General features: G+C 64.6%; 91 protein-coding genes and 2 tRNA genes (2 of these 93 cut by a window edge). 33 read left to right on the top strand and 60 right to left on the bottom strand.

The window, feature by feature from the left end; all coding sequences use genetic code 11:
- The 14 genes from CH305_RS08480 to dnaA all read right to left on the bottom strand — a co-directional run.
- Positions 1-404 carry the 5' end (the start) of a diguanylate cyclase gene (locus CH305_RS08480; protein ID WP_230592326.1) on the bottom strand. It extends 595 nt beyond the left edge of the window, so 404 of the gene's 999 nt are visible here — the first part of the coding sequence; its start codon is at positions 402-404; its stop codon lies beyond the left edge, outside the window.
- 205 nt (positions 405-609) lie between these two features.
- Complete coding sequence (locus CH305_RS08475; RefSeq protein WP_032379456.1) at positions 610-1,560, bottom strand: acyl-ACP desaturase; 951 nt, start codon at positions 1,558-1,560, stop codon at positions 610-612.
- 412 nt (positions 1,561-1,972) lie between these two features.
- Positions 1,973-2,045 (bottom strand) — tRNA-Ala (locus CH305_RS08470).
- Positions 2,046-2,235: 190 nt separating this feature from the next.
- Positions 2,236-2,309: transfer RNA gene (locus CH305_RS08465), tRNA-Ile, on the bottom strand.
- Positions 2,310-2,418: 109 nt separating this feature from the next.
- A complete protein-coding gene (locus tag CH305_RS29430) occupies positions 2,419-3,801 on the bottom strand; it encodes a DUF3566 domain-containing protein (RefSeq protein ID WP_256983612.1) in 1,383 nt (460 codons plus the stop codon).
- Positions 3,802-6,345 carry a DNA gyrase subunit A gene (gyrA, locus tag CH305_RS08455; protein ID WP_037152149.1) on the bottom strand — a complete coding sequence of 848 codons (2,544 nt, stop codon included), beginning with the start codon at positions 6,343-6,345 and terminating at the stop codon, positions 3,802-3,804.
- 68 nt (positions 6,346-6,413) lie between these two features.
- Positions 6,414-8,456: a DNA topoisomerase (ATP-hydrolyzing) subunit B gene (gyrB, locus tag CH305_RS08450; RefSeq protein ID WP_094703376.1), complete on the bottom strand. Its 2,043-nt coding sequence runs from the start codon at positions 8,454-8,456 to the stop codon at positions 6,414-6,416.
- 256 nt (positions 8,457-8,712) lie between these two features.
- Positions 8,713-9,810 carry a 2Fe-2S iron-sulfur cluster-binding protein gene (locus CH305_RS08445; protein ID WP_373454546.1) on the bottom strand — a complete coding sequence of 366 codons (1,098 nt, stop codon included), beginning with the start codon at positions 9,808-9,810 and terminating at the stop codon, positions 8,713-8,715.
- Positions 9,811-9,842: 32 nt separating this feature from the next.
- Positions 9,843-10,760: a metal-dependent hydrolase gene (locus tag CH305_RS08440; protein WP_094703374.1), complete on the bottom strand. Its 918-nt coding sequence runs from the start codon at positions 10,758-10,760 to the stop codon at positions 9,843-9,845.
- A gap of 167 nt (positions 10,761-10,927) precedes the next feature.
- Entirely contained in the window at positions 10,928-11,491 is a 564-nt protein-coding gene (locus CH305_RS08435; protein WP_032378760.1) for a DUF721 family protein, read from the bottom strand.
- The gene (gene recF, locus CH305_RS08430) at positions 11,488-12,738 is read right to left on the bottom strand and encodes a DNA replication/repair protein RecF (RefSeq protein WP_094703373.1); all 1,251 of its coding nucleotides are present in this window, start codon (positions 12,736-12,738) and stop codon (positions 11,488-11,490) included. Before recF ends, CH305_RS08435 begins: the two co-directional genes overlap by 4 nt.
- Positions 12,739-13,662: a phosphogluconate dehydrogenase (NAD(+)-dependent, decarboxylating) gene (gnd, locus tag CH305_RS08425; protein ID WP_032401664.1), complete on the bottom strand. Its 924-nt coding sequence runs from the start codon at positions 13,660-13,662 to the stop codon at positions 12,739-12,741. It abuts the gene before it with no gap.
- A 65-nt stretch (positions 13,663-13,727) separates the two neighbouring features.
- Positions 13,728-14,912 carry a DNA polymerase III subunit beta gene (dnaN, locus tag CH305_RS08420; RefSeq protein WP_032378757.1) on the bottom strand — a complete coding sequence of 395 codons (1,185 nt, stop codon included), beginning with the start codon at positions 14,910-14,912 and terminating at the stop codon, positions 13,728-13,730.
- A 584-nt stretch (positions 14,913-15,496) separates the two neighbouring features.
- Complete coding sequence (gene dnaA, locus CH305_RS08415) at positions 15,497-17,029, bottom strand: chromosomal replication initiator protein DnaA (RefSeq protein ID WP_032402041.1); 1,533 nt, start codon at positions 17,027-17,029, stop codon at positions 15,497-15,499.
- A 653-nt stretch (positions 17,030-17,682) separates the two neighbouring features.
- Here dnaA and rpmH point away from each other — a divergent pair.
- From rpmH to CH305_RS08360, 9 genes are all read left to right on the top strand, one after another.
- Entirely contained in the window at positions 17,683-17,826 is a 144-nt protein-coding gene (rpmH, locus tag CH305_RS08410; protein WP_026347786.1) for a 50S ribosomal protein L34, read from the top strand.
- Positions 17,827-17,856: 30 nt separating this feature from the next.
- The gene (gene rnpA, locus CH305_RS08405; protein WP_094703372.1) at positions 17,857-18,237 is read left to right on the top strand and encodes a ribonuclease P protein component; all 381 of its coding nucleotides are present in this window, start codon (positions 17,857-17,859) and stop codon (positions 18,235-18,237) included.
- Entirely contained in the window at positions 18,234-18,563 is a 330-nt protein-coding gene (gene yidD / locus CH305_RS08400; RefSeq protein WP_032401667.1) for a membrane protein insertion efficiency factor YidD, read from the top strand. Before rnpA ends, yidD begins: the two co-directional genes overlap by 4 nt.
- 4 nt (positions 18,564-18,567) lie before the next feature.
- On the top strand, positions 18,568-19,656 hold the full coding sequence (yidC, locus tag CH305_RS08395) for a membrane protein insertase YidC (RefSeq protein ID WP_094703371.1): 1,089 nt from the start codon (positions 18,568-18,570) through the stop codon (positions 19,654-19,656).
- A gap of 190 nt (positions 19,657-19,846) precedes the next feature.
- Positions 19,847-20,365, top strand: a complete 519-nt coding sequence (locus CH305_RS08390; protein ID WP_373454545.1) for a protein jag — start codon at positions 19,847-19,849, stop codon at positions 20,363-20,365.
- Positions 20,366-22,257: 1,892 nt separating this feature from the next.
- A complete protein-coding gene (gene rsmG / locus CH305_RS08375) occupies positions 22,258-22,935 on the top strand; it encodes a 16S rRNA (guanine(527)-N(7))-methyltransferase RsmG (protein ID WP_094703368.1) in 678 nt (225 codons plus the stop codon).
- An 82-nt stretch (positions 22,936-23,017) separates the two neighbouring features.
- Positions 23,018-24,028: a ParA family protein gene (locus CH305_RS08370; protein WP_032378750.1), complete on the top strand. Its 1,011-nt coding sequence runs from the start codon at positions 23,018-23,020 to the stop codon at positions 24,026-24,028.
- 4 nt (positions 24,029-24,032) lie between these two features.
- Positions 24,033-25,109, top strand: a complete 1,077-nt coding sequence (locus CH305_RS08365) for a ParB/RepB/Spo0J family partition protein (RefSeq protein ID WP_037152122.1) — start codon at positions 24,033-24,035, stop codon at positions 25,107-25,109.
- A gap of 235 nt (positions 25,110-25,344) precedes the next feature.
- Positions 25,345-26,025, top strand: a complete 681-nt coding sequence (locus CH305_RS08360; RefSeq protein WP_032401674.1) for a hypothetical protein — start codon at positions 25,345-25,347, stop codon at positions 26,023-26,025.
- Between the two features lie 32 nt (positions 26,026-26,057).
- Here CH305_RS08360 and CH305_RS08355 read toward each other — a convergent pair whose 3' ends face one another.
- The 8 genes from CH305_RS08355 to CH305_RS08320 all read right to left on the bottom strand — a co-directional run bounded on the left by CH305_RS08355 (position 26,058) and on the right by CH305_RS08320 (position 37,546).
- On the bottom strand, positions 26,058-27,251 hold the full coding sequence (locus CH305_RS08355) for an N-acetylmuramoyl-L-alanine amidase (RefSeq protein WP_032378747.1): 1,194 nt from the start codon (positions 27,249-27,251) through the stop codon (positions 26,058-26,060).
- A 136-nt stretch (positions 27,252-27,387) separates the two neighbouring features.
- Positions 27,388-27,720 (bottom strand): thioredoxin, encoded by a 333-nt coding sequence (trxA, locus tag CH305_RS08350; RefSeq protein ID WP_037152116.1) that lies wholly within the window; start codon positions 27,718-27,720, stop codon positions 27,388-27,390.
- Positions 27,721-27,763: 43 nt separating this feature from the next.
- Entirely contained in the window at positions 27,764-28,753 is a 990-nt protein-coding gene (trxB, locus tag CH305_RS08345) for a thioredoxin-disulfide reductase (protein WP_094703483.1), read from the bottom strand.
- A gap of 126 nt (positions 28,754-28,879) precedes the next feature.
- Complete coding sequence (locus CH305_RS08340) at positions 28,880-29,617, bottom strand: hypothetical protein (RefSeq protein WP_143545263.1); 738 nt, start codon at positions 29,615-29,617, stop codon at positions 28,880-28,882.
- 59 nt (positions 29,618-29,676) lie between these two features.
- Complete coding sequence (gene sigM / locus CH305_RS08335) at positions 29,677-30,258, bottom strand: RNA polymerase sigma factor SigM (RefSeq protein ID WP_052058538.1); 582 nt, start codon at positions 30,256-30,258, stop codon at positions 29,677-29,679.
- Positions 30,259-30,357: 99 nt separating this feature from the next.
- Positions 30,358-34,557, bottom strand: coding sequence for a lipid II flippase MurJ (locus tag CH305_RS08330; protein ID WP_179278230.1), 4,200 nt, complete (start codon positions 34,555-34,557; stop codon positions 30,358-30,360).
- The gene (locus CH305_RS08325; RefSeq protein ID WP_032401678.1) at positions 34,554-36,977 is read right to left on the bottom strand and encodes a DUF6049 family protein; all 2,424 of its coding nucleotides are present in this window, start codon (positions 36,975-36,977) and stop codon (positions 34,554-34,556) included. The genes CH305_RS08330 and CH305_RS08325 overlap by 4 nt, the downstream gene beginning before the upstream one ends.
- Positions 36,974-37,546: an NUDIX hydrolase gene (locus tag CH305_RS08320; protein ID WP_094703481.1), complete on the bottom strand. Its 573-nt coding sequence runs from the start codon at positions 37,544-37,546 to the stop codon at positions 36,974-36,976. Before CH305_RS08320 ends, CH305_RS08325 begins: the two co-directional genes overlap by 4 nt.
- A gap of 101 nt (positions 37,547-37,647) precedes the next feature.
- On the opposite strand from CH305_RS08320, the gene CH305_RS08315 reads away from it, so the two are divergent.
- Positions 37,648-39,114 carry a CCA tRNA nucleotidyltransferase gene (locus CH305_RS08315; RefSeq protein ID WP_094608925.1) on the top strand — a complete coding sequence of 489 codons (1,467 nt, stop codon included), beginning with the start codon at positions 37,648-37,650 and terminating at the stop codon, positions 39,112-39,114.
- A 50-nt stretch (positions 39,115-39,164) separates the two neighbouring features.
- Here the strand turns inward: CH305_RS08315 and CH305_RS08310 are convergent, their stop codons facing one another.
- From CH305_RS08310 to CH305_RS08300, 3 genes are read right to left on the bottom strand one after another with little or no spacing between them, the layout of a single operon-like run.
- On the bottom strand, positions 39,165-40,667 hold the full coding sequence (locus CH305_RS08310) for a DUF4185 domain-containing protein (RefSeq protein WP_094703366.1): 1,503 nt from the start codon (positions 40,665-40,667) through the stop codon (positions 39,165-39,167).
- A 57-nt stretch (positions 40,668-40,724) separates the two neighbouring features.
- Positions 40,725-42,011 (bottom strand): MFS transporter, encoded by a 1,287-nt coding sequence (locus CH305_RS08305; RefSeq protein ID WP_094608923.1) that lies wholly within the window; start codon positions 42,009-42,011, stop codon positions 40,725-40,727.
- A gap of 10 nt (positions 42,012-42,021) precedes the next feature.
- The gene (locus CH305_RS08300) at positions 42,022-42,960 is read right to left on the bottom strand and encodes an NAD-dependent epimerase/dehydratase family protein (RefSeq protein WP_037152103.1); all 939 of its coding nucleotides are present in this window, start codon (positions 42,958-42,960) and stop codon (positions 42,022-42,024) included.
- 118 nt (positions 42,961-43,078) lie between these two features.
- Here CH305_RS08300 and CH305_RS08295 point away from each other — a divergent pair, with 118 nt between their 5' ends.
- Together CH305_RS08295 and CH305_RS08290 are read left to right on the top strand one after the other, a co-directional pair.
- Complete coding sequence (locus tag CH305_RS08295; protein WP_094703480.1) at positions 43,079-43,768, top strand: TetR/AcrR family transcriptional regulator; 690 nt, start codon at positions 43,079-43,081, stop codon at positions 43,766-43,768.
- 94 nt (positions 43,769-43,862) lie between these two features.
- The gene (locus tag CH305_RS08290) at positions 43,863-44,471 is read left to right on the top strand and encodes a YqgE/AlgH family protein (RefSeq protein WP_032401683.1); all 609 of its coding nucleotides are present in this window, start codon (positions 43,863-43,865) and stop codon (positions 44,469-44,471) included.
- 104 nt (positions 44,472-44,575) lie between these two features.
- Here CH305_RS08290 and CH305_RS08285 read toward each other — a convergent pair whose 3' ends face one another.
- The 4 genes from CH305_RS08285 to CH305_RS08270 are packed head-to-tail and all read right to left on the bottom strand — an operon-like array spanning position 44,576 to position 48,371.
- Complete coding sequence (locus CH305_RS08285) at positions 44,576-45,937, bottom strand: glutamate decarboxylase (RefSeq protein ID WP_094703365.1); 1,362 nt, start codon at positions 45,935-45,937, stop codon at positions 44,576-44,578.
- Positions 45,938-45,970: 33 nt separating this feature from the next.
- Positions 45,971-46,972, bottom strand: coding sequence for a bile acid:sodium symporter family protein (locus tag CH305_RS08280; RefSeq protein ID WP_037152097.1), 1,002 nt, complete (start codon positions 46,970-46,972; stop codon positions 45,971-45,973).
- A 9-nt stretch (positions 46,973-46,981) separates the two neighbouring features.
- Positions 46,982-47,962, bottom strand: coding sequence for a DUF1648 domain-containing protein (locus CH305_RS08275; protein ID WP_094703364.1), 981 nt, complete (start codon positions 47,960-47,962; stop codon positions 46,982-46,984).
- A 4-nt stretch (positions 47,963-47,966) separates the two neighbouring features.
- A complete protein-coding gene (locus tag CH305_RS08270) occupies positions 47,967-48,371 on the bottom strand; it encodes an SdpI family protein (protein WP_032402045.1) in 405 nt (134 codons plus the stop codon).
- Positions 48,372-48,439: 68 nt separating this feature from the next.
- Here CH305_RS08270 and leuS point away from each other — a divergent pair, with 68 nt between their 5' ends.
- On the top strand, positions 48,440-51,262 hold the full coding sequence (gene leuS / locus CH305_RS08265; protein ID WP_094703363.1) for a leucine--tRNA ligase: 2,823 nt from the start codon (positions 48,440-48,442) through the stop codon (positions 51,260-51,262).
- 124 nt (positions 51,263-51,386) lie between these two features.
- On the top strand, positions 51,387-52,625 hold the full coding sequence (locus CH305_RS08260; protein ID WP_255182610.1) for a lipase family protein: 1,239 nt from the start codon (positions 51,387-51,389) through the stop codon (positions 52,623-52,625).
- Between the two features lie 5 nt (positions 52,626-52,630).
- Here CH305_RS08260 and CH305_RS08255 read toward each other — a convergent pair whose 3' ends face one another.
- Entirely contained in the window at positions 52,631-53,056 is a 426-nt protein-coding gene (locus tag CH305_RS08255; protein WP_032401688.1) for a pyridoxamine 5'-phosphate oxidase family protein, read from the bottom strand.
- 88 nt (positions 53,057-53,144) lie between these two features.
- On the opposite strand from CH305_RS08255, the gene CH305_RS08250 reads away from it, so the two are divergent.
- Positions 53,145-53,870: a molybdopterin-dependent oxidoreductase gene (locus CH305_RS08250; protein WP_052058537.1), complete on the top strand. Its 726-nt coding sequence runs from the start codon at positions 53,145-53,147 to the stop codon at positions 53,868-53,870.
- Positions 53,854-54,465 carry a cytochrome b/b6 domain-containing protein gene (locus tag CH305_RS08245; protein ID WP_094703362.1) on the top strand — a complete coding sequence of 204 codons (612 nt, stop codon included), beginning with the start codon at positions 53,854-53,856 and terminating at the stop codon, positions 54,463-54,465. Before CH305_RS08250 ends, CH305_RS08245 begins: the two co-directional genes overlap by 17 nt.
- 2 nt (positions 54,466-54,467) lie before the next feature.
- Here the strand turns inward: CH305_RS08245 and CH305_RS08240 are convergent, their stop codons facing one another.
- The 4 genes from CH305_RS08240 to CH305_RS08225 form a co-directional block, all read right to left on the bottom strand.
- Complete coding sequence (locus CH305_RS08240) at positions 54,468-55,727, bottom strand: TetR family transcriptional regulator (RefSeq protein WP_094703361.1); 1,260 nt, start codon at positions 55,725-55,727, stop codon at positions 54,468-54,470.
- A gap of 156 nt (positions 55,728-55,883) precedes the next feature.
- Positions 55,884-56,927 carry an ABC transporter substrate-binding protein gene (locus tag CH305_RS08235; protein WP_176458184.1) on the bottom strand — a complete coding sequence of 348 codons (1,044 nt, stop codon included), beginning with the start codon at positions 56,925-56,927 and terminating at the stop codon, positions 55,884-55,886.
- Between the two features lie 181 nt (positions 56,928-57,108).
- Positions 57,109-57,780: an SDR family oxidoreductase gene (locus CH305_RS08230; protein WP_094703360.1), complete on the bottom strand. Its 672-nt coding sequence runs from the start codon at positions 57,778-57,780 to the stop codon at positions 57,109-57,111.
- 13 nt (positions 57,781-57,793) lie between these two features.
- Positions 57,794-58,309: a DinB family protein gene (locus CH305_RS08225; RefSeq protein WP_094609092.1), complete on the bottom strand. Its 516-nt coding sequence runs from the start codon at positions 58,307-58,309 to the stop codon at positions 57,794-57,796.
- Positions 58,310-58,415: 106 nt separating this feature from the next.
- Between CH305_RS08225 and CH305_RS08220 the strand changes: the two genes are divergently transcribed.
- Entirely contained in the window at positions 58,416-59,753 is a 1,338-nt protein-coding gene (locus CH305_RS08220) for an amylo-alpha-1,6-glucosidase (RefSeq protein ID WP_032402738.1), read from the top strand.
- A gap of 9 nt (positions 59,754-59,762) precedes the next feature.
- Here CH305_RS08220 and CH305_RS08215 read toward each other — a convergent pair whose 3' ends face one another.
- On the bottom strand, positions 59,763-60,449 hold the full coding sequence (locus CH305_RS08215; RefSeq protein ID WP_037175222.1) for a thioesterase domain-containing protein: 687 nt from the start codon (positions 60,447-60,449) through the stop codon (positions 59,763-59,765).
- A gap of 231 nt (positions 60,450-60,680) precedes the next feature.
- Between CH305_RS08215 and CH305_RS08210 the strand changes: the two genes are divergently transcribed.
- Positions 60,681-61,355 carry a glycoside hydrolase family 25 protein gene (locus CH305_RS08210; protein WP_052058586.1) on the top strand — a complete coding sequence of 225 codons (675 nt, stop codon included), beginning with the start codon at positions 60,681-60,683 and terminating at the stop codon, positions 61,353-61,355.
- Here the strand turns inward: CH305_RS08210 and CH305_RS08205 are convergent.
- Positions 61,310-62,485, bottom strand: a complete 1,176-nt coding sequence (locus CH305_RS08205; RefSeq protein ID WP_094608912.1) for an MFS transporter — start codon at positions 62,483-62,485, stop codon at positions 61,310-61,312. The genes CH305_RS08210 and CH305_RS08205 overlap by 46 nt on opposite strands.
- Before the next feature lie 138 nt (positions 62,486-62,623).
- Between CH305_RS08205 and CH305_RS08200 the strand changes: the two genes are divergently transcribed.
- A complete protein-coding gene (locus tag CH305_RS08200) occupies positions 62,624-63,583 on the top strand; it encodes a LysR family transcriptional regulator (RefSeq protein WP_094703359.1) in 960 nt (319 codons plus the stop codon).
- On the opposite strand, the gene CH305_RS08195 is transcribed toward CH305_RS08200, so the two are convergent.
- The 7 genes from CH305_RS08195 to CH305_RS08165 all read right to left on the bottom strand — a co-directional run bounded on the left by CH305_RS08195 (position 63,486) and on the right by CH305_RS08165 (position 85,575).
- Entirely contained in the window at positions 63,486-64,520 is a 1,035-nt protein-coding gene (locus CH305_RS08195; protein WP_094703358.1) for an alpha/beta hydrolase family protein, read from the bottom strand. The genes CH305_RS08200 and CH305_RS08195 overlap by 98 nt on opposite strands.
- The gene (locus tag CH305_RS08190; protein ID WP_256983610.1) at positions 64,517-79,207 is read right to left on the bottom strand and encodes a non-ribosomal peptide synthetase; all 14,691 of its coding nucleotides are present in this window, start codon (positions 79,205-79,207) and stop codon (positions 64,517-64,519) included. The genes CH305_RS08195 and CH305_RS08190 overlap by 4 nt, the downstream gene beginning before the upstream one ends.
- Positions 79,208-79,473: 266 nt before the next feature.
- Positions 79,474-81,525 (bottom strand): PhoX family phosphatase, encoded by a 2,052-nt coding sequence (locus CH305_RS08185; protein ID WP_094703356.1) that lies wholly within the window; start codon positions 81,523-81,525, stop codon positions 79,474-79,476.
- 80 nt (positions 81,526-81,605) lie between these two features.
- Positions 81,606-82,352, bottom strand: coding sequence for an amino acid ABC transporter ATP-binding protein (locus tag CH305_RS08180; RefSeq protein ID WP_094703355.1), 747 nt, complete (start codon positions 82,350-82,352; stop codon positions 81,606-81,608).
- A 1-nt stretch (position 82,353) separates the two neighbouring features.
- Complete coding sequence (locus tag CH305_RS08175) at positions 82,354-84,162, bottom strand: ABC transporter substrate-binding protein/permease (protein ID WP_094703354.1); 1,809 nt, start codon at positions 84,160-84,162, stop codon at positions 82,354-82,356.
- 86 nt (positions 84,163-84,248) lie between these two features.
- Positions 84,249-85,013: an LLM class F420-dependent oxidoreductase gene (locus CH305_RS08170; protein ID WP_032402743.1), complete on the bottom strand. Its 765-nt coding sequence runs from the start codon at positions 85,011-85,013 to the stop codon at positions 84,249-84,251.
- Between the two features lie 52 nt (positions 85,014-85,065).
- Positions 85,066-85,575, bottom strand: coding sequence for a TIGR04338 family metallohydrolase (locus CH305_RS08165; RefSeq protein WP_032402744.1), 510 nt, complete (start codon positions 85,573-85,575; stop codon positions 85,066-85,068).
- A gap of 98 nt (positions 85,576-85,673) precedes the next feature.
- Between CH305_RS08165 and CH305_RS08160 the strand changes: the two genes are divergently transcribed.
- The 6 genes from CH305_RS08160 to CH305_RS08135 all read left to right on the top strand — a co-directional run bounded on the left by CH305_RS08160 (position 85,674) and on the right by CH305_RS08135 (position 92,754).
- On the top strand, positions 85,674-86,399 hold the full coding sequence (locus CH305_RS08160) for an ATP-binding cassette domain-containing protein (protein WP_179278229.1): 726 nt from the start codon (positions 85,674-85,676) through the stop codon (positions 86,397-86,399).
- On the top strand, positions 86,396-87,145 hold the full coding sequence (locus CH305_RS08155; RefSeq protein ID WP_037152054.1) for an ABC transporter ATP-binding protein: 750 nt from the start codon (positions 86,396-86,398) through the stop codon (positions 87,143-87,145). The genes CH305_RS08160 and CH305_RS08155 overlap by 4 nt, the downstream gene beginning before the upstream one ends.
- Positions 87,142-88,644, top strand: coding sequence for an ABC transporter substrate-binding protein (locus CH305_RS08150; protein WP_256983609.1), 1,503 nt, complete (start codon positions 87,142-87,144; stop codon positions 88,642-88,644). The genes CH305_RS08155 and CH305_RS08150 overlap by 4 nt, the downstream gene beginning before the upstream one ends.
- Before the next feature lie 4 nt (positions 88,645-88,648).
- Entirely contained in the window at positions 88,649-90,400 is a 1,752-nt protein-coding gene (locus tag CH305_RS08145) for an ABC transporter permease subunit (RefSeq protein ID WP_218828577.1), read from the top strand.
- A 10-nt stretch (positions 90,401-90,410) separates the two neighbouring features.
- Entirely contained in the window at positions 90,411-91,676 is a 1,266-nt protein-coding gene (locus CH305_RS08140) for an MFS transporter (RefSeq protein WP_094703352.1), read from the top strand.
- 265 nt (positions 91,677-91,941) lie between these two features.
- Positions 91,942-92,754 carry a MerR family transcriptional regulator gene (locus CH305_RS08135; RefSeq protein ID WP_094703477.1) on the top strand — a complete coding sequence of 271 codons (813 nt, stop codon included), beginning with the start codon at positions 91,942-91,944 and terminating at the stop codon, positions 92,752-92,754.
- Here the strand turns inward: CH305_RS08135 and CH305_RS08130 are convergent, their stop codons facing one another.
- Positions 92,755-93,573 (bottom strand): DUF2786 domain-containing protein, encoded by an 819-nt coding sequence (locus CH305_RS08130; RefSeq protein WP_094703476.1) that lies wholly within the window; start codon positions 93,571-93,573, stop codon positions 92,755-92,757.
- Between the two features lie 189 nt (positions 93,574-93,762).
- On the opposite strand from CH305_RS08130, the gene CH305_RS08125 reads away from it, so the two are divergent.
- Genes CH305_RS08125 through CH305_RS29015 form a run of 4 tightly spaced genes read left to right on the top strand, consistent with a single transcriptional unit; the run spans position 93,763 to position 97,092 of the window.
- Positions 93,763-95,043: an ABC transporter substrate-binding protein gene (locus CH305_RS08125; RefSeq protein WP_032402747.1), complete on the top strand. Its 1,281-nt coding sequence runs from the start codon at positions 93,763-93,765 to the stop codon at positions 95,041-95,043.
- A 14-nt stretch (positions 95,044-95,057) separates the two neighbouring features.
- Positions 95,058-96,104 carry a carbohydrate ABC transporter permease gene (locus tag CH305_RS08120; RefSeq protein WP_176458182.1) on the top strand — a complete coding sequence of 349 codons (1,047 nt, stop codon included), beginning with the start codon at positions 95,058-95,060 and terminating at the stop codon, positions 96,102-96,104.
- A complete protein-coding gene (locus CH305_RS08115) occupies positions 96,101-96,922 on the top strand; it encodes a carbohydrate ABC transporter permease (protein ID WP_032367661.1) in 822 nt (273 codons plus the stop codon). The genes CH305_RS08120 and CH305_RS08115 overlap by 4 nt, the downstream gene beginning before the upstream one ends.
- Positions 96,919-97,092 carry a hypothetical protein gene (locus CH305_RS29015; protein ID WP_165430164.1) on the top strand — a complete coding sequence of 58 codons (174 nt, stop codon included), beginning with the start codon at positions 96,919-96,921 and terminating at the stop codon, positions 97,090-97,092. Before CH305_RS08115 ends, CH305_RS29015 begins: the two co-directional genes overlap by 4 nt.
- Here the strand turns inward: CH305_RS29015 and CH305_RS08110 are convergent.
- Together CH305_RS08110 and CH305_RS08105 are read right to left on the bottom strand one after the other, a co-directional pair.
- Positions 97,076-97,960: a LysR family transcriptional regulator gene (locus CH305_RS08110; protein WP_094703351.1), complete on the bottom strand. Its 885-nt coding sequence runs from the start codon at positions 97,958-97,960 to the stop codon at positions 97,076-97,078. The two genes, CH305_RS29015 and CH305_RS08110, sit on opposite strands and share 17 nt — an antisense overlap.
- Positions 97,951-98,385, bottom strand: a complete 435-nt coding sequence (locus tag CH305_RS08105) for an MmcQ/YjbR family DNA-binding protein (RefSeq protein WP_032402749.1) — start codon at positions 98,383-98,385, stop codon at positions 97,951-97,953. The genes CH305_RS08110 and CH305_RS08105 overlap by 10 nt, the downstream gene beginning before the upstream one ends.
- Positions 98,386-98,493: 108 nt before the next feature.
- Here CH305_RS08105 and CH305_RS08100 point away from each other — a divergent pair, with 108 nt between their 5' ends.
- The gene (locus CH305_RS08100; RefSeq protein WP_032402750.1) at positions 98,494-98,844 is read left to right on the top strand and encodes a nuclear transport factor 2 family protein; all 351 of its coding nucleotides are present in this window, start codon (positions 98,494-98,496) and stop codon (positions 98,842-98,844) included.
- Between the two features lie 142 nt (positions 98,845-98,986).
- Here the strand turns inward: CH305_RS08100 and CH305_RS08095 are convergent, their stop codons facing one another.
- The 6 genes from CH305_RS08095 to CH305_RS08070 form a co-directional block, all read right to left on the bottom strand.
- Complete coding sequence (locus CH305_RS08095) at positions 98,987-100,069, bottom strand: inositol-3-phosphate synthase (RefSeq protein WP_032378712.1); 1,083 nt, start codon at positions 100,067-100,069, stop codon at positions 98,987-98,989.
- Complete coding sequence (locus tag CH305_RS08090; protein WP_094608899.1) at positions 100,062-100,652, bottom strand: PadR family transcriptional regulator; 591 nt, start codon at positions 100,650-100,652, stop codon at positions 100,062-100,064. The genes CH305_RS08095 and CH305_RS08090 overlap by 8 nt, the downstream gene beginning before the upstream one ends.
- 167 nt (positions 100,653-100,819) lie before the next feature.
- Positions 100,820-101,818, bottom strand: coding sequence for a helix-turn-helix transcriptional regulator (locus CH305_RS08085; protein ID WP_094703350.1), 999 nt, complete (start codon positions 101,816-101,818; stop codon positions 100,820-100,822).
- A gap of 12 nt (positions 101,819-101,830) precedes the next feature.
- Positions 101,831-102,034 (bottom strand): hypothetical protein, encoded by a 204-nt coding sequence (locus CH305_RS08080; protein ID WP_143545262.1) that lies wholly within the window; start codon positions 102,032-102,034, stop codon positions 101,831-101,833.
- 122 nt (positions 102,035-102,156) lie between these two features.
- Positions 102,157-102,996, bottom strand: a complete 840-nt coding sequence (locus CH305_RS08075; RefSeq protein ID WP_094703348.1) for a DUF1707 domain-containing protein — start codon at positions 102,994-102,996, stop codon at positions 102,157-102,159.
- Between the two features lie 25 nt (positions 102,997-103,021).
- Positions 103,022-103,837 carry a DUF1707 domain-containing protein gene (locus CH305_RS08070; RefSeq protein ID WP_242640240.1) on the bottom strand — a complete coding sequence of 272 codons (816 nt, stop codon included), beginning with the start codon at positions 103,835-103,837 and terminating at the stop codon, positions 103,022-103,024.
- A 100-nt stretch (positions 103,838-103,937) separates the two neighbouring features.
- On the opposite strand from CH305_RS08070, the gene CH305_RS08065 reads away from it, so the two are divergent.
- Entirely contained in the window at positions 103,938-104,369 is a 432-nt protein-coding gene (locus CH305_RS08065; RefSeq protein ID WP_170944655.1) for a DUF5318 domain-containing protein, read from the top strand.
- A 518-nt stretch (positions 104,370-104,887) separates the two neighbouring features.
- On the opposite strand, the gene CH305_RS08060 is transcribed toward CH305_RS08065, so the two are convergent.
- Positions 104,888-105,151: a hypothetical protein gene (locus CH305_RS08060; RefSeq protein WP_179278225.1), complete on the bottom strand. Its 264-nt coding sequence runs from the start codon at positions 105,149-105,151 to the stop codon at positions 104,888-104,890.
- On the opposite strand from CH305_RS08060, the gene CH305_RS08055 reads away from it, so the two are divergent.
- Together CH305_RS08055 and CH305_RS08050 are read left to right on the top strand one after the other, a co-directional pair.
- A complete protein-coding gene (locus CH305_RS08055) occupies positions 105,102-107,189 on the top strand; it encodes a transglycosylase domain-containing protein (RefSeq protein ID WP_037152039.1) in 2,088 nt (695 codons plus the stop codon). The two genes, CH305_RS08060 and CH305_RS08055, sit on opposite strands and share 50 nt — an antisense overlap.
- A 113-nt stretch (positions 107,190-107,302) precedes the next feature.
- Complete coding sequence (locus CH305_RS08050; protein ID WP_094703474.1) at positions 107,303-108,754, top strand: glycosyltransferase family 87 protein; 1,452 nt, start codon at positions 107,303-107,305, stop codon at positions 108,752-108,754.
- On the opposite strand, the gene CH305_RS08045 is transcribed toward CH305_RS08050, so the two are convergent.
- From CH305_RS08045 to CH305_RS08015, 7 genes are all read right to left on the bottom strand, one after another.
- Positions 108,729-109,973, bottom strand: a complete 1,245-nt coding sequence (locus CH305_RS08045) for a TerD family protein (RefSeq protein ID WP_256983607.1) — start codon at positions 109,971-109,973, stop codon at positions 108,729-108,731. The two genes, CH305_RS08050 and CH305_RS08045, sit on opposite strands and share 26 nt — an antisense overlap.
- An 84-nt stretch (positions 109,974-110,057) precedes the next feature.
- Positions 110,058-110,285, bottom strand: coding sequence for a helix-turn-helix transcriptional regulator (locus CH305_RS08040; RefSeq protein WP_032378705.1), 228 nt, complete (start codon positions 110,283-110,285; stop codon positions 110,058-110,060).
- Complete coding sequence (locus tag CH305_RS08035) at positions 110,285-110,884, bottom strand: hypothetical protein (RefSeq protein WP_094703346.1); 600 nt, start codon at positions 110,882-110,884, stop codon at positions 110,285-110,287. The genes CH305_RS08040 and CH305_RS08035 overlap by 1 nt, the downstream gene beginning before the upstream one ends.
- Positions 110,885-110,968: 84 nt before the next feature.
- A complete protein-coding gene (locus CH305_RS08030; RefSeq protein WP_094703345.1) occupies positions 110,969-111,715 on the bottom strand; it encodes an ESX secretion-associated protein EspG in 747 nt (248 codons plus the stop codon).
- Positions 111,716-111,717: 2 nt separating this feature from the next.
- Positions 111,718-113,127 carry a PPE domain-containing protein gene (locus CH305_RS08025; protein WP_052058531.1) on the bottom strand — a complete coding sequence of 470 codons (1,410 nt, stop codon included), beginning with the start codon at positions 113,125-113,127 and terminating at the stop codon, positions 111,718-111,720.
- Between the two features lie 40 nt (positions 113,128-113,167).
- Positions 113,168-113,971: a hypothetical protein gene (locus CH305_RS08020; protein ID WP_037152035.1), complete on the bottom strand. Its 804-nt coding sequence runs from the start codon at positions 113,969-113,971 to the stop codon at positions 113,168-113,170.
- Positions 113,968-115,343 carry the 3' portion of a phosphoribosyltransferase gene (locus tag CH305_RS08015; RefSeq protein ID WP_094703344.1) on the bottom strand. The gene runs 958 nt beyond the window's last position, so 1,376 of the gene's 2,334 nt are visible here — the last part of the coding sequence; its start codon lies beyond the right edge, outside the window; it ends in the stop codon at positions 113,968-113,970. The genes CH305_RS08020 and CH305_RS08015 overlap by 4 nt, the downstream gene beginning before the upstream one ends.

Genomic DNA, 115,343 nt, shown 5'->3' with positions numbered 1-115,343 from the left:
GGCGCGATCGCGGCACCGATCACTGCTGAAACAGCAAGTACCGCAACCCAGATGCCGGCGTTTCGCTCGGACCAGAAGGCGCCGATGTGCATTCCGAGGAACATCGCGGCCTGCACACAGATCAAGAAGGCAGGCATGGTGTCGCTGCTACCCAGCGCACACGCGAGTCCCACCACCGACAGCGCTGTCGCACAACCCACCGCTCGTTTGGGGCTCGGCACACCCGCCCGCACCAGAACCACGATCGCCAATGGGCCCATCAGCATGGCCAGCGCCGCCAGAACCTGCTGGGGACCGGACAGATTGGACCACGAGGCGACGGCGCTCGCGGCGTAGAGGACGGTTGTCACAGCCGCGAAAACCGCGAGCATGCGGCCGGACTCGTCGAACCTCGGCCTGCTCACCAGTCGGTGCCGGTTGCGTCGGGCAATGCCTGCTCGTGCTCGCGGCAACGCACACCGAACCGGACCACACCACTCACCTGATACCCCCCAGGCACCATCGGCCCTCCCCACGCACTACGGCCATCGCCTCACATGACCCAACGATGCCCGGACTCTAACACCTTCGAGGCGCGACCACGACTCTGCGCGGGGAAGACGCAGCAGGTCAGGACGCCTTCTCGGCGCGCGCAGCCTCCCTGGCGAGCAGTCGATCCCTCGACTCCTCGAACTTGGTCGCCTTGGACTCCAAGTCCTCGACGAATGCAGCCAGCCGATCGCGATCCCGCTCGCCCTCACCGGTGAAATCGTTGCGCTCGAAGATCTTCCACTTGCGGAGCACCGGCATCAGGACTTCGTCCAGATGCTGCCGAAGATCGTAGATTCCATTCTTGGCCAGAATCATGGCGTTCTTGCGGAAATTCGGCATGTTCAGGCCGGGCATCTGGAAGTCCGTTGCGACATCGGCGATGGCGCGAACCATCTGATCGGGAACGAGATCCAACGACGCCTCACCGAGGTTCCGATAGAAGATCATGTGCAGATTCTCGTCCGCAGCAACTCGAGCCAACATTCGATCCGCCACCGGATCACCACACGCCAACCCCGTATTACGATGCGACACCCGAGTCGCCAACTCCTGGAACGTCACATATGCAACCGAATGCAGGAAGTTTGCCCCGTCCATCGGCGCATCCACGCCAACAGTCATGTGGTGCATCCGAGCCCGCTCCAACTCCACCGGGTCGACTGCACGCGTCACCACCAAATAATCGCGCATGACGATCCCGTGGCGATTCTCTTCTGCGGTCCAACGCCCCACCCACGTGCCCCAGGCACCGTCCAACGAAAAATTGTCTGCCAATCCCCGGTGATACGACGGCAGATTGTCCTCGGTGAGCAGATTGGTGATCATCGCCGTGCGGGCCAGTTCCGACAACGACGACTGCTCGAGCGACCAGTCCTCCCCACCCATCGCCGCGAAATTCCGGCCCAGATCCCACGGAACGTAGTCATGCGGATGCCATTCCTTCGCCATCGACAGATGGCGATTCAAATTGGCTTCCAGGGTGCCGTCGAGTTCGGTCAACAGCTCTTCATGATCGAGAACACGTGTCATCTGCGGGGCTCCTTCGAACATCGAGGTGCCCGAACCGACAATCGATTCGAGACAGGGGCGAACAATGTCCGCCAGGACAGCAGCGACGGCACACCCCCCTGCGGTGCGCCGTCGCGACCGTTCACGCCGGTCGTGGGACCGACGTTCTTGCACACCGACAACGCTAGGGACCACGCTCCGAATGCGAAACAAAACAGTCGAGGGTCTGGACATGTGGGCGCCGGCGACGAGCACCCTTGGGTGCGGTCACAACCCTCGCGATCGGCCCGCCTCGGATCCCCGGGCTTCCTCGGCACTCGATGTCACATGTGGTGGCCTTTTCGGGGGTCAATGGCACATCGAGTGGACTTGGGCCGCCAGTGCGGGTGCGAACACGAAAAAGGACGCCCACGAAGTGGACGTCCTTTTGTTGTGGAGCCTAGGAGATTCGAACTCCTGACATCTGCCTTGCAAAGGCAGCGCTCTACCAACTGAGCTAAGGCCCCGAGTGTTGCGGTTGAACGTGCACGAACATTACACGTTCGATCCGAGCGATTGTCACCCGGTGGAGATACTGTGCCAGACACCGTCCGAGCTGCGCGTCGAGCGCACCTTCGATACTGTCAGCACTGCGATCACCACCGATGCGACGAGAAGAAGGATTTTCACGTCCTGCCTCTTTTCGTTCGTTCGGTGTGGGCCTAGGAGGACTTGAACCTCCGACCTCTTCCTTATCAGGGAAGCGCTCTAACCGCCTGAGCTATAGGCCCTCATCACTGCTTTCGGCCGAAGAATTCCTCTCCTCGAACCGAGGGATGAGATTACCGTATCGGGCCGCTGTCTTCCAAAACGGCCCGATACGGCTACTCGTTGTGCAGGTCAGTCGCGGTCTGCCAGCGTCACCTCGACGCCACCGACCAGGTCCGACGACAGGTTGTAGATGAATGCGCCAATTGTGGTGAGAGCGGTGAAGAGTACGACATTGATCACACCGATCACCGCTGCGTAGCCGAACACCTGTCCGGCGCTGACGAGTCCACCGTCACCGGATTCGTTGACGATCTCGGTGAACGCACTGTTGAGCCGGTCCCATACGCCCATACCGTCCAGCACGGCGTACAGCAGGCCGACGGCCACCATCCAGACGAAGAACAGTGACACCGCGATGACGAGCGCAATCTTGAGCGTCGACCACGGATCGATCTTGCGGATCTGAATGGTTGCGCGCAAAGGATTGCCGTCCGCGCTGGGCACTGCCGTGATGGCGGCGGGCGCGGCGCGGTCGGCCTGGCTCTGCTCGGGATGCCGGACGGCGGACAGATCGGGCATGTCCTTTGCCAGATCCTTGCGTTCGATATGACGGGTCGGCCCGTCGATCACCGCTGCCTTCGACCGAGCGGCCTCGCGCCGTTCGGTCTTGTCCTCGGTGGACTCACGCTGAACGGGCTCGGCCGTCGTGCGGGCAGACCGGTCGAATTCAGCATTCGGTGGAAGGGCGGCGCCTCGACCGGAGAGATTGGTCTGCGGCTGGTTCTGCGGCTGCTGACGGTCCTCCGTGCCCTGCTGCGGCGGACGCTGACCGGCACCACGCTGCCACGGCGGCGTTCCCGACCCACCCTGCGGACCCTCGACCGGCTGAGCAGGCATTGCCTGGGTGGCGGCCGGTGCGGAGTGGTCTTGCTCGCGTGCAGCCGGGGAAACCGATCGATTGGCGCGAGTCGCGTCACCGCCGCCCTCGGCCGACCCCTCCGGTGCCTGCGACACCTCGGTGGGTGCCGGGCCCCGCGGCGGAGCCGGACGAGACGGCGGTCCTGCCGGCGGTGCCTGTCGCTGTGGGGGCTGACCGTTTGCCGGTCGATCCGCAGTGGGCTGGCCGGAACCGGGCTGAACCGGCCGAGCCGACGGGGGGCCCTGCTGTGCCGCTCCCGGCGGAGTCTGCGGCGGCGGTCCCTGAGGTGCAGGGGGTCCTTGAGGAGCAGGTCCCTGAGGTGCAGGCGGCCGCTGCGGAGGCGGGCCCTGTGTCGGTCGTGCCGGGCCGTTGGGAGCACCCTGTGCCGGACGCACCGGCGGCCGGGAGTTCCCCTGGGGAGCCGGTCCGCGGCCGGCAGCGGGTGCCGGACGAGCGGCAGGCTGCGGGCGGCTGCCCGGACGAGCTCCCTCGGGCGGCGCAGGCCGCGCGGGCTGCTCGGCCCGCGGCACCTCGCGGCCGTCCGGTGCGCCGCTGGGGCCGGGCCTGCTACCAGGCCGGTTGGGAGTGCTCACTTACGACTCCTTCGCTGCATCGTCTTCGGTGCCCACGGCATCCGGTTCGATCTCGTCGGCGTTGCGCGCGATCGCGAGCAGTGTGTCGCCTTCACCGAGATTCATCAACCGCACGCCCTTGGTCTGTCGGCCGGCTTTCCGGACCTGCTTGGCAGCAGTCCGAATGACGCCACCACTGGACGTGATGGCATACAGCTCGTCCTCGTCGTCGACGATGAGAGCTCCCACCAGCGTGCCACGCTTGGGGTCGTACTGGATTGTCAGTACTCCCTTTCCGCCGCGGCCCTGCTGCGGGTAATCCTCCATCGCAGTGCGCTTGGAGTAGCCACCCGACGTCGCGACCAGCAGGAACTTGTTCTCGCTGACGACGTTGAGCGAGAGCAGCTCGTCCTCGCCGTTGAATCGCATGCCCTGCACACCGGACGTCGCGCGGCCCATGGGTCGCAGCACCTCGTCGGTGGCGGAGAACCGGATGGACTGACCCTGGGCCGAGACCAGCAGCAGATCGTCGTCGGAAGAGGCCAGGACTGCGCCCACCAACTCGTCCTCGCCGCGCAGGTTGACCGCCACGATGCCGCCGCTGCGGTTGGAGTCGAAATCGGTCAGGCGTGACTTCTTGACCAGACCGCCCTTGGTGGCGAGCACCAGGTAGGGAGCATCCTCGTACGTCTTGATCTGGATGACCTGCGCGATGCGCTCGTCGGGCTGGAACGCGAGCAAGTTGGCAACGTGCTGTCCGCGAGCCGTTCGGTTCGCCTCGGGCAGTTCGTACGCCTTGGCCCGGTAGACGCGGCCCTTGGTGGTGAAGAACAGGATCCAGTCGTGCGTCGAGCAGACGAAGAACTTGCTGACGATGTCGTCCTGCTTGAGGCCGGCACCCTGCACGCCCTTGCCGCCGCGCTTCTGCGAGCGGTACAGATCGGTTCGGGTGCGCTTGGCGTATCCGGTCTCGGTGATCGTGACGACCACGTTCTCCCGGGCGATCAGATCCTCGTCGTTGACGTCGCCGTCGGCGGCGATGATGCGCGTTCGACGGTCGTCACCGAACTTCTCGACGATCTCGGCAAGTTCGTCGCGCACGATCTGGCGCTGACGCTCCGGCTTGGCCAGGATGTCCTGCAAGTCGGCGATGGTCCGCTCGAGTTCGGCCAACTCGTCGATGATCTTCTGGCGCTCGAGAGCCGCCAGGCGGCGCAACTGCATGTCGAGAATGGCCTGGGCCTGGATCTCGTCGATATCGAGCAGATCGATCAAGCCCTGCTTGGCGAGATCCACCGTCTGCGACGCGCGGATCAAGGCAATGACCTCGTCGAGCGCGTCGAGCGCCTTGACGAGTCCGCGCAGAATGTGGGCGCGTTCCTCGGCTCTGCGCAGCCGGTACCGGGTGCGCCGCACGATCACATCGAGTTGATGAGTGACGTAGAAGCGGATCATCTGGTCCAGACGCAGGGTGCGCGGAACGCCGTCGACGATCGAGAGCATGTTGGCACCGAAGCTGGTCTGCAGCTGCGAGTGCTTGTAGAGGTTGTTGAGCACGACCTTCGCGACGGCGTCGCGCTTGATCGTGACCACGATGCGCATACCGACGCGATCGGACGACTCGTCGTCGATCTTCGAGATACCGGACAGCTTGCCGTCGCGGACCTGCTCGGCGATCGAGGTGATCAGGTTGTCCGGATTGACCTGATACGGCAGCTCGGTGATGACGATCGTGGTGCGACCGTTGGAGTCTTCCTCGATCTCGACGACACCGCGCATGCGGATCGAACCGCGTCCGGTCGAGTACGCATCCTGAATACCCTGACCGCCGACGATGAGGCCGTGGGTGGGGAAGTCGGGACCCTTGACGCGCTCCATGCAGGCCGCGAGGGTCGCTTCCTCGTCGGCCTCGAAGTTGTCGAGGGCCCAGAACACCGCGTCGCCGAGTTCACGCAGGTTGTGCGGGGGGATGTTGGTGGCCATACCGACGGCGATGCCGTTGGAGCCGTTCATCAACAGGTTGGGGACACGCGACGGAAGTACCGTCGGCTCTTGGGTTTTGCCGTCGTAGTTGGGGATGAAATCGACGGTTTCCTCGTCGATGTCGCGCAGCATCTCCATTGCGAGCGGGGTCAGGCGCGCCTCGGTGTATCGCATGGCGGCGGCGCCGTCGTTGCCGCGCGAACCGAAGTTGCCCTGGCCGTCGACCAACGGGTAGCGCATCGACCACGGCTGAGCCAGACGCACGAGCGCGTCGTAGATCGAGGTGTCGCCGTGGGGGTGGTAGTTACCCATCGTTTCGGCAACGGGGCGTGCGGATTTCACGTAACTGCGGTCGGGACGGAAGCCCGAGTCGTACATCGCGTACAGCACGCGTCGGTGCACCGGCTTGAGACCATCGCGGACCTCGGGCAATGCACGGCCGACGATGACGCTCATCGCGTAATCGATGTAACTGCGCTGCATTTCCTGCTGGATGTCGACCGGATCGATCCGGTCTCCACCCTCGGCATTGGTGGTCGAACCCGGCGGGGGTCCTACCGGCGGTTCGGTGATGTCAGACATGCAAATCTCCTCGAGAAACGGTCACCTTCACGCGCCGAGAGCACTCGTCGGCGCGTGAAAGGAAGTGACTAAACGTCAAGAAAGCGAACATCTTTCGCGTTGCGGGCGATGAAGCTTCGGCGTGCGGACACGTCCTCGCCCATCAGCACGCTGAACAGTTCGTCTGCGGCAGCGGCGTCGTCGAGGGTGACCAGACGCAGCACTCGCACTGCCGGGTCCATGGTCGTTTCCCACAGTTCCTTGGCGTTCATCTCGCCGAGGCCTTTGTACCGCTGGACGCCGTCTTCGACGTTGATCTTGCGCTTGTTGGCGATACCGGCTTCGAGCAGTCCGTCGCGCTCGCGATCGGAGTACGCGAAATCGGGCTCTCCGCGGCTCCACTTGAGCTTGTACAGCGGCGGCATTGCGAGATACACGTGACCGTTTTCGATCAGCGGACGCATGAACCGGAAGAGCAGCGTCATCAACAGCGTCGAGATGTGCTGGCCGTCGACGTCGGCGTCGGCCATCAGCACGATCTTGTGATAGCGCAGCTTGGTGATGTCGAACTCGTCGTGGATGCCGGTGCCGAACGCGGTGATGATCGACTGGACTTCGTTGTTCTTGAGGACGCGGTCGATGCGAGCCTTCTCGACGTTGATGATCTTTCCGCGCAACGGCAGGATCGCCTGGAACATCGAGTCGCGGCCCGATTTTGCCGAGCCGCCTGCGGAGTCGCCCTCCACGATGTAGATCTCGGACTTGCTCGGATCGTTGGAACGGCAGTCGGCCAGCTTGCCCGGCAGGCCGCCGATGTCGGTTGCGCTCTTGCGCCGCACCAACTCTCGTGCCTTGCGGGCAGCCATCCGCGCCTGTGCGGACGAGACGGCCTTGTTGATGATGGTCTTGGCGTCGGCGGGGTTGGACTCGAACCAGTGCGAGAGATGCTCGTTGCAGGCCTTCTGCACGAACGAGCGAATCTCGGTGTTACCGAGCTTGGTCTTGGTCTGTCCCTCGAACTGCGGCTCGCCGACCCGCACCGAGATGACGGCAGCCAAGCCCTCACGGATGTCGTCGCCGGTGAGCTTGACGTCCTTCTCCTTGACGAGCTTCTTCTCGATCGCGTACTTGTTCACCGTCGACGTCAGAGCGGTACGGAAGCCCTCTTCGTGGGTGCCGCCCTCGTGCGTGTTGATCGTGTTGGCGAAGGTGTGCACCGATTCGGAGTAACCGGCGTTCCACTGCATCGCGATCTCGACCTCGTGGCCCTCACCCTTGCCGGTGAAGCCGACGACAGAATTGTGGATCGCAGTCTTGGTGCGGTTGATGTGTTTGACGAAGTCGACCAGGCCGTCCGGGTAGTGGTACGTCCGCTTGCGCACCTTGGCCGGCTTCGCGTTGACCGCGTCGGCCTGCTCTTCCTCTGCAGTTTTGGGCGCCTCGGCGGTCTCACCGAGCTCTTCCTCGGTCGCGTCGGTCGCTGCGACACGCTCGTCGGTGAAGTTGATGGTCAGTCCCTTGTTCAGGAACGCCATCTCCTGCAGGCGACGGTGCACGGTCTCGAAGCTGTAGTCCAGGGTCTCGAAGATCTTGCCATCGGCCCAGAAGCGAACCGTGGTGCCGGTCTCGCTGGTGTCGCCGACAGTCTCAAGAGGGCCGGGCTTTGCGTAGTCGTAGGTCTGCTTGTAGCGGTGCCCGTCACGCGCGATCTGCAATTCGACCTTGGTGGACAAGGCGTTGACGACGGAGATACCGACGCCGTGCAGTCCGCCGGAGACGGCGTAGGAGTCGGAGTCGAACTTGCCGCCGGCGTGGAGCTGGGTCATGACGACCTCGACGGTGGGAACACCGGAGGAGTGCATGGCGACGGGGATACCGCGGCCGTCGTCCTTGACCTCGACGCTGCCGTCTTCGTGGATGGTGACGTCGACGGTGGAGGCATAACCGGCCATGGCCTCGTCGACGGAGTTGTCGACGACCTCCCAGATCAGGTGGTGCAGGCCTCGTTCACCGGTGGAACCGATGTACATACCGGGCCTCTTACGAACTGCTTCCAGGCCCTCGAGGACCGTGATGGAAGACGCGCCGTAATCCTTGCTGTTCTCACTGTTACCTGACTTCTGGGCAGCCACGGTTAGCTGGTTCTCCTTCTACGCGTCCACTACCCCGCTCACACCTGTACCAGGTGCTACCGCAGAGGGTCGGCACGGTCTTTCGACCGTGCGCGTTCCATGCGTTTGTTCCGGGCTTGATGTCGTACCGGTCCATAGTACTGGTTGGCTGCGACAGCATGGGCACGATGACACCCCTAAAAGGCCCCTGATTGCTTCACAGACGCATTTTTTCGATACCGGACGGCAAAGATGAAGGGTAAAACCGGCGATTCGGCTACAGATCGAGAACGATCCGCTGTCCGTCCGAACGCGACACACAGATCAACATCTCGTTCTTCTGCTCCTCGGACGTGAGGCGATTCTCTCGGTGTTGCGGTGTTCCGTTGAGTACTCGCACCCGACAGGTACCGCAGAACCCCTGCTGGCACGAGTACGCGATATCGGGCCGAACCCGTCGAATCGCATGCAGCGCAGTCTCTTCCGCACCGACAGACAGAATCTGTCCCGAGTCGACGAGCTGCACCTCGAATTCCGTACCGTTCTTCACCGGCGGCGGCGAGAAGCGCTCGAAGTGCAGATGTGTGGCCGGCAGGGCATCGAACGACGCGCGAACCAGATCGATCATGGGCGGCGGACCACATACGTAGACCGATCCGCCGGGCGCCGTCGATCCGAGCAGATCCATGCTCGACGGCATGCCCTCCACGTCGTCGGTGCGGACGGTGACCCGTGCCGGATCCCAGCCGGCGATCTCGTCCAGGAACGGCATCGACTCACGCGAGCGACCGCAGTAGACGAAGTGCCAGTCCATCCCGAGATCACGAGCTCTGCGCACCATCGAGATGATCGCGGTGATACCGATTCCGCCCGCCACGAACACAGCATGTTCGGACGGGACGAACGGAAATCCGTTGCGCGGTCCCCGAATCGACACGTGCGTGCCTACCGTCAGAGCATGCATTTCCGGAGATCCACCGCCGCCGTCGGGCACCAGCCGCACTGCGATCGAGTACGTGTTCTCGCTCGGCAGACCGCACAGTGAGTACTGACGTCGACGACCGGACGGAAGGTAGAAATCCAGGTGCATCCCCGGCGCCCACGCCGGCAGAGCAGACCCGTCGGCCGCGGCAAAGGTCAACAGCACCACCTGCTCGTCGACGCAGAGCACCTCCCGGGAGACCAGCGTCAGTTCTCGGGTGCGCGCTACCGGAGGTGCCGCGAACGAATCGTCGTACTTCTCGTTGTCGAGTAGGGCGAACCACTTGTCGAGCGCGTCGGTGACCAGAGACACCGTCTGATCCGGCTCGTCACGCCCGTACAGATTCCGAGGAATCGTACGACCTACTCGAAACAAGTCGACCTTCTGAGCCATTGCGCCGAGCTTGCTCCGCAACGTGCGTCTGGTCATCGATCAGCGGACCGCGCCGCCGGGGAGGTGGCGAGATACTGCACGGCTTGAGCCGTCGAGCCTTCCTGGGACGGATGATAGGTGCTCTTGAAGTACCGCAACGACGCCTTGACCATGGACATCGGGGTAGGAAACAGACCAGCCTTGGCCACTCGTCGGAACTCGCGGAACGACGGCGTGCGCTGCTTCGGCGACAGATGCGCCAACGTCGGATCCTGGCTCATCAGGTAGCGAACGCCGCGCGTCCAGAACCAGACGAGGGTGGGTGCAATGACGACGTAGGTACGAATCCGCCGTGCCGGCCTGACGTCGAAGTAGCGCATAACTTCGTATGCCACCGAACGATGTTCGACTTCCTCGGCACCGTGCCAACGCAGCAGGTCCAGCATCACCGGGTGGACGTCGGCGGCGTCGAGCTCCTTCGCATTGAGAACCCAGTCGCCGAGGAACGCGGTCAGGTGCTCGGCTGCAGCGATCAGGGCGAGCCGCTCGACCAGACTGTTCTGTCCGTGGCCCGAACGATTACCGAGAGCACGGCCGAACAGGAACTTCATCTGATCCACATATGGATCGACATCGATGCCGTGTGCACGAAGCTGGTCGTGGACATCGGTGTGGGCCTGTGCGTGCATGGCTTCCTGGCCGATGAAGCCGATCACGTCGTCCCGCAACTGATCGTCGTGAATCAGCGGCAACGCCTCCTTGAACGTGCGCACGAACCACTCCTCGCCCTCGGGCAGAAGCAGGTGCATCACGTTGATCAGGTGCGTGGCCAGCGGATTGCCGTCCATATAGTGCAGCGGCAGAGATTCCCAATCGAATTCGACGTTCCGAGCGTGCAGAACCACTCTGTCTTCGGGGGTCCCATCGACGTCGACCGCCGTTGTCGACGCCTTCTTCGTAGGTGCAGACACAACTTCTCCTCGTCCGATGGCCGCGTGTAACAGTATTCGGTCCCCCGACCGTCGCGTGTTCCGAATCACGCTACGCACACCGACAGTGTCACAGCAACAGTGCCCCCAACATCTGTTGAGGATCACGTGGACCAGGCACTACGACAACCCGACTTTGGGAACAATCACTATCCGTAGGTGTCTCGCGGACCCCGACCGCGGACGTGACGTTCACCTTTTCGCCAGCTCTGCGTGGTCGGCCCGGTTATCCGAAGTGAGGTCACCACACCGTGGCCCACCGCCGCGGCGATCTTCGCCAGAATCTGCGACTGCATCAGCCTCAGTTGTGTCGCCCATGCCGTCGACTCGGCGGAGATACTGAGCACTCCGTCCTTGAGCCCGGTGGGATCGGCGTGCGCCGAGATGTCCTCACCGACGACGCTGGCCCACCGCCCCAACACTGCACCTTCGGACACCTTGGCCGACCATCCACGCTTGGACGCGATCGAATTGGCGAGGGCACCGAATGCCTGCGGATCTCGGTCGTCGGGCCCGGCTCCCGACCAACCCCGTCGCCGACGCCCCCGCAGCGCACGGACGCCACCCGTCGGAGACGACCGCCCTTGCCCCACCGACTTGCCACTGGCCTTGGCCGCGGCGCGAGCGTCCTCGAGTGCACGGCGCGCGAGATCGACGCCCTTCAACTCCGGCGTCTCGCCCTTGTCTGCGGATGCGCCTTCGTCGTCGTTCATCGAACCTCACTCTCCTCGCGTGCGGCGTCGACGGTGACCGACAGATCCGTGATACGCGAGATACGCCCTGCTGCACCGGATTCCGAGCTCTGTTGTGCTTCGACGCCGTAGCGACGGGCATCGAGCTGGGGTGGTACGTCCTCCGGTACCGCGGCCGTGATCAACACCTGCTCGGCACCGGCCGCCACCGTCGCGAGCGCAGCACGCCTCTTTCGGTCGAGTTCGGCGAACACGTCGTCGAGCATCAGCACGGGATCCGTGCCGTCCTCGCGCAACAGGCCGAAGGACCCCAGCCGCAACGACAGAGCATACGACCACGATTCACCATGGCTGGCAAAACCTTTGGTGGGCTGATCACCGAGCATCAACTCCACATCGTCCCGATGTGGACCCACCAGACATACTCCTCGTTCGATTTCTCGCTGTCTCATCACCGAGAGTTGGTGCAGGAAAGCAGCTTCCAGCACATCGACGTCGTCCGGTAACGGGGCTCGGCCGGCGTCGGAGAATTCCGGCGGCAATGCTTCGGCAAGGCTGCAGCGATAGGACAGTGTCGCGGGTCGCGATTCGGGCGCGATGGACCCGTAGGCCTGCTGCACGAACGGCATCAGCTCGTGTACCAAACCTATTCTGGCAGCGAGCAATCGAGCTCCGTGCGCCGCGAGATGCCCGTCCCACACATCGAGGGTGGCCAGAGCACTCGCACCGTCGCTCGACGACGATCCTCGACGCAACGACCCGCTGGCCGTCTTGAGCAGTGCCGAGCGCTGACGCAGAACCTTGTCGTAATCGGCACGGACAGTGGCCATTCGAGGAATTCGGCTGGTGAGCAGTTCGTCCAGATACCGTCGACGCTCGCCGGGATCGCCACGCACGAGCGACAGATCTTCGGGAGCGAACAACACACTTTGCAACACGCCCAGAATCTCCCGCGGTCGTCGCAACGGCGAGCGGTTCATCCGAGCCTTGTTGGCCTTGCCCTCGAGCAGCTCCACATCGATGATCAGCTCACGACCGTGATTGACCACGGCGCTGCCCAGGAACGCCTTGGGAGCACCCGCCCGAATCATCGGAGCGTCCGTCGACACGCGATGCGAGGACAACGTCGACAGATAGTTGAGCGACTCGAGCAGGTTGGTCTTGCCGTGCCCGTTCGGTCCCACGAACACGGTCGAGCCCGGTCCCAGGTCGACGGTGACGTCGTCCCAGGATCGGAAGTCGTGTAGCTGCAGAGACCGGACGAACACTTACTCGTGTTTCGGGGCCGGTGCGCGCAGGGTCTCGTCGGCATCTGCCTTCTTGACCGCGTGCCCACCGAATTGGTTGCGCAAAGCCGAGACGGCCTTCATTGCCGGCGAATCCTCTTGTCGCGAAGCGAATCTCGCGAACAGCGCGGCAGAGATCACCGGAGCGGGTACGGCGTGGCGAATAGCTTCCTCGACGGTCCAACGACCCTCACCGGAGTCCTCGGTGTATCCGGAGATCGCACTGAATTCCGGATCCTGACCGAGTGCTTCGACCAACAGATCGAGCAACCAGGAACGCACGACCGTGCCCTTGCTCCACGCCCGCAGCACACCTTGCACGTCCTGCACGAGCTCTTCCGCTTCGAGGATCTCGTAGCCCTCGGCGTATGCCTGCATCAATCCGTATTCGATGCCGTTGTGCACCATCTTCGAGTAGTGGCCTGCGCCGACCGGGCCGGCGTGAACGAATCCGTCGGCGCGTTCGCCTTCCGGACGCAAGGCGTCGAAGATCGGCATCGCATGGGCGACGTGCTCGTCCTGACCGCCGACCATCAACCCGTAGCCGTTCTTCAAGCCCCACACACCACCGGATACACCGGCATCGACGTAGCCGATTCCTTTGGCGTCCAACAACTCTGCATTGGGCTTGTCATCGGTGAATCGTGAGTTTCCACCGTCGATCACCAGATCGCCCGGCTCGAGAACCTCAGCCAGGCCCGTGATCGTATCGCGGGTGATCTGGCCGGATGGAACCATCACCCACACCACCCTCGGTGCCGTCAACGCCTGAGCCAGACCGGCCAACGACGGGGTGTCCGTCACCTCCGGTCGGGGGTCGTAGCCGATGACCTCGTGACCATGCTCGCGCAACCTCTCGCGCATGTTGAAGCCCATTTTTCCGAGACCGACCAAGCCGAGCTGCATGATGACGCGTCCTTGTCTGTGTCAGGTGCGAAGGTTCCCGCGGGTCCAACAGTAACCAGGCAGGATCAGCCCGGCAGCCTGACGGGCATCAGCAGATACGTGTATTCGGATTTCGGCGCCGCGAACTTACCTGCGTCGTCCGCCACCAGTTCTTCGTCCGACGTCGGACGCAACACTGCAGGCCGGCTCGGCGTCGTGAACCCGAACGTCACCTTCTCGCTGTGCAGCGAGGACAACCCGTCGATGAGGTATCCCGGGTTGAAGGCAATGGTCAGCGCTTCGCCCTGGAAGTCGGCAGGCAGAGCTTCCTCGGCGCGACCGGCATCGTCGCCACCTGCGGACAGCAGTACACCGTCGGCGTTGAATTCCAGGCGGACCTGCGCGCCGCGCTCGGCCACCAGAGCCACACGCTTGATCGCCTCGACCAGCGATGCGATCTCGAGAGTGGCCACCGCAGTGTGCTCGGCCGGCAGCAACTGACGGAACTTCGGGAATTCGGCATCGAGCAAGCGCGTGGTGGTGCGGCGCCCGTCGCTGACGATGCCCAACAAACCGTCGCTGCCGATGGACGAACCGGAGCCGAGAGCCAGTTCGACCGGCGAGCCGGAGTTACCGCCCAGAGTCTTCGCCGACTCGGACAAGGTCTTGGCCGGGATGAGCACCGCGGTGGTGGTGTCGGCCCCGGCGGGAGCCCACTCCACCTCACGAACCGCCAACCGGAAACGGTCGGTGGCAGCGAGAACGACGTTGGTGCCGTCGATCTCCACGCGGATACCGGTGAGCATGGGAAGCGTGTCGTCCTTGCCCGCCGCGATGGCGACCTGGGCAATTGCCTCGGAGAAGACATCACCGGCCAGCGAACCGGTGTTGCTGGGCAACTCGGGGAGCTGCGGGTAGTCCTCCACCGGCATCGTCGGCAGGGAGAACTTGGCGCTTCCGCAGTTGACCAGAACGCGGGTTCCATCGACCGTGACGTCGACCGGCTTGTTCGGCAGCGACTTGGTGATGTCGGCAAGTAGCTTGCCCGACACCAGAACTCGGCCTGCCGTGGCTACCTCGGCAGAGACTTTGACCTGAGCGGAGACCTCGTAGTCGAATCCGGAGACCGTCAGACCCTGCTCATCGGCGGCAAGAAGAACTCCACCGAGAACGGGAACGGGCGGCCGTGACGGGAGGCTACGGGCCACCCACGCCACGGAATCGGAAAAATCTTCACGAGCAACGCGAAACTTCAAACTTCCAAGCTCCATCGCTCGGCATTTCCTCTCGTTCGGTGGCGTTCGTCCTCACGGCCGGAGCGGTGCAACCACGAAGGTTGCGGCTCGAACCGATGCAACGACGAGTGTGGCACATCCAGCGCAAGCACACCGTATGCCCTCCGAACCCGAGACGAAAGCTCGAGGTTCGAGCCGTACGTGGGATTCGGGTGGTCTCTTCGGGCCTGTGAACGGATCGTTCCCCAACACCTGTTTTCAAAGAAGTTCTTTCAAGGAGAAAACAGAAGTATTAATAGGTCCTGTGCAATCTGTGCACGGACGGTTGGATCTGCTGGTCGCCTCGCGTGGTGTCGTGGGGATGAATTCGGGACCAATATGCGATTGACGCGCGGCTGCCTGTGGACGAATCCCATCGGTGCACAGGCGCCCACACTCCATCCCCAGAACTTCGATGTTGTCCACATGGTTATCCACAGGTGTGAATCAATGGTCGACGCCCGAAAAACAGATCGACATCGAGTCGAGAATCGGCGCCGATCATGGAGGAGAAACGGCGACGGCACCGAACCCGCGATGGGATTCGGTGCCGTCTTCTGCGTTCGTCTGTGCCCGGTGGGCTACCGCTTCGAGCGTTGCTTGATCCGTGCAGTGAGCTCTTGGACCTGGTCGTACACCTTCCGGCGCTCGGTCATCTCCTTGCGAATCTTCTTGTCCGCGTACATGACCGTCGTGTGATCTCGTCCGAACGTCTGGCCGATCTTGGGCAGCGACAAGTCGGTGAGCTCGCGGCAGAGATACATGGCGATCTGCCTGGCCATCGCCAGCGCTCGGGCCTTACCCGGGCCGCACAGGTCCTCGATGGAGGTGTTGAAGTACTCCGCCGTGACAGCCATGATCGTTGCTGCATTGATCTCGAGACTCGACGAATCGGGAATGAGATCGCGCAGCACCACCTCCGCCAGTGTGAGGTCGAGCGCTTGTCCGTTGAGCGATGCGAATGCCGTCACACGAATGAGGGCGCCTTCGAGCTCACGGATATTTCGTTCGATGCGGCTGGCGATCAGTTCGAGTACGTCGTGTGGCACGTCGAGGCGGTCCATCCGAGCCTTCTTGCTCAGAATGGCGATGCGCGTCTCGAGCTCGGGCGGCTGGACATCGGTGATCAGGCCCCACTCGAAGCGGGTACGGAGCCGCTCTTCCAGGGTGGCCAGCTGCTTCGGGGGCCGATCGGACGAGACGACGATCTGTTTGTTGGCGTTGTGCAGTGTGTTGAAGGTGTGGAAGAACTCCTCCTGGATGCCTTCCTTGCCCTCGATGAACTGGATGTCGTCGACGAGCAGCACATCCGTCTCGCGGTAGCGGCGTTTGAACGCCACTTTGCGGTCGTCACGAAGACTGTTGATGAAGTCGTTCGTGAATTCTTCGGTGGAGACGTACTTGACCCGCATTCCAGGGAACAGTCGCTGCGCATAGTGACCGGCCGCGTGCAGGAGATGAGTCTTGCCCAATCCGGACGCACCCCATACGAACAGCGGATTGTAGGCGCGGGCAGGTGCTTCGGCGATGGCCACGGCAGCTGCGTGAGCGAACCGATTGGAGGCGCCGATGACGAACGTGTCGAAGGTGTACTTCGAGTTCAGGCTGTTCGCGCCCGACGACGGGGGCGACGATTCAGGGGGTTTGGTGAAGTACGTCGGCCACGAGTTCTGCACGCTCGCGAGCGCTTCGCGCTCGTCGTCCACCTCTTCGTAATCGGCAGTCTCGGAGTCGGAAGGTTCGTCGTCTCTGCTGGTCAGGACGCGGCGCCGGTAGGTGGGCGAGCTGACGGCGTCGGGGTAGGCCGACCGCTCGGAGTCGATCTTCTCGTCCTCTGGAGCGGAGATGCGTACCCCGAGCCCCTCGACACCCTGGCCGAGATGTCGGCCCAGTGCTCCCAGGATCGGCTCTCGAAGGTCTCGCTCGATGGCTTCCTGAGCGAAGGTCGAGGGAACGGCCAGCAGGGCGAACCCCTGCGTCAGAGTGAGCGGTTTGACCAGCGCGAGCCAGGCCTTCTGGCCCTTGGTGAGGGGAGACCCACTGTGACGGTCGGAAGTGAGCTCCGCGACCACCTCGGGCCAGATACGCGCGAGCGCATCCGGATCGTCGTTCACGTCGATCCCTCCGTTGTCGAGCATCGGTGTCTCGGCGGTGGTTGGACCGCCGAGCATTGGTCTCGTACGGGTACGACGCGTCGAAATTCGTGCGTCGTTTCCTGCCCGCGCGACGTCGGCGTCGGATAGCGTCGTCGATCGTGCGTCGCCGCGGCTGAGACCAGGGTCCGTGGGTGGACCCCGCAAGGTACGAATATGCCACCTGATCTGTGTTTCCACACAATTATCCACAGGTGTGGATAAACGACACCGATGTGACCCCAGAGCTCCTCCCGGCTCGTGGTATCACGCACACACGAGTCTGACCTGCATCGATGGTCGTTGTCTGTCGTACGATCGGACGAACCGCGTCGGCTCGATCGGTCATCGGCGAGCGATGTCGAGGCACATCACACCCTCGGTCGCCGAATCCTCCGGTGCCTGTGCATGAACTGCCGAGCCGATCGGTCCGGAGCGAGTTTGACCACCGGTGACTCGATCAGTACTCTCGAACAGTCACCCAATAGCGAGGTGGCCGATGCTTGCTGGCTGCTCACAGTCTGTCTTCACTCGGATTTCTCGCTCGGGAGGCAAGCGACTTCATCCGAACTCGCTGGAACCTTTACAGCAGACGCCGACAGATCGGCGTCTTCGAATCTCGAGGAGTGTTGACCGTGGCCAAGGGCAAGCGGACGTTCCAGCCGAACAATCGCCGCCGCGCGCGCGTTCATGGCTTCCGTCTTCGTATGCGTACCCGTGCGGGTCGTGCAATCGTTTCCGCACGTCGCGGCAAGGGCCGTAAAGAACTCACAGCCTGATACTCGTTCGTCCGGACCTTGGAGCTCGGGATGCTTCCTGAGCCGAATCGACTGCACCGAGCACGTGATTTTTCCGTAGCGGTGCGTCGAGGACGCCGAATGGGTAGATCTGATCTGGTCGTTCACGCCGTTGTGCGGGACGAGCAGGACATCGCATCGACCGTTCGGGGACCACGATTCGGATTGATCGTCAGTAAGGCAGTCGGGCCGGCCGTAACTCGTCATCGAGTTGCGCGCCGGCTTCGGCATATCTGTACCGACGTGGTCGGTGAGCTCCCCGAGACCACCGACGTGGTCATCCGCGCATTGCCGGGGACCGCGACAGCGTCCTCGGCAGATCTACTGGTTCAACTGCGTTCAGGATTGAAGAAGCTCGGTCTTCTCGAAGCTCCGAAGGGTCCGCCGTCATGACATTCATGGGCAACCTTCGTTCCATTCCTGCTCGAACTCTCATGTATTTCATCGGGTTGTACCGAACCTATGTGTCCCCGATGAGACCCCCTACCTGTCGCTTCTCCCCCACCTGCAGTGAGTACGCCATCGAGGCGCTCGAGGTGCACGGGATGATGAAGGGCTCGTTGCTGGCAGTCGTCCGCCTCCTCAAATGTGCTCCCTGGCACTCTGGAGGATGGAACCCGGTGCCTGAACCCGGTAAGTGGCGCGCGAGCGTCACCGAGATGACCGAAACCGAAGAACACCACGATCTCGTGCGAGTGGAAGAACAGAGGAGTACATAGAGCCGTGCTCGACTTCATTTACTATCCGGTTGCCTGGATTCTCTGGGTGTGGCACAAGGTGTTCGGCTTTGTGTTCCAGGATCCCAGCAATGGATTCGCCTGGGCACTGTCCGTCGTCTTCCTGGTCTTCACCCTGCGCTTGATTCTGTACAAGCCTTTCGTCAAGCAGGTTCGCACGACGCGGCAGATGCAGGAGCTACAGCCGCAGATCAAGGCTCTGCAGAAGAAGTACGGCAAAGACAAACAAAAAATGGCCGTCGAGATGCAGAAACTGCAGAAGGAACACGGCTTCAACCCGCTGATGGGCTGTCTACCCGTGCTGGCACAGGCACCGGTGTTCATCGGACTGTTTCACGTGCTTCGTTCGTTCAACCGCACCGGCACCGGTGTCGGTCAGCTCGGCCTGAGCCCGGAAGAGAACCGCGAACTCTCGAACTATGCGTTCAGCGTGGCCGATGTGCAGTCGTTCCTCGATGCTCGACTGTTCGGAGCCCCGATTTCGGCATGGATCACCATGCCGCAGGAGCAGCTCAACGCGTTCGCCGTCGGACCGGGTGCCTCCATTCCGTCGACGTTCGTCATCGCGGCGGTGTCGATTCCGCTGATGATCATCGCGGCGATCATGACCCACATGAACTCGCGTGCATCGGTGGCGCGTCAGAGCGCTGCAGCAGCTGCGAATCCGCAGTCCGCGATTATGAACAAGCTTGCGCTGTACGTGTTCCCGTTGGGCGTGTTGGTCTTCGGTGCCTTGCTACCGATCGCGATCCTGCTGTACTGGGTCAGCAACAACACCTGGACGTACGCACAGCAGCACCTGGTATTCGGAAAGATCGACAAAGAAGAAGCTGCCAAGGCTGTCGCTGCCGTGGAGAAGCGTTCCGAGAATGCGCCGAAGCCGGGCGTCAAGCCGGTATCGGTGACCAAGCCGAAGCCGGGTGCGCGGCCCAAGCTGTCGAAGATGACGCCGGTAGACGACGATGCGACGACCGACAGCAGTGACACCTCGGGTTCGGCCAACGGTGCGGCAACTCCGGTCAGGCCCAGACCGCAGGCGAACCGGAACAAGTCGACCAAGCGCAAGCGGCGCTGACCGACACGTCGAGAGAAGGACGAACATGGCAGCGGACGTAGAAGAAGCTCAGAACGACGAAGTACAGAAGCCAGTCGGTGCGGTATCCGGGGATGGAGTGAATGACGTGATGGTCGAGGCCGATCAGCTCAGCGCGGTCGACGCGGATGCGGACGAGAAGTCCGTGATCGAGGAATCCGCCGCCTCCGAGGTGGTCGAAGACAAGGCCGCGAAGGCCGCGCCTGACGATGACGATGATGATGACGACGAGGACTACTTGGTCGAGGAAGGCGAAATTGCCGGCGACTACCTCGAACAGCTTCTCGACGTTCTCGACTTCGACGGAGACATCGACCTGGACGTCGAGGGCGACCGGGCCATCGTCAGCATCGACGGTGGGGACGATCTCGCCAAGCTCGTAGGCCGTAAGGGTGAGGTTCTCGACGCTCTTCAGGAACTGACCCGGTTGGCCGTTCAGCAGTCGACCGGAGAGCGCAGCAAGCTGATGCTCGACGTTGCCGGGTGGCGGGCGAAGCGTCGTACCGAACTGGGCAATCTCGGTGCCGAAGCCGCGCGGCGCGTGTTGGAATCGGGTGAGCGAGAAGAGCTGACTCCGATGACTCCGTTCGAGCGCAAGATCGTGCACGATGCAGTCGCCAAGATCGACGGCGTTGCCAGCGAGAGCACAGGAGTCGAGCCGTCTCGGCGGGTAGTTGTCGTCAAGGGATAGCAAGGCTCCACCTCCCGACAACCTGTTCGGGTTGCACGATCTGATGGCCCTCACTTCGGTGGGGGCCATCGTCGTATGTGAACATCGGTGTCCAGGCTCTGCTCGAATGTCATCTGTGTAATTCAAACGCGCAACACGGTTCGAGAATGGTTTGTGGTCGAACTTTTCGTCGAAATATTTCGATCCAGGTATGCGCGACGCTTTCGTCACTGTGACGCGTTTACGCGGGCTCGGTTGTTAGCGGTTGATGCGAGTCGAGTGTCGTGGTTTCACGTGAAACAACGGCCGGAAGTCTTCAGGCACTCGGGAAGAGGCGCGGTTCCGCAGCGCTCAGAATTCGAGGCTTGCTGAGGGGGAAGTACGCGCCTGGGACGGTCACGAGCGACATTTGATGTTTCACGTGAAACCGGGCTTCTGTGTAGGGCTGTTGAGAATCGAACTTCTCGACTGTCGCTCGGGTCGGTCATGAAGCGGTTCGCGGCATCTGGTGTTCGAGTCATGACGCCGGGCTTTCCAGGTATCGCCGGACCGGCATCTCCAGACTCGCGTCGGATAAGAATTGGGACCCGCGAATTTGACCGGGGACATGGTGCGGCGGGATCAGCGATGAACGGACAGTTGCCGCGATCTGTTGCCCCACCATCGGTCAAGGGATGGTGGAGAGACCTATCCGAAGAAACAGTGAATTCCGGCTTGCGGGGTTCTCGGATACCGCGGAATCGTGTGCGCGGCACTCGGCGGGGTGAACGACCAGACTTTCGAGTGTGCAGACCGTCAGCGTGGCCTGCTCTGTAATCCTCGTTGTTGCTGTGCCGAGGTTCCCCTGACCGGTGCCGCCTCTGCCCCTCACGGACGCATTGCGTCGGGCCCATCGAAGTGCGAGCGGCCGCGCGCGGTTGGCTATCAGGTGGAGCCGGTGGCGAACCGCTCCCCCGGCTCGCTCGACAGGTCGATGATCGGTCCCTGCGGGGATTTGAACGCAACGATGTTCACCGTCGGCCTCACGCCCCGAATCCGAGACGCGACCGCACGTGTCACCCATTCGCGCGGGGTGCGATCCGGGGATGGTGTGATCGGTCAGCTCCACGTGAGAGATCGTGGCCACCGATCCTAACGATTCTGAATACAGCCGGGCCCCTCGAGCTGATCGGATCTGAGGTGTTCGCACGATGGCACTCGAAGTGTCGAACGTGAAGTGTGTGTCGGCTTGTCGACATCGTCCCCATCGGACTGGATCCGCTCGCCTCGACCGAGAGGCCTCGGCAATCGAGGGAAGGCTGCAACAGCAGCGTCTCAGGCGCGTCGAATGGGAAGCAGTTTCACGTGGAACATCGTCGTCGGTGATCCATCGAGATAACCGAGAATCGGCCGACTTCTCGACTTGGTCGGAACCTCAGGCACCATGCCGGATTGCTCGACGCGACGAAGGTGCGTATTCGTCGGTGCGTAGACCGCGATCCCGCCAGAGCGGATCCGCTCGGTTCTGGCGAGCTTCTGTAGTGATCGGTCGGAAGCTGCCACAGCAGAGCCCCGCGTTCGTCGGGCGGGAAGTAGTTTCACGTGAAACATCTGGCAGCGCCGCCAACACTGGACAACCCTCGCGACGGGTGATCGAGCCGTGTGGCTCTCGCTCGGGCGACTCGTCCGGGGTTCGCCCCACTCGGCGTCGTCGAAAACTAGGAGCCGATGGGATTCGGATCGTCAGGGAAGCAGTTCGGCGGACGCCACCCGCGAGATCAGGAACCGTACGTGGTCTGGACAAATATCGGGATGGCGCCGCCCGGCTTCAGAAGTATCGGATAGACCGCCGAGGAGAGCGATATCCGAATCAGTGGGCAGTTTCGCGTACTTACAGCGATGTCGTTTGGCGTTCCGCGCCCGAGCACGGGAAGATGTTTCACGTGGAACAAGAACGCTCGGATAGCACCCAGTTGATGGCAATCGCGGAGCAGGTATTTGGGGACCGAATCGAATTGGCCCGGCGATATCACGACTCGTTGGCGACTGCGGGCGTCGAGCGCGGGCTCATCGGACCTCGCGAGGTTCCACGACTCTGGGAACGCCACATCCTCAACTGCGCGGCGATCGGCGAACTCATAGACGAAGGCGAGACCGTCGTGGACATCGGCAGCGGCGCGGGACTCCCCGGAATCCCGTTGGCAATCGCGAGGCCGGACCTACGGGTCACTCTTGTGGAGCCGCTTCTTCGCCGCACCGTGTACCTCGCAGAGTTCATCGAAGAACACGATCTGAACGTCCTGGTTGTACGCGGGCGCGCTGAACAGCCCGGAGTGAAGAAGGAGGCGGGCGGCGCCGATGTGGTGACGTCACGGGCAGTGGCCCCGTTGGAGAAGCTGGCCAAGTGGTCGCTTCCTCTTGTTCACGATCACGGTCGGATGCTGGCTCTGAAGGGATCGAGCGCCGGTGAAGAGATCGAGCGAGACCGGGCTTCCCTCACACGGATGGGTGCTGGCAAGCTGGAGGTAGTGGAGTGTGGAGTGGGCCTGCTGTCTACTCCAACCATCGTCGTCAGAGCGGTCCGTCAGCCTCGGAGACCGGGTCGTCACTGACCTTCGGTTGCGGACTCGTCAGTCCCGCGCTCGTCCTTATCGATCGTATTGAACACAGTCAGTTCCGCACTAAGGAGCACATATGTCGGGTGGGTCCGATTCCGCTGTTTCACGTGAAACAGCATCCAAGAAGAACGCGTCCAACTCGTCCGAGTCGGCACCGGCGGTGAAGAAGAGCTCCGACTTCGAGTACACCAACGCGATCTCGCCCGACGACACTCCGATCGGCGCCGCGGCACATCGAGCCAGTCAGGTTCTGCACCCGGGATCGGTGTCGCTCCCGAAGCCGGCGAAGCGGCGCATGCTGACGATCGCCAATCAGAAGGGCGGCGTCGGCAAGACCACCACCGCCGTGAACCTGGCTGCCGCGCTCGCCCTTCAGGGCCTGACGGTCCTGGTGGTCGATCTCGACCCCCAGGGCAACGCCAGCACCGCTCTGGGCGTCGAGCACCACTCCGGTGTGCCGTCGAGCTACGAGGTGCTCATCGGTGAAGTCAGCGCCAAGGATGCGGTGCAGCAGAGCCCGCACAGCGAGCGACTGTTCTGCATTCCGGCCACGATTGATCTTGCTGGAGCAGAGATCGAGCTGGTGTCGATGGTTGCCCGTGAGGGCCGACTGAAGACAGCCTTGTCGGTCGAGGAGCTCGGCGGAATCGATGCGGACTTCATCCTGATCGACTGCCCTCCGTCACTCGGCCTGCTGACGGTCAACGCGCTCGTTGCAGCGACCGAGGTACTCATTCCGATCCAATGCGAGTACTACGCACTCGAAGGAGTGGGACAACTCCTGCGCAATATCGAGCTGGTGCAGTCGCATCTGAACCCCGAACTCCACGTTTCCACGGTGATCCTGACGATGTACGACGGCCGTACGAAGTTGGCGGACCAGGTCGCGGAAGAGGTCCGCAAGCACTTCGGGGACGCCGTCCTGAGGGCCGTCATTCCTCGGAGCGTGAAGGTATCCGAGGCACCCGGTTACGGCATGACGGTGCTCGATTACGACCCCGGTTCACGAGGTGCGATGAGTTACCTGGACGCCGGACGAGAACTCGCCGCGCGGTCGGCCGGCATCGACGAAGCACGAAAGAAGTAAGTAGATGAGCCAAACGCGTAAAGGTGGCCTCGGCCGAGGCCTGGCCTCGCTCATTCCCACGGGTCCGGATGCCGGGCCGCGCCTCGGCAGCGCAGCCGCAGACGTGATCATCGGGGCGGATCGCAATGCCAAGGACAAGCCGGATACGTCCACGAAGCCGAAGCGCGCGCCGTCGGCCGACGACGCAACGGAAACCGCGACGGCTCCCACCCCGACTCCACCAGTGCTCAACGGAGACGACCTCTCCCCCGTCGGCGCCGTGTATCGCGAGATTGCACCGGATCGAATCGAAGCCAATCCGAAGCAGCCGAGACACGTCTTCGACGATGAATCTCTCGGCGAATTGGTGCACTCGATCCGCGAATTCGGGCTCATGCAGCCCATCGTGGTTCGGCTGGTTTCGGGTACCGCTGCCGCCGGAGACGCAAAGTATCAGCTCGTCATGGGCGAGCGTCGGTGGCGTGCGAGCCAGGAAGCCGGCCTCGAGACGATCCCCGCGATCGTGCGCGAGACGGCAGACGACGCAATGCTGCGCGACGCGTTGCTCGAAAACATCCATCGGGTACAGCTCAATCCGCTCGAAGAGGCGGCGGCGTATCAGCAACTGCTCGAAGAATTCGATGTGACCCACGAGGAATTGGCCGCAAAAATCGGGCGTTCACGTCCGGTCGTGACCAACATGATTCGACTGTTGAAGCTACCGATTCCGGTCCAACGTCGAGTGGCGGCGGGGGTTCTGTCGGCCGGGCACGCTCGTGCGCTGCTGTCGTTGGACGCAGGTTCCGATGCACAGGAGTCGTTGGCTGCGCGGATCGTTGCCGAAGGACTGTCCGTCCGCGCGACCGAGGAAGCCGTCACCCTGGCCAATCGGGAGGATGGAACGAGCCCGGAACCGGCACCTCGACGTAAGCCGATTCAGATGCCCGGGCTTCAGGACGTCGCCGACAGGCTCTCCGATTCATTCGATACGCGGGTGACGGTCAGTTTGGGCAAGCGAAAAGGCAAGATTGTGGTCGAGTTCGGGTCGGTGGACGACCTCGAAAGGATCGTCGAGATGATGGAAGCGCAGAAGAAAAAGTAGCGGCGTTTTTTCAGGACCAGACGTACGCGGGCGAAACGTCACTGTGACGTAGCTCCATAATCTACGGTCTCGAAAGTCGCGATTGATGTCGAAAAACATTGTCATGCAACATATTTCAGGGAAACGGTCCGCGCGAGAGGGTCGACGATCGGATCGCCTATTCTTGTCGAGGTACGGATCGGCTCCGAGACAGAATTTTCCCGTTGGAACGAATGCACGAAGGCTGAGGTAAGCGGTGTCGGCGATGGTGACCGGAGTGACTCTCGGTTCGTTCGAGCATCTGCCGTCGCATTCGCGGCGCTGTAGCTTCTGGGTGCTCGATCCGGCATCGGAGGATTCGTCGGTCGACCTCGAGTTCGAGAACGAAGTGTGGTTGTCGACCATCATGCTCGAGTGGGGATCATGTGGGCAGCTGTTGTCCGTCGACGGCAAGACGATCGGCTGCGCACTCTATTGCCCACCCCGGGCCGTTCCGCGGGCGAGTACGTTTCCGACGTCGCCCGTCAGTCACGACGCGGTTCTGCTGACGCAACTACGAATCGATTCTCCGGATGATGCCGATCTGCACTCGGCCACGCTGATTCAGGCTGTGGTGGGAGATCTCGTCAATCGAGGTGTTCGCGCCCTGGAGGCATTCGGCATTCGGCACAACGCCGACGACGCAGCGCCGGTGGTTCCGAATGCGACGGCACATCTGACATGTTCGGCGTCGACGTGCATGATCGAAGCCGACTTTCTCGAGAAGGTCGGCTTCGAAGTGATTGCACCTCACCACAGATTCCCCAGACTACGACTCGAGCTGGACCGGGATCACGGATGGAAGCAGGACGTCGAATCTGCGCTGGAACAGTTGCTCATTGCAGCGAGCATCTCCGTCGTCGACATCGAACAGAAGTCGACCGTCGGCGCCCGCTGATTCTCGACCTGGAGATCAGGGCGACTGGGAGATCAGGGACGATCGGCGGCGGCGAGTTCCTCGGCGAGCAATTCGGCGAACGTGAAGGTTCCGGTCGGCTGATCGTCCTGACCCAGTAGGTACAGCCGTTTCACGGCGATCAGAATTGCCTCGGCGATGATGTCGCGGAACCGCGGGTCGCTGAGCACCTCGACGTCGGATTCGTTGGTGAGGTATCCGACGTCGATCTGAATGGTCGGCATGTTGGTCAGGCGCAACAGATCCCACGTTCGGCCGTGGCTGCGGCAATCGAGAAGCGGTGTACGAGCGACAATTTCGCGCTGCACGTAGCTGGTGAGCACCTGACCGATCATGGACGTCGAACCGTGCGAATTGCCGAAGTGGAAACTGGCGACGCCGTTGGCCACCGGGCTGGTGCTCGAGGCACACCGGAGAGAGATCATCAGATCGGCGCCCCAGGCATTGGCCGTCTCGGCGCGATCGGCCACAGAGGGATTGGTGCCACGGGCGCGGGAGAGGAACGTATCCATTCCGGTCGCAGCCATTCGGCCTTCGAGGCGACTGGCCAGGTCCCACAGAATTTCCGATTCGGAGACTCGACCCAGTGCTCCGTCGACGATGCGTCCGGTATCGGCACCGCCGAGGTCGGGATCGATGACGATGCGCTTGCCGGTCAGCTGTGGTCCCGACTTTCGGACGAGCTCTTCTTCGCTCATGGCATGCGGTGATCCACCGGTGACACGCGTTCCCAGGAGATCGAGCGAACGCAACGTTGCCGGTCCACAGATGCCATCCGGTGAAAGTCCGATTTCACGCTGGAACGAGGACAAGCCCTCGTGGGTGCGAGGGCCGAAGAAGCCGTCGACGCGTTCGTTGTAGAAACCGAGGTCCTGCAGTCGCGTCTGCAGTGAGGCAACGTCGTCTCCGTACAGCGGAGCGGACAACTGGTAGATGAGGGTTCGTGCGCCGAGATGGTACGACGCTTCTTTCAACGCGCGATACGTGGCCGGGCCGACGACACCGTCGACCAACAGACCACGGTGCTGCTGAAATGCGCGTACGGCCCCACCGAGGGCGCCGTCGAAGACGGAACCGGGAGCTGTCCAGTGACCGTCGTCCATGGGACCGGGCGGAACCACGGCCTCATGGAGGAAGCCGAGAGCCGACAGGGTGCCGCGGACCTCGGCGACGGCGGGTCCGGAATCGCCGTGACTGAGTTCCTGCATCCTCGAAACGCCTCCAGATCGTTCTGACTACACCGCATCCCGATGCGGCTGATGTGCCGACGCTGGGCATCGGCACATCAGATGATTGTCGCAGAAAGACTGCCTTCCGCTGCAATCCACACGATTCGGAGGTGAATCAGATAACGCCTTCGAGGTCTTTGAGCAGCGCGGCCTTGCCCTTGGCGCCGACGATTTGCTTGACCGGCTTGCCACCCTGGAACAGGATGAGCGTCGGAATCGACATGACCTTGAAGTCGCGGGCGGCCTGCGGGTTGGCGTCGATGTCGAGCTTGGCGATCGTCAACTTGTCCTTGTGCTCAGCGGCGATCTCCTCGAGAACCGGAGCGACCATCTTGCACGGGCCGCACCAGGTTGCCCAGAAGTCGACGAGGACGGGCTTCTCGCTGGTCAGCACGTCGTCGGCGAACGACGCGTCGGTGATGGTGACTGTGCTCTTGTCGTCGGACATTTCTATCTCCTCGATGTAGGAAGCGGTGTGTGAACGGGGCCGGTCAGGCGTTGACTGCGTCGACCGGCTGGTCGGCGTGTTCGAGCGTGTTGCTGGTGATGTCGCCCTGCTCGGCCAGCCAGCGTTCGGCGTCGATCGAGGCGGTACATCCGGTACCGGCAGCGGTGATCGCCTGCTGGTAGACGTGATCGACGAGGTCTCCAGCGGCGAAGACGCCCTCCACCGAGGTGGCCGACGACGGGGACGCGACCTTGACGTAGCCGGCGTCGTCGAGTTTGACCTGACCCTTGACCAGCTCGTTACGGGGATCGTGGCCGATGGCGACGAACATTCCGGTGACGTCGAGGGTCGACTTCTCTCCGGTCTCGGCGTGCTCGAGCGAGATGCCGGTGACGCTGGTGTCGCCGAGGACTTCGAGGACCTTGGTGTCGGTGAGGAAGCGGATCTTCTCGTTGTTCTTGGCACGCTCGAGCATGATGCGCGACGCCCGGAACTCGCTGCGCCGGTGCACGATCGTGACGCTACGAGCGAACCGGGTGAGGAAGGTTGCCTCCTCCATCGCCGAGTCGCCACCACCGATGACGGCAATGTCCTGGTCGCGGAAGAAGAAGCCGTCGCAGGTGGCGCAGGCGCTGACGCCGCGGCCGAGAAGCTTTTCCTCGCCCGGAATCGACAGGTAGCGGGCTGCTGCGCCCATTGCGAGGATGATCGCGCGAGCCTGGTAGGTCTCGCCGCCCGCGGAGACGGTCTTGATCGGACCGGTCAGATCGAGCTCTTCGACGTCCTCGGTGCGGATGTCGGCACCGAATCGCTTCGCCTGCTCGCGCATCTGCTCCATCAGATCGGGGCCCATGATGCCCTCACGGAACCCGGGGAAGTTCTCGACCTCGGTGGTCGTCATGAGTGCTCCACCGAACTGGGTTCCCTCGAACAGGATCGGTTCCAGCTCTGCGCGGGCCGCGTAGACACCGGCGGTATAACCGGCCGGTCCCGAACCGACGATGATGAGATCGTGAACCTTGGGGGTACTCAATGCAGACCTTCCGATCTTGTGCGGCGTGTACTGGCCGCCGACAGCCGAGTGCACACTGCACGCGCCGGTCGACGTACATCTGGTCAACACCACCCTAGAGGCAGTTGTTCCCCGGAGAGAGATGTGTCAGCCGATATCGCGTCGAGTCAGGACGTCGGGGTTGGTACCGCCGCAGTCGTTGCCCACCGCCAGGGCGATGAACTGGGCCGGCTGCGCGCCTGCCAGCACCAGCAGGGTTCCGTCTCGGCCGTCGATCCTGACCTGAGTGGATCCGAGGACGGACGTTGCGGGGTCGACGTCGTTGGCCGCAAGACACGCCTCGAGGTCCGCCGGATCCGACAGGGCACCTGCATCACGCTTGCCGAGAATGCTGAAGGCGAAACCGGAGTCGAGGTCGGCGGAATCGAGGATCAGTGACCCGTCGGGTGCCGACGACGGTTCTGCGGCAACGGATTCGGGTGCGTCCGGGGTGCGCCACACCGCTGCGAACACGACCGAACCTACAGCGAGAAGCGCTGCGGCAGCGGCAATTCCGAGAACGACATGACGCCTGCGGGACCGGAACGGAACGACAACCGGATCGCTCGATTGCGGACCGGATTGCTCGACGGAATGGATCGTGCGATCGATCCGTTCGACGACGTCGGGCGGAATCGACAACGTCCCGGTCGGATCCTCGCCCATCTCGTTCAGCCGAGCCGACACCGCGTCGAGACCGGCGAGGACCTGCATCGACTGCTCGTCGCGACGGACCAGCGGCCACAGCCGGCTGCTGACATCCTCGGGAAGCGCATCGGCATGCAGTTCGGCCAACAGTTCCGGTGAGAACGGGGCATCGGGTAGCGCATCGGTGCTCGACGACACGTTCCTGCCTCCCTTCGCCGAATCTGCTTTCTCTCTCACACGATATAGACGCGAGGGGTCTAGATTCGGTTCCCTGCGTCTTTCAAGTAGGCGAGCTGCGTCGAGAGTTTGAGTCGACCACGTGCGCATCGACTCTTGACGGTACCGGTGGGAACGCCGAGCAGAACGGCTGCGTCGGCCACCGAGTAGCCCTCCATGTCCACGATGACGACGGCCGCACGCTGATCGGGCGGCAGCGTCATCAGAGCCTGCCGAACCAGAATGGTGGTCTCCGTCTCGGAGATGCGGTCCCTGGGCGACGCGGGCTCGTGACTTTCGTTCTCGCTCAACGGAACCGAGGGCCGTACTTTGTTGCGGCGGATGCGGTCCAAGCAGGCGTTGACGACGATCTTGTGCAACCAGCTGCGGACGGCGGCGTCGGCGCGGAACGACCCGGCGGTGCGATGGGCGGAAAGCAGAGCCTCCTGCAGAGCATCGGAGGCGTCCTCGGGTGTGTAGCTCGTGCGACGCGCCGTCAGCCACAGATGCTCGTGGTGTCGGTAGATCAAAGTGGCGAATGCATTCGGCTCCCCGGCCGCATGAGCAGCCAGAAGTTCCGCATCCGTGCGCTCCCCTAGCGCCGAATCGATACGTTCGGTCATACGAAAACGGCTCCCCCCGTGTTAACGCATTGGGGGGAGCCTAGGCCATGAAGACCGTGAAGTACGAAACGAGCCCGGATTCCGTACCGAGCGTTGGGTCTAGGAGTCGAAACCGATCCCGGAGATCGACGTGGCGATGCGGCCGCCCTGCTCTCCGAGTGTGGTGATCCAGACGAGCACGTTCCCGGTGGGCTCGGCGTCGTCGAGGGCGATGTCGGTTCGTCCGTTCTGCAGAGTGGCTTCACCGAGCAGCGTGGTGTCGCTCAGGCTGGGTGAGTCGTTCGGTGCCGACCTGATCTCGACGACGGTGCCCGGGGACGTCGATTCGATCCACGCATTGTTCAGCGCTGTCGCCGGAATCGTGACGAGCAGGCCCACGCCGTTCTTCAGAGCGGGGAACTGCTGGAAATACGAGTCGGTCGTCCACGCCGTGCTTGGGTCGTTGTCGATCACGTTGGAAGCAGTGCTGGGGTTGTCGGCCGAACCCTGCGGCGAGAAGACGCTGACACCGTTCAAGGCAACGGGCCCACCCGTCTCGGCAGGAGGTGCGGCAGTTTCGCCTGCGGGAGGTGCCGCCGCCGGAGTGGTGAGGCCGAATTCCTGGCTGTCGAGGGGCGCATCCGTGCTGTCGCCGGCGATCGAGGTGAACAGCCAGTAGCCGGCGAACGCCAGAATGACGACCGTCAACGCACCGAGTATTGCGATGGCGATATTGGTGCGGGTCGATTTGGCCTTCTCGGCGGCGATTTCCTCGGGGTCGGCGAGCGAATGCCCGCTGGCTCCTGGTGCGCGCTGGCCCAGTCGCAGAGCCGGCATCAGATCGGTCTTGTCGTTGACGACGGCGGCCTGATCGAGGACGTGCTGCACGGTGGCAGCAGTACGGATGCCACTGTTCTGTTCCAGCGCCCGCACTGCGACAGCAGAGATCTCGAACGGAACGTCGGGACGAACCTGCCTCGGCTCGAGCGGCGCGCCCTTGTCGTCTCGGTCGGCCGGACGCATGCCGCCCACGCTGCGAGCCGGAGCCTCATCACCGGACACGACCGATCCGCCGGTGGTGTCGGACAGTGGCCACCTTGCCGTGATCAGGGCGTAGAGCATGGCACCGAGACCGCGGACGTCCGAACTCGGATCGGCGTCGGCGAGAGTGGCCGGGAAAGCGAGGACGGCATTGCCGCTGGAGCTGATGCGCACGCGATCGGGGTGATCGATCGACAGGGCACCGCCGCTGCGGTGTGCTGCCTCGGCGGCTGCAGCCAGAACCTTGATCGCGCGAGCAGCCCCGGTGGGTGCGGGCACGGTGTCGGCCATTTCGCGTAGCGACCGGCCGGGCGTCCACTCTGCGACGACGATGCCGCCGGAGCTGCCACGCACCACGTCGAGCACGCGCGCGAGCCCGGGCGAATTGATCCGACCCAGACGCAGTGTGCGCGAGAGAATCGCCTGTGGACCCTCGGTGCGATCGGTGGGTGACGCGGTGGACTGCTGGTCGGCGTCGACGAACGTCAGCGCCACCTCGCGGTCCAGCTTGACGTCGTGGGCCTGCCAGAACTTGAGTCCACGTGCGCCGCCGTGCGGAGCCAGGAGTCGATACCGTCCACCAGCGACGGAGGCACCGGGAATGAGCGTCGGGCCACGAAGAGTCCGCTCGGGCGTGGGGGCAGCCGCACCGGTCGTTTCGGACTTGTCAGCGGTGGTTTTCTCCGTCGCCTTGTCCGTGGTCGGAGCCGTCGCCGTTGCCTCGGAAACGGCCTCGGGCTTCGTATCCTTGTCGGCGGGCTCTTCGACCGGCAGTTGTGCCTTCGAGATCGAGATGGTCTTGTCGGTCGGGCGCGACGCCAGAGCGGACTTGGAGATGGATACCGTTCGATCGGCCGGCTTCGGAGCTGGCTCGGTGGCGGCGCTCTTGTCGGTAGTGGCTTCTTCCGTGGTGGCGTCTTCGGCACTCGTCTTGTCGGTAGTCGCCTTGTTCTCCGATTCGACCGCGTCGGCCGTCTCTGCCGACTTCTCGCTGCCTTTCTCGGAATCCGCAGCAGGCTTCGCTGCCTCCGAGGACGCAGGAGTGGTGGCCTTGGCGGGAGCCGCCGTCTTGGGCTCGGCCTTCACGGGCTCGGTGCGGTCCTGGGTGTCGACTTCGACTCCGCCGCTCGTTCGGTCGGCTTCGTTTGCTGGAGACTGTGCCGGCCCCCCAGCAACATCGTCGTCGGTCACTGTCACTCCTTCAGGCGAATATGCCCCGTGTTGTTCTGCAAACGGTCGACCCGTGTGGGCGTATGCCCCCGGGTGCCGAGGACCAGGGTACGGGAGCCGATCCCGCGCAGTGTCCCATGTGGGCTCGGTTCGAATAACCGGAATCACGCCGGTTTCTGCAGCGGCCGGATCGGCGTCCCGGTCGGCAGGCGCGCCACGGAATCTACGAACGACGCGGCTCAGGGCCACCGTGACCGCCAGGACTTCGGGAATCTTGCCGAACCAGAGGATCGAGAACGTGATGCCGAGCATGACGATGGCGTCGATCGCGACGCGGACGAAGTTTCCGATCCAGCCGTTCGTCATTGCGTCGAGCCCGAGGATCCGGTCGATCGCAAGCATGGCAGCACCGCCGGCCAGCGAGGCGATGAGGACCAGCCAGATGGTTTTGCCGACGTTGGCCATCCGCAGGTTGCCCAGGCTCTTGTGCAACAGGTATCCGCCGATGATCGCGCCGACGGTGTAGCCGAGGCCGGTGGCCGTTCCGAGGAGCAGCACCACCTGGTCCGGATCGGACGCGACCATCGGGGCGAGGAGCGACAGGCCGATCTTCACGGCGGTGATGCCGAGGATGATCCAGGTCGGTGTCCAGGCCTGTTCACGTGCGTAGAAGACACGCAGGTGGATCAGCACGAGGGCGTACGGGATGAGGGAGAACGCAGACCAGCTGACGGCCTCACCGAGTCGGCTCGCAACGTCGGCGAATCGGCCGAACCCGTACAGCGCCTCGCCGACCCACGGCCCCGCGAAGGTCAGGAACACCACGATCGGCACCAGCGCGACCATCGTCAGCCGGGTGGCGACGGACAAATCGTCGACGACCGACGGAGTGTCACCGTTGGCCGCATTGCGACTGAGCCTGGGCATGATGGCCGTCAGTACCGTGACGCCGAGGATGCCGTAGGGCAGCTGCAGCACGATCCAGGCCTGCGAATAGATCGTGTTGCTCGCATCGTCGGTGCCCGACGCGATGTTGGTGGCAACGATCAGCCCGACCTGGCTGATGACGACATAGAGCACAATGGCTGCGGCCATCGCGCCGAACTTCTTGAGGCGTTCGTCGAATCCCCACAGTGGGCGCAGGTCGATGCGTTCGCGTCGCAGCGCGGGAATCAGGGCCAGTACCTGCGTGATGACACCCGTGGTGACGCCGAGGCCGATGACGAGCACCTGCGTGGTGCTCATTTCGTTCGGATTCAACGTGGGGTCGTCCGGAATCAGGAAGTAGATGCCGAACACCGCGAGTACGACCAGATTGTTGAACACCGGTGCCCACGCGCCGGGCTTGAAATTCTGCCTGGTGTTCAGGACCGCGGTGAGCAGACCGGACAGACCGTAGAACAGCAACGCCGGAAGTACCAGGTACGTCAGCGAGATGGTCAGGTCCTCGTTGACCTTCGGATCTCCCGACAGCATCAGCCGCGCCAGCAGCGGCGCGGCCATGGTCGCTCCGAGCGCAACGGTCCCCAGCAACGCCACCGCAATCGTGAACAGGCGTCGAACGAATGCCCGTCCGCCGTCGGCGTCTTCCTGCTCGGCCCGGACCAGCACCGGAACGACGATCGCTCCCAGTACCGCGCCGAGGACCAACTCGGAGATCATGTTCGGCAGAATTGTCGAGACGGTGAAGGCACTGGCCAGACCGGCACCGAGGGTGGCCGTCATGGCGACCTGCTTGGCGAATCCGGTGATGCGGCTGACCAGGGTTGCTACTGCGATGGATCCCGACGCGGCCAGCAACGACTTCTGCGGCCTCGGCTCGGGCTGCGGTGAAGGTTCTGTCCCGCCCGGCGGAATTTTCGACGGAGGAACCGTTCCCGACGGTGCCTGGGGGTAGTCCTCGTCGCGGAACCGCGGGATGAGTTGGGTGACGGCGTCGTCGGCAGCCGGTTGACCGTCGAGCGGGGGCGGTGCCGGGTACGAGCGCAGCTCGGGAATCGACTGCCGCTCCCAGGGTGCCGACCGCGGTGGCGTCGTGCGCCGGAAAACCTGTGCTGCCGGCATACGCGACCGCGGCAGGTCCCCGTCGTACGGGACGTTTCCTGTCATGGTCTCTCGTACCCTTCGTCGGCCGGGTCGGGTTGGCCTCTGAATCGATGCCAGAGTCGTCGACCTGCAAGTAACAGTAGGAGAGCGCCGGCGCAGGCGGTAATTATGGCCAGCGCCTGGCCGTACGCGTTCGACCGTACGGACACCGTGGACACTTCGCCGAGCCTGCTGCCGTCGAGCGCGGTCACGGAGAAGTCCACCGACAGGTTGCGGGTGGCATCGACCTCGGCCGGGACGGTGATGGTTCGTGATCCACGGGCCGGGAGCTGGGTGACGCCGACGTCGCTGATCGTCATTTCCGGGGGCGCATCGACTCGCAGCAGCACGTTGACCGGCATCGGCAGGTCGTTGCGTGCGACGAGCAGCAACGGGCTCTGTTCGGAGGCGAGGGTGTAGACGCCGCCCGGCGCGAGCACGGTCACCGATCCGTAGATGGTGTCGATGCCGATTCGGGTAGCGGCGAGTCGGGTGAATGCCATGGTGCCGGTCTCATCGGCCACCGAACTGGCTCGACCCGCCGTGGAGAGTGCCCGGAGCATGTCCTCGCGCAGCGGTGCGGTGAACAGGCGCGGGGTGAGCGCCGACTGAGGATCCTCGACCAGCGACTGCATCAGCGTCTCGATCCGAGCGCTCTGCGTTCTCACCAAGTCGATGGTGCCGGTATCGAGTTCGGTGGCAGCATCGACGCTGCTCACCGGGGTGCCCGAGGTGGGTTCGGCAATCAGTTCTGCCAGCGGTCGGGGCGTCGCCAAACCGGAACGCAGCAGCGAGGACACCGTCGACAGAATGGCCGACGGCTCGTCTCCCCCTGCGGTCCAGTACTGCGGGGGTGCGACCGTGACGGTGCGCCCGGGCCGATCGGTGCCGACGAGAGCATGGAAGTTGACAGCACCGAGTGCGTCCTGCAGGCGCGCTGTACGGGAGTCCGTGTCGAGGTCGAATCGCTGCTCGGCGGGAGTGAGGGCAGGAGTGGACGGGGTGTCGCCCACTCCGGCCAGTGCCGCTGCGGTGGCCGCGTCGTAGTGGGCGGCGGCCAGCGTCGAGGGCGGCTGTGATTCCGACGGCTGGGTTCCGGTCGGAGGGACATTCGTCGAGATCAGCTGGGCCATCGGTGCCGATGTCGGCGGGCTGATGCTGTTGTCGGCGACCAGCACGGTTCCGGTACCCGCGGAGCGCAGGGCGTCGGCGGTGTCGGCGTCCACGCCTCCGGTGGTGCTCCAGGTGAAACCCCGCGTCGAGGTGATGCCGAGGATGCCGTCGACGACATCTGCAGGCGTGGAGATCGCGCTCTGGATCAGCGAGGCGTCGCCGATGTCGGCCACTGCCCCCAGGTCGGTCTGTGCGAACGGCATGGCAGTCACGCATGTGCTCGACGCGATGGTTTCGAGACGGGACAGCCACTCGGTCGCGGCCGCGCTTCCGGTGCCGTCCCGAGCGGTGCTGGCGGGATCGGCCGGGTTGTCGACGACGAGATAGCCGCGGGTCATGTTCGAGACGGTGACGAGCAGGTCCGGATCGATGCCGATGCACAGGCTCGACGCGAGGTTGCCGCCGGGATCGAGGCCGGGTTTCGTTGCGAATTCCACGGCCTTGAGCAGGGTGTCGAGCCGACCGCCCGAGGCGAGTTCTCCGGCCAGCTCGTCGTCGATCAGTCGCACTCGCTCGTCGACCGAGCCGGGTATTCCCGCAGCGAGGCGCGGAATGTCGGCCAGTGGCCACAGCACGGTCATCGCGACGGGGTTTCGGGTGTTCGGCGGCAACGGTGCCGCGTCGGGGGCGGCGGGATCCATCTCGCCCGGGTTACGCGGCAGCCCGACGACAGGGAGCAGGAAGCGTGCGTCGTCGAGTCGTGCGGTTCCGCCGTACTCGGGCGTGCCGTTGACATTGAGCAGCAGTGGGTAGACGCCGGGTGCCTCGATCCCGAGCGAGGGCTCGGTAGTGCTGCGCAGTTGCATCGACAGGTCGAACTGGCGGCTCTCGTCCTTCTCCAACGACTCGGCCACCGTGACGAAATCGCCGACGCGGTCGAACCGTTCCTGGTCGAGGGTCAGCGAGGTGCGCAGGCCTGCCGTGGTGTCGATGGCGGACGAGGCCTGCATGCGGACACTGACGTCGTCGACGCGTCGATCGCCGGTGTTGGTCACCGTCGCCCGGACGGTCACGAACGGGTCGCTGCTGGTGGTGACGGTCGACGGGGCGACGGTGTCGATGCTGAGCGTCAGAAAGGGGTTGCCGGCCTGCGTCATCGGAGTGTCGGGGACGGCGCTGGTGGACTCGATATCGCCGACGGACGCGTCGGGCTGAGCGGCGGCCATCGGAAGCTGCGTGGGGACAACCGCCGCCACCCCGACGGCCGGTGCCACCGCAAGGAGGAACGAGGTCAGTGCGGCGGCAGTGACCTTCCGAGCCCGCACGATCACTTCTCGCCGGGGGTCGGTGCGCTCGAGTTCCCGTTCTTCGTGCTGCTGTTCATGTCGTCGATGAGGCGGGTGGCGATCGCGGCGAGTTTGCGTTCGTCTGCGTAGGCGAGTCGCGACGGCAGTTCGCTCAGCGGTACCCAGGCGACCTCGGTGACTTCGAGGTCCTCGTCCGAGAGTTCGCCGCCGAGGAATCGCAGCAGGTAGTGGTGGACGGTCTTGTGGACGCGTCGGCCCTCGGTGACGAACCAGTAGTCGATGCTGCCCAGCGACGCGAGGACGGTCCCGCGGATGCCGGTTTCCTCGGCCACCTCGCGCATGGCCGTCTGCTCGGCGGTTTCGCCTTGCTCGATGTGACCCTTGGGCAGGGACCAGAGCAGACGTCCCCGACGGTCGGTACGTCCGATCAGGGCGGCGCAGCGGGTGGCGGGCGGACCGTCGAGGCCGTCGACCACCAGGCCGCCTGCCGAGGTTTCGCGGACGGTCCGCAGCTTGGGTGCTTCGGTGTCGGCGCGTGCCTGACGCCGCCGCGGGTTGCGGCGACTCCTGTTCGATCGTTCGGCAGCAGACACCCGATCCATACTAGTTGCCCATGCGCACTCTTCTGCCGTGCCGCACCGCGGGGTAAAGGCCGGGACAATCGATCGCCACGGCGCAAGTAGGCTCTTCCACCGTGGCCGATCAGTCCCTGTCTTCCGTTTCCGCCGAGCAGACCGATGCCCGCCGGGAGAGGTTGCTGGCCGGAGCGGCGGTGACGCTGCGCGAGCTCGCTCCGGTGTTGACTCCGCTCGGTGCTCTGTTCGCGGCCGCCGGGCACGAGCTGTATCTCGTCGGCGGAACGGTACGCGACGCGGTTCTCGGTCGACTCGGCACCGATCTGGATTTCACCACCGACGCCAGACCCGAGGACGTGCAGGCGATGCTGTCGGGCTGGGCGGATCATCAGTGGGATACGGGCATCGCGTTCGGCACCATCAGTGCGGCCAAGGACGACCAACAGATCGAGATCACCACCTACCGCACCGATTCCTACGATCAGGTCTCTCGTAATCCCGAAGTGCAGTACGGCAACAGCCTCGAAGAGGATCTCGTTCGACGCGATTTCACGGTCAACGCCATGGCCGTGCGTCTGGGAGCAGACGGCGCACAGGAGTTCGTCGACCCGCTCGGCGGGATGGATGCGCTGCTCGAGGGCGTACTCGACACGCCGTCGGCACCGGAGGTCTCCTTCGGCGACGATCCCCTCCGCATGCTGCGCGCCGCGAGGTTCGTCTCCCAGCTCGGATTTTCGCTGATGCCCCGGGTGCACCGGGCCATCGAGGACATGGCGGATCAGATCGACCGGATCACGGCCGAGCGCATCCAGGTGGAGCTGGACAAGCTGATGCTCGGCGCGCACCCGATCGACGGCATCGACGTGATGTGCGAGACGGGGTTGGCGCAGCGGATCATCCCCGAGGTTCCCAACATGAAGCTCGAGATCGACGAGCATCACCAACACAAGGACGTGTATTCGCACTCGCTGACGGTGCTGAAGCAGGCGATCGATCTCGAGGACGGCGATCCGGATCTCGTATTGCGTTGGGCTGCACTGCTTCACGACATCGGCAAGCCCGATACCAAGCGAAACGAGCCGGGTGGTGGAGTGAGTTTCCACCACCACGAGGTCGTGGGCGCCAAGCTGGTGCGAAAGCGTATGCGCGCCTTGAAGTATTCCAAGAAGATGATCGAGGAAGTCTCGCATCTGGTGTTCCTGCATCTGCGATTCCATGGCTACGGCAAGGGTCAGTGGACCGACTCCGCCGTCCGCCGCTACGCCACCGATGCCGGCGAGCTACTTCCCAAGTTGCACAAGCTCGTTCGAGCCGATTCGACCACCAGGAACAAACGCCGCGCGGCCGCGCTGCAGGCGACGTACGACGATCTCGAAGAGCGCATCGCCCGCATCGCCGAGCAGGAGGATCTGGCCCGGGTCCGCCCCGATCTCGACGGCAACGCAATCATGGAGTTGCTCGGCATCCCGGCCGGTCCCGACGTGGGCAAGGCATGGAAGTTCCTGAAGGAACTCCGACTCGATCGCGGACCACTCTCCCGCGAGGACGCCGAAGCGGCGCTGCTCGAGTGGTGGCCTACGCACTAGCGCGTCCCGCGCACGTGCACGAAACTTCGTAGCCCACTACGAATTTCCGCTCACGACGAGCGAAGCTCGGCCTTGACGAGGTAGACGTTGTAGCTGTCCCACTCCGACATGGTGAAGTACAGCTCGTTCGGCGTCGACCAGGGGTGGATGAAGCCGCCGTACGCTTTCGGGTACTCGGCAGTGTCGATCAACGTGCTGGGCGGCGTCCACTCCCCCTGCGGTGAATTCGCTTCTCGCAGGACGATATCGCCGCGAATCGGGTCGAGGTAGGTCATCTGCCAGAGGTCACGGGCCTCGTCGTGATGGACCGACAGTTCCCCGGCCATACCGTCGGCGATGGGGGTGGCCTCGTTCGAGTCGACCGGAGCCCAGGTGCCGTTCACCCAGTATTGGTATGCGGTCTTGTTCAGCACGTCCGCTTTCGGGACGCGAGCGAGACCCACCTGCCCGACGCGTCCGTTGACGGTGCCGAACATGTAGACGTACTCCCCCGCCGGGACCATCGTCGACACCTGGAACTTGGAGAAGCCGAAGAGGTTGTCCCACTTGGCATGCTCGTCCTTGACCCAGGTCGACCCGTTGTCGTCCGAGTAGGCGATGCCGCCGTAGTTGGTCCACCACATACCGGGAATCGTGCTCCAGCGCCTGATGGACATGTACGACATGTACTGCCGGTCGTCGATCGCGAAGCCGGAGGTGGGGATGACGGTGGTCTCCCAGTTCTTGATCTTGCGCGAGGGCAGCAATTCGGCTGCGTGACAACGCGAATCCTGCACCATCGAATCGAGGGTCATACCGTCGGAGAGGTCGGTGTCGGTGCTGTGTCCCAGGACGTTCGACCGCCAGTCGTCGCCGCCGACGACGCCGAATTCCCACCCCTTGCCGAAGGAATCACCGAATGCGACGGCGACCTCGCCGGGTTTGCTCTCCCACATGATGCCGAGGTCGGTGCCGTCGACCTGCCAGCGCTTGTCGGTGCGGTTCTCCGATCCCGGCCCGGTCAGCTGCGAGACCACGTCGACATTGCCGACGGCAGGTGCCGCCGGCGGTGGCGTACTCGGACCGGGCTCTGCTGCGGTGACGGCCGGGGCAGGGGGCGGCGTTGCCGGGGCGCCACCGGGGCCAGGGATCGGAATGGGGATGGTTTCGGGCTGTGGGTCGATTTCGATTCGAGGGAAGGGCAGGCGGCCTGCAGATCCAGTCCCCGACGTGGGTGATTCCGCGGGGTCGGTCAGATCGGGGCACGGGTCCGCGCACGGATCGCTGAGCGGATCGGCCTGGACGCGGGTGTTGTTCGGGGCCGGGTCGGGTATCGGGACCAGTTCGAGGGACGGATACGGCACGGGTATCACCAGGCGGTCCGGTAGCGGGGGGAGCTGCGGCGGATTTCCCGGGCCGATGGGATCGGGTGGATAGTCCTTGGGATCGAATCCTGTTTCGCCGCAGGAATTCACCGGGGGTGGGGGCGCGGCGAAAGCCGGCGGCGCAGCAAGGACGGCTGTTCCCGCGGCAACCGCGAAGATACAGCCGAGCGATGTTGTCCGGCCGTACATGTGGTTCCCCATTCCTCCGACGAAACCTCCCGGTCCGATACGGAAAGGTACACCACGTCAGTGGCGTGCGCGCCTGCTGACGATGGCCACTGCGACCAATCCGAGGGCGTAGAGGCCCGCTCCGACGAACACCAGCGCATGCGCAGTGGGATCCTGGCTCAGATCGGTGGTGGTGGGCCCGACGGCGAATGCCGCCGCGGCCAGAGCGCCGACGAACGCGATGTTGAAGACCGTGTCCTGCAGGGCGAACACGCGTCCGCGGTGGGCATCGTCGATCTCGATCTGCATGGCGGCGTCACCGCTGAGTTTGACGGTCTGCCCGGCGATCCCGAGAAAGAAGGCCCCGATCAGCAGGCTGTTCTGCGTCAGGCCGGAGACGGCTCCGAGCTGGGCCGCGATGGCAAGGACGAGGGCCGTGGCGATCGTGGGGGTCCGTCCGAACCGTGGAACGACGAACGGGGTGATGACGGCCGCGAGGAACATGCCGACGGCTGTGGCACCGACGGCTATCCCGAAGCCCGCGAGTCCTCCGGGCAAGGTGCTCGCGGTGGCCTCGCGCAGAACCAACACCATGATCAGCGTGTTGATGCCGAACACCACGCGGTGTGCGCCGATACCGATCATCGCGGCCGTCACCCCGGGCGCTCGCCAGACGGCGAGAGCACCCGACTTCAGCCCGGCAGCAACATCTTCCACAGGATTGTCGGTTCGGATCCCGGTGCCCGGTCCCAGTGACCGCGGTCGGAAGCGTGCCGCCGCGATCGCCCCGACGATCGACCCGGTGGCGGCGACACCCACAGCGACACCCGAGCCGAGGTCGCCGGCACCGACGAGGCTGATCACGGCGACGGCAAGCCCGGCACCGGCGGCAGCGAAACCGGACCCGACGGTGGCCAGTACCGAGTTCATCGGGACCAACCACGATTGCCGAACCACGTGGGGCAGTGAGGCAGAGGCCCCGGCAAGGACGAACCTGCTCAGCCCGACGGTGGCCAGCGCCAACAGCAACAACGGCGTCGCGTCGACTCCGGCGCACAGCAGGATGGCGGTAGCCACGATCAGAACGATGCGAACGATGTTCGCCCACAACAGGACCGATCGTCGGTCCCAGCGATCCAGAAGGGCTCCGGCGAAAGGCCCGACCAACGAATACGGTACGAGCAGCACCGCAAATCCGGCCGCGATCTCCGCCGGATTCGTCGCGCGCTCGGGATTGAACAGGATCGCACCGCTCAGTGCCGCCTGAAACAATCCGTCGCCGAACTGACCGGCGAACCGAACGGTGGTGAGCTTGCCGACTCCCGGGGACTCGCGTAGGCGGGTACGGAAGGAGGCGTCGTTCACCGAGGGGACTCTAGTTGCCGCTGGCCACCGCAGGAACCGCAGCCTTCCACCACGCCATCGTTGCGGCGGTGCCGTCGGCGAGTGAGGTGGGTTCGAGTCCCAGAATCGTCTCGCTGCGGCTCGAGTCGAGGACGTAGGGATAGCGGAACTGGTAGAGGGTGTCGCCGAGTTCCTTCATCGGCCCTGGCACGACGCTCAGTGTCCGCATCACCCAGGCCGGAATGGTGCCTACCTTGGGAGTGGGCACGTGGGCTGCGGCTGAGAACATCTCGATCATCGACCGCTGCGATACTGCGGGAGCGGTAGGTGCGTGCAGGACGGTGTTCCAGGTCGTCGGTGACGCGGCGGCGGTGATCATCGACGCGGCGAGATCCGGTACGTAGGTGAACGAGTGGGGTAGGTCTGCGGAGGCGATGACGCGGATCGTCTTGCCGGCCAGGATGGGCGCGATCACCCTCTCGCCCATGTGGGACGTCATGACGCGAGGCCCGTAGAAGTCCGAGGCAGCGACGCTGACAGAAGGAGTCGAGTGCTTCTCGCGAGCCGCCAGAAGCTGCGTACGCACACCCAGCTTGCGGTAGGTGGCGTCGCGGGGAGTGTCCTCGCGGATCGGACCGTCGACTCGGCCGTAGGCGTACAGACTCTCGGGGAACGCGACGATCGCGCCCGCGGCCGCGTCGAGCACTCGCTTTTCCATCGCTTCGAGCTTGTCCCGCCAGACCGTGTTCTCGTAGGCGGCGTGGGTGCAGTGATAGATGGCGGTGGCTCCGCTCAGATGGGGTCGAAGATCGTCGGATTCGATGTCGACGGCGCGGCGCTCGATCATCGGATGATCGGGTCCGCTACCGGACCGGGTCAGAACCCGCACCGAATGGCCCTGTGCGGCAAGTTGTTCGGCAACGGTCCAGCCGACGGGCCCGGCTCCGGTGACGACGTGTAGTTCGGCCATGATGTGCTCCCTTTCCTGAAAACGAGAGCGGTGCTCTCTGTTGAAACGAGTGTGCACCCCTGGTGTCGAAAAAGCAAGAGCAGTGCTCTCACACAAGAGCAGCAGTTACAGTGAGCTCATGGCGAGCACCCCCCGCACCCGAGCCCGCGCGCAGACCCTGGCCGACATCACCCGTATCGGGCGCGATCATCTGGCCGCCGGTGGCGCGGCCGCGTTGTCCTTGCGCGCCGTCGCGAGGGACCTCGGCGTCGTGTCCTCCGCGGTGTACCGGTACGTCTCGAGCCGGGACGAATTGCTGACCCTGCTCGTCGTCGACGCGTACACCGAACTCGGGGACACCGTCGACGCAGCGGTGGCCGCCGCCGACGGACCGAGAGAGAAGTTCCTGGCACTCGGCCGGACGGTGCGGCAGTGGGGATTGCGAGAGCCGGCACGGTATGCGTTGCTGTTCGGCAGCCCGGTGCCCGGCTACCACGCTCCCGCGGAGCAGACCACCGGGCCGGGCACCCGCGTGATCACCGCGCTGGTCCAGGTCCTCGACTCCGCCTGGGTGGACGCCCGCCCCGCCGCCCCGACCGATGTGTCGGCACCGGCATCACTGCACGGCAGCTTCGAGGAGATCCGCCGGGAGATGGGAACGGACCTGCCCGACGAGCTGATGGCTCGGGGAGTGATGGTGTGGGCGTCGCTGTTCGGCGCGATCAGCTTCGATGTGTTCGATCAGTACGGTGCCACGACATTCGCCAGCAGGGACGACTTGTTCGAATATCAGCTGGGATTGTTGACGAAGATCGCGGGGCTCGAGTAGGAGCAGGGCGGGAGTGGAGCCTGCGGAACGACCCATCGGGACTGGCCGCATCGCTTGCGCCACATCCGGCGGTGCGCGGTGCCACAATGGCTTCGTGGCAACGCATGCGGAGGAACCCGAGGACCAGACGGCGTCGGCGTTGCGCGATGTCCGGCCCGGCAGTCTGTTGGTGTCGTCGATCGAGCTCGTCGAGCCCACGTTTCGACGCACTGTCATCTACATCATCGAACACAACGATGCCGGCAGCCTGGGTGTCGTCATCAATCGTCCCAGTGAGACCGCCGTGCAGAACGTGCTGCCCGACTGGTCCGAGCTGGCAGCCAAACCACAGGCGCTGTACGTCGGTGGTCCGGTCAAACGCGATTCGGCACTGTGCCTGGCGACGCTGCGGACCGGCGTCTCGATCGATGGCGTTCCCGGATTACGCCGCGTCGACGGCCGAGTGGTGATGGTCGATCTCGATTCCGATCCCGCCGATATCGCCCCACTGATCGAGGGTGTGCGCGTATTCGCCGGCTACTCGGGCTGGACGTTCGGTCAACTCGAAGGCGAATTGGACCGCGAGGACTGGATGGTGTTGTCTGCCTTGCCATCCGATGTGATCGGACCGCCGCGCATCGATCTGTGGGCACACGTGTTGCGTCGTCAGCCGATGCCGTTGGCGCTGCTCGCGTCCCATCCGATCGACGTCGACCGGAACTGAGCGGCTGCGCCGCACGTGCGCGGCAGTGCCTTCGGGTCGTTCCGCAGGCTCCACTCCCGCCTCGTAGCAGGGGTCGACTTTCCGCTCACATGCGGCGGAGCCGCTCAATGAGCGAAAGCCTGCGCGGTCGAATGTCCGCCCGACTTCAAGCCATCGATCACTTCATCGATGGCAATACACAGCATGCGACCGAGATCCGCGCTGAAACCCTCTCGAACAACGACTCTGAGTACCGCAACGTCGGTGGCGTTGTCGGGCATCGTGTATGCCGGTACCTGCCAACCGCGGGCGCGCAGCTCGTGGGATACGTCGAACACGGTGAAGTCGCAGTGGTCTTTCAGCATGAACGACAGCACCGGGATGGCCGATCCGTCGGTGATCACCTCGATGTCCGGGTGTTTGTCGAGGTGTCGGCTGACGCGAACAGCGGTGTCGCGCAACGCTTTCATGATGTCGGTGTAGCCGGAGCGGCCCAGACGCAGGAAGTTGTAGTACTGACCGATCACCTGGTTGCCCGGCCTGGAGAAGTTCAGTGTGAAGGTGGGCATGTCGCCCCCGAGGTAGTTCACGCGGAACACCAGGTCCTCCGGGAGGTCTTCCTTGGTTCGCCAGACGGCGAATCCGATTCCCGGATAGGTCAATCCGTACTTGTGCCCACTGGCATTGATGGACTTGACCCGAGGCAACCTGAAGTCCCATTCGAGCTCCGGATACAGAAACGGAACCACGAAGCCGCCGCTGGCCGCGTCCACATGGACCGGTACGTCCGGCCCACCGCCGTCGGCGATCTCGTCGAGTGCAGCGCAGATTTCCTGTACCGGTTCGAGTTCTCCGGTGAACGTGGTGCCGAGGATCGCGACGACGCCGATGGTGTTCTCGTCCACCGCGTCTCGAACCTGCTCCGGGGTGATGACGTAGCGACCGCGCTCGACCGGAAGGTACTTCGGCTCCACGTCGAAGTAGCGGCAGAATTTCTCCCACACCACCTGAACATTGCTTCCCAACACCAGGTTCGGAGTGCCGGTGCCGGCTCCCTTGGCTCGCCAGCGCCACTTGAGCGCCAAGCCGGCCAACATGACGGCCTCACTGGATCCGATGGTCGAGACCCCGGTGGCCGACGACGGGTCCTCCCGGTCGAGTCCGGGGGCATGGAACAGATCGGCGACGATATTGACGCAGCGTTCCTCGATGGCTGCGGTGGACGGATACTCGTCCTTGTCGATCATGTTCTTGTCGAACGTCTCCGCCATGAGCTTCTCGGCCTGGGGATCCATCCAGGTGGTGACGAACGTCGCCAGATTGAGGCGCGAGCTGCCGTCGAGCATCAGTTCGTCGTGGATGTAGCGGTAGGCCGCGTCGGGGTCGAGTTGCTCCTCGGGAAGCCGCAGTGCGGGAACAGGATTGGTGGCGAGTCGGCCGGTGTAGGCCGCCGAGACGACACCGTCGGTGTGAAGGTTCCTGGTCATCGTCTTCTCCCCATCGCCTCGAGTGACACCAATCTAGTCCGCCGCGGAGGCCGCCGGGCTCGGTTCCGATTCCGGTCGCCGAGCGAAGCGCTGAGCGATCACGGTGCACACCATCAGCTGGATCTGGTGGAAGAGCAACAACGGCAACACGATCAGTCCGACGGGTTGTCCGACGAACAGCACCGCGGCCATCGGCAGGCCGCTTGCCAGGCTCTTCTTGGACCCGCAGAACAGCAGCACCAGTCGATCCTCGAGGGGAAAGCCGAACCATTTGCCTGCGTACCAGGTGATCGTCAGCACGACGGCGAGCAGCACAGCGCACACCGCGACCACGACGGCGATGCGCCACACCGCCACCGAGGACCACACGTGCTGGTTCATCGACTCGCTGAATGCGGCGAAGACGACCAACAGGATGGAGCCTCGGTCGACGAGCTTCGTCGGAGCGCTGTGCCGCGTCAACCATCCCGTCACCCATGGCCGGATCAACTGACCGACGGCGAACGGCAGCAACAGCTGGACCACGATGTCGAGGATGGAGCCCGGATCGATGCTCACCGATCCGGTGGTGGTCATCAACGCGATCACCAGCAGCGGGGTGACGAACACCCCGATGATGTTGGAGAACGACGCACTCACCACGGCACCGGCGACGTTGCCGCGGGCGATGGAGGTGAAGGCGATCGAGGACTGCACCGTCGAGGGAACGAGACAGAGAAACAGCACACCCGTGTAGAGGTCGTCGCTGATCAATCCGGGTTCGAGTATCCGCAGAGCCAGGCCGAGCGCGGGGAACAGCAGATAGGTCGACGCCAGGATCACCGAGTGCAGCCGCCAGTGCTTGATGCCGTCCCATGCATCTCGCGGCGACAACCTCGCACCGTAGATGAGAAACAGCAGCGCAATGGCGATCCGCGTGACCCAGCCCAGCACGTCCTCGGCCGTGCCCGCCGCCGGGAAGATGCTCGCCAGTACCGCCACTGCGAAGATGCTCAGCAGGAAGGGATCCAGCACGGTATCCCGCAACAACTTCACTCGGCTAACTTAATCCACCGTTGCGCTGCGAGTGCGGGCGGTCAAGGTGTTCAGGGTGCCTGCGATCGAGTCGGCCTGGGCGGAACCGATGGTGAGCCGGTCACCGTTGGCGAAGGTGACGAAGGCTGCGGGGCCCGCTTCGGTAGCGACGGCGTAATTCCCGCGCCCCTTGGCCCGCAGACCCCAACCGCCGAAGTCCTTACCCGGATCGACGGTCCGCACCGATGCACCGGTGATCTCGTCGATGTCGTAGTCGAATGCCGCCATGCCCAGGCTGGACACATAGAGCCCGTCGCTGTCGATGTGCACGGTGAAGCGCAGCAGCGACAAAATCAGAATCGTCAGCGGCACGAAGAGAAAGATCGGCCACGGCGAGCTGGTCAGGTAACACGTCAACGCGGCTCCGGCCAGAGAGACCACTACGACGGTGATCCCGGCGACGCGACTGGCACCGACGCGGACCACCAGAGGTAGCTCGGGATTGCAGCGTGGGAGATCGGCATGCGGCGCAGAGGTGGCGACGACGCGTTCGCGGTGGTCGCGCAGCCTGGACGCACCGAACAGCCCAGCGGCGAATCCGATGACGGTGCCCATCGCGATGGCCCAGCCCGGGACGGTGACGCTCTGGCCGGACGAGAGGTCCAACTCCCGCGTCAGGGTCGCAATCTGGAGAACGCCGATCATCCCGACGACGGTGAGTCCGATGACGAGCATCGTTCGGCGCATGATCAGCAGCACCCGAGCCAGCGACGCGACGGCGCTGCACCCGCCTCCCACCAGCACGATCACGATCGCGAGCGTCCAGGCATTGGAGAGTGGATCGGCGAGGTCGTCCGGTTCGGTGCCGCTGAAGTGTGTGGCGACCTGGTCCGGTAGTCGGCCCTGCCACAGGTAGGCCAGGACGAGAACCAGGGCAGCAACGACGAGCGGTCCGAGAACACCGAAGACCACTCCAGCGGGGTCGAACGTGCGTGCAGATCTCGCTTTCATCTGCTCAGCTCGGCTGGCAGGCGTCCTTGAGGCTGCACGAGATGCACGACTGTCCGCATCCGTCCGCCTCGGCGGGTGCAGGGACGGCCGCTGCGGCGCGGGCCCCGATAGATCCGCCGGCCGCAGCGATGAACAGTGCGGCCACGAGGGCAACGACGACTGCGACGACGGCCGATACTCCGCTCAAAGCAACCGCGGCCACTGCGCCGAGGGCCAGCACCAGTGCCGATGCCGCGGTGGTCGGCCCGGCGACGCGATTGGCGAGAACGAACGTCTCGTCGTCGCGCATGGCCTCGGTGGTGCGAACACCGGCGAAACGGTTACGCGGGAGCCGACCCAGCAGCGACAGCGCAGCGACAGCGCCGACGACGAGGGCGAGCACGAACAACACAACCGAGACGATGACCACCTCGCCAGGATACGGCGCAGCGAGGTCCTGGTACCAGGCGGGCCGCGTCACACTTTAGGCTGGTCGACGTGACCGATTCCGTTGACGCATCCACCGAGTCCGTTCCCGAACACCGCTATACCGCGGAGCTCGCCGGGCAGATCGAGGAGCAGTGGCAGGACCTGTGGGAGACCCAGGGCACCTTCGACGCGCCCAACCCGGTCGGCACGCTCGCCGGAGACGTCCCGAAAGACAAGCTGTTCGTCCAGGACATGTTCCCGTATCCGTCGGGCAGCGGCCTGCACGTCGGCCATCCCCTCGGTTACATCGCCACCGACGTCTTCGCGCGCTACCACCGGATGCAGGGACGCAACGTGCTGCACGCGCTGGGGTACGACGCGTTCGGTCTGCCCGCCGAGCAGTACGCCGTGCAGACCGGCACGCACCCGCGCAGCACCACCGAGGACAACATCGTCAACATGCGACGCCAGTTGCGCCGTCTGGGCCTCGGGCACGATCGTCGACGGTCCCTGGCGACGACGGACGTCGACTTCTACCACTGGACACAGTGGATCTTTCTGCAGATCTTCAATTCGTGGTTCGACACGGACCTCGGTAAAGCGCGGCCCATCTCGGAACTGGAGGCGGCCTTCGCCTCGGGTGAGCGGACTTTGGACGACGGCCGCTCTTGGGAGTCGCTGACCGTCGGCGAGCGCCGTGAGGTGATCGACGGCTTCCGTCTGGTGTACGAGTCCAACTCGATGGTCAACTGGTGCCCCGGTCTGGGTACGGTGCTTGCCAACGAAGAGGTCACCGCCGACGGACGCAGCGATCGCGGCAACTTCCCGGTGTTCCGAAAGAACCTGCGGCAGTGGATGATGCGAATCACCGCGTACTCCGACCGCCTGGTCGACGACCTCGAGTACCTGGATTGGCCCGAGAAGGTCAAGACCATGCAGCGCAACTGGATCGGACGCTCCCGCGGTGCGCAGGTCTCGTTCTCCGGCATCGAGGTGTTCACCACTCGCCCCGACACCCTGTTCGGCGCGACCTACGTGGTACTCGCCCCCGAGCACGATCTGGTCGACGGGCTGATCGCTCCCGAGTGGCCGGCGGACGTCTCCGACAAGTGGACCGGCGGTGCCGCTACTCCCGCGGAAGCCGTTGCGGCATACCGGGCGTCGATCGCCGCCAAGTCCGATCTGGAGCGGCAGGAGAACAAGGAGAAGACCGGCGTCTTCATCGGTGCCTACGCGACGAACCCGGTGAACGGCGAGCAGGTGCCGGTGTTCATCGCCGATTACGTGCTGACGGGCTACGGCACCGGTGCGATCATGGCCGTACCCGGCCACGACGCGCGTGACTGGGAATTTGCGACGACATTCGGTCTGCCTGTGCGAGAGGTCATTTCGGGCGGAGACGTCACCGAAGCGGCGTACGTTGGCGACGGTGCGCTCGTGAACTCCGGCTTCCTCGACGGCCTGCCGGTCGACGAGGCCAAGGCCGCCGTCATCGCACGCCTGGAAGCGGACGGCACCGGCCGCGGCACCATTCAGTACAAGCTGCGCGACTGGCTGTTCGCGCGCCAGCGCTACTGGGGCGAGCCGTTCCCGATTGTCTGGGACGCCGAGGGCAACCCGCACGGCTTGCCGGATTCCGCTCTGCCGGTGGAACTTCCGGAGATCGAGAACTACGCCCCGGTGTCGTTCGATCCGAACGACGCCAGCTCCGAGCCGTCCCCGCCACTGGCCAAGGCCGACGAGTGGGTCAACGTCGAGCTCGATCTGGGCGACGGATTGCAGACCTACACCCGCGACACCAACGTGATGCCGCAGTGGGCCGGCAGCTCCTGGTACCAGCTGCGCTACGTCGACCCCACCAACTCCGAGGCCTTCGCGGACCCGGAGAACGAAAAGTACTGGGTCGGACCGCGTCCGGAGATCCACGGACCCAACGATCCGGGCGGGGTCGATCTCTACGTGGGTGGCGTCGAGCATGCAGTGTTGCACCTGCTGTACTCGCGCTTCTGGCACAAGGTGTTGTTCGATCTGGGTCACGTCAGCTCGAGCGAGCCGTACCGTCGCCTGTACAACCAGGGCTACATCCAGGCCTATGCCTACACGGACGCGCGTGGGGTCTACGTACCCGCGGCCGAGGTGATCGAACGCGACGGCGGTTACTTCTACCAGGACCAGCCCGTCAACCGTGAGTACGGGAAAATGGGTAAGTCACTGAAGAACTCGGTCTCCCCCGATGAGATCTTCGCCGAGTACGGTGCCGACACCCTGCGGTTCTACGAGATGTCGATGGGCCCGCTGGACACCTCTCGGCCGTGGGCGACGAAGGACGTCGTCGGCGCGCAGCGGTTCTTGCAGCGCGTCTGGCGACTGGTGCTCGACGAGGTGACCGGCGAGGTCCGCGTCACCGACGCCAAGCCCACCGAGGACACGCTGCGAGTGCTCAACCGAGTGATCGATGGCGTGCACGCGGATTACGCTGCGCTGCGCGACAATACGGCCGGTGCCAAGTTGATCGAGCTGACCAACCACATCACCAAGGCCTACCCCGACGGTGCCCCGCGCGGGGTCGTCGAACCGCTGATCCTGATGCTGGCTCCTTTGGCTCCGCACCTGTCCGAGGAGCTGTGGGGCAAGCTGGGTCACGAGAAGTCGTTGGCGCACGGGCCGTTCCCGCGCGTCGAGAAGAAGTGGCTCGTCGCCGATACCGTCGACTACCCCATCCAGGTCAACGGCAAGGTACGCAGCCGCATCACCGTCTCTGCCGATGCAACGAAGGACGACGTCGAGAAGACGGCGCTGGCGGACGAGAAAATCGCGGCCCTGCTCGACGGCAAGGCCCCGACCAAGATCATCGTGATCCCGGGTCGAATGGTGAACATCGTCCTGAAGTAACCCCCCGCCTCCGCCGAACTCGAAGTTATGGATGAAAATCTGGCGATTTCCGTCCATAACTTCGAGTTCGCGGGGGTTTAATTGTTCCATGTCACTGGCTGGTAGAGGGTTCGCGGTGAGGTTGATGGCCACGGTCGTTCTACTTCTCGGGTCCGCGTCACTCATGAGTGTGCCTGTTGCACAAGCAGATCCGGGACCCGGCTCACCGGTTCCTGCCGATGATCCGTTCTACGATTGGGACGGCGGCCTCGACGTCTCCCCGGGAACGGTGCTGCGGTCGAGGCCCATGACGTTCCGTACCCCCACCCAGCCGACGCCGATCACGGGTAGCCAGGTTCTCTACAGAACTACCGACCAACAGGGCGACGCTGTCGTCACGGTCGCCACGGTGCTGCGGCCCTTGGTCCCCGGGCCGACGCGGATCGTCTCGTACCACATGGCTTACGACGCCCTCGGCTCTCAGTGCAATCCCTCGTACACGCTCAGCGGCGGGTCCACGAGTCCCATTGCCGGCGCGGAACAGGCGGTCATTGCCGGTTACCTCGCAGCCGGCTACACCGTCGTCGTGCCGGATTACGAGGGTGAGGAGCTCGAGTGGACGATCGGGCGGCAGTCGGGCTACGCCGCTCTCGACGGCGTCCGCGCGGCCCAATCCTTTCTGCAGCTTCCGTCGACCACTCCCGTCGGGATGATCGGTTACTCCGGTGGATCCGTCCCGACGCAATGGGGTGCCGAAATTGCCCCCGAGTACGCACCCGAGCTGAATCTCGTCGGAGTAGCGGCCGGTGGGCTGCCGGTCGACCTGGCTCACAACCTTCCGTACGTCAGCGGTAACAAGCAGTGGGCGGGTGTCATCCCGGCACTGATCGTCGCTTACGAGCGTGCCTACGGCTTGGACCTGAACAGCTTCGTCTCCGACTACGGCCTCGAGGTGATCGATCAGGTCGATCAGGAGTGCATCGCCCAGTTCGCCGACGACTACCCGACACTCACCGACGCCTCGATGGTGAAGGCCCCGTACAACTCCCTGCTGGACGTGCCCGAGGTGGTGGCGGCGATCGACGACAACATCATGGGTAGCCAGGGCACACCTCGGACGCCGATGTTCCTGGCTGTCGGCCATGCCGATCCGATCGGCGACACCATCATGATCACCGGCGACGTGCAGGGACTGGCGTACGCATACTGCGGCCGGGGCGTCGATGTGCAGTACGCACAGTACGACGGCTTGACGCACAGCGAAGCCTTCCCGGTGTTCGAGGCGCAAAGTCTGCAGTTCCTGACAGAGCGGTTTGCCGGTGGGCCGACGCACAGCAACTGTGTGACCATCCCGCCCGGCAATGCCCTGACACCCACTTCGTAGCTCTCTCAGATGGCCCCGAGATCGGCCGACAGCCAATGCTCCGGTTGCAGGTAGAACACCACGTTTTCTTCGTGTTCGCTGTTCGCCATCTGTAGGTAGCCGTCGACCTTCTCCGGGGGTAGGTAGCGCGTTGCCATGGCGCGCAGAAGCTCCGGCGTGCTGGGTTCTTCGCGTACCACCGGCCCATCGACGGATACGTATTCGATCGTCGGATTCGACTGCTCGACCATGAGAGTGAATCGACCTGCAGCCCTGATCAATTGGGCCTTCTTGGACGTCCTGCCGGTGAGGACCCACGCGTCACCGCCCGGGATGTAGTCGTACCAGATGGGGACGGTGAGCGGCCCCCGATCCGGACCCGCGGCGACGGACAAGGCGGCGATCCGAGATTCGGCCAGAAATTCTTCGCGTTCTGCCTTCGACAGTGCCATGTCTTCACGGTAGGACTTCCGGCGTCGAACATCCAGACTTCGAGCATCCCCAGGTGACGGATCGTCGTCGAGCGTGGACAGTGGAGGGATGCCGATCGACGAGCGAGAGATCCCGGGCAGTCCCGTGGGTCGCCGAGTCGTGCTCGGCCTGGTGGCGGCCGGTGTTGCGGGCATCGCCGGTGGCGGGGCGATCCAGAAGGGTCTCGCTTCCGTACTCGGTCCGATCGGTAACCACGACCCGACGGGATTGATCGGACTGATTCCCGTCGGGAACAACTTTCGGTTCTACTCGGTGACGCAGGGCGCTCCGCGTAAGGACGAGAACTCGTACGCCCTGACGGTGGGCGGTTCCGTCGACACACCGCGCACGTTCACTCTGCAGGACCTCCGTTCGATGCCGCAGACGTCGTTGGTGCGTGACTTTCAGTGCGTCACGGGATGGCGAGTACCCGAAGTTGCCTGGAGCGGAGTGCGATTGGCCGACATTCTCGATGCCGTCGGACCAACCGCGTCGGCGAACTCGCTTCGCTTCACCTCGTTCGACGGGACCTACACGGAGAGTCTGACGCTCGAGCAGGCGCGTTCGGACGACGTCCTGGTTGCGCTGACGATGTTGGACGGTCCGGTGACCCACGACCACGGTGGGCCCGTTCGACTGTTCGTGGCCTCGATGTACGGCTACAAGAGCATCAAGTGGCTCGGGGGCATCGAGCTCACCGACAACGTGGTGCCGGGTTATTGGGAGAATCGCGGATACGACATCGACGCATACGTCGGCGAATCGAACGGGCGTCGCGATGACCCAACGGGCTGAGCTCGCTCGCTTCGGACGGGTCGAACGATACGTGCACTGGGCCGTCGGGATTCTGGTGATCGTCTGCATCGTCACCGCCGCCGTCCTCTACATCGGCTCGCTCGCAGTGCTGGTGGGACACCGCCCGATCGTGGAGTTCGTCCACGTGTGGTCGGGCTTCCTCCTTCCGGTTCCGTTGATCGCCGGTGCGGTATCGAGGGGCTACCGACGCGACCTGGCGCGCCTCAACAGATTCGTCGACGACGACTGGAAGTGGTTGCGTTCCAAGGCCCGTCGCCTCGGCGCGGTGGGGGTCGGTAAGTTCAACGCCGGCCAAAAGCTGAACGGCGCGCTCAGCGGTGGGTCGATGCTCGTGCTACTGCTGACCGGTGCGGTGATGTACTTCCAGAACTGGAGCCCGCTGAACTGGCGGATCGGCGCGACCTTCGTACACGATTGGTTCGCACTGGGATTCGGCATTCTGGTGGGCGGACACATCACCTACGCATGGCGAGACACCGAGGCCATGCGCGGGATGACCGAGGGAGTCGTCACGCGAGAGTGGGCCCGGCGCGAGCATCCGGAATGGGTGGACGAGGATCCCCCAGCCGCGTGAGGTCAGTCCGACCGCGTCGCGACCCCTGGCATCAGCACCCGCAGCACCCCTGTCGCAACTTGGGCCGACGTTTCGGTAGGCCGCGTCAGGCACCGGAAGAGAACGTTGTTGGTCAACATGACCGCCACCTCCAATACCGATGCCTCCTCGCTGAATACGCCGGCTGCACGTCCGCGTTCGAGTATCGGGACGACAGCGGACGGTAGGAACAAGTTCTCCATCACCGTCGTGATCGTGCTGGGCTGTTGGAACTGCTCGAAGCTCAGGGCGAGGAGCATCCCCGCGCTCATGGCCCGATTGTCGATCACGAAGTCTCCCAACGCAATCAGAGTGCGTTGCAGTGCCAGTGCTGGCTCGATACCGAGTCGCTCGTCGGCACGGCGCAGCCGGAAGATGCGATCGAACTCCGGTTTCAGAGCGGCGACGATGATGTCGACCTTGCTGGGGAACAGACGACGGAGGTCGTCGACGCGAATTCGCGCAGCGGCAGCGATATCGGCGAGCGTGACCAAGAAGTATCCATGATCGAGGAAGAGGGCCTCGGTTGCCGCGATCACGTCCCCTTCCAGATCGGGGCGCAGGGTGTCGGAGACCTCGAGGGAGTCGTCCTCCTCCGGCTCGGGGGAGCTCCGATCGGTGTGGAGTGGATCGATGGCCCACCGCAGGATGGAGGTGGCTGCGTCGGTGACATCGCTGTCCGCGACGGAGCCGGGCGCGAGCATGTCGCGGACAGCGAGTCCGTCGAGCAGAGCGGTGAGGATCGTCGACAGCGATGTCAGCGACAGCGGCCGGCGTACGGATCCACCCTGAGCCTGAATGGCCTGACCCACGACGGTGCGGAAGTCGTTGTCGAGGCGCTCGAACTCCGCCGTGACAGCCTTGCGGGCTCCGTCGTGATCGGCGGCGAAGAGCGCGGCGATGAGGCGACGTCTCATCAGGCCCGATGTCAGGTCGTCGAACAACGCCGACGCGGGCCCGGCCACGTCGCGCCATCCGGTCGGTGGGTCGGCCGGCACGATGGTCCCGCTGTAGTTCACGGTGAGGTTGTCGAGGAGATCCGCGACGAACGCCTCTTTACCGCCCGAGCCGCCGCTCCGTGAATTACCCGGGTAGGTGTTGTGGAACGTTTGATGCGACAGACCGGCACCGTCGACAACATCGGCGATGGAGAGCGATCGTGCCAGGTCGGTGCTGTCGAGTTCGCCCAACAACCGATATCCGGATTGCAAGAACTGCTCGCGTGCGGTCGGTCTGGGGTTCATCGACTACCGCCTTCACAGAACTGAACAGCACAGGATTGCGAGAAGAACGGTAGCAACCTCGTCCGCGCCACCCTCACAGCGCAGGTGCGCTGCATAGCACTGTTCACCAATGGAACGGTGCGCTTACCAAACTGTTCCTACCGTCAAGTGGCGGGGCTAGTCCGTCGTCTTGTCGATTGCCGCTGTCAGGGCAACGATCTGTGTGGTGTAGCTCGCGTAGTTGTTGGTCGCGTCCGTAGTCCAGTCGGCAATGTTGCCGGCCTCTGCCGCTTTGACCAGTGCCCATGTCGGGCGGTCGGTCTTCAGCTCGGCCAGCGGGGTGGAGTATGAACGTGTGTCCAGCAGAATGAGATTCGGCTGGTACAGACCGACATTCTCCCAGCTGACCGGTGTGAAGGATCCCGAGTCGGCGGAGCGCGGTACGTCGGACTCGAGCAGGTTCAGGCCCCAGTTCTGGTAGTCGCGCAGTTCGGGAAACTCGTTGTTGATCGCGACGTAGTACTGATCCGATGGGGAAATGGCCATCGCAGTCAGACCCGGCCTGGCAGCGATCGCGTCCTTCAGACCGGAGACAGCGGAGTCGTAGGCCTCACGGTCGGCTCGGGTTGTTTCGGTATCGATGTCGGCACCGAGTTCGGTTGCGAGGGCCTCGTAGTCGCGCAAGGACTCGGATGAGGGCTTCTGCGCGGATACCGCGAGGAACGGTGCCACCTGCTCGAGCTTCTGTGCCAGGTCGGACGTTTCCAGACCGAGGCCACCGTAGGCACCACCGGCATACCAACCCGTGATGATCACATCGGGGTCGAGGGCTGCGACCTTCTCGACGTCGATGTCGCCGTATGCCTGTCCGACGCTTTCGATGCCATCGAGATCGAGGCCGCGAAGGGGGATCGACGACTCGAAGGAGCTTCCTCCCCATATACCGACCGGCTCGATGCCCAGCGGGATCAACGCTGCTGCGGCCTGTTCGCTTGCCACGATGCGTGACGGGACTGCGTCGAGCGCGATGGTTTCTCCGCGGCCGTCCACGTAGCTGAATCCGGACTCCGAGGCGGCCCCATTCGATTCCGCCGGCCCGTCGTCGGACGACGAGCATCCGCTCAATGCTGTGACACCCACTATCGAGAGCACTGCGAAAGCCGTCGTCAGTCTGTGCCGAGAGGCCGCCGTTCGTGTCGGTGAGATCGTGAAGATCCGCATACTTTCCCCATCGTCCAAGTTAGGCAAACATTGCCTATGTCGGAGATTAGCCAACTCGACGTGGGTTCGGTGAAGTTGGTTCGGCGCACCGGGGACGTACGCGGCGGCGGATCGGACCGACCGAGTCGACTGGGGAACGCTCGATGTGAACAGAAACTCGACCCCCACTACGAGGTTCCGCTCACCTGGTGCGAAGCACCACTTCCGTCGGGTGAGCATCGGCCGGCGTGTCGATCGCATTGCGCACCGCGAGGGCAACGGTGCTGGGCTGCAAGAACTTCGAGCCGTCGTACTCTCCACCCTCGTGTGCGACGATTTCCTGCTGCATTTCGGTATCGATGCGGCCGGGATGCACCGAGGTAACTCGCAACGATGGCTCCTCCTGACGTAATGCGTCACCGAAGGCGCGAAGCGCGAACTTGCTCGCCGCGTAGGCACCCCAACCCGGGTTGGCGCGAATTCCGGCTCCCGAATTGATCAGGACCACATGGCCTTCGGCGGCGCGCAGGGCAGGGAGCAGAAGCCGAGTGAGCTCGACGACGGCGATGACGTTCACCTCGTACTGGCGACGCCACTCCTCCGCCGTCGACTCCTCGACCGTCCCGAGTGCTGCCACTCCGGCGTTGTGCACCAACACGTCCAGAGAATCGATGCTCGACGCGGCCGCCGCTACCGCGTCGGGATCGGTCAACTCAACCGGCCATGGGGTGGACCCGGCCAATTCCGACGCGATGGGCTTCAGCGACTCGGCCGATCGTCCCCCCAACAACACGTGGTGATCCGGAGCGAGCAGTCGAGCGATATGGGCCCCGAGGCCACGGCTTGCTCCGGTCACCAGTGCAGTACGAGTCATGCAATCAGGTTAGCTAGAAGCTCATCCCCGCCTCGGAGGCCCAGGTCTGGGTGGTGTTCGCACCGTCGAGTTCCTCGCGAATGATGTCCGCGTGGCCGGCGTGCTGCGAGATTTCGCGCAGGATGTGCAGCACGGTGAATCGTGCAGTCTGCCAGATTCGTTCAGGTGCCCAAGGTGCTGTCGGGACCGGGACGGACAGGTTCGGATCCAACGTTGCGAGGGCATCGGTGGTGGACCGCGCCACCTCTTCCCATTCGGAGATAAGTCCTGCGACGGTCTCTTCGTCGCCCATCACGTACTCGCCGCCGGCACTGGCCATGTCGAATTCGGCGGTCTCGTCCAGGTCTGCGATCACCTTCATCCAGTGCCGTTCGTTGCTGACAACGTGGTGCAGCAGCCCTCCCAGGGTGAGCTCGCTGGCGGTCGTTCGCGTGCGTGCCTGCTCGTCGGTGATTCCGCGGACGGTGATGAGAAAGTTGGCGCGCTGTTCGGCGAGCATTTTCACGATGTCGGTGCTTTCGGTGGTCATCTTTTCCTCCTGGTGGCTGGTGAAATTCACACTAGGCTCGATAGCGGTCAGGTTCGGTCCGCAATCCAAACGAGCGGAATTGCGCGTATGGACGCAAACTGTCTGCATGGGCGATCGAGGTTTCACTTCCACGCAGTTGGCGGCACGGGCGGCGTACCTGCTTCGAGGAAACGACCTGGGCACCATGACCAGCGCGGCCCCGAGGCTGTATCCGCACATGTGGAGCTGGGACGCGGCATTCGTCTCCGTCGGGCTGGCACCGCTGAGTGTCGAGCGTGCCGTGGTGGAAATGGACACGCTGCTCTCGGCGCAGTGGAAGAACGGGATGATCCCGCACATCGTCTTCGCCAACGGGGTCGACGGCTACTTTCCCGGTCCAGCGCGGTGGGCCACCGGTACCCTCGCCCCGCAGGCTCCGATGAACCCGCAGACCTCCGGCATCACCCAACCCCCGGTGCACGCGATTGCCGTGCAGCGCATCCTCGATCACTCCAAGCGCCACGGGCGGACCACGCGCGCCGTCGCCGAGGAGTTTCTCGATCGACGCTGGGGCGATCTGGTGCGGTGGCATCGTTGGCTCGCCCAGGCTCGCGACGTCGACGACAACGGACGCATCGCGTTGTTCCACGGCTGGGAGTCGGGTATGGACAACTCGCCGCGCTGGGATTCGGCCTACGCCAATGTTGTTCCCGGAGAGATGGATCCGTACTTCAGGGAGGACAAGGCGGTCATCACCGACGCCTCTCAGCGGCCCAGCAACCTCGAGTACGACCGCTACATCTGGTTGGTGGAGGAGATGAAGCAGGTCGGGTACGACGACGACGCGTTGAAGACCAAAATGAGCTTTGCTGTCGAGGACGTGTTCGTCAGTGCCATCTTCGCGGTGGCATGCGACGTGCTCGCCACCATCGGGGAGGACCATTCGCGTCCGCGCTCCGACGTTCGCGAGTTGCGCTCGTGGGCCGAGAAGTTCCGCAAGGGCGTCGTCGCGACGACGGATGCGCGCTCCGGTGGGGCTCGTGATTTCGATCTGCGCACCGGTCAGTGGATCGGCACCGAGACCATCGCGATGTTCGCGCCGTTGTTGTGCGGTGGTCTGCCCCGCGAGCAGGAGCGAAACCTGCTTCGAATATTCGAGGGCACACGATTCTGCGGCCATCCGGATCTGCGGTACGCCGTCCCGCCCTCGACGTCGCCGGTGTCGAAGGACTTCCGCGCCCGTGAGTATTGGCGTGGACCGGTGTGGCCGGTGATGACGTGGTTGTTCTCGTGGGCGTTCGCGCGTCGCGGTTGGTCCGAGCGGTCACTGACCTTGCGGGACGAAGGACTGCGGCAGGCCAGCGACGGCAGTTTTGCCGAGTACTACGAGCCGTTCACCGGCAAGCCGCTCGGCAGCATGCAGCAATCGTGGACGGCCGCGGCCGTGCTGGACTGGCTGGGATAGAGCGAGAGATCAGCTGAGATAGCTGTCCACCAGCGGGCCGACGACGTCGAACGAGGTGGCGTCGGGCACGAGGTACTTGGCGACCGTGCCGCACACGAAGGGATGCCATGCGGAACCGGAGTCGGTTCCTACGGACGAGACGGCGAGGATGTCGCCGAAGTAGATGCCGGGCAGGTGTCGCTGCACGAGCTCGTCGTTGTGCGAGGCGACGGCCAGCAACTCCTCGACGTGACTGCGATCGATCTCGTCGCCCATGGACGCGAGGAGGTCCGCTCCCTCGGCGCGGGCCCGGACCGGGTCGCTGTCGAGCAGCGTCAGCGCTCCCACGGTGACGCCGCGGCTCTGTAGTTCGACGGCTATGGCGTGGGCGAGAACTCCGCCGAACGACATACCCAGGAGGTGGACTGCACCGGCGGGCTGGACACGAACGATGTCGTCGGCGTAGGAGGCGGCCAATGCCGCGAGGGACTCGGAGCGTTCACCGGACGCCGGTACCTGGACGCCGTAGATGGGCCGGGCGTCGTCGACGTGAGTGGCCAGACCTGCGTAGCAATCGACCAGACCTACCAGCGGGTGGACGCAGAACACGGGATCGAGATGGCCGGTGGTTCGGATCGGCGCAATGGTGGGTACCGCATAGTTCGACGGGTCGAGTTCCGTGAGGGCCAGATGGGGAAGATCGTTCACGACAGTCATGGGTGCGCCTCCGAGCCAAGAGATGTAGTTCGTGTTTCCATAGGGTTTGTTCGTGCCGACTCTGGGTATGTCGCCGTCGGCAGCGTGAGTGTTACCCACGTCTCATTACCGACGACTCAACCACGTCTGTGAACAGAGCGCATTAGTGACTGTTCACCATTGAGTGCCCAGGTCCGGGCCCCTAGCCTCAGCCCGGTGGTCTTCTCTCGCACAGTTCGTGCCCTCTTCGGAATCCTGTCGGTCGGCGTCATCACGTGTGCCGTGCCTGCGGTCGCCTCTGCCGTTCCGCAGGGACCGGACGTCTCGTCGTGGCAACACATCGACGGCACTGCCATCGATTGGCACACCGTCAAAGCCGCAGGCCACGGGTTCGCGATGGTCAAGGCGACCGAGGGTCTCGACTACGTCAACCCGTACTTCGTCGAGGACTCGATCGTCATGCGTACGGCCTCCGTGGCGCGCGGGGCGTACCACTACGCCGATGTGACTCTCTCCCCGGAACTGCAGGGCGCGTACTACTCCGCACTGGTGCTGGGCATCAACGGCCCGGGCGATCTGCCGCCGGTACTCGACCTCGAAGACGCCAAAGGTAAGTCTCCTGCCGAGCTGATCGACTGGACGCACCGCTACCTGAACACCGTTCAGACGCTGACCGGACGTCAGCCGATCATCTACACGTATCCCAATTTCTGGCGGACGGCGATGGCCGACACCCACGAGTTCAACAACTACCCGCTGTGGATCGCCGACTACAACGACGAGCTGGGGCCCTTACCCGGCGGCTGGACCGAATGGCTGTTCTGGCAGTTCACCGACCGCGGCACGATCCCCGGAATCGACGGGCGCACCGACGTCAATCACTACGCCGGCACACCGGAATCGTTGAGGGCCTTGGCTCGCTGGTGATGTCGCTCGACCTGCATGTCCCACAGCCACACCAGTAGGGCGAGGACGGCGAATCCGGCTCCGGCGACGCAGACGCCCGTCCACTCGAAGTGTTCCCAGGCCAGTGTGCCGACGGCAGAGCCGGCTGATGCGCCCACGAAGTACGTCGTCATGTACACGGAGTTGATGCGGGCGCGAGCGGCCGGATCGAGGGCGTAGACGACATTTTGATTGCTCACGTGCACGCCCTGCAACGCCAGGTCGACGAGCACGAACGCGATCACGAACACCACCCAGTACTGCCCGCCGAGGGCGAACAGTGGCCATACCGCGATCAGCAGGACGGCGCAGGTACCGCTGGCCCACTGGACCAGTCCGCGGTCTGCGAGTCTGCCTGCGACCGAGGCCATCAGAGCGCCTGCTACGCCGGTCAGTCCGATCAGACCGATCTGTGCGGCACTGAATCCGAACCGGTCGCCGGAAAGCAACAGCGTCATGCTGGCGAACACGGTGCTCACCGACGCGAAGGCCAGGCCGCCGAGCAGAGCGCGCGTGCGCAGCCGCTCATGGGTGCGCACCAGCCGACCCATGGAGAACAGCGCCGAGCCATAGGTGACGTCCGCCGTGGCGGTGCGACGCGGCAGTACCCGCCACAGTCCGGCAGCGGAGATGAGCATCAGCACCGCGGCGAGCCGGTAGACGCCCTGCCAGCCAGTGACCGAGGACAGCAGTCCCGAGATGCTGCGAGCCAGCAGGATTCCCGTCAGCAGTCCGCCCATCACGATGCCGACGATGCGGCCGGACTGTTCCGGGTGTGCCATCGACGCAGCAAACGGCACGATGACCTGCGCGGCGACCGAGAACAATCCGGCGATTGCGGTGCCGACCAGTAGCCACGACAGTCCCGGTGCAAAGCCGGTGACAGCCTGACCCGTTGCGGCGAGAACCATGAGGCCGACGCTGAGTTTCCGACGGTCCACCACATCGCCGAGAGGAACGAGCAGCAGCAGCCCCAGCGCGTACGAGATCTGTGCGACTGTCACCGAGACCGCGGCGGCCGATTCCGAGACACCGAACTCGGTGGCGATGAGGTCGAGCAGTGGCTGGTTGAGGTAGTTGCCGCCGGCCGATAGTCCGGTGGCGACGGCCATCAGCGCAACGACGGGCGTGCTCACCCCGGTGCGCGAGGTAGTTGCTGTGTTCACACAACAAGAATTCACGCATCCGATCGTGCTGTCCAATAGAACGTTCCGCACGATCGATCTGTTCGAGAGATAGCATTCGCGTCTGTGGAATTACGACACATCCGCTACGCCGTCGCCGTGGCAGAAGAACAACATTTCGGCCGGGCGGCCGCCCGGCTACGGGTCGCTCAATCGGCCCTGAGCGCCCAGATCCGAGACCTCGAAAGAGAGCTCGGCGTCGAATTGTTCGCACGAACCAGCCGCAGCGTCAGTGTCACCCCAGCCGGTCAGATCTTCCTCGAGCGCAGCTACAGCGTGCTCGGTGCAGTGTCTCGGCTGGTCGCCGACGTTGCTCCGGACCCGACCACCGCGATCCGACGACTGCGCGTCGGGATGATCGTGCCCCTCGCCCGCGTCGACGTCGTCGCGGTTGTCGGCCGGGTGTCCGGCCGCTACCCGAACACGACGGTGACACTGCTACCCCGTGCGAGTGCGGAGATTCTCGACGCCATCGCCGGCGGGGATCTCGATCTCGGCATCATCGGCCTGGCCCCAGGACGACCGAATCCGGGATTGACTGCAACCGCTCTGTGGACCGAGCCGCTGTCTCTCTTTGTTGCGCCCGACCATCCTTGGGCCGGGCGCGAGACGGTGCGATTGGCCGAACTGGCCGAGGTGACGATGATCGACCGGCCCGCAGGGAGCGAGGCCAGATTGCAGTCCGACCACGCCTTCGCCCGATCGTCGGTGACGCGCGGGCACATTCTCGAGGCCGACTCGGCCGAACTGATCGGCCAACTGACCGAGGCGGGACTGGGCGTGACTCTGCTGCCCACATCGCTCGCGTCGGTGTTCCCGACGCTGCACATGATCGAGGTGATCGACGCGCCGACTCGAACGGTCTCGGTGGTGACCAACCCGAACAACGCCAACGCTGCGATTGCGGCGTTCGTCGAGGATCTGATCGCTAGCTCAGCGACCGCTCCAGTGTCGGCCACGATGCCCTCAGTGCGTCCTGCCAGTACTGCCACGAATGAGTCCCGGCCGCAGGGAAATTCGTCGTGACCGGGATGCCGAGTTCACCGAGGCGGTTCACCAGATTGTGCGCACAGGCGTTGGCTCCTGCCTCGATGAGACCACCGAGCACCACCTGGTCGGCCAGCGGCGGCGAACCGGCCGGACGGACGTTGCCCGGCATCTCGTAGGGCCCGGGCAGCCCGCTGGCATTGGAGACGAACAGATCGAGTCCGCGGAGTTTCTCGGCGTTGACGAGCGGGTCGTGTTGCACCCATCGCGGATCACCGTCGGGTCCCCACATGTTGTCGGTGTTGCCGCCACCGCGTAGCTGTACCAACGCGCGAATGAAGCTGCGAGTCAACGGATCACTGGTCTGCGCGCATCCGCTGTACGACGCCACGCCTCGGTACAGTCCGGGAGCCTGGATCGCGAGATCGAGCACCGATCCCGCCGACATCGACAGCCCACCGATGGAATTGACGCCGTTGGCCCCCAACGCCTCGTCGAGAACCGGTGGTAGCTCGTGGGTGAGAAACGTCTGCCACTTGTTGCGACCGAGCTTGGGGTCGTCCCGCTCCCAGTCCGTGTAGTAGCTCAGGTACCCACCGACGGGCATGGCGACGTTGACGTTCTTGTCCGCGAAGAAGTTCACGATGTCGGTCTTGGCCAACCAGTTGGCACCGTCGACACCGGCGCCGGCACCGTTGAGCATGTACAGCGTCGGCCGCGGCTCGGACGTGTCGGCGGGCCGGATCACCTGAATCTTGATGTCGGCGTTCATCGACGGCGAGTGGACGAGCACATCCCAACGGGCGTCGTCGATCTTGTCGATTCCTCGGACGGTCCCCACCGGCCCTCGGTCCCGCTCGGCTGCGGGTGTCACCGGATCTGCCGTTGCTACCGCAGGCAGGCCGAACAGCAATCCGACGGACAGTGTCATCACCGCGAGGCGGCGGACGGTGGCCGTCGGGAACGGAGCTTTCATAGATTCGTCAATTCTTTCTTCTCGGTGGAGCGAAGTTCGTGGGCGATCCGCGGACCGATGGCAGCGAGAGTGGCAGGTGCGCACATCTGCCAGTGCGTGGCCTGTGCGGAGACGACCGTGGTGGAGCCCGCGACATGCGGATACCACTGTCCGACGCCGTCACCGTCGTCCAGTCCGGCTGCGACGTACAGGACATCACCTGGATAGACGCTCGGCCGATGTCGTTGCAGCAGTGCGTGATTGTGCTTCGCTGCGCCGATGAGTCGCTCGATGTCGGCGCGGCCGAGGATGCCTCCGGTGTCGATGGAGTCGAGCAGTTCGCCTGCGGTGTCGAGCGAGACGACCTGACCGTCGGGCACCGCGAAATCGAGCCCGAGCCCCGCCATCAGATCCGCCACCGGAATCGCGTCGGCCCACTCGCCCCGATCTCCGTGGTGGGCATCGAGCAGCGTCAGCGAGGCCACGGTTCGGCCTGACGCGGCCAGCTGCGCCGCCATCTCGTGCGCGATGACGCCGCCCAGCGACCACCCGAGTAGGTGCACCGGGCCATCGGGTGCAACGCGGATGACCGCGTCTATGTAGCGAGAAGCCAACTGCGCCAGCGTGGTCGGCAGTTCCTTCGATGCCGGAGTTTGCAGACCGTACAGCGGATTGTCGATATAGCTCCCCAAGCCGGAGTAGCACCAGGACAATCCGAGGATCGGATGGATACCGAACATCGGAGCACCCTCGCCGGACTCCCGAAGCGGCAGCAGTACGGCCAGCTCCTCGGCGTCGACCGAATCGGACGAGATCCGCTCGGCGACGGCGGTCACCGAGGCATCCATCAGAAGTGACTGCATGCCGATGTCGTAGGAGCGAGCTCGAAGCTCGCCGATGACGCGCATCGCGGACAGTGAGCTGCCCCCGAGGTCGAAGAAGTTGTCGTCCAGTCCTATTCGTTGTGTCTCCAACACGGACTCGAAGGCCTCGACCACCGCTATCTCGGCTGCCGTTCGCGCGGGTCGGTAGCCGGTGGTGCCGAACACCGGTGCCGGGAGCGCGGCGACATCGAGCTTCCCGGTTCCGGTGCGAGGAACCTGGTCGATGACCGTCACGGCAGACGGCACCATGTGCGCGGGCAGCAATCGTCGCGCATGCTCGCGCACGGCCTCGGGTGGCGCGGTGCCGGTGACGTACGAGACCAAGGTCTGCTCCCCCGCGGGGCCCGGCACTGCGAGCGTCACCGCGACATCGACGTCGGTGTGCGTGGTCAGCGCCGCGTCGATCTCTCCCGGTTCGATGCGGAAGCCGCGAACCTTCACCTGCTGATCGGCGCGGCCACTGTAGAGCAGCCGACCGTCGACGGTGCGCCGCACCAGGTCGCCTGTACGGTACATCCGCGTTCCCGGTTCGAGTGGGTCGGCGACGAATCGTGTTGCTGTCAAGCCGAATCGGCGATGGTAGCCGCGCGCCACAGCGGGCCCGGCGACGTACAGCTCTCCGCGCACTCCGACCGGCACGGGACGCAAACGCTCGTCGAGCACCATCGCGCGTAGCCCGTGCAGCGGTCGGCCCAGCGTGATCGGCTCGTCGGGGCGAACCTCACCGAGCGTCGAGATGTCGGTGGCCTCGGTGGGCCCGTACCCGTTGAGCATCAGCCGCCCTGGGCTCCACTTGGCCACCAGTTCGGCGCTGCACGCCTCACCACCGACGCACAGCACCTCGAGGCACTCGAGTCCCTCCGGATCGAGGGTCGACAGCGCCGAGGGAGTCATCAACGCATGGGTGATCTGCTCGGCGCGGATGAATGCGGCCAGCTCCGCGCCACCGAGAATCGACGGCGGGGAGACAACGAGCGTCGCGGCGGCAGACAGTGCCGAGATCATCTCGCCGACGGCCATGTCGAAGCTCGGAGAAGTGTTGTGCAGGAACCGAGACGACGCCTCGACGCGATGCAGCTCCCTGCGGGACGCGGCCAGGTTCGCCAGTCCCCGGTGGCTCACCACGACGCCCTTCGGTCGGCCGGTGGACCCGGAGGTGTAGATGACGTACGCGGCGGTGGAGGCCGACACCGGGCCGAGCAGTTCGGCTGCTCCGATGGCCGATTCGGGTGCCAGGTCGAGCTCGGCGATCGTCGCGGGATCGTCGAGTTCCACCCACGGCACCTCCGACGGCAGGCCGCGTAGGGCCGTTGACGACGTCAACCCGAGCACGGCACCGGAATCGGCGATCATGTGCGCGATGCGCTCAGCAGGATAGGCGGGATCGACCGGTAGGTACGCCGCACCGGTTCGCGTGACGGCCCAGGTGCACAGAACCGATTCCGCCGATCGAGGGAGGGCGACGGCCACCACGGTCTCGGGACCGACCCCGTACCCCAGCAGAACGCGAGCCAACCGATTCGCGTACGCGTCCGCCTGGCGGTACGTGTAATCGATCCCGTTCCAGCGCAGGGCAACTGCGTCGGGTCGGGCAGCCACGGCATCGTCGATCAGTTGACCGAGGGTGCGGGGCGGGGCGGCGACCGGTCCGACGAGCACGGCGTCCTGGCACGGGGCGACATCTCCGATCGGTGCCGACGGATCGGCCAGTGCCGCGTCGAGCAGAGCGGTGAACTCGTCCACGAATCGGACAGCAGTGGGCTCGTCGAACAGATCGGTTGCGTAGCGCAGCGATCCGCCCAGCCGGTCGGAATCGGTGACGGTCAACGCCAGATCGAAGCGAGTGGCCTCCGATTCGTACGGGAACGGCGTGATCTCGAGCCCGGGCAGCTGCACGTCATTCGGCCGCTCGGTCTCCAGTGCGATCAAGGCCTGGAACAGCGGGGAATGCGCGGTCGAGCGGGCCGGTGCCACTGCCTCGACCACTCGCTCGAACGGAACGGCGGAGTGTTCCATCGCGGCCAGATCGACGGTGCGGGTCTGCGCAACGAGTTCGGTGAACGATCGACTCGGGTCGACGTCGAGGCGCAACACGAGGGTGTTGACGAACATGCCGACAACGTCGTCCAGTGCCCCCGATCCGCGGCCCGACACGGGTGTGCCGACGGGGATGTCGGTGCTTCCGGTCAGCCGGGCCAACAGCGCACCGTACGCCGCGTGCAGCACCATGAAGACCGAGGAGCCGGTCGACCTGGCGAGTGAGCGCACGTCCGCGGTGGTCTGCTCGGAGAACGAGAATTGCACGGCGCGTCCACGTTTGGATGCCACCGCCGGCCGGGGTCGGTCGGTCGGAAGTTCGAGCACGGCTGGCAGGTCGACCAATGTCTGCGTCCAGTATCGAATCTGTTGTGCCAGAACCGAAGTAGGATCCTCGGCGTTGCCCAATACCTGTCGCTGCCACACCGCGAAGTCGGCATACTGCACCGGAAGCGGAGACCACTGCGGTGGAGTGCCGTGGGACCGCGCCCCGTAGGCCAGTGCGACATCGCGTGCCAAGGGAGTCATCGACAGACCGTCGGCGCTGATGTGGTGCACGACGAGGACGAGTACGTGCGCGCTCGGCCCGGTCCGCAGCAACGCGCCGCGCAACGGCACACCGTCGGTGACGTCGAATCCGCGGCCGATCACTGCCGCCACTCGGGCCAGCACCTCGCTGTCGTCGACGTCGACCGGGCACAGGTCGAGTGCCACGTTCCGGGTGATCACCTGTGCGGGATCGCCGTCGACCACCGGGAAGTAGGTTCGCAACGACTCGTGTCGGTCCAGCACATCCTCGACGGCGAGTTGCAACGCCTCATGGTCGACGGTGCCGTCCATTCGCACCGCGAAGGCGATGTTGTACGCCGCCGACGTCGGATCGAATCGGTTGAGCAACCACATGCGCATCTGCGCGAACGACAGTGGGATGACCGACGGTCGCGGACCGGCGACCAGACGCGGCAACGCGGAACGCTCGGCGGAGTCGACCGCCACAGCCAACGACCGTACCGTCGTCGACTCGAACAGGGTGCGGACCGGCAGCGCGGTGCCTGCGGCGTCGTTGATGTGCGCGATCACCCGGGTAGCCGAGAGCGACGTACCGCCGAGGGCGAAGAAGTCGTCCCCGGCACCGACGGATGGCCCATCGAGGACCACGGCGAAGGCGTCGGCGACGATGCGCTCGGCGGCAGTGGCGGGCTCGACGAAGACCCGTGTCGAGACAGTCGGCGCCGGCAGTGCCGCCCGGTCGATCTTCCCCGGGCCCGTCCGCGGCAGAGCCTCCAGAATCATGATCGCCTGCGGCACCATGTGAGTGGGCAGGAAGCGGCGCGAGTGTTGTCGAATCAGCTCGGGGTCCAGCACCCGACCGACCGCGGGGGCGACGTATCCGACCACCTGCGAACCGATCACGGCACTCACCGACTGTGCGACGCCGTCGTAGGTGGCCAGTACCGCGTCGATCTCGCCGAGTTCGATCCGGAATCCGCGTACCTTCACCTGAGCGTCGCGTCGTCCGATGTACTCGTACCGGATTTTTTGACGGCGAACGAGGTCGCCGGTGCGATACATTCTCCGGCCGCGGTGGTCGGCGACGAAACGTGTTGCTGTGAGACCGAATCGGCGGTGGTAGCCGCGTGCCAGGCCGTCTCCGGTGAGGTAGAGCTCCCCGATGGTTCCGGTGGGCACCGGATGCAGGCGGTCGTCGAGAATCACCGACTCGACGCCCCGAACCGGGCTCCCGATCGACACTGGTGCCCCTGGCTCGAGCGGTCCGTCGATCGTGGCGAAGATGGTGGTTTCGGTGGGTCCGTACCCGTTGAACATCCGCAGGCGTGCGGACCACGCGTCGGCGAGAGTCGGTGGGCAGGCCTCGCCGCCGACGACGATCGTGGTTGTCGCCGGAACATCGGCGGGGTCAACGGTGGCCAATGCTGCAGGGGTCACGAAGGCGTGGGTGACGCGTTGCAACGCTGCAGCGAGTTCGACCCCACCGAGTACGTCGGCGTCGGCGATCACCATCGCCGATCCCGCGCCGACGGCCAACAACAGTTCCAGCACCGAGGCATCGAAACTCGGTGATGCGAAATGCAGAGTGCGTGAAGAGTTGTCGAGTTCGAAGCGATCTACCAGGTCGGCCACCAGATTCACCAGTCCGCGGTGCGAGACGACAACCCCCTTCGGTTGCCCGGTGGTGCCCGAGGTGTAGATCATGTAGGCGGGATGATCCGAGCGGAGCATCTCGGTTCGGTCCAGGTCGCTCACCGGCGTGCAGTCCGAGTCGACGTCGGCCACATCGTCGATGGACATCCAGGTGGGTCCGTTCGGCAGAGATCCGAGATGCCGATCCTCCGTGATCCCCAGTACCACAGCGGAATCTGCGAGCATGTACGCGAGGCGCTCCGCTGGGTATGTGGGGTCGATCGGAACGAACGCGGCGCCGGTCTTGGCTACGGCCCAGGTTGCGAGTATCGAGGAAAGTCCGCGACGCAGTGCGACTGCCACGTACTGCTCCGGTCCGACGCCTCGTCGAATCAGCCTGCGCGCCAGTACGGTCGCCGCGTCGTCGAGCTCGGAGTAGGTCCACCGGACTCCGCCTGCTTCGAGGGCGAGAGCGCTGCCGCCTGCACTCATGACGGCCCCCGTCAGCAGATCCGGCAGGGTGCGATGAGCCAGCGCGGGCGCGCCCTGCAGTCGCGCTGGCTCATCGGCGAAGAGAACCGGAATGTCTCCGACCGGGAGATCGGGATCCGCGAGCGCCGTCGTGAGGATCGTGCGATACCGCTCGGCTATCCCGGCAACGGTATCGGCATCGAATATATCTGTGGCATAGACGAACTCGATCGATCCGGTCTCAGGTGACGACCAGAAGGCTGCGTCCGACGAAAACGAGACGGTGACGTGCAGGTCGAACTTGGCCGCCACGTGCGCGGTATCGAAGGGGCGAACCGACAGGTTCGGCAGCTCCACCGCCGGCGGCGACGCATCCTCGATCGACAGCATCACCTGGAAGAGCGGGTGATACGCCGTCGAACGTGGGGGTTGGAGGATCTCGACCAGTCGCTCGAAGGGGATGTCGGCGTTGGCGTAGGCGTCGAGATCACGCTCGCGCACCGCGCCCAGGACGTCGGTGAACGTGTCGGACGGCTCGATCTGCGAGCGCAACACCAGAGTTCCGACGAACATTCCGACGAGGTCGTCCAGTTCGCGCTGCCCGCGGCCGGCCACCGGAGTGCCGATGGTGATATCGCGGGCACCCGAAATGCGGGAGAGTGCCACTGCCAGTGCCGCGTGCGCGATCATGAATCGTGTCGTTCCGGTGAGTTGGGCCAGCGAGGTCATTGCCGCGACGGTGCCCGGTTCCAGATCGATCGACAGTCGGCCCCCGCGATGGGACGCCACCGGGGGGTGGGGCCGATCGGTCGGCAACGCGAGTCGCTCGGGCACACCCTCCAGTGCGGCAGTCCAGTATCGGATCTGTTGGGATGCAATCGAATCGGGATCGTTCTCGGCACCGAGACGGCCAAGTGTCCACAGTGCGTAATCGGAGTACTGCACCGGCAGCGGCGTCCATTGCGGGGCGTGGCCGGCGGCACGGGATCCGTACGCGATCATGACATCGCGAGCCAGTGGGTTCATCGACCACCCGTCGGCGGCGATGTGGTGCGCTACCACGACGAGTACGTGGTCCTCGGGCGACACTTCGAGTACCGCCACGCGCAGCGGCGGAGCAACTGTCACGTCGAATCCTCGAGCTGCAACTGCGTACAGGGCTCCGTCGAGCAGCGGCTCGGTGGTCCGGGCCACGGTGACCTCCGGGTACTGCGAGGTGACGACCTGTTGGGGCCCGTTCGGGCCGTCGGGGTAGACGGTACGCAGAATCTCGTGGCGTCCGACGACGTCGACCAGACCGGTGCGCAGTGCGTCGACGTCGAGGGCGCCGATGACGCGGAAGGCGGCCGCGATGTTGTAAGCCCCGGACGACGGATCGAATCGGTTGAGCAGCCACATCCGGTGCTGGGCCGGCGACAGCGGAATCCGGTCCGGTCGAGGTCCGACGACGATGCCGTGGCTGCCGACGCCACGGCCAAGACGGGTCGCCAGCAAACGGACGGTCGGGGCCTCGAACAGGTCTCGGACGCCCAGGTCGGAGTCGAGTTCCGCATTGATCCGCGCGATCACCTGGGTGGCGGTGAGCGAATCGCCACCGAGGGCGAACCACGACCGGGTGACGCTCACGCGCTCGGTGTCGAGCACGTCGGAAAAGATCTGTGCCACCGCCTCTTCGGACTCTCCAGACGGTGCCACGACACTCTCGGACGACACCAGTGTGTCCGGAAGTGCGGTGCGGTCGAGCTTTCCGGTGATGCCGAGCGGCATCGCGTCGAGCACGACGATGGTCGACGGCACCATGTATTCGGGGAGGGTGCGTGCCGCGTGCGCCGTCACGGCGTCGGTGTCCGCGGTGCCCACGATGTACGCGACGAGGCGGTCCGAGCGCACGACGGCAACGGCCGAATGCACACCGTCGACTGCGAGCAGGGCCGATTCGACCTCGCCGAGTTCGAGACGCTGGCCACGGAGCTTGACTTGGAAGTCGTTGCGGCCCAGATACTGCAGAGATCCGTCCTCGGACCACCGCACGAGGTCGCCGGTGCGGTACAGCCGGCGTCCCGAGTCCGCGGCGACGAAGCGGGCGGCCGTCAGGTCCGGCCGCGCGGCGTAACCGCGGGCCAGCTGTACTCCGCCCAGATAGAGCTCGCCGGTGACGCCCACAGGCACGGGTTTCAACAACGAATTCAGAACGTGGACAGTGGTGTTCCAGACCGGTGCGCCGATCGTGACAGGGCCTCGTTCGCCGGCTCGGGTGCGATGGTAGGTGACATCGACGGCGGCCTCGGTCGGTCCGTAGAGATTGTGCAGCTCGGCGTCGATCGCCCTGTGGTACCGGTCGACGATGGACCGGGGCAACGCCTCACCGCTGGCGAACACCTGCCGCAGGGAGGTGGACTGCTCGGGGGTGCCGTACGTGAGAAACAACTCCAGCATGGAGGGTACGAAATGTGTTGTTGTGACGCTGTGTTCGCGTATCAGACCCGACAGATACATCGGGTCGCGATGGCCTTCGGGTTCGGCGATGACCGTCGTGGCACCGACGAGAAGCGGCCAGAACAATTCCCATACCGAGACATCGAACGTGGCCGGAGTTTTGTGCAGCACGACGTCGTGGGGCATCAGCGGATACTCGTGCTGCATCCACAGCAGCCGGTTGACGATCGCACGGTGGGAGACCGTGACGCCCTTGGGCTTTCCTGTCGATCCGGAGGTGAACAGAACGTAGGCAGCGTGGTCCGGCAACAGCTCGGGCAGCGGATCGAGGGGCGCGGTGCCGAAGTCGCTCAGATCCAGTGAATCGAGGTCGACCACGTCGACCGGAACATCCACCAGTGCACCGAGAATCAGCGATGGTGACGCGGTGGTGATCAGGTGCTCGATGCGGGTACGTGGCATCGACGGGTCGACGGGCAGGTAGGCACCGCCGGCGGCCACGACAGCGTGGACCGCGACGAGCTGGTCGAGCGAGCGCGCCATCGCCACACCCACTACGTCGTCGGGTCCGATTCCGATACTGCGTAGGTAGCGAGCCAGGCACCGCACCCGGGCCCAGAAGTTCGGGTAGGTCAGGCTCTTCCCCTCGAACACCGCTGCGGTCTCGGCAGCGTGTTCGTCGGCCGCGGCAGTGAGCAGGTCGACGAGGGTGAGCGCGGCCACCGGGTGCTCGGTGCGATTCCAGGCTGCTCGACGCGCATGCTCGTCCTCGGAGAGCAGGTCGAGTTGCGCCACGGGGCGCTGTGGATCGCCGGTGAGTCCGTTCAGGGCCCGGCGGAAGCGCTCGACGATCGACGCCGCACGAGACGGATCGATGTTTCCTGCAGCGTATTTCAGCGTCATGCGCACCGTCGGCTCGAGGACGGTGATCAGCGTCAAAGGGTAGTGGGTGGCATCGGTGACGCGTAGGTCACGCACCCGAAGCCCGGCGATGTCGGTGTTTCGATCGAGTGAGGAACGGTCCACTGGGTAGGACTCGAAGACCGTCAGCGTGTCGAACCCGGCGCCTGCACCCACTCGCGAGCGGACCTCGGGCAACCCCACGTGATGACTGTCCAGCAGCTCCACGCTCTGAGCCTGTACTCGGGTGAGCAGTGCTGCGACGGTGTCGTCTCGGTGCACGCGAACCCGGACCGGGAGGGTGTTGATGAACAGCCCGAGGGTGTCCTCGACGCCGGTCAGATCGGCGGGCCTACCCGAGACGGTCGCCCCGAACACGACGTCGTCGCGCCCGAGCTCGGCGGCGAGCACCAGAGCCCACGCTGCCTGCACGACGGTGTTGACGGTGACCGAGAGGTCCCGAGCCGCGGCTTCGAGGGCAATCACGGAGGCGTCATCGAGGGGCACCGCCAGCTCGGCGGGTATTTCATGGTTCGCTCCGTGGCCGGGAGCGAGCAGTGACGGTTCTTCGACCCCCGCCAAGGCATCGGCCCACTTGTCCAGTGCGCCGGTGTGATCGCGCTCGTCGAGCCACTTCACGTAGTCCCGGTACGTCCTGGCCGGAATCGGAATGGGACCGTCGGCGGCATAGAGCACCAGCAGTTCCTTGACGAAGATCGGCATCGACCAGCCGTCGAAGAGGATGTGGTGGTTGGTGACCACGAGGGACGCGCCGTCCTCGGTGTTGACCAGTACGAACCGCAGCAACGGTGGTGCGTCCAGGTCGAATCGCGCGGTGCGTTCGGCATGGGCAATGGTGGACACTTCGGTGGCCTCGGCATCGATTGTGCGCCAGGGTAGTTCGGGATCGGTGAGGACCAACGCCGCCGCGGTTCCCCGGTTGTCACGGACGAAGGCCGTGCGCAGGCTGTCGTGGCGGGCGAGCAGTCTGCGTGCCGCACGCTGCAGTCGTGCCCCGTCGATCTCGCCGCCGATCTCGAACACCAGCTGGGCGGTGTAGACGTCGACGTGCCCGCGGGTGAGCTCGGAGTGGAACATCAGTCCGTGCTGAAGCGGGGCGAGTGGCCAGATGTCGTCGAGTGCGCCGTATGCGTCCTCCCATCGATCTATCTGGTTCTGATCGACATTCACCAGCGACACATCGCTCGGGGTCAGTCCACCCGCATCCGGTGCGGATGCGTGCTCGGCCAGGCGGACCAGCGCCGCCGTCCATCGACCGGCCAACCTGTCGACCTCCGCGCGGTCGAGCACCCCACGGGGGAACGCGAACGTGGCCTGCAACCGATCGTCGACGACCACCGCATTGATGTCGAGTGCGGTCGTGACCGGCAGCCGATCACCACTCCCCGACCCGATGTCCATCGACGCGTCCGGGATCCAGCCCCGCCCGCGCAAGGCGTCGGGAATGTCGGTGGCGATGCGTCCCAGATAGTTGAAACCGATCTGTGGAGAATGGCTTTCGGCGAGGACGGCGCTGGTGTCGTCGTTGAGGTACCGCAGCAAGCCGAATCCCGAACCCGCACCCGGTATCGCGCGGATCTGCTCCTTGATGCGCTTGACGGCATCGGAGGCCGACACGTCACCGGCCAGGACACGCTCGGCATCGATACCGTCCAGGCACAGGCGTACCGGATGGGTGGAGGTGAACCAGCCGACCGTTCGAGACAGATCGGCTCCGGGTACCAGATCCTCGTCGCGGCCGTGACTTTCGACCGAGACGAGGAACGACGATGGACGTTCGGGCCAGACGGCCAGCGCCAAGGCGGTGAGAAGGACATCGTCGACGGTGCCGCGGTAGGCGCGTGTGAGCGGACCGATCAGTGCCTCGGTGACCTCTGCGGTGAGCTCTACCGAGACCTGATCGCGGGTGGCACCGACGTCGATCGAAGGATCGAGTGGACGTCGACCGATGAGATCGTGCGGACCGTCGAGAAGCGCTGTCCAGCTGGCCAATTCCGGCTGTACCTGCGTAGCGACGTCACTCAACCCATGGGCCCACCGGCGCATCGAGGTGGCCACCGGCTGCAGCTGCACCGCGGCCTTCGACTGCACCTGATGCCACGCTGCGGCCAGGTCGGGAACCAGAATGCGCCACGACACGCCATCGATCACCAGGTGATGCGCGATGACGATGATGCGTCCGATGCCGTGGGTGTCGATGATCTCGGGGTGGCCGGTGTCGGGTGCCACCCAGACCACCTGCAGCACGACGCCCGCACGCGGTCGCAGGCGCGCAGCGAACACCCGAGCGGATTCGACCAGCACAGAGGTGAACTCGCGACTACCCGGCCTGCTGGTGGTGGACACGCGGGTGACGACAGTCTCGAGATCCACACTGTCGGTCGGCCGGATCGTCAGGCCGTCGTCGGTCAGCATCGAGCGCAGTGCGTCGTGATGGTCGAGTATCGCGGCAACGGTCCGGCGTAGACCGTCCAGTTCGAGATCTGCAGGCGCGGTGAGTACCACGGTCTGGTGGAACGCGTCCATGCCGTGGGCCCGGGTCAGCGACCGAACCGTCTGATTCATGATGGGGGTCAACGGCATATCGCCGACGCCGCCGCCCGGCAGCTCGTCGAGCGTCATCTGATGCGTTACGTCCGTTGCAACCTCGGCCAACCCGGCGACGGTACGACGCTCGAAGACGTCACGAGCAGTGATCACCACTCCGAGCGACTTCACGCGAGCCACCAGCTGGATGGCGATGATGCTGTCTCCGCCGAGTGCGAAGAACGATTCGTCCACACCCACCGAGTCGCGCTGCAACACAACGGCCATGGCGTCGGCAAGAATTTTCTCGACCGGCGTCGACGGGGCGCGGTAGGCCGTGGTGTCGGAGTCGAAGGTGGGTGGCGGGAGCGCGGATCGGTCTACTTTGCCGGTCGGGGTCAGGGGGATGGCGTCGAGTTCGACGAACACCCCGGGCACCATGTGCGTGGGCAGGTATCGAGAAGCGAAGGCACGCAACGCCGTGTGATCGAGAGCGTCTGCCGGTTTGACGTACGACACCAGGATCGAAGCCTCGCCGCGACGGTGCACCACCGACACCGCGAAGTCGACGGCCTCGAACTGCGAGAGGACGGTGTCGATTTCGCCGAGTTCGACGCGTTGGCCGTGGATCTGAACCTGGAAGTCGCTGCGGCCGACGAACTCGAGCTCGGCGGAGTCCAGCGGACCGGTCCACCGCGCGATGTCTCCGGTGCGGTAGAGACGCCGTCCGTGTCCGAAGGGATCGGCAACGAAGCGTGCGGCCGACAGCGCGGTTCTGTGGTGGTAACCGCGGGCGATGCCGGGGCCGCCGAGGTAGAGCTCTCCCGCCGATCCCGGCGGCACGGGCCGCAGCCGGCGATCCAGCACGACTGCGTGCGAGCCCTGGACGGGACGGCCGATCGTGATGGCGCGCGGATCGGTCTGCGGCTGTGTCATCGTCACGACGATGGTGGTCTCGGTGGGTCCGTAGCTGTTGAACAGCAATACTTTCGTGCCGAACCGATCGACAAGGTCCGGCGGCATCACGTCTCCGCCGACGACAACGGCGTCGAGGTCGTCGAGCTCGGTGGCGTCGACTGTGGTGAGCAGCGCGGGTGCGCAGATGATGTGGGTGACGCGATGGTCACGAAGGAAATGAGTCAGTTCTACACCGCCGATCATGGTGGGCGGCGCGACGATCATCGTTGCTCCCGCACTGAACGCCTGGATCATCTCGAACAGGGACGCGTCGAAACTGGACGACGAGAAGCGCAGCAGTCGGGACGAGGTATTCACGCGCAGTTCTGGTCTGGCGTCCGAGGCGAATGTCGCCAAGCCGGCGTGGGTGACCAGAACGCCTTTCGGAGTGCCGGTGGAGCCGGAGGTGTAGATCATGTACGCGGCGTGGTCTTCGAGGAGGGGCGCGCGTCGATGCGCGTCGGTGATCGGCGCAGTCGATCTGCCCGCACATTCCGCTCGAAAGTCTTCGTCATCGAGGTCGAGCCAGCCCACTCGCTGCAGAAGCTGCTGTGAGAGAGCGTGTTCGCTGATCCCGACAGCAACCGCAGAGTCGACGAGCATGTGGGTGATGCGCTCGGGCGGGTAGCCGGGATCGATCGGAACGACGGTGGCACCGGACGCAGCGACGGCCCACAGCGCGACGATGGAGGCGATCCCGCGAGGTAGTGCGACGGCGACCCCGCTGCCCGGCCCGGCTCCGCGCGCGATCAGGGCACGTGCGATCGCGTTGGCCCGTTCGTCGAGTTCGCGATAGGTCAGCTTTTCGGCACCGAACTCGACTGCGATGTTGTCGGCCGCAGCGTCCACGCCGCGGCGCAGCAGGTCCGGAAAGAGCGCGGGCACAACTGCATCGGGTCCGGCGAGCGGGACGAGGGTCGATCGCTCGGCGGCGTCGAGCACATCGAGTTCGAGAATCGGTGTGTCGGAGTCGGCAGTGAGGAAGCGCTCGAACAATGTCAGGAAGCGACGATGCAGGTCCGCGAACTGTTCGGCTCCGTAGATGTTGGGGTTGCCCTCGAACTCCAAACGGGAGCGTGTTCCGTCCGACGCCGGGTAGATGTTGATCGAGAGATCCTCCACCGGTCCGGTGGAGAGCACGTTGAACTCGCCGGTGAGTGGGCCGAATGTCACCTCGGTCTCGTAAGCCATGATGTTGATCGCCGGGCCGAAGAATCCGCGAGTCTCACTGGCTGCGCCTGCATCGCGGCGGATGTCCTCGGCTCGATAGCGCTGGTGTCGCAGCGCACCGGTCAGTTCCAACTGCACGTCTTCGACCAACGCCGACAGCGTGCACTGCGGGCCGATGCGTACCCGGACGGGCAAGACGTTGGAGACCATGCCACCGGAGCGTCGCAGCAGGGCCGTCGTGCGGCCGGCAACCGGCAGGCTCAGCACCACGTCGTCGGTGCCTGTCATGCGGGCCAGAAAGGTCGCCACGGCGGCGATGGCGAGCGGAGCGAAGGCGGAGTCGAGTCGGTTCGCGGCGCTGTCCAGTACCCGCTCGATCGTCTCCGGGAGGTACCCGCCGCGCACGTGTGCCCTGGCCGCGGGCGGGGCGAGAGTGCCGGTGATGGACGGCGGCGGGGGCAGATCGGTCGTCTTGCTCTGCCAGTACCGACGATCCTTGGCGAAGCGGGGGGACTGCCGATACTGCGCCTCGGCGGCGTAGACCTCCCCGAGCGAGCCCGCCCGGGACGGTGCGGGCTCGCGGCCCTCGCTGACGTCGGTGTAGATCGACGCGACGCGTCGCATGAACTGAACGGCGCCGTAACCGTCGAGCACGATGTGATGGACGTGGGAGTACCAGAACGTGCGGTCGTCGGAGATGCGGAGCATCGCGCCCTTGATCAAGCGACCGTTCGTCAGATCGACAGCGGTGCCGTACGAGGTACGCATCCACTCGCGCGCCGCATTCTCCGGATCGGATTCCTGGCGGAAATCCACTGTCTCCGAATCGTCGCCTTGCTCGACGTCGATGTATTGGTGGGGTTCTCCGTCCTTTTCGAGCAAACGCAGAGAACCGACTCCGAACTCTCGCGCCGTTCGGCGGCAGGCATAACGCATCAGATCGAGATCGACGGCACCGCGAATATCGAGGTAATTGGCGATGGTGATCGGAACATTACTCAACAAATGTTGAGCAAACCATAAACCGCGTTGGGCGGCGGTGAGAGGAAAAGGGTGGGTGTCCTCTATGGACGTCCGATCCAGTTCTTCTTCCCGAATTGTCAGTGAATCAACGGATTCCAATGACTCGCCTCTTCGCGCACATAAGGGAGCAGTTACCGGCACGCCGTCGTGCGATGAAATGAAATCGACGTTGCCCCGAAACGTCCTCCATTGCGCGCACAGCCCGAATGGAGTTCCAGCTACCGGCCTATCGACGTAGGTTTACACATCCGTTACCAACGGGTCAACCATCTTCGGCGCATCGTCGTAGACCTTGTGAATTGACAGAATCGCCGCCGGGCATTCGATGACACCTAACAACGCCGAAAGGCACTTACAGCCGACTTTTGCCGACTATAAGTGCCCCGGTTCAGGCGAAACAGATACGGCTAAGCCGATTTCCAGACTGCGACGACGGACGGCCGCGGTTGGGTGTCGCCGCCGTCGGGCCAATGCGAAATCGGCGCGTCGGCGGTGGCGTCGTCGCTCTCGCCGGGGTGCTGCACACACACCATGACACGCTCGTCGGTGACGATCGGACCGCAGGTCTCGCCGCCGGCGGGAACCGTCAGGAACTGCCGAGTCTCGCCGCGACGTTCGCCGTCGAGGACGACGGCGAACAGGCCGTCGTTGGAGTCGAGGGCATTGCCGTCGGTGGAGACCCACAGGTTGCCCTTGGCGTCGAACGCGAGGTTGTCGGGGCACGAGATGGGGCTGACCTGGCTCTTGTCGAAGCCGCCGAAGTAGGTGTCGGACTCGTTGGGGTCACCGCAGACCAACAGGAGATTCCAGGTGAAGGACGTGCCCGCGTGGTCGTCGTTGAGCTCGAGTACCTGACCGTTCTTGTTGGTGTTGCGGGGGTTGGCCTCGTCGGCCGCAGCTTTGCCTTCGGTGCCGCGGTTGGAGTTGTTCGTCAGCGCAACGTAGACCTTGCCCGTCACCGGGTTGGGCTCGAAGTCCTCGGGACGGTCCATCTTGGTTGCGCCCACCTTGTCGCCTGCCTGACGGGTGAACACCGCGACCTCCTCGGCCGACATACCGTCGACGAGGGATGTGCCGCGGCCGTCCTCGCCGGTTTCGAGCAGCGGGATCCACGTACCGGTGCCACGGAATTCACCGTTGGACGGCAGGGTGCCGGATCCGTCGATCTCGTCGGGAGTATCGCCGGTGAGGGTGGCTACGTACAGCGTGCCCGCGTCGAGCAGCGTCAGGTTGTTGCGCATCGCGGCCTGGCCGGTGCCGGGCATCATCTTTCGGCTGGAGACGAACTTGTACATGTAGTCGAAGCGCTCGTCGTCGCCGCTGTAGGCCACCACGGTGCCGTCATCGGTGACGTGGATCGTCGCGGCCTCGTGCTTGAAGCGGCCGAGCGCGGTGTGCTTGATGGGAGTCGACTGCGGGTCCCAGGGATTCACCTCGACGATGTACCCGAAGCGGTTCACCTCGTTCGGCTCCTGCGCCAGGTCGAAGCGCTTGTCGAAGCGCTCCCACTTGCGGTCGCTCGCGGCACCTTCGATTCCGTAGCGCGAGAGACGCTGCGCTACAACGGGATCGGTGACCGACTCGGCATTGCCGAAGTACTGGTTGAAGTTCTCCTCGCCGGAGAGCACGGTTCCCCACGGTGTCAGGCCGCCCGAGCAGTTGTTGAACGTGCCGAACACCTTGGTGCCGGTGGGATCGACGCTCGTCTTGAGGAAGTTGCTGCCCGCGGCGGGGCCGGTGACGACGAACTCGGTGGTGCCGGTGATGCGGCGGTTGTACTGCCCCATGGCCGGGGTCAGCTTGCCGGTGCCCGACTCGCCCTGAACCTGTACCACCGAAAGTCCGTGTGCGGCAAGGGCGACGTCGAACTGCTCTCGGGTGGGGTTCTCGGCGTCGTAGCCCTTGAACATCGCGGGCTCGGTGCTGTACTCGTGGTTGACCACCAGCAGGTGCGCGTTCGGTGTGCCCTCGATCGCCAGGAGACCGGCGAAGTCGTTGTTGAAGCCGAACTGCTTCTCCTGCGCAGCGGCCGTCTGGTTGTCGAAGTCGAACGCCGGTGCGCCTGCCACGACTGCGTCACCCCAGCGGATGACGATGCCCTGCTCGTAACCCTCGGGTACCACTACGGCGTCCTCGGTGTTCGGTTCCACCGCAACAAAATCCACGCCATCGACCGGTGGGGTGCCGGAGCCTGTGGTGTCGGAACTGCCGGTAGCCGCCGGCTCGTCGGTGGAACACGCGGCCAGAGCACTGCCCGCGCCCACGGCGAGCACTGCCATCGCTCCACCCTTGATGACGCCACGCCGGGACATCGCGGTCTTGACGATGTCGCCGAAGTACTCGCCCTTCGACGTATTGGGAATCTCGTGGAAGCACGCATCACCGCACTTGTACTTGCACGTCAATGATGAGCGCTTGGAGCTTCCGTCGTGAACGGCGAACAAGGGTAGTGGCTTCATGTCACGGCACGCTGTCACCCAAAAGCGAAAGTAAAGGAACGTTCAGGTGAAGTTGGGGCGAACGAGGCTGCCCTAACGTGCTACAGCACCTGCGACAGAAACGCTTTCAGTCGATCGGTATGAGGATCGTCGAACAACTGCTCCGGCGTTCCGGTTTCGACGGCACTGCCGTGATCCATGAACAGCACCTTGTTGGACACCGAGCGCGCGAAGCCCATCTCGTGGGTCACCACCACCATGGTCATGCCGCCCTCGGCGAGGTCGGCCATCAATGCCAGCACTCCCTTGACCAACTCGGGATCGAGAGCGGACGTGGCCTCGTCGAAGAACATGACCTCCGGCTTCATTGCCAGAGCGCGGGCAATGGCAACGCGCTGCTGTTGGCCGCCCGAGAGATTGCCCGGACGCGAGTCCGCCTTGTCGGTCAGTCCCACCAGTTCGAGTTGATCCATCGCCGCCGCGCGGGCAGCCTCCTTGGACAGGCCGAGCAACTTCTGTGGGCCGAGCGCAATGTTGTCGGCAACACTCTTGTGCGGGAACAGGTTGAACTGCTGGAACACCATGCCGATACGCTGGCGCAGCTTGTCGGGATCGTCCTTCAGAACCGACTTGCCGTCGAGCAGAATGTCGCCCTGCTCCGGCTCGTGCAGTCGGTTGAGGGCACGCAGCAGCGTGGATTTGCCCGACCCGGACGGGCCGATGACCGTCGTGGTCGTGCCGGCCGGGACGTCGATGCTCACCCCGCGCAGCACCTTGTTGGTGCCGAACGACAGGTGAATATCCCTGCCTTGCAATGAAACACTGCATACGGGCGAAACAGAAGTCATGTCAGCCTCTTTCCACGACGACGGCCTGCTCCACCGGATCGAGCGTCTGCTCGGCCTTACCGGTGCGCAATCGCTTGTCGATGTAGTTCACGAGATGGGTGAGCGGCACGGTCAGCACCAGGTAGAACAATCCGGCCGCGACGAGCGGAGACAGGTTTCCGGTCTGCGCGTTGAGATCTCGACCGACGGCGAACAGCTCACGCTGGGTGGCGAGCAACCCGAGGAAGTAGATCAGCGACGAGTCCTTGATCAGCGAGATGAACTGATTCATCAGAGCCGGCAGGACGCGTCTGACACCCTGCGGGACGACGACGAGGTTCATCGAACGACGACGGCTGAACCCCAGTGCCCGTGCGGCTTCCATCTGACCGGCCTCGACGCTCTGGATACCGGATCGGAAGATTTCGCCGATGTACGCCGCGGCGAGCAGAGACAGTGCCGCTGCGCCGAGCCAATACGGGTTGCCGCCCGTCAGACCCTGCACCACCGGTCCGATACCGAGTCCGATGATCAGAATGATGACCACCGCGGGCAGTCCGCGGAAGATGTCGGTGTAGACCCGTGCAGGCCAGCGCAGCCAACGCGTGCGCGAGAGGCCCGCCAAGGCCAGCAGCATGCCCAGGGCCGTACCGATGATGCCCGACGCCAACGCCAGAATCAGCGTGTTCGGCAGACCGACCTTGAACAGGTCGGGGATGGCCGACTTGTACAGCGACCAATCGAAGAACGTATCCCCCAGCTGCGCCAGCGTGGATTTAGGTTGCACGGCAACGGCTTCGGGAGCGTTCGCATCGTTCTGAGCTGCGATGGCCGCGAAGTCGGGTAGCTCCGGCTGGGTGGCGGCCTTGCTGCCCGGCTTGAAGCCGTCGGGCAATTCGCGCGGGACCCAGTCGGAGTAGAGGGTGGCCCAGGTACCGTCGGCGATCACCGCGTCGAGCCCGGAGTTCAGGGCGTCGATCAGCGGTTGATTGTCGCGGGCGACGGCCCAGCCGACGAAGTTGTTCAGCGAGAACGTGTTCTGCGTGATCGCGGTGCCGTCCTCGGGCTTGACCAAGCCCTCCGCCTGCTGTGACGGGGCGACCCATGCGTCGATCTGGCCGGTCTTGAGATTGGCGTAGGCGGTGTTGTAATCGGGGAACTTCACCGGATCGAGGCCGAGCGTGTTCACCACGTAGTCGTCCTGCACGGTGCCCTGCACCACGCCGATCCTGGTGCCCGGGTTGAGGTCCTCGAACTTGGTGATCGGGCCGCCGGCCTTCGCAACGAGGGAGAAGTAGCCGAAGTCGTAGCCGTTGGTGAACCCGACGGTGTTCCGGCGCTCGTCCGTTGTCGTGATCGAGGACGACCCGACGTCGAAGCGGCGGCCTGCCACCTGCGCGAGCAGGCCCGAGAACTCGGTGCCCGAGAAGTTGATCTGCAGGCCGAGCTTCGCAGCGACGGCCTTCAGCAGTTCGTTGTCGTAGCCGGTGTACTCGCCGGCCGAGTCCAAGCAGATGCTGGGCGGGGCGTCGGACAATGTGCCGACGGTGAGGACGCCCGGCGTCGCCAATCCGAGGGATCCCGTGTCGATCCGGTCCAGCGGGGTGACGTTCGCTGTCGTGTACTTGTCCTCCGTCGCGGCAGCGGCCGCGGCGTCGAAGTTCGTCGGGGTCGACGACGCACTGTCGACACCGGGAGGGGCACACAGGTCGGTCGGACCTGCAGCCGCCTGATCGTCGGAGGACGACGTGCCACACGCGGCGAGCGTGAGTGCCATCAACAGTCCGAGAACGAGAACCACGAGCGCGCGTGAAGCGCGTACGGCAACCATGCACAAAACCCTAAGCGGACCAGGGCCCACTCACCCAAACGGGCGTCGCGCAAGGGTTTCGCTCAACGAACTGCAGTGACGTGTCTCTACTTGTGCGAGTCCCGCCACGCGATGGCATCGCCGAGCTCCGTGAGGTCGTATTCGGGGCCTCCGGTACCCACGGTGAACAGCGTTGCTCCGGCGTCGACGAAGTCCTGAGCGGTGTCCGCGCCCGGCCATGAGACCGATCGAGTGATGCCCGAGACGTCCCGCCCGACGGTCGTGCCGTGCTCGGCGAGGATCTCCGACTTGCGCTTGAGAGCCTCGAGGTCCGCAAAGCTGTGCCAGATGTGCGCGTACTCGGCCACCATCTTCAGCGTCTTCTTCTCACCGCCGCCGCCGATGAGGATCGGGATGTCGCGGGTGGGTGCCGGGTTGCCGACGTCCAGGCGGTGACGGATTCTGGCCAGGCTCTCTTTCAGCAATGCCAGACGCGAACCGGCCGTGCCGAACTCGTAGCCGAAGTTGTCGTAGTCCTTCTCGTTCCAGCCGGCACCGATGCCGAGGATCAAGCGGCCGCCGCTGATGTGGTCGACGGTGCGCGCCATGTCGGCCAGCAGGTCGGGGTTTCGGTAGCCACCGCCGGTGACGAGGGCACCGATTTCGACGTTCGACGTCTGCTCGGCCCAGGCACCCAGCATCGTCCAGCACTCGAAATGAGCACCGTCGAGATCGCCGTACAACGGGTAGAAGTGATCCCAGTTGAAGATGATGTCGACGCCCGCATCTTCCGACCGCAACACCGCGTCGCGAATGAGTTGGTAGTCGGGAGCGTGCTGGGGCTGAAGCTGAACACCGATCTTGACGGTCATGGGGGTCTCCTCGTCGTGTGGGCTGCGTCTCCCATGATGCACCCGAATACGCCTAGCCGATGCGGACGCCGCTCTCGGCCATCATCGCCCGCAGTACGAACCCGGCCTCGGAGCCGACGATCTCGCTGACGAGGGTGATGTAGCGATCGACGAATGCGCCTCCGTGTTGCTGCTCGTCCTCGTCTGCGAAGTGGTGCGCAAGCTCGTGCAGAACCACCAGTTCTCGCAACGCCCACGCTCTGTTGCCGTGATGCAAGGGAACGGCGATGGTGGCCGTGTCCGGTTCGTAGTGCGCGGCACCCGAGCCCGACCGAGCTCGGACGGTGATCACACGACCGGCGTCGGGCCACATGGCTGCGACCCAATCCAGTGCCAGGACCGCGTCGATGTATGTCTGCACCGATTTCAGCGACGCGAACTTGCGCTCGATCGGCAGCGTGATCTGCGAGCCCATCACCTGCACAACGCGAATGTCACGCTCCTCGGCGCGATCGAACATGGTGCGCACCAACTGTTCGGCGTCGTACACCGCGGACCGCTGCGTGTCCCTCGCCCTGCTCACCCGGTCAGCCTAATTTGTATCGCCCGCTCGCCTCGCCTAGTGTCTTTATCGACAACGATTGTCGAAGTCGTTCCCATTTCCAGCGTTCAGGAGGTTCCTTGCTCGTCGTCGACGACCTCTGCATCGACGCCGGACGCACCCGCATCGCCCGGTGTGTGTCCTTCGAGATCCCCGACGGTCGACGCCTGGGTTTGCTCGGCGCATCGGGATCGGGAAAGTCATTGATCGCCTCGGCGTTGGTCGGAGCGCTGCCGCCGGGCATCACCTGCAGCGGCACCATCGTCGTCGACGGCCACAACGTCACCGGAGTTCCGACACCTCGGCTGCCCCACGCCGCCCGCCCGGCTATGGTCTTTCAGGATTCGGCCACCGCCCTCAATCCGATGGTCACCGTCGGCAAACAACTGCGTACGTCCGACGCCGCGGAACTGCTCGAGCGGGTGGGTCTGTTCGATGCCGAGCGCATCCTGGCCGCGCACCCGCTCGAACTGTCCGGTGGCCAACGTCAACGCGTCTGTATCGCAGTCGCATTGGCGCGGGCGAGGTCACTGGTGATCGCCGACGAGCCTACGACGGCCCTCGATGTGGTCAGCCAGGCTCGGGTGCTGGACGCGCTCCGTGAGGTGCCGTCGCTGCTGATGATCACGCACGACATCGCCGTCGCCGCGCAGCTGTGCGACCATCTGATGGTTCTCGATTCAGGACGCATCATCGAATCTGGTTCCACGGCAACAATTCTGGAACATCCTGCGACCGACATCGTTGGACGCATGGTCGATCACGCGCGTGCTGCCGATCCGTTTCGTCAGTTGGTCATGCCATGACCGCGGGCTTGGTGGCCACGGACATCACGCGCACCTACGCTCGGCACGGCTCGTCTCGTACCGCCCTGGACGGCGTCTCGTTCACGCTGCCGCCGGCCGGTCGTACAGGAGTGGTCGGCGAATCCGGTTCGGGCAAGACCACGTTGTTGCGCATGCTGTTGGCGTTGGATATGCCCTTCGAAGGAACCATCGAATTAGATGGGCGCACAGTGTGTTCCGCTTCCGCGCGATCGCTGCGGTGGTTTCGCAGACTCGTGCAGTACGTACCCCAGGATCCCGCGACCAGCCTCGACCCACGCCGCAGTGTCCTGGACTTGGTGGCGACGCCGCTGCGACTTCTCGGCGTCGACGGCGATCATCGAGCCAAGGCAGGCGCCGCACTCGCTGCCGTCGGGCTGGACGAGCGTTATCTGCAGCGCCGGCCGACGGAACTGTCCGGTGGTCAGAATCAACGCGTCGCCATCGCTCGTGCGGTGGCCTGCGAACCACAGTATTTGCTGGCGGACGAGCCGGTCAGCGGGCTGGACCCCGATCTGCGTGAGCAGGTCCTCGCAGTCCTGGCCGGACTGCCGAGCGCAGTGCTGATCGTCAGCCACGATCTGTCGGCAGTCGCTCGGCTCTGCAGGGACGTGGCGGTGATGCACGACGGCCGGATCGTCGAAACCGGCAGCGTACGAGACATTCTCACTGCACCGCGGCACCCCTGTACCCGAGATCTGATCGACGCCGTACCCCGGCTTGCATGACCATCACAGGAGATTCATTGATCACCAACATGTTCCGCGTCGGCGCTCTCGCGTGTGTGGGTGCACTCACGCTTACCGGCTGCTTCGCGTCCGGGCCCGCGTCCGGGGATGCAGAGAACCGCGCCCGTGTGGCGATGCTGCAGCCTCCGCGCTCGGCGCTCTCGCAGTTCAGCGACGACGCCTTCAAACTTTCACGCTGGTCGGCAGCCGAAACCTTGATCTCCCTCGACGACCTGGGCGATGCTCAGCCCCTGTTGGCGGCAGCCTGGAATCGTCTCGATGACCGCACCTGGAGCTTCGACCTCCGCCCCGACGTCACCTTCCACAACGGAGCGCCACTCGATGCTGCCGCCGTCGTCACCGCCCTGACCGCTGCCACCACGGCCGCGCCGAAGCCGCGCATCCTCGACGGCGTCGAGCTGACGGTGACTGCTACCGACGAAAACACCGTCGAGGTCACCACCGAGGACGTCGATCCGTTGGTGCCGCAGCGACTCTCGAGCCCGCAGCTGGCAATCCTAGCGCCCGAGGCCTACTCCGCAGGCGGTAGCGACCCCGTCGGCACCGGCACCGGACCTTTTGTGCTGACCGGAGTGAACGGCACATCCAGTGCCACGCTTGACCGCAACGAGAACTACTGGGGTGAGGCCGCGAAGCTCGCCGGCATCGACGTCGACTTCGTGCCCGACGGTACTGCCCGCGCAGCGGCGCTGCGCAACGGCACCGCCGATGTCGTGGAAGCGATTCCGGTGTCGCAGACCGCCAACATCGACGAGGCGCTGGTGCACGAGGTCCCCATGCCGCGTACCAACACCCTCTACTTGAACACCGCGTCCGGGGTGTTCGCAGATCCGGCGATGCGCGCCGCCGCAAGGGAATCGGTGGACAAGGATCGTCTGGTCGAGCAGGTCTACGAGGGCCGCGCCGACGCGGCGAACGGACTTCTCGGACCAGCGCTGCCCTGGGCCGCGGACCGTCCGGTGCGCACCGAGACCCCGGCGGGCGATGCCACCGGCAAGACCATCACCCTCGCCACCTTCACCGATCGCGCCGAACTACCCGAGGTCGCGGTACTGCTGCAGCAGGAGCTCGAGGCAAAGGGCTTCGTCGTGAACCAGGTGGTGCGCGAATACCAGTTCATCGAAACCGACGCTCTCAGTGGTGTATTCGACGCGTTCATCCTCTCCCGGGCCACGGTGCTCGACTCCGGCGATCCGGTGGCGTATCTGTATTCCGACTTCGCCTGTGACGGATCGTTCAACATCTCCCAGTTCTGCGACCCGCAGGTCGACGCGGCCCTGTCCGGCGCATCGGCCACCGAACCGGGCGACGGGCGACGCGCCGCCGTTCTCGAGGCCGAGAAGCTGATCCTGGAGCAGGATGCGGCCGTGCCGATGCTGCACGAACGCGTGATCCAGGGTGAATCCGTGGCCATCACCGGCGTCGCTCGCGACCCTAGGGAACGCACGCTCATCACCAACCAGACCACATTCGAGTAAGGTAGTGCGCACTACCGCCTCGCGTCTGGTTGCTGTCGCCGGTGTCGTCCTGCTCGTCGGGATGCTGCCGTGGCTGTCGAATCGCGATCCGGCACTGAGCATTCTGCGGGCTCGGTCGGCCGAGCAGGAACCGACCCCCGAGGCCCTGAACGCAATCCGCCGCGACCTCGGCCTCGATGCCGGGCCGCTACGAATGTTCTGGGACTGGCTCACCGGCATCGCGTCTGGCAATCCCGGAACTTCCTGGAACACCGGCCAACCGGTACTTCCCGGTGCCCTCGATGCCTTGACGGTCTCGCTCACCCTCATGGTCTTCGCGATGGTGGTCGCAGTCGTCACGGCGGTTCTCGTCGTGTTGCCCAGTGTGCGAACAGGTTTGCGCGGCAGCCCGAAACGTACCGGGGGTGGCGTCGCCGCAGCGCTGACTTCGTTACCGGAGTTCCTGCTCGCGTCGGGGCTCGTCCTTGTCGGAGCCGTGTGGCTGTCCTTTCCGGCGTACGGCTGGAACGGTCCCGAGTACGCAGTGCTACCCGCACTCGCACTCGGGCTACCCGCGGGCGGACTCATCGGCCGACTGCTCGCCGACGCGATCGCCGTCACCTTCACCGAGGGCTGGGTCATCACGTGGACGGTCGCCGGGTTCTCCCGCTCGCAGATCGCCGGCGCGGTGCTGCGCCGCGCGCTTCCGAGTATTGCGTCGCAGATCGGTCTTGTCATGGTCGCCATGACGGGCGGCGCGGTGGCCGTCGAAAAGGTGTTCGCCATACCGGGATTGGGGCGAGCCACCCTCGGTGACGCGCAGTCTCAGGACCTTCCTGCCCTGCAGATCGACATTCTGCTCCTGCTGGCGGTCAGCGCTGCCCTTGGTATCGCTGCAGAACTTGCCCGACGGTTGCTCCTCGGCAGCGCATTGCACGAGAAGGCTATGCCCATCCCGTCCGGAGTTTTCCATCCGTCACCGCGACGGTGGTTGGTGCCGATCGCTGCCGCGTCGGTCCTGCTGGTCATGGAGCTTGCCGGGCTCCCACGCGACGGTCAGGCGACTACGAGGGAGAAGTTCGCGGCTCCATCCCTTGCCTACCCGTTCGGAACGGACGCGTCCGGACGAGATCTGTTGGCCCGGGTCGCCGACGGCGCACTGCGGTCGATCGGACTCTCACTGGCGGTCACGCTCGCGGCGCTGGTGGTCGGTGTGCTGTTGGGTCTGGTTCCGCGCGCGTCGAGGGGCCTGGTAGAGGTAACCAACGCGGCACCGCCGGTGGTCACCGGAATTCTGATCGCGGCGATCTGGGGTCCGAGCGCAGGCGGGGCGGCCGTCGCGGTCCTGATCGTCACGTGGGCTCCGCTTGCGGCGCACACCGCCGCGCTCGTCGAGGAAACCCGCGCTCGGCCGTACATCTCCATCCTGCCCACGCTCGGGGCAGGCAACGGAAGAATTCTGCTCGGGTCCGTCGTCCCCGCTGTGGTTCCGGTAGTGCTGCGGCACGCCATGATTCGTCTGCCCGGGGTCGCCCTGGCCCTGGCCGCACTCGGATTTCTCGGTCTCGGACCGCAACCGCCGACGGCGGACTGGGGGTTGATCCTGTCCGACGGCGTCGCAGCGGTCGAGCGAGCACCCTGGGTGGCGGCAGCTCCGCTGGCGTCGTTGATCGCCCTCGCCGTTCTCGCTGTATCTCTCGCGGCGGCCACGTCGGGTCGAGTGAGGTCGACCGGTAGCGTCGTCGAGAAAGTCGATGCAGGAGGGCGCAGTACATGAGCGCGAGTACATGAGCACGGGGACCGACAAGTCGCCGACGCGATGGCGGTGGTCGTTTCTCGTCGATCTACGGCGGGCCACCCCCACCGTCCGACTTCTCGTACTCACCCAGATGACCTTCAACATCGGCTTTTTCATGGTGTTGCCGTATCTCTCGGTGCATCTGACGTCCGATCTGGGACTCGGGGCGGCGCTCGTCGGAGTTGTGCTCGGAATCAGAACTTTTTCGCAGCAAGGACTGTTCTTCGTCGGTGGCACCCTCGCCGATCGATGGGGCATCAAACCGGTCGTCCTCGTCGGCTGTGTACTACGGGTGGCGGGCTTCGTGGGCCTGGCGTTCGCCGATTCGCTGCCGGCGGTGCTGATCGCCACGGTATCGATCGGATTTGCGGCCGCATTGTTCTCTCCCGCAGTCGAATCCGCGGTCGCAATCGAGGCGGGCAAGAGTGAGCGCAGTGGCTCCGTCACTCGGGTGGAGACGTTCGCGCTCATGTCGGTGTGCAGCCAGATCGGCTCGTTCACTGGCCCACTCGTCGGATCATTGTTGCTGTTGGTCGACTTTCGGGTCGCGTGCCTCGTCGCCGCAGGTATTTTTGTTCTCGTCATTGCCGCACACATCCGATGGTTGCCACGTGAGCCCGGCGAACACCGCGACGATCCGTGGCTCTCGGGCTGGACCGATGTGGTGCGCAACAGAACTTTTGTGCTGTTCGCGGTGGCGATGAGCGCGCAACTGGTGGCCTACAACCAGCTGTATCTACTGCTGCCCCTCGAGGTGGAGCGGGCGTGGGGATCGCAGACGGTACTGGGGTGGTTCTTCGCGATCTCGGCGGTACTCGTGGTGTCGGCGCAGATGCCGATCACCCGACGCGTTGCGGGTACGGCACCGCGGCTCACGCTGCCGATCGGATTCGCCGTCATGGCAGCGTCTTTCGTTCTCGTCGCCGCTGCTGCACCGCTCGAATTGCACGGATGGGTCGGTCTGATCCCGGCGGCACTGTTCGTGTTGCTTCTCGCTCTGGGTCAGATGATTGCCATGCCCCAGGCCCGGGACCTGGTGCCGCGCATGGCCGCCGAACGTCGACTGGGCTCGTACTACGGCTTCATGGCCTCACTCGGTGGCATCGGAGTACTGGTCGGATCGATCGCGCTAGGTGCGGTGATCGACGCCTCCCCCGACACCGGCTGGGGTGCAGCCACCCCATGGCTGGTCGCTGCGCTGTTCCCCATCGCCAGTGTCGTCGGCCTTCGCGTGGTGCTCGCTCGTCTCGACTGACCCGCATCCCCCATCGCCCGCTTCCCCATTCCCGCAAACGCGCGCGCATTGGTCATACGCGAGCGAGTTCGCTTCCGATTCGATGCGAATCTGCGCGCACCTGGCGAACGCGCGCGCGTTCGCCGAACGACCGGCCACACCCGAGTCCGCCGATGCCGCGAGCTCGAAGTAGCGGCCGATGATCTGTGATTCGGTCACGAACCCAGCACCCCTCCCAGACAGGGAGAGTCCACTCTCCCCCAGGGGGAGGGGTCAGAATGTGGACATGAACGGATTGCTGACGATCGGCGAGTTCTCTCGGATCACGCACCTGTCGGTCAAGACGCTGCGCCGCTATCACGAGTCGGGGCTGCTCGAACCTGCGTCTGTCGACGATTTCTCCGGTTATCGGTACTACGACACGCATCAGGTCGCGACGGCGCAGATCATCAGTCGGTTCCGCAGCATGCAGATGCCCGAGCGCGAGGTACGGGCGATCGTCACCACACCGGATCCCGACGCCCGGGCCCGGTTGATCACCGAGCACCTCACTCGGCTCGAGAGGCAGTTGGACGACACCCGATCCGCGGTGACGGCACTTCGCCGGTTGTTGGATCCGACCCCGCCGACTATCGAGGTTCGGCGCATACTCACCGAGAAGTGTTCGGTGGCAGCAGTTTCCGAGGTGGTCGACGCGTCCGAGGCGCTGGTGTGGTACTCCGACGCGATGGCCGAGATCGACGCAACCGTCTCCGACGTCACCGGACCTCCGGGCGGGCTCTACGACAACGAGCTGTTCACCGAAGGTCGCGGGGTGATGACCGTGTATGTCCCAACATCGGATGCGCCGTCTCTGAACAGAATTCGGCCGATGACGTTGCATCCCAAAGAACTTGCCGTGACGATCCACCACGGACCGCACGACGACATCGACGTCACGTACGGCGCGCTCGGGGTGTACGTCGAGACCAATGGCCTCGCCATCGCGGGGCCGGTACGTGAGGTCTACGTCGTCGGGCCGCGCGACACCGCGAATTCGACGCTGTGGCGCACGGAAATCGGATGGCCGGTGTTCACGGCGACGTCGACCGCGCCTTGATCAGCGACCCAGCTGTCGGCTTGCGCCGTCGAGTTCGGCATGCGCACCGATCTTCGCGTTTCGTCCCGCTCGATCTCCGGCCTTGCGGGCACCCTCGGAGTACCCGGCGTTCGCGCTCTGGCCCCGCCAGTGGCCTCGTGCAGTCGAGGTCTGCCGATAGTAGTCGCGTAGCTCGACCTCCTTGTTGCGCAACACCAATGCGGTACCGGCACCCTGCTGTTCCTGAGCGATAGCTTTGGCCTCGGTGTCTTTCTTCACCTCGCCGAGTCGCTGACCGATTCGAGCGGCGAACGCGGTCTGGAAGTTCAACCGTGCCGTCACGGCAGAGACGGGCACTTCCTCGCGCCGGGTGTAGCGTCGACGATTCTTGATCTCGGTTACGGTACGAATGGCCGTCTCGGATTTGTAGGCACCGGATTTGATGTACGCGTCCGACGCTCGAACCATCTGGATCAGTAGCGAGGAGTACAGGGCCTCGGTGGTCTCGATGTCGGAGTCGAAGCCGTAGGCGAACACCTGCGTCGACGATCGGGACACATCGCACTGGACGTCGTTGGCATGGGCGATGGCGACGAACAGTTGAACGTAGGTCTTGAGCCCACGCTTGCCGGGTTCACCGATGGGGATGACCTTCTGGGTAGGCGTCGCCTGCCGTTCGCGCGATGCGCTGTGCGAACGCGCCACGGCCAGATCCACCGACGCCGACGTGGCCAAACGCTGAGCAGCCTCCATGAAGGCCTCGGCCTCGTGGGGGTTGTCGGTGGACTCCGCCTGGCGCAGCAATCCGCCGATTCGCGTCAGCATCTTGTCCGAACTCATGAGCGAAAGGGTACCGGGCACCTCCGACACGTCCGGGTTGACCGATTCAGGAACGCGATAATGACCACCACGCGGTGAGTTGTGTGCCACAGTACCCATCGACATATGTGTCGGGGGAGCATCACTGCACGATTCTGCATGCCGATCTCCGGGCGCATACCACCGCGTAGAAGTAAGTGGAGAGAACACATGGCGTCTTTGATCACGAAGGTGGCGGTGGTTGCAACGGCAGCCACGCTGCTGACGCTCACCGGATGTTCGAGCGACAGCGGTTCGAGCGGCGATTCGGGTGCTGCATCCGAAAACGCCGACGGCCGTGGACCTATCACCTATGTAGAGGGCCAGGACACCACCGAGACCGGTGTCGTCCAGCAGATCGTCTCGGAGTGGAACTCCAGCCACCCCGACGAGCAGGTCACCTTCAAGGAACAGTCCGCCGACGCCGATCAGGCTCACGACGACTTCGTTCAGCAGCTCCAGGCACAGCAGAGCGACTACGACGTGATGGCACTCGACGTCGTCTGGACCGCCGAGTTCGCGGCCAAGGGCTGGCTCGTGCCGCTCGAGGGCGAATTCGCACTCGACAACGCAGGCGTTCTGCCCGCGACCGTCGCGAGTGCCACCTACAACGGCAAGCAGTACGCCGCACCGAAGAACACCAACGGCGGACTGCTCTACTACCGCAGTGATCTGCTCCCCGAGGCACCCACCACCTGGGCCGAGCTCACCGAGGACTGCCAGGTCGCCCGCGACAACAACATCGATTGCTACGCCGGGCAATTCGCCCCCTACGAGGGTCTGACGGCCAACGCGTCGGAGATCATCAACGCGCACGGCGGATCGATCGTGGCCGAAGACGGCAAGACCCCCACCGTCAACAGCCCGGAAGCCAAGGCCGGACTGCAGACCCTGGTCACCGCGTTCGAGACCGGCGTCATCCCGGCCCAGGACACCACCTTCAAGGAGTCCGACAGCCAGCAGGCGTTCCAGGACGGAAAGACGCTGTTCCTGCGCAACTGGCCGTACGTCTACGGCACCGCCGCAGAAGAAGGTTCGGCTGTGGTCGGCAAGTACGCGGTCGCACCGCTTCCCGGAGTCACCGGAGTGGGCACCTCGACGCTCGGCGGATACAACGCCGCGATCAGCGCGTACTCCGAGAACAAGGCCACTGCGGCCGACTTCCTGCGATTCATGCAGGGCGAGAAGGCGCAGCGCATCATCGCCGAGGGTGCTTTGCCACCCGTGCTTTCGTCGCTGTACGACGATCCCGCGCTGATCGCCGCGATGCCGTACCTTCCCGCGTTGAAGGCCTCCATCGAGAATGCAGTTCCGCGTCCCGTCACCCCGTTCTACCCGGCCGTCTCGAAGGCCGTGCAGGACAACGTTTCTGCTGCCATCAAGGGTGAGAAGAGCGTGGACCAGGCGATCACGGACATGCAGGCCGGTATCGAAACCGCCGGCGCCAACTGATTTCGGGAGAACCAATGGCTGTACCTGCTGGTGTGACCAGTGGGGCCGCCGCAACCACCGCGGCCGGGGGCTCGTCCCCCGGCCGCGGTCGGCATGTGCGGTCCAAGAACAAGCGCTTCGGCCTGACGCAGGGTCGGGCTTGGCTGTTGATCGCACCGACGATGGTGATCCTCGCAATCGTCATCGTCTACCCGGTGATCCGAGCTCTGGTGATGTCCTTCTCCAAGGATCCAGGTCTCGATCCCGCTACCGGCATGTTCGTCACCGGTGGTTCTGCCGGCTTCGACAACTACACGCATTGGATTCTGCAGCAGTGCACCTCGGCGTCGGGCACGTTGGTGCCCTGCCCGCCGGGGACCCTCGGTTCTCAGTTCTGGGGTGCGGTCGGAAACACGGCGTTCTTCACGGTGGTGACCGTGTCCATCGAGGTGGTGATCGGCTTCGGGATGGCCGTCATCATGGGCAAGACCTTTGCCGGACGCGCTTTGCTGCGCGCGGCAATCCTGATCCCCTGGGCTATCCCCACGGCGGTCACGGCCAAGCTCTGGTACTTCATCTTCGCGTACGACGGCATCGCCAATCGCATTCTGGGAACGAACATTCTGTGGACCGGCGACGCGTGGCCCGCTCGTTTTGCGGTCATCATCGCCGACGTGTGGAAGACGACGCCGTTCATGGCGCTGTTGATTCTGGCCGGGTTGCAGATGATTCCCGCCGACGTCTACGAGGCTGCTCGCGTCGACGGGGCATCGGCGTGGCAGCGTTTCACCAAGATCACGCTGCCGTTGGTCAAGCCCGCGTTGATGGTCGCGATTCTGTTCCGCACGATGGACGCGCTGCGTATGTACGACTTGCCCGCCATCCTCACCGAGGGCAACCCCGCCACACGAACCATCTCGATCCTGGTGGTGGATCAGATCCGGCAGGGATTCAACAGCGCGGCGTCGTTGTCGACCATCTCGTTCATCATGATATTCGTCGTGGCGTTCATCCTGGTGAAGTTTCTCGGTGCCAATGCCGTTGCCACTCAGGACAATCAGCGTAAGGGGCCCGGCCGATGAAGCAGGCTCGCATCTATCTCGGTGTCGTCGTCATTCTCGTATGGGGACTGGCGCCGTTCTATTGGATGGTCGTCACCGCATTCCGCGACCCGCGCTACACCTTCGACACGACGCCCTGGCCGACCCATGTCACGTGGGAAAATTTCGAGAACGCGTTGTCGACGGCGAACGGCAACAATTTCCTGCGTGCGGTGGGCAACAGTCTGATCGTGGGCGGCGCGACCACGCTGATCGCGTTGGTCATCGGCATCTTCACGGCATACGCGCTCTCCCGCATCGACTTTCGCTTCAAGTACGTGGTGACGGGCATCATCCTGGGTGCGTCGATGTTCCCCGTCGTCGCATTGGTGACCCCGCTGTTCCAGTTCTTCACCAACATCGGGTGGATCGGCAGTTACCAGGCGATGGTCATCCCCAACATCTCGTTCGTCCTGCCGTTGACGATCTATACGCTGGCGGCGTTCTTCGCCGAATTGCCCTGGGAACTCGAAGAAGCCGCGCGGATCGACGGTGCCGGACGTTTCCAGGCATTCCGCCTGGTGATGCTCCCACTTGCCGCACCTGCCTTGTTCACCACCGCGATCCTCGCGTTCATCGCAGCAGTGAACGAGTACCTGCTGGCCAGTCAGCTCTCGAGTGACAAGACCGAACCGGTGACCGTGGCCATCGCGCGGTTCACCGGCAACGATCCGCTGGTGGTGCCGTATGCCGCGATCATGGCCGCGGGCACCATCGTTGCGATTCCATTGGTGATCATGGTGCTGCTGTTCCAGCGCCGGATCATCTCCGGACTGACGGCGGGCGGCGTCAAGTCGTGACGGCGCAGGACCATCTACAGTTGTTGGCAGGCATTCTCGGGTTCTTCGCGCTGGTAGCTCTTGGTTTCGCCGTAGCCGGGATCATCGGAGGAAATCCCGGCGTACTACCGTCCGTGACGTTGCTCGGTCTGCTTGTCGCACTGTGGTTCGTCGTCAAGAGGATTCGCTGAAACTCGCCGTCGCCACGGACACCAGTTCGGTCAGTGCAGGACTCATCGCACTGCGCCACACCAGGGCCAGCATGGCGGCGGTGTGTGAGTCGGTCAGCTCGACTGCGACGAGCTTGTCGCCGTAGAACTCCGCCAACGATCGGCTGAGGATCCCCACCCCCAGACCGCGGGCAGCGAGGTCGGCCACCGCGTCAGGTGCGCTGGCCTGCAATGTGATCGACGGAGTCAGACCTACTCCATAGCAGTCCCTGTCGAACACCGCACGAATGCCGGTACCCGATGGTAAGGCGACGACGGGGTACTCGCACACTTCGGCGAGTGTCGCTTCCTTCTGCGCAGCCAGTGGATGCTCCGCCGGAACGGCTGCGACGATCCGCTCGTCGATCACGACCATCGATTCGAGCCCGTCGGGGCTGCGGGCGGCGACACCTACCAGCGCGAGATCCATATCTCCCGTGCGAACAGCGCCCGCCAGGCGGTCCGAATTGTCTTCGCGTAGTGCAAGTTCGACGCCGGGATGAGCCGCGTGGAAGCGCGCCAACGCGTCGAACAGTTGTGGAACGGTGCAAGCGGTGACCATACCGATGCTCAGTGAGCCGCGCAGTAGCCCGGTCACGTCGTCGACGGACTGTTTGACGGATCCGGCTGCGGCCAGTGTGGCGCGAGCCTGCGTCAAAGCAGCCTTGCCGGCCGTCGTCAACGTGGCTGTGCCGCCGGACCTGTCGATCAACTCGGCACCGAGTTCTCGTTCGAGCGAACGGATCTGAGCGCTGACCCCCGACTGGCTGATATGCACGCGGGCCGCGGCTCGGGTGAAGTTCGCTTCCTCTGCGACGGCCACGAAGTATTCGAGTTGTCTCAGTTCCATTGCTGGACTCCAAGATTCGGACCCTCGCCGGCGTCGAGCCTCGCCACAGTGCGCTTCGGTGCCGTGACGCGGTAGCTGCAGTCGATCAGTTCGGCGGCTTCGGCCCAGACGTCGTCATCGGCCTTGCCGTTGCGGTCACTGCTCAGGTCAAATCCCACCCATCCTGATGGACCGAGGTAGGCGGGATGGAAGTAGCGCGGTTCGAGCTCGCAGGCCCGCTGCTCCTCGGCGCTCTCGCATTTGACCAGAATCGACAGATCGAACTGGTCACCACCTTTGACGCCACCGCCGAAGTAGGCGAACACCGTGGCTGTACGGAACGTCGGCCTGCCGTGGGAAATTTTCTCTGTCACCTCGGGGTAGGCGAACGCCAGTGTCCGGACGCGTTCGAGGACCGGATGTTGGGAGGTGGGATCGATGGCCACTCGAGAACGATAGCGCGTGTTGTCTAGCTGCGGCTATGAGTAGAACTTCTAGGCTTTATCGGAACCAACTGTTGGACTTCTGACTCATTCGGATCGAGACTCGAAGTCATGACACCGACACCCGAAGAAATTGCTGCGACCTACTTCGAGGCCTGGAAGGGCAAAGATTTCGACACCCTGGCGACGATCCTGCACGAGAACGCAACGTTTCGTGGGCCACTCGGCACAGCGGCCAGCGGTGCCGAATGTGTGGCTGGATTGAAGGGAATGTCGCAGATCGTGACCGATATCGACATCGCGCACGTCTTCGTGGATGGCCCGAACGTACTGACGTGGTTCGACCTGCACACGTCGATCGCACCGCCGGCCGCGACCGCGAACTGGCAGCGAATCGAGAACGGCAAAATCATGGAAATCAAGGTGACATTCGATCCGCGCGACATCATCGCCGCGGGATAAGCGAACGCCCGCCGGCACTCGATGTGACATTTGGTGGCCCTTTCGGGGGTCAATGTCACATCTAGTGGACCGGCGGGCGTTCTGCGTGGTGGTGCGGACGAGTGCCGCCGGGGACACTCGGTCACACCACAGCCGCAGGCACTTATGCGTCGATGATGAACGCTTCGAGCTGCTCGCGGGCGACGTCGTCGGCCAGCTGCTTCGGCGGGCTCTTCATCAGGTATGCGGAAGCCGGGATGACCGGTCCGCCGATGCCGCGGTCCTTGGCGATCTTGGCGGCGCGGACTGCATCGATGATGACGCCGGCGGAGTTGGGCGAGTCCCATACTTCGAGCTTGTACTCGAGGTTGAGGGGAACGTCACCGAAGGCGCGGCCTTCGAGGCGGACGTAGGCCCACTTGCGGTCGTCGAGCCAGCCGACGTGGTCCGACGGTCCGATGTGGACGTCCTTGGCGTTGAACTCCTTCTGGAGGTTCGACGTGACAGCCTGGGTCTTGGAGATCTTCTTCGACTCGAGGCGGGTGCGCTCGAGCATGTTGAGGAAGTCCATGTTGCCGCCGACGTTGAGCTGCATGGTGCGGTCGAGCTGCACGCCGCGGTCCTCGAACAGCTTCGCCATGACGCGGTGGGTGATGGTGGCACCGACCTGGCTCTTGATGTCGTCGCCGACGATGGGGACGCCTGCGTCCTCGAACTTCTTGGCCCAGACCGGATCGCTGGCGATGAAGACGGGCAGTGCGTTGACGAAGGCGACGCCTGCGTCGATGGATGCCTGTGCGTAGAACTTGTCGGCTTCTTCGGATCCGACGGGCAGGTAGGACACGAGCACGTCCACCTTGGCGTCACGAAGGGCCTGTGCAACGTCGACGGGCTCGGCGTCGGAGATCTCGATGGTCTCGGAGTAGTACTTGCCGATGCCGTCGAGGGTCGGGCCGCGCTGGACGCTGACCGTGCTCGGGGGCACGTCGGCGATCTTGATGGTGTTGTTCTCGCTGGCGAAGATGGCCTCGGAGAGGTCGAAGCCGACCTTCTTGGCGTCCACGTCGAACGCGGCGACGAACTCGACGTCGCGGACGTGGTACTTGCCGAACATCACGTGCATCAGGCCGGGAACGGTGGCGTTCTCGTCTGCGTCCTTGTAGTACTCGACACCCTGGACCAGGGATGAGGCGCAGTTGCCCACACCCACAATGGCCACGCGGATTGCGTTGTTGTTCTCACCCATGGTCGGGTTCTCCTTCTGTCTTGACTGTCCGGTTCGGTGCTGAGTGGGACGGTGCTGGGTTGGGGCCGGCCTGCTCGGCCGCGATGACTTCGTTGAGCCAGCGGACCTCGCGTTCGCTCGATTCGAGACCGAGCTGGTGTAGCTGCCGGGTGTAGCGGTCGAGAGTCCCGTTCGCCTTGGCCACTGCGTCGCGGAGGCCTTCTCGGCGCTCCTCGACCTGGCGACGTCTGCCTTCGAGAATTCGGACCCGAGCTTCCGCCGGGGTCCGGCTGAAGAAGGCCAGATGTACGCCGAATCCGTCGTCGGTGTAGTTCTGCGGTCCGGTGTCGGCCACCAGTTCGGCAAAGCGTTCCCTGCCGAGTGGGGTGAGCACGTACACCCGTTTTGCTCGTCGTTTCACGAGCAAATCGGGACCGGCGTCCTCGGCGATGAGACCGTCGGTTTGAAGTCGACGGAGTGCCGGGTACAGCGATCCGTACGAAAATGCTCGAAAAGCTCCGAGTAGGCCAGTGAGCCGCTTGCGGAGCTCGTAGCCGTGCATGGGTGATTCGAGAAGCAAGCCGAGAATTGCGAGCTCGAGCATGCAACTCCCCCTTCTCGATTCCAACGACACAACATGGCGATGCGATTGACTGCACTATCGAAGAATGTATCGCGCCGATACATTGGATGACAAGCCGGTGTCCGGTTTTGTCGTGCCGAGACGCTGTTGTGAGGTCGAATCGAGCGATGAAGCGGGCAGGTGGGTTATCAATCTTCTCGATGCAGTGCCGCCATCTGTGTTCCGAGCGGCGTGAGCCGGTACAACACCGACCGGCCGTGTCGAGAGCCCTCGATCAGTCCGTTGTCGCGCAACACCCGAAGATTCTGTGAGACGGCGCTCGGCGTGACGGAGAACCGGTGCGCGAGCTGGGAGGTGGATGCGGGCTCGGCAAGCGCGAGCAGCAGCTCGGCCTTCGCGCTTCCGACCAACGCCGCGAGTGCAGGACCTCGGTCGAGTGGGGTGTACTCCCCGATCATCGTTCCCTGTCCGCGGGCCGGATACGACAGCCACGAGTGGCCGGGTGACGCTTGGTTCCAGATTGCCGTCACGTTCTTGGTGAAAACCGACGGGGTGAGCACCAGTCCTCGGTCGTCAGGTGACCCGTCGCCGACGGACGAGGTCGTCAAGTGCACTTCCAGCAGTCCGTTGTCCAGCAACCGAATAGAGCTACCGAGCCCGTCGAACAACCCCGTTGTACCTCGCTGCGCGAACTCTCTGCCGCGAAAGATGATGTCCGACTCCAGGACTCGGTTGATCGCCGACCAGTATGGAGCGATTGCTGCGCGGTGGTAGTCGTAGAGGGCGTCGGCAACGACCTGCGCTGCGCCCTGCGGGTCATCGAAGACTCCGGCCAGCGCCGCCGGCGGCGGACGACCCTCGAACACAGTCATGAGGTCGTGTGCGACGACAGTCGGATCGGACGTCGCGATCAGCTCGCACTCCTCCTCGAGACCGAGTCGTTTGTCGGTGGGCAGCGGTGTGATGAAGTCAGGAATCCGTGCTCCGGAGGGGGATACGAGTGCGCGCACCAGTTCGGCGTCGTAGTGCGCTTCGGCATTCCGCGCTTGCTCATGCCAGTCCGTCAGATGAAACCTGCCCTGCGGCCCCAGCACCAGCGCCCACAAACTCAATGCCGTTTCGGTCATCGCCGAGTACGCCAGCCGCACGCGAGCCAGATCGTCGACGCCGAGCCGATAGGTGATCATCGTGCTGCGACGCTAGACCGACGTAGCGCGATGCCGCAAGCGTGGACGGTGGTCGGGCCTCGACCGAAGTACGCCATCGACCAGGCGGGACAGGAGCCGCGGGCGACGAGCGATCGGGTCGATCTGCTCCGCACGCGCCGCGTCGTGCAAGTCCGCGATCCGTGTGTAGACGAGCGCGGCGGGTGGGTCCGCGGTCAGGTGGTGGAACGTGTTCATGCCGTTCACTGAACGCCCAGGGGCGACGGGCAGGGAATCGATTTAGAGGGCACCTACATCGTCGGGAAGTCTCGGGCGGAAGCGACGGTGGTTTCCAGTCGAAGGCCAGGACCTGCAACGTCCTATCTGACCGAGACGATGTTGCCCGCGAAGTCCGCCTCGACGCGTCCGCCCTGGGCGTCTTCGTTGCTGGTGCTGATCGAGATGCGTTGGTTGCCGCGGGTTTCGGTGATCATGATGTACTCGACGACGGAGTTCGGTACTCCCACGGCTTCGGGTGCTCCCGCAACGAGACCCGCCAGAACCGCAGAATCGATTGTGGCCCAATCGAAGGTGGCGTCGTCGGTATCGGGAGCCTCGGTATCGAGACCCACCTCGAAACCTCCGGCGACGAACACTCGCTCGCGCCGGCCCTCCGCCGTCGGGCGATAGACATCGGCACGGTTGTTGTTCAGCTGGATGAACACCTCGAGAACCTGCGAGCTACCGAAACGCTCTACGTATCGTTCTCTGAAATCGTCCAGTCCCGCTGTGGTGTCGAACACGAAGGGACGGGCAACGATCGGGGTGACGTCCACCGGCAGGTCCATCGTCACGGTAGGGACGACTCTGCTCGTTGTCGTGGACGCGATGACGGCCGAAGCCGGTACCGGTTCTTCGCCGTTCCTGGTCGTCAGGAACACCACCAGTGCGACAGCGACGACGACGACCGAGCCGAGTGCGAGGAGTAGCCGGTTTTTCGGTTCGACGGTTCGCGGAGCCGGTTCGGGAAGGTCGATCTCGATTTGCAGGTCGGAGACCAGGCGTCGAAGGTCGCGCAGGGTGACGGCTACCCGCGCCCGTTCGCTGCGCAGGCGGTGCTCGTCGAACGTGAGTTGGCCGTCGGCGTATGCAGTATCCAGCACGGTGGCGGTCAGCGCGCGGTCTATTTCGCGAGCGCGAAAGTCGGGTCGTCGGTCCATGTTGCGGGCTTCCTCTCGGGAGTGATCAGCCGAACGAAAACGGAGTCACACGCAGGAAGTTGCCCGCGGGATCGAATGCGAGGTTGCCGCTTTCCTTGTCGGTGTTCTCGGCCGAGACGTAGATCTCGGGCCCGTTGTCGCTGCCGTAGAAGCTGACGCTGTAGCTGTCGATGCGTGACATGTTCAGGCTCTCGGAGGCACCGGCGATGATCCCCGCGGTTGTGGTCAGATCGATCGTCGCCAGGTCGATCTGAGGTTCGTCGAAGTCGCGCGTGCTCGAGAAATTGTCGTCGTAGTCGTCGATGACGCCGTCGCGATAGGTGTAACTGACTTGCTTCTGTGGCAGCCCGGGTGCGGGTGCCGCGATGACGGCGTAGTCGTCGTACAGGCCGAGGCGGTCGACCACCGACGTGCCGATCTTCTGTTGCAGGGCATCGACGATGGCTGCGACGACTGCAGGATTCTTGTACCCCGCCGTCCCGAGACTCGAGGCCGGGTCCTCTGTGCTCGAGCAGGCGCGAATACCGAAGGTGAGCGCCACCAGCGCGGCAACTGCAGGCACCGCGACGGTCATGAAGCCCAGTCGGGAGCCCTTGGCCGTCGCGATCGGATGCTTGAGCTCGATGGGATCGGCCATCGGCTGCAAGTCGGTGTCGTTCTGCAGGTCCTCTATGAGGGTGTGCAGATCGGCGATCGTCTCGGCTTCTTTGGCCAAGTCGATTCTTGCCGCGTGCTCGAAATCGGACAGCTGGCCGTCGGCGAGCGCCTCGTCCAATGTGGCGCAGGTATTGGAGCGATCCACATCACGCGCCCTTGTGGTGGGCGGCAGTCGCGTCGGCACAGGTGGAGCATAGTTTCTCGGGCCTCGAACGCGGGCCGCTCGTCGTCGAGGCGGGGGTTCGCAGGTCCCCATCGGAGGGGGCGCACGTACTCTGGTCCTCGTGCGACTTCAGCGACAGGTGGTGGACTACGCCCTTCAGCGTCGGTCGCTGCTGGCCGAGGTCTACTCCGGTAGGACGGGTGTCGCGGCGGTCTGCGACGCGGATCCGTACCTGCTCCGCGCTGCCAAGTTCCACGGACGCGGTAGCGATGTGGTGTGCCCCATCTGCCGCAAAGAGCAGCTCACCTTGGTGTCCTGGGTTTTCGGTGAGAAGCTCGGTGCGCTGTCCGGGTCGGCGCGAACGGCCGACGAACTCGTTCGGCTCGCTGCGACCCAGGAGGAATTCTCGGTCCACGTGGTCGAGGTGTGCCGCTCCTGCAGCTGGAACCACCTCGTCCAGTCCTATGTCCTCGGGGCCGTCCCCGCACCCAAGCAACCCCGTCGTCCGCGATCGGGTTCCCGCCAACCGAACCGTCGTACCGCGAGTGAGTGACACAATCGCTCGGCTGATGCCTTTTCGCGAGAAGTCGACGCGGCCGCCGAAATTACTGGAGATCTGTACGTGAGTTCCCCCTACGACAACAACCCCGGTAACAACGAACCTGGCCGCAGCGACTCCGGACGGCGTCCCGACGTGCCGGGGCCCCCGCGCGGCAGCAGGCATTCCGATCCGCCCGGACGTCGCCCGGTACCGCCGCCCGGGCAGCGGCCGATGCCTGCGCCCGGCCAGCGTCCGATGCCGCCGCAGGGTCGGCCACCTATTCCTCCCCCCGGTCAGCGACCCGGACCTCCCCCGGGACAGCGTCCCGGACCTCCGCCCGGTCAGCGTCCGATGCCGCCTCAGGGCCGGCCTCCGATGCCTCCGCCCGGGCAGCGTCCTGGTCCTCCGCCGGGTCAGCGGCCGATGCCGCCTCAGGGCCGGCCTCCTATGCCTCCGCCTGGGCAGCGTCCGGGACCAGCGTCAGGCCAGCGTCCCTTACCGCCCCAGGGTCGGCCCCCCGGTGAGCGCCGCTATGGGGAGCCACCGGTCACGCCCGCTGCGCGCTCCGCAGCAGGGCCGGCAGCCGCTGCGGCCGGAGTGACCCGATCGGGATCCGTCCCGCCGCCACACGAACCGAACGATCCATCAGTCAGCTCCTCGGGCAGCGAACCGCCCGAGCCGCCCGAAAGAGGTCCCGCCGCGAAAACGAAGAAGAAGTCCAAGTGGCGGGTTGTTCGGCGCACGATGTACGCGTTGATCGCCTTGGGTCTGATCGTGCCGATTTTGGCGTTCATGGTGGCGTACACGCTGGTCGACGTACCGCGTCCCGGTGACCTCAGAACCAACCAGGTCGCCACTGTCTTTGCGTCCGACGGCACGAGCGTGATCGGCAAGGTGGTGCCCCCCGAGGGCAACCGGACCGATGTGACGATCGACCAGATCCCGGAGCACGTACGCAATGCCGTGCTCTCGGCCGAGGACCGCGATTTCTACTCCAACCCCGGATTCTCGGTGACCGGATTCGGCCGAGCTCTGCGGGACAACGTGCTCGGACGCGACAGCGCAGGCGGCGGTTCCACGATCACCCAGCAGTACGTGAAGAACGCCTTGGTCGGTAACGATCGGACGCTGACGCGCAAGATGCGCGAGCTGGTCATCTCCTCCAAGATGGCGCGGCAGTGGTCCAAGGACGACATTCTCGCGGCCTATCTGAACACCATTTACTTCGGTCGTGGCGCGTACGGCATCGCAGCCGCGTCGACGGCGTATTTCGGTAAGTCCGTCGATCAGCTCTCGGTCGAAGAAGGTGCCGTGCTGGCCGCGACGATTCAGCAGCCCTCGGGTCTGGATCCCGAGTTCAACCCCACGGGTGCTCAGGCGCGCTGGAACTACGTGCTCGACGGCATGGTGTCGCAGGGCCAGCTCGACGCGACCCAGCGAGCCGCGATGCAGTATCCGCCGTGGATCCCCAGCTCCCAGGTGGACTCCGGCGATGCGGACGACGCGGGTCCCAACGGACTGATCAAGGCCCAGGTGCTGCGCGAGTTGTCCGCTGCCGGGGTCAGTGAGCAGGACCTCAACACCGAGGGTCTGCAGATCACCACGACGATCGATCCGAAGGCGCAGGCAGCTGCGGTCGAGGCCGTGGACAACAACCTCGAAGGCGAGCCGTCGGAATTGCGGACGGCGTCGGTGTCGATCGATCCGCGCAGCGGCGCGGTCCGTTCGTACTACGGCGGCGCGGACGGGCGCGGATTCGACTTCGCGCAATCGGGCCTGCAGACCGGCTCCTCGTTCAAGGTGTTCGGCCTCGCCGCTGCCCTGGACCAGGGCATTCCGCTGTCGAAGATGTACGACAGCTCCTCGCTCGACGTCAACGGCATCCAGATCAGCAACGTCGAGGGCGAATCCTGCGGAACCTGCACCATCGCCGAGGCCCTCAAGCGGTCGCTCAACACGAGCTTCTACCGCATGATGCTCGGCATGGACAACGGCCCGCAGGCCATCGCGGACATGGCTCACAAACTCGGTATCCCGCAGGAGATCGAGGGCGTCGGCCCCACGTTGACCGAGCCCGACAACGCGGGCCCGAACTACGGAATCGTGCTCGGCCAGTACCAATCTCGGGTCCTCGATATGGCCTCGGCCTATGCGACACTCGCGGCGTCCGGGGTGTACCACACCCCGCACTTCGTACAGAAGGTCGTCACGGCCGACGGCACGGTGTTGCTCGACCGCGCACCCGAGGCGGGCCAGCAGGTGGTCTCGGCGGCGGTCGCGGACAACGTGACCTCGGCGATGCGTCCGATCGCCGGATACTCCAACGGCCACAACCTCGCAGGCGGTCGTCAGTCGGCCGCCAAGACCGGTACCGCGCAGCTCGGCGACACCGGTCAGAACAAGGACGCGTGGATGGTCGGCTACACCCCGTCGCTGTCGACGGCGGTGTGGGTCGGTACCGAACAGGGCCTGCCGCTCGAGAACAGTTACGGCGGTCCGATCTACGGATCGGGCATACCGTCGGACATCTGGAAGGCGACGATGGACGGGACGCTGGAGGGCACCTCGAACGAGACGTTCCCGACGCCCGAGGCCATCGCCGGTCAGGCAGGCGTCCCGCAGTACTCGGCGCCCGCTCCGACCACCACGGCGGCACCGTCCGCTCCGCCGCAGGTGACATTGCCGATTCCTACGGAAATCTCCCCGCCGGTCGTCATCACTCCACGGCAGGTCGAAATTCTGCCCGGCGTGACGATCCCGCTGCCCGGATTGGCACCGGCTGAGCCGGCACCAGCACCGGCAGCGCCCGAACCGGCTACACCCGGGCAGTAGCGACCCCACCGGTGACGACCGAACCCGACCGCAAGGGTCGAGCATTGGCGAGCCCCGGTCGCCTCGACTCGGCGAGCGCAGCGGGCCGAGATCTACCCAGTCGGACCGATCCGATGACCGGGGAACTGTCCTCGGTCATCGGCGGTCCGGTCGGACGACACGCGGTGATCGGACGGCAACGGTGGTTCACCGCATTGCGGGTGATCCTGCTGCTGGCGGTGGTCTTTCTGTGCTTCGGTTGGTTCGCGAAAGCCGCGTGCATTCAGCAGGCTCCGGTGGGCCCGGGCGGTGAGCTCGGACTGGATTGGAGTGGCAGCCGGCAGTACGTGGCGATGTGCTACTCGGACACCGTGCCGCTCTACGGTGCCGAGCGACTCGACCAGGGTGCGTTCCCGTACAAGAAGTCCTGGGAAGAAACCAAGGCCGACGGCTCGACCCAGGTTCGGTACATGGAGTACCCGGTGCTCGCGGGGCTGTACCAGTACGGCTCGATGGTCGTCGGGAAGGTGTGGAACTCGCTGAGTTTCCTTCCCCAGGCCCTGCCCGTCGTCGTGTATTTCAACGTGGTTGCCCTGGGGCTGGCCGTCGCCTGGCTGGTGACCGTATGGGCCACGGCAATAGCCGCCGGACGGCGAATCTGGGACGCGGCCCTGGTGGCTGCGTCGCCGCTGGTGATCGTGCACGGCTTCACCAATTTCGACGCTCTGGCAGCGGCTTTCGCGCTCACCGGTCTGTTGGCATGGGCCAAGAAGCGGCCGGTTCTCGCCGGTGTGCTGATCGGACTCGGCGGTGCCACCAAGCTCTATCCCTTATTGTTCCTCGGTCCGCTGTTGGTGCTGTGCTGGCGCACCGGACGGATGCGCGAGTGGGGCCTGACCGCCGGCGCCGCGATCGGAGCCTGGCTCGCCGTCAATCTTCCTCTCGCACTGCTGTATCCGTCGGGATGGTACGAGTTCTTCCGGCTCAACTCCGAGCGCGGGGCCGATCCGGATTCGCTGTACAACGTGGTCACCTCGTTCACCGGCTGGCCCGGTTTCGACGGTCCGCTGTACGCAGGCGCCAAGCCCTTGATCCTCAATGCCGTGACGCTGGTGTTGTTCGCCATCGTGTGTGCGGTGATCGCCTACATCGGTACTACGGCCCCGGTGCGGCCGCGGCTCGCGCAGTTGGTGTTCCTGGTGGTGGCCGGCTTCCTGCTCACCAACAAGGTGTGGAGCCCGCAGTATTCGCTGTGGCTGGTTCCACTGGCTGTACTGGCACTACCGCATCGCCGAATACTGTTGGCGTGGATGACAATCGACGCGTTCGTCTGGTTTCCGCGGATGTACTACTACCTGGGCGTGGAGAACAAGGGCGTGCCCGAACAGTGGTTCACCGCAGCTGTCGTGGTGCGCGATGTCGCCGTGATCGGGTTGTGCGCGTTGATCATTCGACAGATCTACCGGCCGTCCGAAGACCTCATTCGAAACGGCAGCACCGTCGACCCGCTCGGTGGCGTTCTCGACGGCGCTGCAGATCGGACGACTACTGCCCGCAAGGTCACATATAGCGGCCGAGCTGTTTGACGGCTTCACCGGCGTGCTTGGCCTGAATGCCGTCACCGATGGCCTGTAGTTTCCATTCACTGCCCTGGCGATACACCTTGGCCATCACCAAGCCGGTGAACGGCATGCCCCCTTGCAGGGTGAACCGCGCCAGCTCGGTGTTGGTCGTGTTGTCCACCAGGCGGCAGAATGCGTTGGCTACCTGCTCGAACGTTTGACCGCGGTACGACGTGACGGTGAAGACGATGCCGGTAACGTGCTGGGGCACCTTCGTCAGGTCGACCACGATCACCTCGTCGTCGCCCTCGCCCTCACCGGTGAGGTTGTCGCCCTGGTGCACGATCGAGCCGTCCTTGGCTTTGAGCTGACCGTAGTAGACGACATCGTTGACGTTGCGGTCGGCGAGCATGATCGCGGACGCGTCCAGGTCGATGTTCGCGGCGCGGCCGCCGCCGCCGAAGAGGCCGCCCTTCTTGGGAGTGGTCACCGGGTCCCAGCCCAGGCCCATGCGAATGACCGTCAGGGCGACGCCGCCGTCCTTGCGGAGAGTGACCTTCTGGCCCTTGGTGAGGCTGACGGGCTTGGCCTTGGTGAGGCTGACTTCCGGAGCCTCGGCGCGGACCGGTGCGGCGGGAGGTGCCGGCGGCGCAGCAGCAGGAGGCGGTGGAGTGGCGGGAGCGGGAGGAGGCGTCGGCGCGGGAGGAGGCGTCGGTGCCGGAGCAGGGGCGTCGTCGACGGACACACCGTGGTCGGTCACCAATGCGGCGAATCCGCCCGCGTAACCCTGCCCGACGGCTCGCACCTTCCAGCTGCCCTGGCGACGGTAGATCTCGAGTGCGATCACGATCGACTCCGAGCTCAACCCATCGATTGTGTACTCGTACAACACGTTTCCGGCCGTGTCGCTGACCCGCGCGACGGGAGCGGTGGATCGACCGAAGTTGCTCGACGCGTCGTCGAGGGTGATGACCGCGCGGATCTGTTCGATGTCGGTGGGAACGGCGGCGAGCGAGACTGCGAGCCGGGCCGGACCGCCCTGGCCGGGCTCGAGGCGTACGCCGGGGCCGGTGGGCTGGTTGAAGAACACGAAGTCTGCGTCCGTCCGAACCTTCCCGGCGTCGGTGACCAGTAGTGCAGACAGGTCCGCGGGCACGGCCAACGCGATGGAGACGACGACGTCACCGACGGTGAGGGGGCCGTTCTGACCCTTGGACAACGGTTGACCGGCCGGAGCAGACAATGTGATGGACTCTCTCTCGAAGTGCTGGTTACCGTCATCCAATGTACTTGTTCGATTTGTCCGACTGCTGTGGCCGAGCGGGCGTCAGATCTGGCGCAGGGTGAACAGGTCGCCCGGTGTGCAGCCGAGCACCCGGCACACCGCGGTGAGGGTCGAGAATCGGATGGCCTTGGCTCGGTCGTTCTTGAGCACCGAGAGATTGACGACGCTGACTCCGGCCAGACGCGAGAGCTCGGCGAGCGTCATGCCGCGGGCGTCGAGGATCTCGCCCAGATGGCAGACGACCAGATGGTCGACGAACTCCTCCGCCATCAGACCAGGCCTTCGGCATCGCGAGCGAGCTTAGTGCCCTGGGTGATCGTGGCATAGACGAACTGCAGGAACACGGCGACAACGACGGCTGTGTACAGGCCGACGGCCGAAATCGACGAGTTCACGATGTCGGAGAGCTCCAGTGCTCCGACTACCGAATTGGTGCTCAGCAGGTTCATGAATCCGGTGATTGCGGGATACACGGCGATGCAGACACCGATCACAGCCACATCGGTGCGGGTGGCGTTGGTGAACGGGTCACCGACTATCACGCGATCGCAGAAGCGGTAGACGAACAGCAGGCCCACCAGAATGATCACCATTCCGATGACGATCGACCCGTACCGCATGACGTCGATGAATCCCAGCAGTCGGACGATGTCGGATCTCGGCACGCTGAGCTCGATCGCGTTGCCCGGCTGTAACTGGCCACCGAACAGTTCGGCGGGCGCAATGCCGGGCCGCAGTTCCAACCTCGCGAGGACGTAGTCCGCGGAGTGGTATTTCCATACCTTCCATCCGGACCATCCCACGGCCACCGCCGCGTAGAACACCATCGTCCATTTGTTGGTTCGTGCCGAGCCGAGTCCGTATGCCATCCCGCCGCCTCCATATCGATAGTCGATAACAACGAATATCGATAACCTATCGCTTATCGATAGGGTGTCAAGGGGTGGCCGGCATTACCGTCGCAGCGCGACCGCCATGTGGTGACCGATCTCCGAGGCCAAGCCGGCGGTATCGGCCGGCAGGATGTCGATGGTGTCCTCGGAGTAGACGATGTATCGGCCGTCCCGCTCGAAGTCCATCCAGAAGAACGCGACTGCGTCGGTGTCGCGTCGGTTGTCGTACGTCTTACCGCGCGCGACGATGACTTCACCGACCGCGGACCGAGGGCGGTGGAAGAAGGTCCGGAACTGCTCGTCCGCGGTGGCCCCTCGGGTCGCGGTGGACAGATGCCTCTCAGTAGTTGTTGCTGTGGCAGTGGATCGTTGGAGTCGCATGGTCGGTAGTCGGCCCACCGCATTGGCTGGAAAGGATGCGAGAACACGGGCAGGTGCCTGGGCAGGGCTGGTCAACGAGATCGTGACGGCACCGCCCGAAGTGGCGTCGGGTCCCGGCTGCTGGGTGAGCACTGCGGCAACATCGTGGCGCACCGCCGCGTGGGCACGGATGGTTCCGTAGCGAGGATCGCGTGTGTCGCCGCGACATTCGATGCGAACAACCGGGTCGACGAGGGTGCGAAGAGCCGCCCCGAGGTTGTCGTCCAGCACGGCATCGATTCTCGCCGAGGCCTCCCGCCGCAGAAGTTGGTACCGGTCCTCGGTGTCGACGTCGACGGTGACAGCCAGGGGGTACGGCAGTCGGTCTCGTCCGAATCGACTGCAGAGCATCATGAAATCGATGCCGTCCATGGTCCAGCTCGTCATGCTCAGCCGCCGAGTACCGGTGGTGCGACCAGAGGCAGCTCACCGATCAGTTCACTACCGTTGCCGACGTCGACCAGGTAACCGGGAGTCGCATGATCGGTGTCGTTGTCGCCGGCTCCCCTCGCGCCTCCTGCCCCCATGCCGCCCATTCCCGGTGTGCCGTGCGCCCCTGCACGTCCGGCCGCTGCTGCGCTGCCCGATCCGCTACCGCCCGGTCCGCCGCCGGTGGTCCCGGTGCCGCCGATCGGCGAGCCGAGAACGGAGCCGCCATAACCGGAGCCGCCGTATCCCGAGCTAGAACCGCCACCCGATCCACCGGCATAACCCGAGCCGCCGCTGTAACCAGAGCCGCTGTAACCAGAGCCGCCGTAGCCGCTGCCGGAACCAGCGCTGGCCCCCGAACCAGCGCCACCCCCAGAGCCGGTGCCGCCGGCAGAACCTGCGCCGCCGGCAGACCCGGGTCCGGAAGCAGATGCGGCACGCGTCTCGCCGGCACTGTCGGCCGGCGGCAGCGATCCCGCTTGCCCGGATCCGGGCTGGCCCGATCCCATCCCTGGTTGCCCGGCATCGGCAGGGTCCGCGCCACCAGGTTGTGTCCGAGCTGCAGCCGGGTCGGCTGTACCCGCGGATCCCGCACCGACACCCGAGGTGGATCCGGCGCCGCTCCCGCCGAGTCCCCAGCCTGCGGTCGAACCGCCACCGCCACCGCCACCGTCGGCGACGGGGTCGTGTGCCGCAGGTAGCACCGGAACCTGGGCGTCGGATTGCAGGACCCCCGGCACGTAGACCGACCGCATGACCTGGCGTGCCTGCTCTTCTTGCTCGTCGTGCAGGCGCGCTATTTCCTTGATGGAATCGGCGAACGGCAGTCCGCTCGGAAACGACGACTCGAGCATGCTCGCGCCGACGCCGATGTCGACGATCGGAGGTACGGCAGCCCTGGTCTGGGTGAATCCTGCGTGCGCCTCCAGCAGTTTGTTGCTGATCATCGTCATGGCGGTGGACAGCGCCGTGGCCGAGGACGTGTAGTCGCCGATCCCGCCCCGCACGGCCGCGGAGGTGGGCCCCGACCAGCCGGAACTCATCGCGCCTTCGATCCCGTTCCGGAAGCTGTCGGATCCTTCGGTGGCCGCGGCGGCCAGGTCGTTCCAGTTCTGCGACGACGTCGATATCGACTCCGCGGCGAGCGTGTTGACCTTCTGCACGATCTCCGCGTGCTTCATCACGTCGAACGGCTCGGTGACCACGACCTCGTTCGGTTCGTACTCGCCCGCGTATCCGTACGAACCGTTCTTCTTCGAGAACGTGCTCTCGATGAGCGAATTGACGGCCTCAGGACCGAAGCCGGCAGCAGGCCCGTGATCGATGATGGCCTGCACCTGCTGTTGGAGTTCTGCATACGGATCCGCCATACCCACCCCTTGCCCTACGTCTGTCCCCCCCGACGACCAGTTAGACGCGGCGCACGGCAGTTCGGTTCCGTAGCCACTCGAGAATTTCCTCGCTGGCCCGGACGCCGGAAGAATCGGTGACCGTCAGCCCGGGGCGGGTGAAACCGAGCAGCTCCAGTTCGCCGTGCCGCGGACGGATCGCGGCGTCGGCAGCGATGAGCATCTCGGCATCGAGTGCGCCATCACCGGCGGCGAAGACTCGAGCATCGGCGTCGAGGGTGCCGTCCTGAATCAGCCTGGAACGAACCTCGGCCACCGCGGAGCTCTTGCACACCGCGTTGGGCATCGTGTAGATCTTGCGCCCCTGCTGCGAGACGTTCCAGTCCCGCGCGGCGCACCACTGCGACCACTCTGCGACGAAGTCCTCCGGTACAGCCGTCGTGTCTACGACGAGATAGCAGAACAGGCCATCTGCCTCGCGGTACTTCAGTACCCAATCCTCGGACACCCGCGATCTCAACTCGGCACCGATTCCGACCAGATCCAACTCGAACCCGTTGCGCCAGTGCATGTCCGGCTCGCCGTCGGCGAGAATGTTGCCGCCGTTGCTGGTGATGGCGTACCTCCACGGGGCTCCCGGGAGTGCGATCCGGCGGAACTGCTCGATGGTGCGAGTCGTGGTCGGCACGACCACAACACTCTCGCTCAACTCGCGCAGCAGTGAGATGGACCGAGCGCTCATGTACGACAACGGTTTTCCCTCGTACACCTCCACGCATTCGAAAGCGTCGTCCAGTGGAACCCCGAGTGCCCCCTCGGAGAAGATCATCGTGCGGTCGAGGTCCACGGCAACCAGAGCACTCACGACGCGTCCTCGGTGGAGACGTTCTTGATCAGTCCCATGCACGAATAGGCGAGGTCGGGGACGACGTCCACCGGGACTCCCCGCGCCGCAGCGAGCATCCGGATGTGTTCGTGCTCCGGCGCATCGGCGTCGCGCACCAGCACTCGCCATGGAACGCGGCGCAGCAGCACCCTGGTGGTTTCGCCGACGCCGGGTTTGACGAAATTGACGTGTGAGATCCCGTACTCCGCACGTACTTTTTCCACCGACGCCCAGCCGGACCAGTTGGGTGTTCGGTCGGAGCCGAGCACTGTTGCCACCGAGGCATCGACCTCGTCCCGGACGTCGTCGAAACGCGCAGCGACGGTGTCGAGCAAGTGGCGTGAGACGTCGTCGGGCGCTAGATCGGCGTAGTACTTCGCCCCATGGAAGTCGCCGGGCCGAATCAGTTCGTCGTTGAGCACGGTCCGTGAAACCAGCCCCGAGACAGTCGAGTTCAAGCAGGCCGAGGCGATGAGGAAGTCGTCGCGGGTGCCGTAGGTGCGTGCACAGTTGCCCGGATCGGCGAGCACGGCAAGGTCGTCGTCGAACTCGGCTCCGGGAAAGTCGCGGAGTGCGGCGGTGAGCTCGCGGGCGATCGCACCCTTGCCCGTCCAGCCGTCGACGAACACCACCGAGCGCGAGTCGTGGTGGTCGGCGAGGTAGCGCAGCGCCACGGCGTCGATACCTCGATCGCGCACGATCGAGACGGCGTAGTGCGGAATCTCGATGCCGTGAGCAGCGAATGCCCAGCGACGCATCAGGATTCCGACGGGTGTGCCCGCGCGAGCGAGTGATGCGAGGGCGATGTCGTGTCCGCGCTCGGCCAGGACGACCTCGGTGACGGTACCGACCGCGATGGCCAGTCGTGATGCGCTCTCCTGCAACACCTTCTCGAACAGTTCACGGTAGGCGAGATCCGGCTGGTATTCGACCGGGAGCGACTCTGCGTAATGTGCCGTGCCGGCCTGAATCGCCTTCTCGCGCTCGTTGACTTCGGCTTCCAACGAGACCGACGAGAGGTCCTTGAGCAGCCAGGTGACTTCTTCTGCTGCGTACGAACCGAATTCGGGTCCTCGAAGCGGTCGGGCCCGCCGAGCGACCTCGAGCGCCATCGGGTCTGCACCCGTGAGGACGACGAGTACGACGTCGGCGCCCGACGCGGCCAGAGTCTCGGCCGCGGCCGCCAGGGCATCCGTGTCTGCGGGGGCGTCGGCAACCAGTATCAACGTCGCGTCGTGCGGTGCAGATGCGTTGTAGAGGTAACGCAGAGCCGATTCGTCCTCGGGGGCGGTGAACTCGAAGCCGCGCCGCAGTGGGTAGCCGGGTACGTCCACCACGTATGCAGGCGATC

The sequence above is a fragment of the Rhodococcus sp. 15-649-2-2 genome, from assembly GCF_002258645.1.
Classification (GTDB): Bacteria; Actinomycetota; Actinomycetes; order Mycobacteriales; family Mycobacteriaceae; genus Rhodococcoides.
Note: the sequence above shows the minus strand (reverse complement) of the source record. Positions and strands in the feature narration are given on the sequence as shown.

Bases quoted from the DNA above. Each gene is read 5' to 3' on its own strand.
- CH305_RS08475 (WP_032379456.1), bottom strand. From the start codon at position 1,560: ATGACACGTGTTCTCGATCATGAAGAGCTGTTGACCGAACTCGACGGC.
- gyrA (WP_037152149.1), bottom strand. From the start codon at position 6,345: ATGTCTGACATCACCGAACCGCCGGTAGGACCCCCGCCGGGTTCGACC.
- CH305_RS08445 (WP_373454546.1), bottom strand. From the start codon at position 9,810: ATGGCTCAGAAGGTCGACTTGTTTCGAGTAGGTCGTACGATTCCTCGG.
- CH305_RS08435 (WP_032378760.1), bottom strand. From the start codon at position 11,491: ATGAACGACGACGAAGGCGCATCCGCAGACAAGGGCGAGACGCCGGAG.
- gnd (WP_032401664.1), bottom strand. From the start codon at position 13,662: ATGCAGCTCGGCTTGGTCGGTCTCGGAAAAATGGGCTTCAACATGCGC.
- dnaN (WP_032378757.1), bottom strand. From the start codon at position 14,912: ATGGAGCTTGGAAGTTTGAAGTTTCGCGTTGCTCGTGAAGATTTTTCC.
- rnpA (WP_094703372.1), top strand. From the start codon at position 17,857: ATGCTTCCTGAGCCGAATCGACTGCACCGAGCACGTGATTTTTCCGTA.
- yidD (WP_032401667.1), top strand. From the start codon at position 18,234: ATGACATTCATGGGCAACCTTCGTTCCATTCCTGCTCGAACTCTCATG.
- rsmG (WP_094703368.1), top strand. From the start codon at position 22,258: ATGTTTCACGTGGAACAAGAACGCTCGGATAGCACCCAGTTGATGGCA.
- CH305_RS08370 (WP_032378750.1), top strand. From the start codon at position 23,018: ATGTCGGGTGGGTCCGATTCCGCTGTTTCACGTGAAACAGCATCCAAG.
- CH305_RS08365 (WP_037152122.1), top strand. From the start codon at position 24,033: ATGAGCCAAACGCGTAAAGGTGGCCTCGGCCGAGGCCTGGCCTCGCTC.
- CH305_RS08355 (WP_032378747.1), bottom strand. From the start codon at position 27,251: ATGCAGGAACTCAGTCACGGCGATTCCGGACCCGCCGTCGCCGAGGTC.
- trxA (WP_037152116.1), bottom strand. From the start codon at position 27,720: ATGTCCGACGACAAGAGCACAGTCACCATCACCGACGCGTCGTTCGCC.
- sigM (WP_052058538.1), bottom strand. From the start codon at position 30,258: ATGACCGAACGTATCGATTCGGCGCTAGGGGAGCGCACGGATGCGGAA.
- CH305_RS08330 (WP_179278230.1), bottom strand. From the start codon at position 34,557: ATGACAGGAAACGTCCCGTACGACGGGGACCTGCCGCGGTCGCGTATG.
- CH305_RS08310 (WP_094703366.1), bottom strand. From the start codon at position 40,667: ATGTACGGCCGGACAACATCGCTCGGCTGTATCTTCGCGGTTGCCGCG.
- CH305_RS08300 (WP_037152103.1), bottom strand. From the start codon at position 42,960: ATGGCCGAACTACACGTCGTCACCGGAGCCGGGCCCGTCGGCTGGACC.
- CH305_RS08295 (WP_094703480.1), top strand. From the start codon at position 43,079: ATGGCGAGCACCCCCCGCACCCGAGCCCGCGCGCAGACCCTGGCCGAC.
- CH305_RS08285 (WP_094703365.1), bottom strand. From the start codon at position 45,937: ATGACCAGGAACCTTCACACCGACGGTGTCGTCTCGGCGGCCTACACC.
- CH305_RS08275 (WP_094703364.1), bottom strand. From the start codon at position 47,962: ATGAAAGCGAGATCTGCACGCACGTTCGACCCCGCTGGAGTGGTCTTC.
- CH305_RS08260 (WP_255182610.1), top strand. From the start codon at position 51,387: ATGGCCACGGTCGTTCTACTTCTCGGGTCCGCGTCACTCATGAGTGTG.
- CH305_RS08255 (WP_032401688.1), bottom strand. From the start codon at position 53,056: ATGGCACTGTCGAAGGCAGAACGCGAAGAATTTCTGGCCGAATCTCGG.
- CH305_RS08250 (WP_052058537.1), top strand. From the start codon at position 53,145: ATGCCGATCGACGAGCGAGAGATCCCGGGCAGTCCCGTGGGTCGCCGA.
- CH305_RS08245 (WP_094703362.1), top strand. From the start codon at position 53,854: ATGACCCAACGGGCTGAGCTCGCTCGCTTCGGACGGGTCGAACGATAC.
- CH305_RS08240 (WP_094703361.1), bottom strand. From the start codon at position 55,727: ATGAACCCCAGACCGACCGCACGCGAGCAGTTCTTGCAATCCGGATAT.
- CH305_RS08235 (WP_176458184.1), bottom strand. From the start codon at position 56,927: ATGCGGATCTTCACGATCTCACCGACACGAACGGCGGCCTCTCGGCAC.
- CH305_RS08230 (WP_094703360.1), bottom strand. From the start codon at position 57,780: ATGACTCGTACTGCACTGGTGACCGGAGCAAGCCGTGGCCTCGGGGCC.
- CH305_RS08225 (WP_094609092.1), bottom strand. From the start codon at position 58,309: ATGACCACCGAAAGCACCGACATCGTGAAAATGCTCGCCGAACAGCGC.
- CH305_RS08220 (WP_032402738.1), top strand. From the start codon at position 58,416: ATGGGCGATCGAGGTTTCACTTCCACGCAGTTGGCGGCACGGGCGGCG.
- CH305_RS08215 (WP_037175222.1), bottom strand. From the start codon at position 60,449: ATGACTGTCGTGAACGATCTTCCCCATCTGGCCCTCACGGAACTCGAC.
- CH305_RS08205 (WP_094608912.1), bottom strand. From the start codon at position 62,485: ATGGCCGTCGCCACCGGACTATCGGCCGGCGGCAACTACCTCAACCAG.
- CH305_RS08195 (WP_094703358.1), bottom strand. From the start codon at position 64,520: ATGAAAGCTCCGTTCCCGACGGCCACCGTCCGCCGCCTCGCGGTGATG.
- CH305_RS08185 (WP_094703356.1), bottom strand. From the start codon at position 81,525: ATGAAGCCACTACCCTTGTTCGCCGTTCACGACGGAAGCTCCAAGCGC.
- CH305_RS08180 (WP_094703355.1), bottom strand. From the start codon at position 82,352: ATGACTTCTGTTTCGCCCGTATGCAGTGTTTCATTGCAAGGCAGGGAT.
- CH305_RS08175 (WP_094703354.1), bottom strand. From the start codon at position 84,162: ATGGTTGCCGTACGCGCTTCACGCGCGCTCGTGGTTCTCGTTCTCGGA.
- CH305_RS08170 (WP_032402743.1), bottom strand. From the start codon at position 85,013: ATGACCGTCAAGATCGGTGTTCAGCTTCAGCCCCAGCACGCTCCCGAC.
- CH305_RS08155 (WP_037152054.1), top strand. From the start codon at position 86,396: ATGACCGCGGGCTTGGTGGCCACGGACATCACGCGCACCTACGCTCGG.
- CH305_RS08150 (WP_256983609.1), top strand. From the start codon at position 87,142: ATGACCATCACAGGAGATTCATTGATCACCAACATGTTCCGCGTCGGC.
- CH305_RS08140 (WP_094703352.1), top strand. From the start codon at position 90,411: ATGAGCACGGGGACCGACAAGTCGCCGACGCGATGGCGGTGGTCGTTT.
- CH305_RS08135 (WP_094703477.1), top strand. From the start codon at position 91,942: ATGAACGGATTGCTGACGATCGGCGAGTTCTCTCGGATCACGCACCTG.
- CH305_RS08130 (WP_094703476.1), bottom strand. From the start codon at position 93,573: ATGAGTTCGGACAAGATGCTGACGCGAATCGGCGGATTGCTGCGCCAG.
- CH305_RS08125 (WP_032402747.1), top strand. From the start codon at position 93,763: ATGGCGTCTTTGATCACGAAGGTGGCGGTGGTTGCAACGGCAGCCACG.
- CH305_RS08120 (WP_176458182.1), top strand. From the start codon at position 95,058: ATGGCTGTACCTGCTGGTGTGACCAGTGGGGCCGCCGCAACCACCGCG.
- CH305_RS08115 (WP_032367661.1), top strand. From the start codon at position 96,101: ATGAAGCAGGCTCGCATCTATCTCGGTGTCGTCGTCATTCTCGTATGG.
- CH305_RS08110 (WP_094703351.1), bottom strand. From the start codon at position 97,960: ATGGAACTGAGACAACTCGAATACTTCGTGGCCGTCGCAGAGGAAGCG.
- CH305_RS08100 (WP_032402750.1), top strand. From the start codon at position 98,494: ATGACACCGACACCCGAAGAAATTGCTGCGACCTACTTCGAGGCCTGG.
- CH305_RS08095 (WP_032378712.1), bottom strand. From the start codon at position 100,069: ATGGGTGAGAACAACAACGCAATCCGCGTGGCCATTGTGGGTGTGGGC.
- CH305_RS08090 (WP_094608899.1), bottom strand. From the start codon at position 100,652: ATGCTCGAGCTCGCAATTCTCGGCTTGCTTCTCGAATCACCCATGCAC.
- CH305_RS08085 (WP_094703350.1), bottom strand. From the start codon at position 101,818: ATGATCACCTATCGGCTCGGCGTCGACGATCTGGCTCGCGTGCGGCTG.
- CH305_RS08080 (WP_143545262.1), bottom strand. From the start codon at position 102,034: ATGAACACGTTCCACCACCTGACCGCGGACCCACCCGCCGCGCTCGTC.
- CH305_RS08075 (WP_094703348.1), bottom strand. From the start codon at position 102,996: ATGGACCGACGACCCGACTTTCGCGCTCGCGAAATAGACCGCGCGCTG.
- CH305_RS08055 (WP_037152039.1), top strand. From the start codon at position 105,102: ATGTACGCGTTGATCGCCTTGGGTCTGATCGTGCCGATTTTGGCGTTC.
- CH305_RS08060 (WP_179278225.1), bottom strand. From the start codon at position 105,151: ATGAACGCCAAAATCGGCACGATCAGACCCAAGGCGATCAACGCGTAC.
- CH305_RS08050 (WP_094703474.1), top strand. From the start codon at position 107,303: ATGACCGGGGAACTGTCCTCGGTCATCGGCGGTCCGGTCGGACGACAC.
- CH305_RS08040 (WP_032378705.1), bottom strand. From the start codon at position 110,285: ATGGCGGAGGAGTTCGTCGACCATCTGGTCGTCTGCCATCTGGGCGAG.
- CH305_RS08035 (WP_094703346.1), bottom strand. From the start codon at position 110,884: ATGGCATACGGACTCGGCTCGGCACGAACCAACAAATGGACGATGGTG.
- CH305_RS08030 (WP_094703345.1), bottom strand. From the start codon at position 111,715: ATGACGAGCTGGACCATGGACGGCATCGATTTCATGATGCTCTGCAGT.
- CH305_RS08025 (WP_052058531.1), bottom strand. From the start codon at position 113,127: ATGGCGGATCCGTATGCAGAACTCCAACAGCAGGTGCAGGCCATCATC.